Annotated in this window: 112 protein-coding genes, 2 tRNA genes and 1 pseudogene (2 of these 115 cut by a window edge); 60 read left to right on the plus strand and 55 right to left on the minus strand. The window is 56.7% G+C overall.

The annotated features are described in order from the left end of the window. From ACR0DJ_RS16150 to ACR0DJ_RS16175, 6 genes are all read right to left on the minus strand, one after another. Positions 1–89 carry the start of a flagellar basal body P-ring protein FlgI gene (locus ACR0DJ_RS16150; RefSeq protein ID WP_170345705.1) on the minus strand. Its footprint begins 1006 nt before the window's first position, so 89 of the gene's 1095 nt are visible here — the first part of the coding sequence; its start codon is at positions 87–89; its stop codon lies off the left edge, out of view. Beyond that, positions 86–1093 carry a flagellin gene (locus tag ACR0DJ_RS16155; RefSeq protein ID WP_480685631.1) on the minus strand — a complete coding sequence of 336 codons (1008 nt, stop codon included), beginning with the start codon at positions 1091–1093 and terminating at the stop codon, positions 86–88. Before ACR0DJ_RS16155 ends, ACR0DJ_RS16150 begins: the two co-directional genes overlap by 4 nt. A gap of 2 nt (positions 1094–1095) precedes the next feature. After that, positions 1096–2547 carry a flagellar hook-associated protein FlgK gene (gene flgK / locus ACR0DJ_RS16160; RefSeq protein WP_480685633.1) on the minus strand — a complete coding sequence of 484 codons (1452 nt, stop codon included), beginning with the start codon at positions 2545–2547 and terminating at the stop codon, positions 1096–1098. Positions 2548–2579: 32 nt separating this feature from the next. Continuing rightward, positions 2580–3875 (minus strand): flagellar hook protein FlgE, encoded by a 1296-nt coding sequence (locus ACR0DJ_RS16165; RefSeq protein WP_480685635.1) that lies wholly within the window; start codon positions 3873–3875, stop codon positions 2580–2582. A 91-nt stretch (positions 3876–3966) separates the two neighbouring features. After that, positions 3967–4806 (minus strand): flagellar motor protein MotB, encoded by an 840-nt coding sequence (locus ACR0DJ_RS16170; protein WP_480685636.1) that lies wholly within the window; start codon positions 4804–4806, stop codon positions 3967–3969. Between the two features lie 85 nt (positions 4807–4891). After that, complete coding sequence (locus ACR0DJ_RS16175; RefSeq protein WP_480685731.1) at positions 4892–6211, minus strand: FliI/YscN family ATPase; 1320 nt, start codon at positions 6209–6211, stop codon at positions 4892–4894. A 105-nt stretch (positions 6212–6316) separates the two neighbouring features. Between ACR0DJ_RS16175 and ACR0DJ_RS16180 the strand changes: the two genes are divergently transcribed. Genes ACR0DJ_RS16180 through ACR0DJ_RS16220 form a run of 9 tightly spaced genes read left to right on the plus strand, consistent with a single transcriptional unit; the run spans position 6317 to position 10861 of the window. Continuing rightward, complete coding sequence (locus tag ACR0DJ_RS16180; RefSeq protein ID WP_152459747.1) at positions 6317–6703, plus strand: FlgB family protein; 387 nt, start codon at positions 6317–6319, stop codon at positions 6701–6703. An 11-nt stretch (positions 6704–6714) separates the two neighbouring features. Then, positions 6715–7101 carry a flagellar basal body rod protein FlgC gene (flgC, locus tag ACR0DJ_RS16185; RefSeq protein WP_170345698.1) on the plus strand — a complete coding sequence of 129 codons (387 nt, stop codon included), beginning with the start codon at positions 6715–6717 and terminating at the stop codon, positions 7099–7101. 12 nt (positions 7102–7113) lie between these two features. Then, on the plus strand, positions 7114–7404 hold the full coding sequence (gene fliE / locus ACR0DJ_RS16190) for a flagellar hook-basal body complex protein FliE (protein WP_171171810.1): 291 nt from the start codon (positions 7114–7116) through the stop codon (positions 7402–7404). Between the two features lie 4 nt (positions 7405–7408). Then, positions 7409–7681: a flagellar biosynthetic protein FliQ gene (locus ACR0DJ_RS16195; protein WP_170345696.1), complete on the plus strand. Its 273-nt coding sequence runs from the start codon at positions 7409–7411 to the stop codon at positions 7679–7681. Next, the gene (locus ACR0DJ_RS16200; RefSeq protein ID WP_171617376.1) at positions 7681–8391 is read left to right on the plus strand and encodes a flagellar hook-basal body complex protein; all 711 of its coding nucleotides are present in this window, start codon (positions 7681–7683) and stop codon (positions 8389–8391) included. The genes ACR0DJ_RS16195 and ACR0DJ_RS16200 overlap by 1 nt, the downstream gene beginning before the upstream one ends. A 21-nt stretch (positions 8392–8412) precedes the next feature. Continuing rightward, complete coding sequence (gene flgG, locus ACR0DJ_RS16205; protein WP_170345694.1) at positions 8413–9198, plus strand: flagellar basal-body rod protein FlgG; 786 nt, start codon at positions 8413–8415, stop codon at positions 9196–9198. Beyond that, positions 9198–9614 (plus strand): flagellar basal body P-ring formation chaperone FlgA, encoded by a 417-nt coding sequence (gene flgA, locus ACR0DJ_RS16210; RefSeq protein ID WP_171635646.1) that lies wholly within the window; start codon positions 9198–9200, stop codon positions 9612–9614. The genes flgG and flgA overlap by 1 nt, the downstream gene beginning before the upstream one ends. Further along, the gene (gene flgH / locus ACR0DJ_RS16215) at positions 9614–10345 is read left to right on the plus strand and encodes a flagellar basal body L-ring protein FlgH (protein ID WP_170345692.1); all 732 of its coding nucleotides are present in this window, start codon (positions 9614–9616) and stop codon (positions 10343–10345) included. Before flgA ends, flgH begins: the two co-directional genes overlap by 1 nt. A 30-nt stretch (positions 10346–10375) precedes the next feature. Continuing rightward, positions 10376–10861 carry a flagellar basal body-associated protein FliL gene (locus tag ACR0DJ_RS16220; RefSeq protein ID WP_480686294.1) on the plus strand — a complete coding sequence of 162 codons (486 nt, stop codon included), beginning with the start codon at positions 10376–10378 and terminating at the stop codon, positions 10859–10861. 33 nt (positions 10862–10894) lie between these two features. On the opposite strand, the gene ACR0DJ_RS16225 is transcribed toward ACR0DJ_RS16220, so the two are convergent. From ACR0DJ_RS16225 to ACR0DJ_RS16260, 8 genes are all read right to left on the minus strand, one after another. Beyond that, a complete protein-coding gene (locus tag ACR0DJ_RS16225) occupies positions 10895–11281 on the minus strand; it encodes a hypothetical protein (protein ID WP_480685639.1) in 387 nt (128 codons plus the stop codon). Next, positions 11278–12366 (minus strand): flagellar type III secretion system protein FlhB, encoded by a 1089-nt coding sequence (flhB, locus tag ACR0DJ_RS16230; RefSeq protein WP_480685641.1) that lies wholly within the window; start codon positions 12364–12366, stop codon positions 11278–11280. The genes ACR0DJ_RS16225 and flhB overlap by 4 nt, the downstream gene beginning before the upstream one ends. Next, complete coding sequence (locus ACR0DJ_RS16235; RefSeq protein ID WP_480685642.1) at positions 12363–13136, minus strand: flagellar biosynthetic protein FliR; 774 nt, start codon at positions 13134–13136, stop codon at positions 12363–12365. The genes flhB and ACR0DJ_RS16235 overlap by 4 nt, the downstream gene beginning before the upstream one ends. Continuing rightward, on the minus strand, positions 13133–15220 hold the full coding sequence (gene flhA / locus ACR0DJ_RS16240) for a flagellar biosynthesis protein FlhA (protein WP_480685643.1): 2088 nt from the start codon (positions 15218–15220) through the stop codon (positions 13133–13135). The genes ACR0DJ_RS16235 and flhA overlap by 4 nt, the downstream gene beginning before the upstream one ends. A gap of 9 nt (positions 15221–15229) precedes the next feature. Further along, entirely contained in the window at positions 15230–15928 is a 699-nt protein-coding gene (locus ACR0DJ_RS16245) for a transglycosylase SLT domain-containing protein (RefSeq protein ID WP_425079375.1), read from the minus strand. 73 nt (positions 15929–16001) lie between these two features. Continuing rightward, entirely contained in the window at positions 16002–16430 is a 429-nt protein-coding gene (locus ACR0DJ_RS16250; protein ID WP_170345686.1) for an Lrp/AsnC family transcriptional regulator, read from the minus strand. A 52-nt stretch (positions 16431–16482) separates the two neighbouring features. Continuing rightward, on the minus strand, positions 16483–17802 hold the full coding sequence (locus ACR0DJ_RS16255) for an MFS transporter (RefSeq protein WP_170345685.1): 1320 nt from the start codon (positions 17800–17802) through the stop codon (positions 16483–16485). 3 nt (positions 17803–17805) lie between these two features. After that, a complete protein-coding gene (locus ACR0DJ_RS16260) occupies positions 17806–18063 on the minus strand; it encodes a metal-sensing transcriptional repressor (protein ID WP_170345684.1) in 258 nt (85 codons plus the stop codon). A gap of 133 nt (positions 18064–18196) precedes the next feature. Between ACR0DJ_RS16260 and ACR0DJ_RS16265 the strand changes: the two genes are divergently transcribed. The 7 genes from ACR0DJ_RS16265 to ptsN all read left to right on the plus strand — a co-directional run bounded on the left by ACR0DJ_RS16265 (position 18197) and on the right by ptsN (position 22980). After that, complete coding sequence (locus tag ACR0DJ_RS16265) at positions 18197–18811, plus strand: ribonuclease D (protein ID WP_170345683.1); 615 nt, start codon at positions 18197–18199, stop codon at positions 18809–18811. Next, complete coding sequence (locus ACR0DJ_RS16270; protein ID WP_480685644.1) at positions 18808–19776, plus strand: KpsF/GutQ family sugar-phosphate isomerase; 969 nt, start codon at positions 18808–18810, stop codon at positions 19774–19776. The genes ACR0DJ_RS16265 and ACR0DJ_RS16270 overlap by 4 nt, the downstream gene beginning before the upstream one ends. An 11-nt stretch (positions 19777–19787) precedes the next feature. After that, positions 19788–20387 (plus strand): LPS export ABC transporter periplasmic protein LptC, encoded by a 600-nt coding sequence (locus ACR0DJ_RS16275; RefSeq protein WP_257599821.1) that lies wholly within the window; start codon positions 19788–19790, stop codon positions 20385–20387. Between the two features lie 3 nt (positions 20388–20390). Then, the gene (locus tag ACR0DJ_RS16280) at positions 20391–20882 is read left to right on the plus strand and encodes an LptA/OstA family protein (RefSeq protein ID WP_425079372.1); all 492 of its coding nucleotides are present in this window, start codon (positions 20391–20393) and stop codon (positions 20880–20882) included. Continuing rightward, complete coding sequence (gene lptB, locus ACR0DJ_RS16285) at positions 20882–21640, plus strand: LPS export ABC transporter ATP-binding protein (RefSeq protein ID WP_152459766.1); 759 nt, start codon at positions 20882–20884, stop codon at positions 21638–21640. The genes ACR0DJ_RS16280 and lptB overlap by 1 nt, the downstream gene beginning before the upstream one ends. Positions 21641–21892: 252 nt before the next feature. Next, positions 21893–22456: a ribosome hibernation-promoting factor, HPF/YfiA family gene (gene hpf, locus ACR0DJ_RS16290; protein ID WP_170345680.1), complete on the plus strand. Its 564-nt coding sequence runs from the start codon at positions 21893–21895 to the stop codon at positions 22454–22456. Between the two features lie 59 nt (positions 22457–22515). Next, entirely contained in the window at positions 22516–22980 is a 465-nt protein-coding gene (ptsN, locus tag ACR0DJ_RS16295; protein WP_117872900.1) for a PTS IIA-like nitrogen regulatory protein PtsN, read from the plus strand. A gap of 57 nt (positions 22981–23037) precedes the next feature. Here ptsN and dalA read toward each other — a convergent pair whose 3' ends face one another. Next, the gene (dalA, locus tag ACR0DJ_RS16300; protein ID WP_425079371.1) at positions 23038–23553 is read right to left on the minus strand and encodes a divisome-associated lipoprotein DalA; all 516 of its coding nucleotides are present in this window, start codon (positions 23551–23553) and stop codon (positions 23038–23040) included. Between the two features lie 169 nt (positions 23554–23722). On the opposite strand from dalA, the gene ACR0DJ_RS16305 reads away from it, so the two are divergent. Both ACR0DJ_RS16305 and ACR0DJ_RS16310 read left to right on the plus strand, forming a co-directional pair. Further along, positions 23723–24322: a L,D-transpeptidase gene (locus tag ACR0DJ_RS16305; protein ID WP_170345678.1), complete on the plus strand. Its 600-nt coding sequence runs from the start codon at positions 23723–23725 to the stop codon at positions 24320–24322. A gap of 139 nt (positions 24323–24461) precedes the next feature. After that, positions 24462–24644, plus strand: a complete 183-nt coding sequence (locus ACR0DJ_RS16310) for a hypothetical protein (RefSeq protein ID WP_117870963.1) — start codon at positions 24462–24464, stop codon at positions 24642–24644. Positions 24645–24716: 72 nt separating this feature from the next. Here the strand turns inward: ACR0DJ_RS16310 and hemH are convergent, their stop codons facing one another. Together hemH and ACR0DJ_RS16320 are read right to left on the minus strand one after the other, a co-directional pair. Beyond that, the gene (gene hemH, locus ACR0DJ_RS16315) at positions 24717–25766 is read right to left on the minus strand and encodes a ferrochelatase (protein ID WP_425079370.1); all 1050 of its coding nucleotides are present in this window, start codon (positions 25764–25766) and stop codon (positions 24717–24719) included. Between the two features lie 56 nt (positions 25767–25822). After that, the gene (locus ACR0DJ_RS16320) at positions 25823–26653 is read right to left on the minus strand and encodes a methyltransferase domain-containing protein (protein WP_480685645.1); all 831 of its coding nucleotides are present in this window, start codon (positions 26651–26653) and stop codon (positions 25823–25825) included. Here ACR0DJ_RS16320 and ACR0DJ_RS16325 point away from each other — a divergent pair. From ACR0DJ_RS16325 to ACR0DJ_RS16340, 4 genes are read left to right on the plus strand one after another with little or no spacing between them, the layout of a single operon-like run. After that, positions 26634–27398 carry a double zinc ribbon domain-containing protein gene (locus ACR0DJ_RS16325; protein WP_480685647.1) on the plus strand — a complete coding sequence of 255 codons (765 nt, stop codon included), beginning with the start codon at positions 26634–26636 and terminating at the stop codon, positions 27396–27398. The two genes, ACR0DJ_RS16320 and ACR0DJ_RS16325, sit on opposite strands and share 20 nt — an antisense overlap. Positions 27399–27436: 38 nt before the next feature. Then, a complete protein-coding gene (gene grxC, locus ACR0DJ_RS16330) occupies positions 27437–27694 on the plus strand; it encodes a glutaredoxin 3 (protein ID WP_152459773.1) in 258 nt (85 codons plus the stop codon). Beyond that, positions 27694–28524, plus strand: coding sequence for a carbon-nitrogen hydrolase family protein (locus ACR0DJ_RS16335; protein ID WP_425079368.1), 831 nt, complete (start codon positions 27694–27696; stop codon positions 28522–28524). Before grxC ends, ACR0DJ_RS16335 begins: the two co-directional genes overlap by 1 nt. Before the next feature lie 12 nt (positions 28525–28536). After that, the gene (locus tag ACR0DJ_RS16340) at positions 28537–28977 is read left to right on the plus strand and encodes a MarR family winged helix-turn-helix transcriptional regulator (RefSeq protein ID WP_170345673.1); all 441 of its coding nucleotides are present in this window, start codon (positions 28537–28539) and stop codon (positions 28975–28977) included. Between the two features lie 100 nt (positions 28978–29077). On the opposite strand, the gene ACR0DJ_RS16345 is transcribed toward ACR0DJ_RS16340, so the two are convergent. Together ACR0DJ_RS16345 and ubiG are read right to left on the minus strand one after the other, a co-directional pair. Continuing rightward, positions 29078–29659 carry a hypothetical protein gene (locus ACR0DJ_RS16345; protein ID WP_480685649.1) on the minus strand — a complete coding sequence of 194 codons (582 nt, stop codon included), beginning with the start codon at positions 29657–29659 and terminating at the stop codon, positions 29078–29080. A gap of 10 nt (positions 29660–29669) precedes the next feature. Continuing rightward, a complete protein-coding gene (ubiG, locus tag ACR0DJ_RS16350; protein ID WP_257599827.1) occupies positions 29670–30416 on the minus strand; it encodes a bifunctional 2-polyprenyl-6-hydroxyphenol methylase/3-demethylubiquinol 3-O-methyltransferase UbiG in 747 nt (248 codons plus the stop codon). Positions 30417–30464: 48 nt separating this feature from the next. Here ubiG and pip point away from each other — a divergent pair, with 48 nt between their 5' ends. The 6 genes from pip to infB all read left to right on the plus strand — a co-directional run bounded on the left by pip (position 30465) and on the right by infB (position 37759). Next, a complete protein-coding gene (gene pip, locus ACR0DJ_RS16355) occupies positions 30465–31442 on the plus strand; it encodes a prolyl aminopeptidase (protein ID WP_480685650.1) in 978 nt (325 codons plus the stop codon). After that, positions 31439–32260 carry an ABC transporter substrate-binding protein gene (locus ACR0DJ_RS16360; protein ID WP_257599829.1) on the plus strand — a complete coding sequence of 274 codons (822 nt, stop codon included), beginning with the start codon at positions 31439–31441 and terminating at the stop codon, positions 32258–32260. The genes pip and ACR0DJ_RS16360 overlap by 4 nt, the downstream gene beginning before the upstream one ends. Positions 32261–32420: 160 nt before the next feature. Continuing rightward, positions 32421–33011 (plus strand): ribosome maturation factor RimP, encoded by a 591-nt coding sequence (gene rimP, locus ACR0DJ_RS16365; protein ID WP_152459779.1) that lies wholly within the window; start codon positions 32421–32423, stop codon positions 33009–33011. Continuing rightward, positions 33011–34630 carry a transcription termination factor NusA gene (nusA, locus tag ACR0DJ_RS16370; protein WP_480685652.1) on the plus strand — a complete coding sequence of 540 codons (1620 nt, stop codon included), beginning with the start codon at positions 33011–33013 and terminating at the stop codon, positions 34628–34630. Before rimP ends, nusA begins: the two co-directional genes overlap by 1 nt. Before the next feature lie 22 nt (positions 34631–34652). Then, positions 34653–35276 (plus strand): RNA-binding protein, encoded by a 624-nt coding sequence (locus tag ACR0DJ_RS16375; protein ID WP_480685654.1) that lies wholly within the window; start codon positions 34653–34655, stop codon positions 35274–35276. Positions 35277–35284: 8 nt separating this feature from the next. Further along, on the plus strand, positions 35285–37759 hold the full coding sequence (infB, locus tag ACR0DJ_RS16380) for a translation initiation factor IF-2 (protein WP_480685656.1): 2475 nt from the start codon (positions 35285–35287) through the stop codon (positions 37757–37759). 73 nt (positions 37760–37832) lie between these two features. On the opposite strand, the gene ACR0DJ_RS16385 is transcribed toward infB, so the two are convergent. The 6 genes from ACR0DJ_RS16385 to ACR0DJ_RS16410 all read right to left on the minus strand — a co-directional run bounded on the left by ACR0DJ_RS16385 (position 37833) and on the right by ACR0DJ_RS16410 (position 43465). Beyond that, positions 37833–38657: an alpha/beta hydrolase gene (locus ACR0DJ_RS16385; RefSeq protein ID WP_480685658.1), complete on the minus strand. Its 825-nt coding sequence runs from the start codon at positions 38655–38657 to the stop codon at positions 37833–37835. A 3-nt stretch (positions 38658–38660) separates the two neighbouring features. After that, a complete protein-coding gene (locus ACR0DJ_RS16390; RefSeq protein ID WP_480685659.1) occupies positions 38661–39545 on the minus strand; it encodes a tryptophan 2,3-dioxygenase in 885 nt (294 codons plus the stop codon). A gap of 64 nt (positions 39546–39609) precedes the next feature. Then, on the minus strand, positions 39610–40638 hold the full coding sequence (gene tdh / locus ACR0DJ_RS16395; RefSeq protein ID WP_480685732.1) for an L-threonine 3-dehydrogenase: 1029 nt from the start codon (positions 40636–40638) through the stop codon (positions 39610–39612). Positions 40639–40656: 18 nt separating this feature from the next. Continuing rightward, positions 40657–41607: a PLP-dependent cysteine synthase family protein gene (locus tag ACR0DJ_RS16400; RefSeq protein WP_425079362.1), complete on the minus strand. Its 951-nt coding sequence runs from the start codon at positions 41605–41607 to the stop codon at positions 40657–40659. Next, entirely contained in the window at positions 41604–42791 is a 1188-nt protein-coding gene (locus ACR0DJ_RS16405) for a glycine C-acetyltransferase (protein ID WP_425079361.1), read from the minus strand. The genes ACR0DJ_RS16400 and ACR0DJ_RS16405 overlap by 4 nt, the downstream gene beginning before the upstream one ends. Positions 42792–42901: 110 nt before the next feature. Further along, positions 42902–43465 carry a helix-turn-helix domain-containing protein gene (locus tag ACR0DJ_RS16410; RefSeq protein ID WP_170345661.1) on the minus strand — a complete coding sequence of 188 codons (564 nt, stop codon included), beginning with the start codon at positions 43463–43465 and terminating at the stop codon, positions 42902–42904. A 116-nt stretch (positions 43466–43581) separates the two neighbouring features. Between ACR0DJ_RS16410 and ACR0DJ_RS16415 the strand changes: the two genes are divergently transcribed. Next, entirely contained in the window at positions 43582–44757 is a 1176-nt protein-coding gene (locus ACR0DJ_RS16415) for an acetyl-CoA C-acyltransferase family protein (RefSeq protein ID WP_480685660.1), read from the plus strand. Between the two features lie 95 nt (positions 44758–44852). Here ACR0DJ_RS16415 and ubiB read toward each other — a convergent pair whose 3' ends face one another. Together ubiB and ubiE are read right to left on the minus strand one after the other, a co-directional pair. Continuing rightward, positions 44853–46382: a 2-polyprenylphenol 6-hydroxylase gene (ubiB, locus tag ACR0DJ_RS16420; RefSeq protein ID WP_170345659.1), complete on the minus strand. Its 1530-nt coding sequence runs from the start codon at positions 46380–46382 to the stop codon at positions 44853–44855. A 3-nt stretch (positions 46383–46385) separates the two neighbouring features. Further along, a complete protein-coding gene (ubiE, locus tag ACR0DJ_RS16425) occupies positions 46386–47138 on the minus strand; it encodes a bifunctional demethylmenaquinone methyltransferase/2-methoxy-6-polyprenyl-1,4-benzoquinol methylase UbiE (protein ID WP_170345658.1) in 753 nt (250 codons plus the stop codon). An 86-nt stretch (positions 47139–47224) separates the two neighbouring features. On the opposite strand from ubiE, the gene mutM reads away from it, so the two are divergent. From mutM to recF, 7 genes are all read left to right on the plus strand, one after another. Continuing rightward, positions 47225–48076 (plus strand): bifunctional DNA-formamidopyrimidine glycosylase/DNA-(apurinic or apyrimidinic site) lyase, encoded by an 852-nt coding sequence (mutM, locus tag ACR0DJ_RS16430; protein ID WP_257599836.1) that lies wholly within the window; start codon positions 47225–47227, stop codon positions 48074–48076. Between the two features lie 66 nt (positions 48077–48142). Beyond that, entirely contained in the window at positions 48143–48919 is a 777-nt protein-coding gene (locus tag ACR0DJ_RS16435; protein WP_117870917.1) for an enoyl-CoA hydratase, read from the plus strand. A gap of 223 nt (positions 48920–49142) precedes the next feature. Beyond that, complete coding sequence (gene rpsT / locus ACR0DJ_RS16440; RefSeq protein WP_170345656.1) at positions 49143–49406, plus strand: 30S ribosomal protein S20; 264 nt, start codon at positions 49143–49145, stop codon at positions 49404–49406. Positions 49407–49962: 556 nt separating this feature from the next. Further along, complete coding sequence (gene dnaA, locus ACR0DJ_RS16445; RefSeq protein WP_170345655.1) at positions 49963–51348, plus strand: chromosomal replication initiator protein DnaA; 1386 nt, start codon at positions 49963–49965, stop codon at positions 51346–51348. Positions 51349–51360: 12 nt separating this feature from the next. Beyond that, positions 51361–51492 (plus strand): hypothetical protein, encoded by a 132-nt coding sequence (locus ACR0DJ_RS16450; RefSeq protein ID WP_480686295.1) that lies wholly within the window; start codon positions 51361–51363, stop codon positions 51490–51492. A gap of 80 nt (positions 51493–51572) precedes the next feature. After that, on the plus strand, positions 51573–52694 hold the full coding sequence (gene dnaN / locus ACR0DJ_RS16455; protein ID WP_170345654.1) for a DNA polymerase III subunit beta: 1122 nt from the start codon (positions 51573–51575) through the stop codon (positions 52692–52694). A gap of 59 nt (positions 52695–52753) precedes the next feature. Next, positions 52754–53851, plus strand: a complete 1098-nt coding sequence (gene recF, locus ACR0DJ_RS16460) for a DNA replication/repair protein RecF (RefSeq protein ID WP_425079359.1) — start codon at positions 52754–52756, stop codon at positions 53849–53851. Here recF and ACR0DJ_RS16465 read toward each other — a convergent pair. Next, complete coding sequence (locus ACR0DJ_RS16465; RefSeq protein WP_170345652.1) at positions 53848–54414, minus strand: carboxymuconolactone decarboxylase family protein; 567 nt, start codon at positions 54412–54414, stop codon at positions 53848–53850. The two genes, recF and ACR0DJ_RS16465, sit on opposite strands and share 4 nt — an antisense overlap. A 100-nt stretch (positions 54415–54514) precedes the next feature. Between ACR0DJ_RS16465 and ACR0DJ_RS16470 the strand changes: the two genes are divergently transcribed. The 3 genes from ACR0DJ_RS16470 to ACR0DJ_RS16480 all read left to right on the plus strand — a co-directional run bounded on the left by ACR0DJ_RS16470 (position 54515) and on the right by ACR0DJ_RS16480 (position 58731). Then, positions 54515–55087, plus strand: a complete 573-nt coding sequence (locus ACR0DJ_RS16470) for a TetR/AcrR family transcriptional regulator (RefSeq protein WP_480685663.1) — start codon at positions 54515–54517, stop codon at positions 55085–55087. A gap of 114 nt (positions 55088–55201) precedes the next feature. Continuing rightward, positions 55202–57619: a DNA topoisomerase (ATP-hydrolyzing) subunit B gene (gyrB, locus tag ACR0DJ_RS16475; RefSeq protein ID WP_257599840.1), complete on the plus strand. Its 2418-nt coding sequence runs from the start codon at positions 55202–55204 to the stop codon at positions 57617–57619. Between the two features lie 383 nt (positions 57620–58002). Further along, complete coding sequence (locus ACR0DJ_RS16480; protein ID WP_257599841.1) at positions 58003–58731, plus strand: SDR family NAD(P)-dependent oxidoreductase; 729 nt, start codon at positions 58003–58005, stop codon at positions 58729–58731. Between the two features lie 48 nt (positions 58732–58779). On the opposite strand, the gene ACR0DJ_RS16485 is transcribed toward ACR0DJ_RS16480, so the two are convergent. Further along, on the minus strand, positions 58780–59535 hold the full coding sequence (locus ACR0DJ_RS16485) for an N-acyl homoserine lactonase family protein (RefSeq protein ID WP_480685664.1): 756 nt from the start codon (positions 59533–59535) through the stop codon (positions 58780–58782). Positions 59536–59576: 41 nt separating this feature from the next. Between ACR0DJ_RS16485 and ACR0DJ_RS16490 the strand changes: the two genes are divergently transcribed. The 3 genes from ACR0DJ_RS16490 (at position 59577) to ACR0DJ_RS16500 (ending at position 62683) form a co-directional block, all read left to right on the plus strand. Further along, positions 59577–60695 carry a pyridoxal phosphate-dependent aminotransferase gene (locus ACR0DJ_RS16490; protein ID WP_480685665.1) on the plus strand — a complete coding sequence of 373 codons (1119 nt, stop codon included), beginning with the start codon at positions 59577–59579 and terminating at the stop codon, positions 60693–60695. Between the two features lie 188 nt (positions 60696–60883). Further along, positions 60884–61357: a DUF427 domain-containing protein gene (locus ACR0DJ_RS16495; RefSeq protein ID WP_480685666.1), complete on the plus strand. Its 474-nt coding sequence runs from the start codon at positions 60884–60886 to the stop codon at positions 61355–61357. Between the two features lie 231 nt (positions 61358–61588). Then, positions 61589–62683, plus strand: coding sequence for an ABC1 kinase family protein (locus ACR0DJ_RS16500; RefSeq protein WP_425079352.1), 1095 nt, complete (start codon positions 61589–61591; stop codon positions 62681–62683). A gap of 174 nt (positions 62684–62857) precedes the next feature. Here ACR0DJ_RS16500 and ACR0DJ_RS16505 read toward each other — a convergent pair whose 3' ends face one another. Then, complete coding sequence (locus ACR0DJ_RS16505) at positions 62858–63304, minus strand: thiol-disulfide oxidoreductase DCC family protein (protein ID WP_480685668.1); 447 nt, start codon at positions 63302–63304, stop codon at positions 62858–62860. A 760-nt stretch (positions 63305–64064) separates the two neighbouring features. Here ACR0DJ_RS16505 and ACR0DJ_RS16510 point away from each other — a divergent pair. The 9 genes from ACR0DJ_RS16510 to ACR0DJ_RS16550 all read left to right on the plus strand — a co-directional run bounded on the left by ACR0DJ_RS16510 (position 64065) and on the right by ACR0DJ_RS16550 (position 70831). After that, positions 64065–65576: an FAD-binding domain-containing protein gene (locus ACR0DJ_RS16510; RefSeq protein WP_480685669.1), complete on the plus strand. Its 1512-nt coding sequence runs from the start codon at positions 64065–64067 to the stop codon at positions 65574–65576. Between the two features lie 5 nt (positions 65577–65581). Then, on the plus strand, positions 65582–65713 hold the full coding sequence (locus ACR0DJ_RS16515; RefSeq protein WP_480685733.1) for a DUF2256 domain-containing protein: 132 nt from the start codon (positions 65582–65584) through the stop codon (positions 65711–65713). Continuing rightward, on the plus strand, positions 65653–66954 hold the full coding sequence (locus ACR0DJ_RS16520) for an FAD-binding domain-containing protein (RefSeq protein ID WP_480686296.1): 1302 nt from the start codon (positions 65653–65655) through the stop codon (positions 66952–66954). The genes ACR0DJ_RS16515 and ACR0DJ_RS16520 overlap by 61 nt, the downstream gene beginning before the upstream one ends. Positions 66955–67011: 57 nt before the next feature. Continuing rightward, on the plus strand, positions 67012–68457 hold the full coding sequence (locus tag ACR0DJ_RS16525; RefSeq protein ID WP_480685673.1) for a cryptochrome/photolyase family protein: 1446 nt from the start codon (positions 67012–67014) through the stop codon (positions 68455–68457). A gap of 15 nt (positions 68458–68472) precedes the next feature. Then, complete coding sequence (locus ACR0DJ_RS16530; protein WP_425079346.1) at positions 68473–68721, plus strand: YdeI/OmpD-associated family protein; 249 nt, start codon at positions 68473–68475, stop codon at positions 68719–68721. Positions 68722–68757: 36 nt separating this feature from the next. Next, positions 68758–69018, plus strand: coding sequence for a YdeI/OmpD-associated family protein (locus ACR0DJ_RS16535; protein WP_480685675.1), 261 nt, complete (start codon positions 68758–68760; stop codon positions 69016–69018). Positions 69019–69295: 277 nt separating this feature from the next. After that, entirely contained in the window at positions 69296–69799 is a 504-nt protein-coding gene (locus ACR0DJ_RS16540; RefSeq protein ID WP_425079344.1) for an aggregation factor core, read from the plus strand. Positions 69800–69812: 13 nt separating this feature from the next. Further along, positions 69813–70265: a TspO/MBR family protein gene (locus ACR0DJ_RS16545; protein ID WP_480685677.1), complete on the plus strand. Its 453-nt coding sequence runs from the start codon at positions 69813–69815 to the stop codon at positions 70263–70265. A gap of 11 nt (positions 70266–70276) precedes the next feature. Continuing rightward, positions 70277–70831: a CIA30 family protein gene (locus ACR0DJ_RS16550; protein WP_425079342.1), complete on the plus strand. Its 555-nt coding sequence runs from the start codon at positions 70277–70279 to the stop codon at positions 70829–70831. Positions 70832–71312: 481 nt separating this feature from the next. Here the strand turns inward: ACR0DJ_RS16550 and ACR0DJ_RS16555 are convergent, their stop codons facing one another. The 3 genes and pseudogenes from ACR0DJ_RS16555 to ACR0DJ_RS16565 form a co-directional block, all read right to left on the minus strand. Then, positions 71313–71450: a hypothetical protein gene (locus ACR0DJ_RS16555; RefSeq protein ID WP_480685679.1), complete on the minus strand. Its 138-nt coding sequence runs from the start codon at positions 71448–71450 to the stop codon at positions 71313–71315. Positions 71451–71469: 19 nt separating this feature from the next. Continuing rightward, positions 71470–71563: transfer RNA gene (locus ACR0DJ_RS16560), tRNA-OTHER, on the minus strand. A gap of 806 nt (positions 71564–72369) precedes the next feature. Next, positions 72370–72895, minus strand: a pseudogene (locus ACR0DJ_RS16565) (IS5 family transposase); the annotation flags it as partial. 148 nt (positions 72896–73043) lie between these two features. Between ACR0DJ_RS16565 and ACR0DJ_RS16570 the strand changes: the two are divergent. Both ACR0DJ_RS16570 and ACR0DJ_RS16575 read left to right on the plus strand, forming a co-directional pair. Then, positions 73044–73640, plus strand: coding sequence for a TetR/AcrR family transcriptional regulator (locus ACR0DJ_RS16570; protein ID WP_480685681.1), 597 nt, complete (start codon positions 73044–73046; stop codon positions 73638–73640). A gap of 122 nt (positions 73641–73762) precedes the next feature. Further along, on the plus strand, positions 73763–74869 hold the full coding sequence (locus ACR0DJ_RS16575) for an alkene reductase (RefSeq protein WP_480685683.1): 1107 nt from the start codon (positions 73763–73765) through the stop codon (positions 74867–74869). Between the two features lie 512 nt (positions 74870–75381). Here the strand turns inward: ACR0DJ_RS16575 and ACR0DJ_RS16580 are convergent. From ACR0DJ_RS16580 to ACR0DJ_RS16600, 5 genes are all read right to left on the minus strand, one after another. Next, positions 75382–76881 carry an AMP-binding protein gene (locus tag ACR0DJ_RS16580; protein ID WP_170347396.1) on the minus strand — a complete coding sequence of 500 codons (1500 nt, stop codon included), beginning with the start codon at positions 76879–76881 and terminating at the stop codon, positions 75382–75384. Beyond that, a complete protein-coding gene (gene sauS / locus ACR0DJ_RS16585) occupies positions 76878–78281 on the minus strand; it encodes an acylating sulfoacetaldehyde dehydrogenase (protein WP_425079337.1) in 1404 nt (467 codons plus the stop codon). Before sauS ends, ACR0DJ_RS16580 begins: the two co-directional genes overlap by 4 nt. 64 nt (positions 78282–78345) lie before the next feature. Then, positions 78346–79308 (minus strand): tripartite tricarboxylate transporter substrate binding protein, encoded by a 963-nt coding sequence (locus ACR0DJ_RS16590; RefSeq protein WP_480685685.1) that lies wholly within the window; start codon positions 79306–79308, stop codon positions 78346–78348. A gap of 49 nt (positions 79309–79357) precedes the next feature. Further along, positions 79358–79828, minus strand: a complete 471-nt coding sequence (locus ACR0DJ_RS16595) for a tripartite tricarboxylate transporter TctB family protein (protein WP_480685686.1) — start codon at positions 79826–79828, stop codon at positions 79358–79360. Then, positions 79825–81336, minus strand: a complete 1512-nt coding sequence (locus ACR0DJ_RS16600) for a tripartite tricarboxylate transporter permease (protein ID WP_170347392.1) — start codon at positions 81334–81336, stop codon at positions 79825–79827. The genes ACR0DJ_RS16595 and ACR0DJ_RS16600 overlap by 4 nt, the downstream gene beginning before the upstream one ends. 98 nt (positions 81337–81434) lie before the next feature. Between ACR0DJ_RS16600 and ACR0DJ_RS16605 the strand changes: the two genes are divergently transcribed. Next, on the plus strand, positions 81435–82475 hold the full coding sequence (locus ACR0DJ_RS16605; protein ID WP_257599857.1) for a LacI family DNA-binding transcriptional regulator: 1041 nt from the start codon (positions 81435–81437) through the stop codon (positions 82473–82475). 281 nt (positions 82476–82756) lie between these two features. Here the strand turns inward: ACR0DJ_RS16605 and ACR0DJ_RS16610 are convergent, their stop codons facing one another. Beyond that, entirely contained in the window at positions 82757–88369 is a 5613-nt protein-coding gene (locus ACR0DJ_RS16610; RefSeq protein ID WP_480685688.1) for a RecQ family ATP-dependent DNA helicase, read from the minus strand. 882 nt (positions 88370–89251) lie between these two features. Here ACR0DJ_RS16610 and ACR0DJ_RS16615 point away from each other — a divergent pair. After that, positions 89252–90427: a tyrosine-type recombinase/integrase gene (locus ACR0DJ_RS16615; protein WP_480685690.1), complete on the plus strand. Its 1176-nt coding sequence runs from the start codon at positions 89252–89254 to the stop codon at positions 90425–90427. A 149-nt stretch (positions 90428–90576) separates the two neighbouring features. Here ACR0DJ_RS16615 and ACR0DJ_RS16620 read toward each other — a convergent pair whose 3' ends face one another. The 6 genes from ACR0DJ_RS16620 to ACR0DJ_RS16645 form a co-directional block, all read right to left on the minus strand. Then, on the minus strand, positions 90577–91200 hold the full coding sequence (locus ACR0DJ_RS16620; protein ID WP_480685691.1) for a hypothetical protein: 624 nt from the start codon (positions 91198–91200) through the stop codon (positions 90577–90579). After that, positions 91197–94154 carry a DEAD/DEAH box helicase family protein gene (locus ACR0DJ_RS16625; protein ID WP_480685692.1) on the minus strand — a complete coding sequence of 986 codons (2958 nt, stop codon included), beginning with the start codon at positions 94152–94154 and terminating at the stop codon, positions 91197–91199. The genes ACR0DJ_RS16620 and ACR0DJ_RS16625 overlap by 4 nt, the downstream gene beginning before the upstream one ends. Further along, on the minus strand, positions 94154–95746 hold the full coding sequence (locus ACR0DJ_RS16630; protein ID WP_480685693.1) for an Eco57I restriction-modification methylase domain-containing protein: 1593 nt from the start codon (positions 95744–95746) through the stop codon (positions 94154–94156). Before ACR0DJ_RS16630 ends, ACR0DJ_RS16625 begins: the two co-directional genes overlap by 1 nt. Further along, on the minus strand, positions 95743–96672 hold the full coding sequence (locus ACR0DJ_RS16635; RefSeq protein WP_480685695.1) for a GIY-YIG nuclease family protein: 930 nt from the start codon (positions 96670–96672) through the stop codon (positions 95743–95745). The genes ACR0DJ_RS16630 and ACR0DJ_RS16635 overlap by 4 nt, the downstream gene beginning before the upstream one ends. Continuing rightward, entirely contained in the window at positions 96669–97322 is a 654-nt protein-coding gene (locus ACR0DJ_RS16640; protein ID WP_480685697.1) for an N-6 DNA methylase, read from the minus strand. Before ACR0DJ_RS16640 ends, ACR0DJ_RS16635 begins: the two co-directional genes overlap by 4 nt. A gap of 245 nt (positions 97323–97567) precedes the next feature. Continuing rightward, complete coding sequence (locus ACR0DJ_RS16645; protein WP_480686297.1) at positions 97568–98719, minus strand: hypothetical protein; 1152 nt, start codon at positions 98717–98719, stop codon at positions 97568–97570. Positions 98720–99536: 817 nt separating this feature from the next. On the opposite strand from ACR0DJ_RS16645, the gene ACR0DJ_RS16650 reads away from it, so the two are divergent. Beyond that, the gene (locus ACR0DJ_RS16650) at positions 99537–100175 is read left to right on the plus strand and encodes a hypothetical protein (protein ID WP_480686298.1); all 639 of its coding nucleotides are present in this window, start codon (positions 99537–99539) and stop codon (positions 100173–100175) included. Here ACR0DJ_RS16650 and ACR0DJ_RS16655 read toward each other — a convergent pair. From ACR0DJ_RS16655 to ACR0DJ_RS16670, 4 genes are all read right to left on the minus strand, one after another. Continuing rightward, on the minus strand, positions 100144–100248 hold the full coding sequence (locus tag ACR0DJ_RS16655; RefSeq protein ID WP_480685735.1) for a DUF3768 domain-containing protein: 105 nt from the start codon (positions 100246–100248) through the stop codon (positions 100144–100146). The two genes, ACR0DJ_RS16650 and ACR0DJ_RS16655, sit on opposite strands and share 32 nt — an antisense overlap. Continuing rightward, entirely contained in the window at positions 100221–100412 is a 192-nt protein-coding gene (locus ACR0DJ_RS16660) for a DUF3768 domain-containing protein (RefSeq protein WP_480685736.1), read from the minus strand. The genes ACR0DJ_RS16655 and ACR0DJ_RS16660 overlap by 28 nt, the downstream gene beginning before the upstream one ends. Before the next feature lie 169 nt (positions 100413–100581). Next, positions 100582–100950, minus strand: a complete 369-nt coding sequence (locus tag ACR0DJ_RS16665; protein WP_480685703.1) for a DUF3768 domain-containing protein — start codon at positions 100948–100950, stop codon at positions 100582–100584. 310 nt (positions 100951–101260) lie between these two features. Continuing rightward, a tRNA-Thr gene (locus ACR0DJ_RS16670) sits at positions 101261–101336 on the minus strand. 175 nt (positions 101337–101511) lie between these two features. On the opposite strand from ACR0DJ_RS16670, the gene ACR0DJ_RS16675 reads away from it, so the two are divergent. After that, a complete protein-coding gene (locus tag ACR0DJ_RS16675; RefSeq protein WP_257599860.1) occupies positions 101512–102387 on the plus strand; it encodes a hypothetical protein in 876 nt (291 codons plus the stop codon). Between the two features lie 267 nt (positions 102388–102654). On the opposite strand, the gene ACR0DJ_RS16680 is transcribed toward ACR0DJ_RS16675, so the two are convergent. The 4 genes from ACR0DJ_RS16680 to ACR0DJ_RS16695 form a co-directional block, all read right to left on the minus strand. Further along, positions 102655–103374, minus strand: coding sequence for an alpha/beta fold hydrolase (locus ACR0DJ_RS16680; protein WP_425079333.1), 720 nt, complete (start codon positions 103372–103374; stop codon positions 102655–102657). Then, on the minus strand, positions 103371–104912 hold the full coding sequence (locus tag ACR0DJ_RS16685) for an ABC transporter permease (RefSeq protein ID WP_480685706.1): 1542 nt from the start codon (positions 104910–104912) through the stop codon (positions 103371–103373). The genes ACR0DJ_RS16680 and ACR0DJ_RS16685 overlap by 4 nt, the downstream gene beginning before the upstream one ends. After that, on the minus strand, positions 104909–105964 hold the full coding sequence (locus ACR0DJ_RS16690; RefSeq protein WP_480685708.1) for a quaternary amine ABC transporter ATP-binding protein: 1056 nt from the start codon (positions 105962–105964) through the stop codon (positions 104909–104911). The genes ACR0DJ_RS16685 and ACR0DJ_RS16690 overlap by 4 nt, the downstream gene beginning before the upstream one ends. Before the next feature lie 67 nt (positions 105965–106031). Further along, positions 106032–106997 carry an ABC transporter substrate-binding protein gene (locus tag ACR0DJ_RS16695; RefSeq protein ID WP_425079331.1) on the minus strand — a complete coding sequence of 322 codons (966 nt, stop codon included), beginning with the start codon at positions 106995–106997 and terminating at the stop codon, positions 106032–106034. Positions 106998–107265: 268 nt separating this feature from the next. Between ACR0DJ_RS16695 and ACR0DJ_RS16700 the strand changes: the two genes are divergently transcribed. Next, positions 107266–108150 (plus strand): LysR family transcriptional regulator, encoded by an 885-nt coding sequence (locus ACR0DJ_RS16700; protein WP_480685711.1) that lies wholly within the window; start codon positions 107266–107268, stop codon positions 108148–108150. A gap of 50 nt (positions 108151–108200) precedes the next feature. Here ACR0DJ_RS16700 and cuyB read toward each other — a convergent pair whose 3' ends face one another. Together cuyB and cuyA are read right to left on the minus strand one after the other, a co-directional pair. Next, a complete protein-coding gene (gene cuyB / locus ACR0DJ_RS16705) occupies positions 108201–108908 on the minus strand; it encodes a cysteate racemase (RefSeq protein WP_480686299.1) in 708 nt (235 codons plus the stop codon). 3 nt (positions 108909–108911) lie between these two features. Continuing rightward, positions 108912–109925 carry a D-cysteate sulfo-lyase gene (gene cuyA, locus ACR0DJ_RS16710; RefSeq protein ID WP_480685713.1) on the minus strand — a complete coding sequence of 338 codons (1014 nt, stop codon included), beginning with the start codon at positions 109923–109925 and terminating at the stop codon, positions 108912–108914. A gap of 122 nt (positions 109926–110047) precedes the next feature. Here cuyA and ACR0DJ_RS16715 point away from each other — a divergent pair, with 122 nt between their 5' ends. Next, complete coding sequence (locus tag ACR0DJ_RS16715; protein WP_480685715.1) at positions 110048–110971, plus strand: LysR family transcriptional regulator; 924 nt, start codon at positions 110048–110050, stop codon at positions 110969–110971. Positions 110972–111104: 133 nt separating this feature from the next. Further along, positions 111105–111828, plus strand: partial view of a serine hydrolase domain-containing protein gene (locus ACR0DJ_RS16720; RefSeq protein WP_480686300.1) — the 5' portion only. The gene runs 614 nt beyond the window's last position; the window shows 724 of its 1338 coding nt (coding positions 1–724); it begins with the start codon at positions 111105–111107; its stop codon lies beyond the right edge, outside the window.

Genomic DNA, 111828 nt, shown 5'->3' on the forward strand with positions numbered 1-111828 from the left:
CCGTCAAAATCCACGAGGTCCTTGAGACGGATTGTCCCTGCCCAAGCCATGCCGGGAAGAAGAAGCAGGAGAAGTATCAGCGCCCTCATCTCAGAAAGTTCACCAGTGAAAGGTTCGCATTGCGAACGGTTACGGAATACAGGCTTTCCAATTGAAATTGCACCGTTTGCAGTTTTGCTGCCGTCTCATAAGGATCGGCCGCGATCAGTTCATTCCGGCTGAATTCCAGGCTGGTCCGGGCCGAGGAATTGCGTGTTGCAGCCTCTTCGATGCGGGCTTCGGCCGCTCCGACTTTTGCCCGGAGTTTTACGGTGGCATCCTGTGCGTTGGCCAGATCGACCCCTAACTGCGTGAACAATGCGGTGCGCTGATCGGGCGAAAGTGCCAATGCGCTGTCGGTGGCCAGCGCCGCAACGGCGACATCCCTGAGTGCGGCCTTGAACGCCGGATCCGTTGCCGTGATCGGCAGCGTGACGCTTTCGTTTTCCGAAATCTGCATCGGAGACAGTGTGCTGCTTGACCCCTGATAAATCACGGCGTCGAAACCGGCCGGGTCATTGAACCAGTTTTCTGCCGCCAGCCTGATATCAGCGACCGTCGCAAGCCCCGTCAATTGCGACTTCAGCGCCGTCAAAAGATCGTTCGAAGATTGCAGAGGCGACACATCGGTGGCGGTGCCGGAAAACAGGCTGCGCCCTCCCACGCGTGTGTTCAGTGCCGAGATCATCGTGTCCAGCTCGTTTTTCGCCTGTTGGGACGCTTGTTCATGATTGACGGGCTGATTGGCGGTTCCGTAGGCCAGCAAAGACGCGGTCATGTCTCCGACCGAATCTCCGAAGGTTTTCAGGCTCAGTTGCATGGTGTCGGTGAACAGGGCGGCTTCGGACGTTGCGATGCCAAAGGCGTCGAGTCTGGCGAGGCTGCGGTCGAGATCCAGAATTTGCGAATAATCCCCGCCAAGCCGACCCGAGACGTCCTGTACCCGCCCGGTGGACATCTCGTAAGAGAGGGTTTCGATCTGGGTTCTGATATCTGTTGCGCGGGTTCGCAAGGTCATTCCTCGCGCCAAATCGCCGATAGAAGTGATGTTCATGGTCACAACCTCAGAAGAGTTTCCATAAGCTCGTCAACAACCGAGATGACACGGGCGTTCGCGGCATAGGTCTGTTCGACCTGCATGAGCCGTTGCAGTTCCTGATCGGTATCCACGCCCTGCGCGGCCTCGATCTGCGCCATTTGCTGCTGGAAGCTGTTTGCAAAAGTCTTGCGTTGATCCGCGGCATGGGCGTGTGCGCCCGCTTTCGACAACAGGGCCTCGGTCAACTCGGCAGCGCGCATGTTTCCCGTGCCGAACAGCCCGCCGGGTACCGGGCGTGCGTCGTTCAATGTGTTCCCGAACGCGCGCAGTTGAGCCGCCTGCCCGGGGTCACCCGGTGTTGCGGCACCCAGACCCGCGCGCAGTTTCCAACTGTCCCCGCCATTGTCAGGGTCGACCGTCGAATTGAGTGAGATCCGTGATGCAAGTCCGACAACAGATGCAGGATTGAATCGGTTGCCGTCGTCGGTGAACAGACCGGGATCTGTCGCAAGAGCGGTCGAATCCAAACCGGGCGTTTCAAATCGTTCGATCAGGTCCCTTGCAACCGTGTCGAGCTGAACTTGTGCCTCGACTGCCAAATCGTCGCGAATGGTGAACTGCGCCATCAGTGCCCCGCCGCGGATTTGAGCGTTGTCTCCGCTTGTCCGCACCGGGTTGCCGTTCATCTCCAGACCGGACAACAGACCATTTGCCACGGTCATGTGAGGCTTTGTTTCACCGGTTGTGGAAAAAGTGAACTCCGAGGCCGTGCCTTCCAGCAGGATCAGCCCGCCCTCCGAGTACAGGGATACCTGATCATTGGCGCGGGGCACGACATTGACCGGGATCAGGGTATTGACCTGGTCGATCAGGACATGCCGCTGGTCCAGCAGGGCACCGATGTCACCGCCAGAGTTTTGAATGGCAGGAATCTTGGCGTTCAGGTCTTCGATATCTTTCAGAGTCTGATTCAGGGTTTCGATCTGAGCGCCAATTTTTCGATCAGCATCCGAGCGTGCCTGGCGTACGCCTTCTGATGCTGCGTTCAGCTCGTTGGTCAGATCGCGGGCCGAGCGCGCAACCTGATCCAGCCGTTCGATCGAGTCAGGCAGACTGGCCGCCGTGATGAAGGCGTTTTCCAACGAGGACAGACGAGTCGACAGCGAAGGGCCGTCATCAGGAGACCCCACCAGCTGTTCGAACCGAGCGTGAAAATCTGAAACGTCCGACCGCAAGGCGAGTTCAGCATCAGACGAACGTCTGTTGGCTGTCAAAACCGGATCCTGATGCCGGATCACGCCTACGGTGCGTACGCCATTTCCGGATATAGGGCTTGTTGCAAGCTCGAGGGACCGGCGCGCATAGCCGGGGGTCAGCGCATTCGCGATGTTTCCGGACACCACAGCGGCCCCGCGACTGGCCGCAGTCAGCCCGCCCAGTGCGTTATTGAGTGCTGTCGACATGTTCATGAGGCCGCTCCTTTCTTTGGGTCAGAGCTGGATTAACGTTTCAGGTTTGTCGTTTCCTGCAACATCTCGTCCACCGTCTGGATCACCGTGGCGCTGGAGGAGTAAGCACGTTGCGTCTGAATCAATGAGGTCAGCTCGGTCGCTACATCCGTGGTGGATTCCTCACGCGCGAAAGAAACAAGATCCCCAGTGGGGCCTTCGCCCGCATTCCAAAGAAAGAACGTACCGCTTTCACGGGAAGGCGCGTAAGTTTGGCTGTCCAGCGCGGTCAAACCGTTGGGATTGGGGACATCTGCCAGCGGAATCTGATACATTCGGCGGCTGACGCCGGTGTCGTACAACGCATAGACATATCCGTTCTCATCAACCTGGACGCTGGTCATTGTGCCAACGGCAGAACCATCTCGTGTGATCGAAACGGGCGCGAACGTATCGGACAATTGGGTTATACCGTCTGCATCCCCGATCAGGCCAATATTTACCTCCATCGGTCCGCCGGCGACGTTGACCATGATACTGCCCGTTGCTGGATCATAAGCACCGCCTGAAACAGCTGTGACGCTGGCCAGAGTGCCACCTGCCGTTCGGTTGTCGGTGAATGTCAGCGTGTATTCACCGATGATCGCGCCACCCGAGGCCGAGTCACGCAAGACCATGGTCCATTCGTTGCTGCTGCCGGTTGCGGGAACAGTTGGAACCAACTGGATATCGACGCTTTCAGACTTGCCGAGATTGTCGAAATACTCAACTGACAAAGGTTGAATGTCGCCCGGCGCGCCCGCATCTGTCGCCGTGGCCGGAAGGTTCATACGCAGTTTCATTTCCGTGGTTGGGGAACCCGACAGCTGATTCACGCTGAGCTGAATGGGTTCAAGCGCGGCGGGTGTGTCGCGCGAAACCGGTGGAATAGTGCCATCAGGTGCCGCCCGCCACCCCAGAAGAACAAGACCGGATTCGGTAACCAAATACCCCTCGTCGTTGGTGCGGAATGACCCGGTTGTTGTCAGCAGCATCTCGTTCGAGCTATTCCCGATCTGCGAACTGGGGCGCACAGGCAACATGCCGCGCCCGCGAACTGCCAGATCGGTTGAGTTGCTGGTCGTGACCAGGGGCCCGCGTTGATCAATCATGCGCTGGCTTGTCGTCCGCACGCCGCCTGCCGAATAGCTGCCACCCTGGCCCGACGTGACCATTGAATGAAAATCCGTCTCGACCCGTTTATACCCATAGGTCGAAGAGTTCGCGATGTTGTCGGAAATCGTCGCCAACCTGTTGGCATTGGCTTTCAGCGCCGCCACACCGGCATTGAGCGAAGAGGAAATGGTCATGGGTGCGCCCTTCTGTTGCGTCCGTCTTTGATGCAACAGGTAACGCGCTGCCCCTTAACAGCGCGCTAACATGTAAAATACGCTCTATCATTTAGGGCTGGCGCAGGAAGATCACTTCGATCCTGTTGTTCCGCGCAGCCATGGGATTTTCGGCGAACAGTTCTCTGTCGGCATGGCCCGTAACACGATCCATCCTTTGTGCCGCAACGCCCTTGTCTTGCAGCAACTGGCGCAATTTTTGGGCCCTTGCCGTGGACAACTCCCAGGCTGTGTTGCGCGCCTGTACGACCGGAGATGCGCTGACATTCCCTTCGACAGCGATCGAATTGACGACAAGATCCGAGGCTCGGGCGAGGATCAGGGCCAGGGAGCGCAGAAAGCTGGTTGGTTTGTCAGAGCCCGATTCGAACAATGCCTGATCGTCGGTGTCGAACAGTTCCACCACCAATCCTTCATCTGTGACCCGTGTGACGATATGCTTGAGCAGCTTGTCCGAGACCTCGCTTTCACCCGTGCGCCCCAGCAGTTGCGCCTCCAACGTAGTGAAGTCTTCCTTGTTCCCTTTGCCGCCGCCCTCGGCATTCACTCCGATCGAGCCGCGGGCCTGATGCGATTCGGTCGGGTGTGTGGTCGTGGCACCCTGACCGTCCCGCAGCAGCACTTCTTCAGACAGCATGCTGTCGCCGCCAAACGCCCCGTCTCCGCCGCCGGATTCCGGGCTCAGCGGGATTGTTGGCGCGAAATAATCCGCCAACCCTTTTCGTTGCTGTTCCGTTGTTGCGTTCAGCAGCCACATCAACATGAAGAAGGCCATCATGGCCGTCACAAAGTCGGCATACGCGACTTTCCACGCGCCACCGTGATGGCCATCGCCACCCGATACACGCTTCTTCTTGATGATGATTGGCGCCGCATTGGTTTGCGCACCCATCTCCACCACCTTTTTATCACCCGACTATCGGGATAGCAGCGCAGGTCTTAAGGTGGCCTTAACACTTAAAACTGTTCAGAGTTCGCTAACGCGGCAGGCCGGCCGAAGCACGGCGCAGAATCAGGGACAGCCGGTTAAAGCTGTTTTCAATCCCTTCGGAATCGGGTTTGCCGAAAAATGCGTCCAACTCCTCATGAACGCGCACGGCCTGATCCAAGAGCGGGTCTGATCCTTCTGAATACAGCCCGGCCTTTATCATGACTTCGGATTGTTCGTAGCTGCCGACAAGTTTGCGGGTTTCGTTGATCATCTGGTTCTCGGCCTCGGACGCGGCCTCTGGAAGGCTGCGGGATACGGATTTGCTGAGGTCAATGGCCGGGAAGCGCCCGCGTTCGGCAATCTCGCGGCTGAGTACGATATGCCCGTCCAACACACCGCGCAGTATGTCGGCGATGGGTTCATCCATGTCGGAGCCCGCAACCAGGACACTGAATACGGCGGTGATATCACCCTGCTCCTGCGTGCCGGGGCCTGCGCGTTCACACAGATTGGCAATCAGGGGGGTGACAGAGGGCGGATACCCTCGGAGCGACGGGGCTTCGCCCATGGCAACGGCGATTTCACGGTGCGCTTCCGCGAAACGGGTTACCGAATCGGCCAGAAACAGGACGTTCAGCCCCAGATCCCGCAGAAACTCTGCCGCCGACATGGCCGACCACGCGCACCGTCTGCGCGCCAATGCAGACTGGTCGGACGTCGCGGCGACTACGATAGTGCGCTTCATGGCTTCCGGGCCTATGGCGCGGGCAACAAATTCGTTCACTTCACGCCCGCGTTCGCCGACAAGAGCCACCACAACCACGTCAGCCTGCATGAAGCGCGCCAGCGTCGACAGCAGCGTTGATTTCCCCACACCCGATCCCGCAAACAACCCAACGCGTTGACCGCGCACAATCGGCAGCATGGTGTTGAGAACGGATAGTCCGGTGGCCATCCGCTTTCCCAATGGCTTGCGCGCCACCGCAGGCGGGGGGGCTTGCATGATATCGCGATCCTGTGGCCCGTTCAGCAGGGGTTTTCCGTCCAGCGGTTTGCCAAACGGATCAATGACGCGCCCAAGCCAGTGCGTTGCGGGCGCGAATCCAGGCGAGGGATCAAGGTACACACGGTCCCCGAGGCTGACACCGTCAGGGGCGGACCCCGGAATCATGTGGATATGGTCTGCACCGACATGCAGCACTTCACCGGCCAGATCGGGCCCCGCGCGCCGCCGCAATGTAAGCAGGTCTCCGATTCGCGCATGTTCATTGAGGCCACTGATCTCGATCAATCCTTGTGCGACACCACTGACCAGGCCGACGTGGCGGATCGAAGTCATCCGATCGAATTCATGTTTCAGAAGCATCGGGTCGAGATCAGACATCTTGGGTTCTCCAATTGGGTTCTGAAAACGGTTTCTAAAGGAATCGGGGTTAAGCCTTGATTGAAATTGATCGAGGGAGAAGCCCCGATGTTCTATGACTTGAACGTCCTTAAGACTGCGTACGCAATGGCAACCCATGCCGGGCAACGGCAGGCGGTGATTGCGCGCAACATGGCCAATGCGGATACGCCGGGCTACCAGCCGCGCGATATCGAACCCTTCCATACAGCACTTGAAACCTCGGGACGCGAAGTGACCATGGTGGCTACGCGGCGGGGTCATCTGCACGGCGGTACAGGTGCGCAGCCCTGGGCAGAGCATCAGGCCGTTCCGTCGGGTGATCCAAATGGCAACGGTGTATCGCTTGAAGAAGAGATGCTGAAATCGGTCGAGGTCAAACGACAGCACGACCGCGCGTTGGCGATCTACAAATCCTCGATGAACATCCTTCGCACCAGTCTGGGACGTGGATAAGGGGGCCGAGGATGAGCGATTTTTCCCACTCATTGGCTGCATCCGCCAGCGCCTTGCGTGCGCAGGCAGCCCGTCTGCGCCACGTGTCCGAAAACATATCGAATGCGGATACGCCCGGGTATCGGCGCAAGACGGTGCCGTTTGAGACCATAGAAAAAGATGGTCAGAACGTGGTGCAAGCCGGCCGCGTAAAGCTTGATCGACGCGACCTGACACGAATTTTCGACCCCGGCCACCCGATGGCAGATGCCAGTGGTCACTATCTGGGATCGAATGTCGATCTGATGATCGAAATAGCCGACGCGCGCGAGGCGCAACGGAGCTACGAAGCCAACCTCAAGATGTTCGATCAAACACGGCAAATGTCGTCGTCATTGATGGAACTGCTCAGAAAATAAAGGACAGCCAGAATGGACATCCGATCATTGAACGCCGCGCAGAATTATGCCGGCGCCCGTCCTGCAACCCAGGCCGACCCAGATCACTCGGGCATGGTGCAGGGGCTGAAGGCAAGTTTTCAGGACTTTGCATCCACGTTGAAACACAGCGAGCAGATGTCGCAGACCGCGATGGTCGGGCAAGCCGACCCGCACGCGCTGGTGCAGGCGCTGGCACAGACCGAACTGGCCGTTGAGACAGCTGTGATCGTTCGCAACAAGGTGGTCGAGGCCTATCAGGAAATCCTTCGGATGCCGGTCTGATACGATGCTGAGCGAAGGTCTTTTCTATGACATCGTGCGTCAGGCTCTTTGGATCGCCGTCATCACATCGGTCCCGATTCTGGCAGTTGCTCTGGTGTCAGGCCTGGTCGTTGGTCTGTTTCAGGCTCTGACGTCGATACAGGAAATGACGCTGACCTTTGTTCCCAAACTGATCGCCATCGTCGTCGTGTTCTGGATCTCGATGGGGTTCATGACTCAGACCCTTGTTACGTTTTTCACTGGTACGCTTGTTCCATTGATCGCAGGAGGTCGCTGATGGACACCGCCTATGTCACCCTGTCCCGCCAGTCCGGGCTGATGAATGAAATGCGCCTGGTGGCGAATAACATCGCAAATGCCAACACGACCGGTTATCGCCAGCAGGGGCTGGTGTTCTCGGAATACATTCGAGATATGCCGAACAGCCCCTCCCTCTCCATGAGCCGGGCCGAGGCGCGAAATACGTCAATGCAACAAGGCGTGCTGACGCAAACCGGCGGGCAATTTGATTTTGCCATCGAAGGCGACGGTTTCTTCATGGTCGAAACCCAGGATGGCAACCGGCTGACGCGAGCTGGCAGCTTTTCTCCCAATGCCGATGGCGATCTGGTTTCAATGGATGGCGCGCGCGTGCTCGATGCCAATGGCGCGCCTGTGTTCATCCCGCCTGACGCGGCGTCAATCGATGTCGGCAGCGACGGAACGCTGAGTGTCGATGGTCAGCTTCTGGGTCAGCTGGGCGTTTTCAACGTCGCCGATACGAACGAACTTGTACGCGAAGGAAACACTCGTTTCCGCACCGACGGTGCAATTGAGCCGGTCGACGAGCCGGTGGTTTTGCATCGCTTTCTCGAAGGGTCAAACGTGAATGCGATTCAGCAAGTGACCCGTTTGGTGGAAATCCAGCGCGCCTATGAGCTGGGGCAAAGCTTTCTTGAGAGTGAAGATGAGCGCGTGCGTGGAGCACTCAAGGCGCTGATGCGCTGATTTGGATGAGGAGAGTTGGACATGCGGGCCCTTAAAATTGCCGCCACCGGGATGACAGCACAACAGATGCGGGTCGAGACGATCTCGAACAACCTCGCGAATATGAATACCACCGGCTACAACGCCCGACGGGCCGAGTTCGCCGACCTGCATTATCAACAGATGGCGCGGGCCGGCACCGTGAATGCGTCGGACGGAACGGTTCTGCCCACGGGTATTCAACTGGGTCTGGGTGTGCGACCGGCAGCGGTGACAGTGCAATTGGAACAAGGCGCCTTGTCGGCCACCGGGAGCGATCTGGATGTTGCAATCGAAGGTCGCGGATATCTGGAGGTGACCTTGCCCAGCGGTCAGGCCGCTTATACGCGCGACGGCAGCTTGAAGCGGTCGGCGGAAGGACTGATCGTTACCTCTGACGGGTTTGCGGTTTCGCCTGAAATCACCATCCCCGACGATGCGCGTTCTGTTTCGATCAACGCGTCGGGCGAGGTCTATGCATATTTTGACGATTCCCCCGAAGGTCAGTTGCTTGGCGAGTTTACGCTGGCCAGTTTTTCGAACGCCAAAGGGCTGGAAGCCGTCGGAAGCAATCTGTTCAAGGAAACCGAAGCGTCCGGTGCTCCGGTTCTGGGTACGCCAGGCGAAGACGGTCTGGGAACTTTGCGGCAGGGATATCTGGAAGACAGCTCGGTTGACGCCGTTCGCGAAGTTACCGAGCTGATCGAAGCGCAACGCGGCTATGAGATGAATGCCAAAGTCATCACCGCGGTGGACCAGATGATGAGCGCGACAACGCAGGTACGGTGATGCGACATCTGGTTCTTTCTCTGGTGCTGCTGGCGCCAATTGCCGCCCAGGCTGACATCGTGGTGCCGACACGCACGATCCGGGCCAAGGAAGTCATTTCTGCGGCCGATCTCGAGTTGAAGCCAACAGATGTTGCGGATGCAATTTCAGACCCTGACCTTCTGATCGGACAAGAGGCCCGGGTGGCGCTCTACCCCGGTCGGCCAATTCGCGGCTCTGATGTCGGGCCACCTGCCATCGTGGATCGAAACGATCTGGTCGTGTTGGTGTTCAGCAGCCAACCCTTGTCGATCACCACAGAGGGCCGGGCCTTGGGGCGCGGTGCGGCGGGGGATCGCATTCGGGTCATGAACCTTTCATCCCGAACAACCGTAACAGGCCGAATCCGTCCGGACGGTCAAATCGAGGTACAGTGATGCACGGATTGCCAAAAACCCTTGTCCTGACGGCTTTTGTCTTGTCCGCATGTGGTCGAATGGATCATTTGGGCAAACCGCCAAGTTTCACACCCAACGAGGATTCCCCGGAACAGGTTGCAATGTTGTGGCCGGGTTTGCCATTGCACACCCAACCCCAGCGAAACGTCGACCGGTCCTCTTTGTGGAGCGGCGGGCAGCATTCGCTTTTGGGCGACCAGCGCGCGATCAAGAAAGGCGACATCCTGACCGTTGTCATCGAGTTGGACGAGAAGGCCGAAATTTCAAACAACACCAGACGATCCAGATCCGGGTCCGAGAATCTTGAAGTCCCCAGCCTCTTTGGCCTGCCTCAGCGTGTACAAAAGAACCTGCCCCAGGGTGCGTCCTTGGATGAAGCCGTTTCGATTGAGGCAGATTCCTCAAGCTCTGGCCGCGGATCCGTCAGGAGAAACGAAAAACTGACTCTGCGTGTTGCCGCAACAGTGCTGGATGTGTTGCCGAACGGAATTCTTTCAATATCGGGATCCCAGGAGTTGCGGGTCAACTTCGAGCTGCGAGAGCTTCTTGTCACGGGATATGTCCGCCCGCAGGACATCTCGCGGCAAAACGAAATAACCTATGACAAAATCGCGTCAGCGCGCGTGTCATATGGCGGCAGAGGGCAGATAACGGATGTCCAGCAACCCCGCTATGGTCAGCAAGTTCTTGATTCCCTTTTGCCGTTCTGAGGTGAGACCGTGGTTGCGAAATTGATTCCCGTGATTTTTCTGATTGTTGGACTCGGCGCGGGTATTGGCGCGGGGCTGGCTTTTGCACCTGCGAAAAAACCTGAAACCGCGGTTGCCGAAGAAAAAGCAGTCAAAGAGGACAAGGCGGCCGGCAAGAAAACAGGAAAATCAAAGGAAAAGGGCGAGGCGAAAAGCTTTGAATATCTGAAAATGACCAAGCAATTCGTCGTCCCCGTTGTGAAAGACGACCAGATCGAAGCCATGGTAACGCTGTCGCTGAGCCTTGAGGCGAACCCGGCAATTACAGAAACCTATTATGCAATCGAGCCTAAACTCAGGGATGGCTTTCTTCAGGTTCTTTTTGACCATGCAAACACGGGTGGTTTTGACGGGGTTTTTACAGAATCCGGGAACCTGGATGTATTGCGGAAATCCTTGCTGGAAGTGGCGCGCAAAGAATTTGGCGACGACGTGTCCAAAGTGCTGATCCTGAGTGTAAACCGACAAGACAGCTGACACTGGTCAGCCCGAAACTTCGGGCCGGTCAAGCTATGGCCCGAAGTGCTTTCTGGTTTTTGCTTTTCGGTTTGCCTGCTGAACTTTCTTCCGCAATGTTTCCACTGCTTGTTTTCGCCCAAAAGCAGCACGTAAAGCTTCCATTCCGGCCAGTTTCTGCGCGCGGGTTCGTGCCAGTTGCAGGTTCAATTGTCTCCGCGTCGCGGACTCCCAACTATTCCAGAGAACGTCGGTACCTGAAACCTGATAGCCTTCGACCTTGGTGCTGTCTTGGCGCGCCTGATGGAGTTGACTGTCCAATCTGGCAAGTTGCTGCCTGATCCGTGCCTCGGCCTCCAGGATCGGTCGCAGCGCTTGAAACTGCTTCTGAAACGCTGCGTCGGTCACTTTTTCCAGATCGGGTAATTGCGTGCGAGTCATCGAACTTGCTCCTTCGCGCGTTTCCGCATCGCTTCGGCAAACCGGATCGCGGCGGCAACAGGACGATAGTGCTCTTCGGCGATCTCCTGACCTATGTCCACGGTCGCGTGAAGTGCGCGCGCTGTGGGAGGGTCCGAATGGATCGGAACGCCTGCTTCTCCTGCGGCGGATCGGATGGTGGCGGCGATTTCGTCCACCCCCTTGGCAACACAAACCGGGGCGCTGCCCGCAACCCGTGTCCATTTCAGCGCCACGGCATAATGGGTGGGGTTTACGATCACGACATCCGCGCCGGGAACATCTGCCAACATTTGGTTGGTTGCGATTTCCTGTGCACGCTGGCGCCGGTGTTGTTTGACATGGGGGTCGCCCTCGGCATCCTTGGTTTCATCCATGATCTCCTTGCGCGACATACGGTTCTTGCGCATGTGCTCGGCATATTGCCAAAGGAAATCGACAACCCCGATGGCCAGTGCGATTGCGATCACGATGAACAGAAAGCGAAACAGCAGGTTCATCATCAGCAGAATGGATGATTTTGCCGGCGCCGAGCTGGCAGACAGAATCTCGGTTAGATTGACCTTCAGAAACAGCGCAAGGCAGGTGCCGTAGATCAACAGTTTGGTGGTGCTTTTGGCAAACTCGAACAACCCGCCCCGCCCGAACTTGTTCTTTGCGTTCGAAATCGGCGAGATACGCGAAAGTTTTGGTTTCAGTTTGCTTGGGGCAAAGATCAGCGCGCGCTGGGCGATCAAGTTCAGCAGAACAGCCGCGGCAGGAAGGCAGAACAGCAAAGCAACAGGCAGCAGGGCACTTTTCAAAACCCCCGCAACCGGAGCATGCGATGGTCCATCCGTCAGAAGCCGTGCAAATGCGTCGGACTGATCGATCAGGACCATGAAAACGGTGCCCATATGCTCGACGGTGTATTGACCGACTGTAAGCAGGGCGATCAGAAGCCCGGTATATGCCGCCACAACCGACAAGTCGTTGGATTTTGGAACCTCACCTTTCTCGCGCGCTTTCAGCAGTTTTTGCGGTGTCGGTTCGTATGACTTGTCGCTTTCGTCATCACCTGCGCTCATCTTTGCGCTCCCATCGGGTTGGTGAAGAAAGCGACCAGCACGTCAGCCCACACGGAAAGGATCAGCGGTGTGCCTGCGAACAGCAGAAACAGCCCAGCAAAGGTAATCGCCGGAGCACCGACGAAGGCTACCATCAACTGCGGCATTGCCCGGTTGATGACCCCAAGTGCCAGATTGTAGATCAATGAGGCGATGACGAACGGCGTTGCCAGTGCAAAAGCCAGCCCAAAGCTGTTGGCGACCTGATGCAATCCCCAGCGCGACACATCCGAGGCTTTGGGTGCCAAACCTATTGGAAACAGGGCATAACTCTGGATCAGGAACTGTGCGGCCCGGACGTGCAGGTCCATGATTACCGCGAGTGTCAGCCCTGCCAGGGTTAGCAGGTATCCCATGGCGGGGACCGGATCGGCCGCCGCGCCACCCAGCAGTTGCGACAATGACGTGGACTGAGCCGCAATAGACCCTGCGGTTTGCAGTGCGAGAACGAAAAGGCGCAAGCCTATCCCAAGGACAAGCCCGATCAGAACTTCGGTGCCGACCAGCCGCACGGTCGCCCAAAGGCTGGGGTCAATTCTGACGGGAGGCGCAGCGGGCAGTATGATCAGCGTGAAAGCAACGGAAGCACCAAGCTTTACCCGTGTCGGAATACTACGTTCACCGAAAGCTGGGAGCAGCGAGACAAGAGCGGAGACGCGCAGAAACACGACAAAGGCCTGCCACATTGCTTCGGCCAGCTGCGACAGCATTTCTGGCGGCAGGGCAATCACGCTGCAACAGTTCCGACCAAGGCAGGTTTGGCTTCCAGCCCGATTTCTTCGAAGGACAAAACCGGGTTGGACACGCCGCGTGCCTGCATGACGGTGCGCAGCAACCGACGGCGCCGGGTCGAGGTCACGACAGCCGGAAACAGGCCGTTGTCAGCGGATTTGGCGATGCTGTTCACAACTCCGTCGGCCAGTTTGTTGAACACGTTCGGGGGCAGCGCGACGTCCATGCCGGTATTTGGGGCGTCGATCTGGTAAGAGGCGAATGTGTCCTCCCATTCCGGGGCCAACTGGATCAGAGGGATCGAACCATCCTCGCGCTTCATGTCCGCGACCAGCTGAAAGCCAAGACGCTGACGCACCAGTTCACAGATGCCTTCGGGCTGGGTTGTGGTCAGCCGCGCCTCGGCGACACTTTCAAGGATCAGCGCCATGTTCCGGATCGACACACGTTCGTCAAGCAGCAGGCGCAGAACCGCGTGCAAAGTGTCGATCGGCACTTTGTCGGGGATCAGTTCATCCAGCAGTTTGCGGTTGGCTTCGGCGCGTACCGGGTCGCTCAGACGGGTCATTTCCGACAGCAGGCGACGGAGGGATTTCAGGGTCAGCAGGCGCGAGAAGTTCTGTTTGATGATCTCGAGCAGATGGGTGGCAAGAATTTCGGGCGGTGAGACTATAGTGGCTCCATTCAGCGCGGCGTCCTCCTGATCCTTGGGCAGGATCCAGCGTGCCGGAGCACCATAGACCGGCTCGGTCACGTCATTGCCCTCCGGCAAAAGGTCAAAACCGTCCTGCACGAGCGCCAGGATCAGATCGGGGTGCAAGACACCGCGTGCCTGTTCGACGCCCTGAACCTTGATCACATACGTTCCGGTCGGCAGGTCGGCGCGGTCGGTCAAGCGGATTTCGGGCAGGATCAGGCCAAAGGTCGACGCCACATAGGTCCGCATATTGGCAATTCGGGCGTCCAGCCCGGTGCCCGGATTCAGAACCATGCTGACCAGATCCGGCGCGAACTCCAGATGGACATCATCCAGGTCCAGGATGTCGCCGATAGCTTGGGATGTCGGCGCTTCGGTTTCGGTCGAGGGCAGGTTTGCCGATGCGGTTGCGTCTTTCTGTTTTCGGTGAACATTGTAAGCCGCGTATCCCAGAATGGCCGCGCCAAGGATGAATGGCAGAAAAGGGAGACCGGGCACCAGTGCGAACAGGACCATGAGCACCGCGACAGTGGACAATGCTGCCGGGTGGCGGCCGAGTTGAGAAAAGATGGCGGTGTCTGTTGCCCCCTGCGTGCCGCCCCGTGCCAGCAGCAGGGCAGACGCTATGGAAATGATGACGGCGGGAATTTGCGACACCAACCCGTCGCCGACGGTCAGAATCGCATAGGTTTCGAACGCCGAGGCCACGGGCATTCCATGCACGACGACGCCCATGACCAGGCCCATGACGAGGTTCAGCAACGTGATCAGAAGCCCGGCGACGGCGTCTCCCTTCACGAATTTCGACGCACCATCGAGAGAGCCAAAGAATGTCGTCTCCTGCTGTTCCAGCTCTCGCCGTTCCTTGGCTTGCTGATGATCGATTGCCCCGGCGGACATATCGCTGTCGATCGCAAGTTGTTTGCCGGGCATCCCGTCCAACGCAAAGCGTGCGCCTACTTCGGCCATGCGGGCAGCGCCCTTGGTGATGACCATGAAATTCACGATCAGCAGAACGCCGAACACCACCAGCCCAAGAAAAATGCTGCCGCCCATGACGAAACTGGCAAAACCTTCGATCACGTCTCCTGCCGCATTCGGGCCGGTGTGCCCCTGCCCGATGATCAGTTTCGTCGACGATACATTCAGCGACAGGCGCAACATCAGAGACGCCAGCAGAATCGTCGGGAAGGACGAAAAGTCCAGCGGGCGTTCAATGAACAGGGTCAGGGTGAAGATCAGGATCGCCAGCGCAAAAGAGGCCGCCAAACCCACGTCCAGAACCCAGGCTGGCATGGGCAGGATCATCATGACGATGACCGTCATCAGCGCAATCGCCAGCAGGACAGTAGGCGAAAACAGGGACTGGATGTCGATCTTGGGCACGCGAAACTCCTAATTGAAGGCGATAAACGCTGTTGCGGCACCTGCGGCTGGCACCAGAGACCCAAGCGCGCCGGTCCGGGGCGATGCCGCCGGAATGGGGATCAAGGGGAGTCCGGCCCCGGTGAACGGATCCCGAGTTGTGGCCGCAACCCGGGTTCGGGGGCCCCCTTCGAGCTGTGCCAGCACCGTTTGAAACCGCTCTTTGTAAGCTTCGGCAAGGGGTGATGTGCGGGAATGGTAAGCCCCCGCTGCCGCGGGCCACGATCCAAGCTCGGCATGGAGTTCGTTCAGGAACCGGGCGGCGTAGGTTGCATTCTCATCTGGATCGAACATCGCGTCTATCGAACGGAAGGCTTTGCCGTGCCAGCGATAATTGATCTGAAAACAGCCCACATCAAAGCTGCGTGCGCCGGTTTTAAAGATTTTGAACGCATAGGCCTTGGCTTCGACCTCGGACTTGAACCAGTACCCCTGACCGCCGACATTGATCGTCCAGGGCCAGGGCTGCAACCGGCCGTCCAGCCTGCGCCCGGTTTCAACGCGCGAGATGGCGCGCAGCACGTCCAGGGGCACGCCTTCGGACAAAGCGGCGCGGCGCGCGGCCTGATCGCACAGGTCACCGGTTTTGGCATCTGGCATGGCAAACCCTGCCTGCGCCAAAAGCACATGCACCAACATGAGTAACAGCGGGAACTTCTGATTTGGCATTCTGCCGGTCCGGGATTCTGATCTGTCCCGGCCAAGCTAGCCAACGATCGGTTTACAGAGAGTTATCGCCGCTTCAATTTCGATCTATCCTGCGCCCGAACACGACGCTGGTATTGGTGCGCAGGACACCGGGGATCTTCGCCAGGTCGTCGACCAGAATGTCCAGATCCTCCAGCCTGGGCGCCTCCGCCGACAGCATAAGATCGAACTCTCCGTTGATCGACAGGCATAGCTTGACCTCGGGGTAGGCTTCGAGCCGCCTGATGATCCGGCTGGTTTCCTTTTGCTGCACTTCAAGCATGACGATGACCTGCACTTTCGGCGTGTCTTCGGTGGACCCGAGGCGCACGGAATATCCTTCGATCAGGCCACGCTGTTCCATCCGGTTTATTCGCTCGTGCACGGTTGTCCGGGCAACACCCAGCGTGGTCGCAATCTGCGTGGTCGAGGCGCGTGCGTTGGCTTGCAGGGCGGTGATGATGCGGCGGTCAAGCTGGTCCATTGGGGCTCTGGTTCGTGGTCATTCCGGGTTGAGATCAGATCGAAGCGCCCGCTCAGGGTTCGCGCGGGATGCGCGGGTGCAGATCGTCGATGATGATCGGATGCGCGTGCGGGCCTGGCCCGGCCAGATGTGGGTGATCGGGCGGCAGGTCGGGGTGATCATGGGTGATCGGTTCCTGGTCGAGGCGCGGCCAAAGGCCGATTGCACCGACGACGCCGGCCACGGACAGCGTCGCCATGCTGCTGAGTGTGACGGTCGGACCAAACACGGTCATCAGCCACCCTGCCAGCGGGTAAAGAACCAGCCAGCAGCCATGCGAAAGGGTAAACTGTGCGGCGAAGACGGCAGGGCGATCCTCGGGGTGGGCCGACCGGGTCAAAAGGCGGCCCGAGGGTGTCAGGGTGGTGGAATATCCGAAACCGGTGAATGCCCACAACGCGGTCAGCAACCCGAGCGACAGAGGAGCAATTGCGGCCAGCATCGCGGCGACGGCCATGGAACCAGTGGCAAAAACGGCGCCCGCGACCATGACCCGACGGTCCTCGATCCGATCCAGAAGGCGGGGCAAGGTAAAGGCCGCCAGCATCGATCCGCCCCCGAAGCCGGCCAGGGCAATGGCCACGGCGCTTTCCGACAGGCCCAGATTGGCACGCACGATGACCACGGTGTTCACGATCACCATCGAGCTCAGTGCCGCCGCGCTCCAGCTGAGTGCAAGCAGCCCGCGCAACCGGGGTGTTTTCAGATAGATACGTATGCCGCGTGTGGTGCGGTCATAGATGCCGCGGGGCCGGCTTGGCTTGGGTGACGGAAGCACGACCGAGACAACCAGCATTGCCGATGCGACAAAACCCAGCGCAGTACCCCAGAACAGGCTGTTGAAGCTGACCAGCAGCAGCAATGCGGCGGCGAACATCGGGCTCAGCAGACTTTCCATATCGTAGGCCAGGCGCGACAGCGACAAGGCACGCGTGTATTCAGCTTCGTCCGGCAGCACGTCCGGAATCGTGGCCTGAAAGGCGGGCGTAAAGCCCGCCGACGCAGATTGCAGCACGAAGATCAGCACGTAGATCTGCCAGACTTCGGTCACGAACGGCAGGCACACTGCCACCGCAGCGCGGATCAGGTCCAGCACGACCAGCATCTTGCGACGATCCAGACGCTCGGCAAATGCAGCGGCGAGTGGGGCAACGGTGACGTAAGCCACCATCTTGATCGTCAGCGCGGTGCCAAGGACAAGGCCCGCGGCATTCCCGGCCAGATCAAAGGCGAGCAGCCCCAGTGCAACCGTGGCCAGCCCGGTTCCGGTCAGGGCGACGATCTGGGCCGCGAACAGGTGGCGGTAGGTGCGGTTTCTCAGAATGCTCAGCATGGCTCAGAGGTACTTTGTGATCGCTTTGAAATCTGCGATCCCGCTGCCATCGTCGTCAGAGGACAGGCAGTGTTCGATATGATCATGAATCAAAGCGCGTTTGGCATTGGTGACAGCCTTTTCAACAGCAAACAACTGTTGTGCGACGTCCGAACAGGGGGCTTGCCCCTCGAGCATGGCAATGACCTTGGCCAGATGCCCATGGGCCCGCTTCAGCCGGGCCATGATCTGTGGATGTGACTCGTGGGCGTGATTTGACATGGCTTATCCATATCCCCCCGATGGGGATATGGTCAAGGATTTGGCATCGAATGGCCCGCGACTTTTGGACGGCGTTGAGTTTGGGGGCCAAACCGCCTATCTCGGGGGCGATATCGCACAAAGGAATAGTCGCGTGGCGAACCATTTGTACAAAAACGATCTGCCGGATGGGCTGGATCTGGGCCCGGTTGTGGCCATTGACTGTGAAACCATGGGGCTGAACCCGCATCGCGATCGCCTGTGCGTGATTCAGATGTCAGGTGGTGACGGAAACAGCCATATCGTTCAGGTGGAAAAAGGCCAGACCGAGGCGCCGAACCTGAGTGCCATGCTGGAAAACCCTGACGTGCTGAAGCTGTTTCATTTCGGGCGTTTTGACATTGCCGCGATGTATCACACCTTTGGCGCCCTGGCCGCACCGGTTTACTGCACCAAGATCGCCAGCCGGCTGGTGCGCACATACACCGACCGTCACGGGTTGAAGAACCTGTGTCAGGAACTGATTGGCGTGGATATCTCGAAACAACAGCAGATGAGCGATTGGGGTGCTGAAACCCTGACGGATGCGCAGCTGGACTATGCGGCCTCGGACGTTCTTTATCTGCACCGCCTGCGGGACGAGTTGAACAAGCGGCTGGCGCGCGAGGGTCGGGCCGAGATGGCGCAGGCCTGTTTTGACTTCCTGCCGATGCGTGCGAAGCTGGACCTCGCCGGTTGGCCCGAAACGGATATTTTTGCGCACTCATGACCGATACCGAAGCATTCCTGAGAACCGCCCGCCAGGTCGTCACCGATGAAGCCCGTGCGCTGGACGTTCTGGCCGACAGCCTTGACGAACATTTTGCCGAGGCCGTGCATCTGATCCTGAAAGCCACCGGGCGTATCATCATCAGTGGCATCGGCAAATCGGGCCATATCGGCCACAAGATTGCCGCCACTCTGGCAAGTACCGGAACGCCTGCCTATTTCGTGCACCCGGCCGAGGCCAGCCATGGCGATCTGGGCATGGTTTCCAAAGGCGATGTGGTGCTGGCGATTTCGAATTCCGGCGAAGCGCCCGAGCTGGCCAACCTGCTGGCCTTTACGCGCCGCTTTGGCATTCCGCTGATCGGGCTATCCAGCAAGCCAGAAAGCACGTTGATGAAACAGGCCGATGTGCATCTGCTGATCCCGTCGATGGGCGAGGCCTGCGGTTATGGCATGGTGCCTTCGATCTCGACGACGCTGACCCTTGCCATGGGCGATGCGCTGGCCATTGCGCTGATGAAGTATCGCGATTTTCGCCCCGAGGATTTCCGTGCCTTCCACCCCGGCGGCAAATTGGGAGCGCGGCTGAGTACGGTGGGTGACCTGATGCATACCGGCGACGCCCTGCCTCTGGTCGCCGCGAACACCCCGATGAGCGACGCGTTGATCGAAATCAGCCAAAAGGGTTTCGGCGTGGCCGGTGTAACGGATGCGCAGGGGTATTTGTCGGGCATCATTACGGACGGTGACTTGCGGCGGCACATGGATGGCCTGCTGGATAAAACGACCGAGCAGGTCATGACCGCCAATCCGACCACCATAACACCGGGCGCATTGGCGGAAGAGGCGGTGGCGATCATGAATGATCGCAAGATCACTTCGCTGTTCGTGGTTGACGAGGCTTCATCAGGTCAGCCCCTGGGCCTTCTGCATATCCACGACTGCCTGCGCGTCGGCCTGGGCTGAGGGAGGCTGAAGTGGACAGGTATTCCCGCATGGTACAGTTCCTGAAGGTTCTGTTGCCGCTTGCGGCCATTCTGATGCTGTCCACCGTGTTCCTGCTGTCCCGCAGCATCGAAACCAACGTATCGGTGCCATTTGCAGAGAAAGACATTGACGAGCGGCTGGCGCAGCAGGTGGTCACACAGCCGAAATATCGCGGGACAACCCGCAAAGGCGAAGATGTCCAGATCGAAGCCATCCAAGCCAAGCAGGGCGGCGAAGACGAGACTCCGACCGCATCCGAATTTCGGGGCCGTCTGGGGCTTCTCAGCGGTGGAGCGATATTTCTGGATTCCAATTCAGGTTTGATCCGCCCTGATGAGGGCACGGCAACTTTTGTCGGCGACGTGGTGATTACAACCGCCGACGGTCTAAAGGTCACAACGGATCTGCTCAACACGTCGCTGGACGAAATCCGGGGCGACACGCCGGGGCAGGTAAATGGAACCGGGCCGATCGGCAACTTTTCCGCCGGACGCATGACCTTCGGGGCTGAAAAAAAGGACGGACCGGTCCATATTGTTTTTACAGACGGCGTGAAGCTGGTATACGAGCCTGAAAAAGCAGAAAGATAACCTGTGTTCGATTTTCGTTTTGTTCCTTTGTGCCTTGCTCTGGTTGCAGGTGCCGTAACCGCGACTGCGCAGGAGGCGCAGGTGGCTTTTGGTTCTGCAAATGCCGACCCAAGCCTTCCGGTCGAGGTCACGTCCGAAACGTTGAACGTCAACCAAGAGGACGGTTCTGCCGAATTCCTCGGAAATGTCGTCGTCATCCAGGGCGAAATGCGGCTGACCGCTGAACGGGTTCTTGTGATCTACAACGAGGAACGATCGGCGATTGAACGGATGGAAGCCACCGAGAATGTAGTTCTGGTCAGCCCGCCGGATGCGGCAGAGGGCGATTGGGCAGAATACACGATCGATTCCGGTGTGATCGTCATGAAGGGTAACGTCCTGCTGACGCAAGGCCCCAGCATCATCAGCGGCGATCAGATGAACGCCAATCTGACAACCGGCACAGCGACCATGACCGGGCGCGTCAAAACGATCCTTCAACAGGGAAACAACTGATGGCGCGACCCGACCTGTCAGTGGCCGAAGGCAATTCCGGGCTGCGCATCGAGAAGCTGCGGAAATCCTACCGTAAGAAAACGGTGATCCGCGATGTCTCGATGACGCTGGACCGGTCCGAAGTCGTTGCCCTGTTGGGACCCAACGGGTCGGGTAAGACCACGACTTTTTATTCCGTGGCAGGGCTTGTTTTCCCGGAGGCCGGCAAAGTCACGATAGATGGCCAGAATGTTACGACTTTGCCGATGTACCGGCGTGCGCGAATGGGAATCGGTTATCTGCCGCAGGAAATGTCGATCTTTCGCGGCATGAGCGTCGAGGACAATATCGCTGCGGTACTGGATATCACGGTTCCTCATGCTCACAGGCGGAAAGAACGGCTGGAAGAGCTGTTGTCGGACTTCTCGATCGAACATCTGCGCCGCGCGCCGGCTCTTGCCCTTTCCGGCGGTGAGCGCCGCCGCGTTGAGATAGCGCGATGTTTGGCCGCAGACCCGAAATATCTTTTGCTGGACGAACCATTTGCGGGTGTTGATCCGATCAGCGTCGGCGATATCCGGCATCTGGTGGCCGACCTGAAAAAACGGGGGATCGGTGTTCTGATCACCGACCATAACGTGCGGGAAACGCTGGAAATTGTCGATCGCGCTTACATCCTGCATGACGGGCAGGTTCTGATGTCCGGCACACCTGACGAGGTCGTCGAGAACGAGAATGTCCGCCGTGTCTATCTGGGCGAAAACTTCCGTATTTCATAGGCTTGCTCTGGTCTGCGTCGGGTGCATGGCGGAAATCGCGTATATACACATCTGTTTTGATTGACTCTTCCGTCGTCTCTTGCCTCAATTGTCCCATGGCATTTACCCGGTTTCAGTCTGGAGATCGTTGTCCCTTCGTTGAAGGGCTGGAGTTAAGACAACCGCGGAAAGTGCCTCGACCCCCCACCCGATAAAAACAAGTTCGTCACGCAACGTGACGTCAGAATGGGTGTGAATTGTGAAGGAGATCACATGCGTTACCAAATCAGCGGAAAACAGATCGACATCGGTGCGGCGCTTCAGACTCACGTGCAGACCGAATTGGGCGAGGTTGTGAGTAAATATGCTCAGCGGCCTACCGATGCCAACGTCGTCTTTTCCCGTTCAGCGCATGAATATGTATGCGAAACAACAGTGCACCTGTCCACCGGGCTGACCGCTCAGGCCAAGGCGCATGCAACCGAAATCTATGCAGCGTTCGAGGCATGCTGCGACAAAATGGAAACACAACTGCGGCGCTACAAACGTCGTTTGAAGGACCACCACAAGGATCGATCCGAGCCGGTTGAACTCTTTGGGGCGTCCTCTTATATCCTCGCCTCTGACGAATCGGACACGGCCGATGAACCCGAATCGCTACAGCCCATGATTGTGGCTGAGATGGAAACTAAAATCCCGTCTTTGAGCGTTGGTGAAGCCGTGATGCAAATGGAACTTGCCGGTGCCCCGGTGCTGGTGTTCAGAAATGAGAACAAGGATGGATTGAACGTCGTGTATCGTCGCGAAGACGGTAACATCGGCTGGATTGATCCTTAACAGGCAAGGACACGGGGCCGCACCCGCCGAGGCGGGTGCCGTTCCCATGGAGCGTGATCATGGAGCTTTCGAGCATACTGAAGCCCGAAGCAGTGCGTGTACTATCCGCCGCTTCCAGCAAGAAGCGGTTGTTTCAGGAAATCGGCGATGTAGCAGCCGCCAATCTGGGGCTCGACTCTCAGGCGGTCGTTGACTGTCTGCTTGAACGGGAAAGCCTGGGCCCGACCGGTGTGGGGCATGGCGTTGCGCTTCCGCACGCGCGTTTGCCCGAGCTGGATTCGGTTTCGGGCGTATTCGTCATGCTGGAAAAGCCCATCGACTTTGGGTCGGTTGATCGTCAACCCGTCGACATCGCCTTTGCACTGTTTGCACCGGAAGAGGCCGGCGTGGATCATCTCAAGGCGCTGGCGCTTGTGTCGCGCACGCTGCGGGATACTTCGGTGTGCACCAAGCTTCGGGCGAACCCTGATCCGGTCAAACTCTATGCGATCTTGACCGAAGCGCAGTCCATGCAAGCAGCGTAAACTGAAAAAAAAGCCCCCGAAATCCGGGGGCTTTTTCTGTGTAAGCGGTGATCGGGATCAACCGCCGGTTCCCATTTCCAGCGTCCACCAGATTTTCCCGCCTTTTTCCTGATGCCAGGCGAACCCCATCTGCGTGGCCTTGGGGTCCATGATGACGGCGCGCGGTCCGGGTTCCTGCATCCAAGCAGCAAGGGTTTCGGTTTCGGTTTCGTAGGTCTCGGAAATGGCTTCACCGAGGAATGTGCCGAAATATCCGACCCGTGCAGCCCGATCGATCGGAGAAGAACCGTCGGACCCAAAGTGCCAGGGCCGGTTCTGCCTTGCCATGTCCTTGGAATGGGTCGCCGCCGCCGCGTTCAACTGCGCGTTCAGCTGGACAGGCTGCAATCCCTGGGCCTGACGCAGGGCGTTGACCGAATCAACCATGCGGAACTGTAGTTTTTCCGGGTTGCCGCGAATTTTGTAGACCGTGGGCAGCGGGCGGCCGTCCGCACCAATGGTCGTGGTGCCGGTGTCTGTACATGCCGCCAGCGCGACAAAGCAAATCAAAAGTAAAGAAAGGATACGCGTCATGATCGACCTGGTTATTGTGTCTTTACAGGGCATAGCGCGCCTGACAGCTCTGAGCAAACGCGCAATGGCCCTAACTTGCGTGATTCTGCCGGTTTGATTTGCGACTGAAGCATTCTGGCAATAGAATGTCACGGATTTCAGACCTCACTTGAACACAGGACCCGTTGTCATGGTCAAAAAGCGCATTCAAACGTCTACACGCAGGGGTTTTCTGGCTGGGGCCACCGCGACGCTGGCAACCCCCGCACTGGCACAGTACACCCCCGGTGATCCGCTGCGTCCCGCACCCGAACCCGAGCCATCGGTGCGCCGGAACGTATCGGGTTTTCGGGCACTGGATTGGCAGCCGTATTTTTCGAACACCAGAAACGGCGCCATTCTGGTCGATACCGTATCGCGCGCGCTGCACTATTGGTCGGATGATCAAACCATATACAAACTCTACCCTTCATCGGTTCCCCTGACCGAGGAACTGACCCGCCGGGGGCGCACCAGCGTGATCAGAAAGGTTGAAGGGCCCAGCTGGTCTCCGACTCCGTCCATGAAAAAGCGAAATCCGGAATGGCCTGACTATATCCCTCCGGGGCCGGATAACCCGCTGGGAACACATGCTTTATACCTGAGCTGGAAATACTATCGCATTCACGGAACGCACGATACGCGCAAAATCGGTCGCCGGTCGTCGAATGGCTGTATCGGTCTGTTCAACGAAGACATTGCCGAGCTGTTCTCGATGGCGAAGGTCGGCACGCAAGTGTTGCTAATTTGACGACATTTTCGTGTGGGAACCCGCTTAGCGGTCAAGTTGCAATTGCATTCCAGCGTCAATGCTGATTAGAAAAAACCACGAGGTAAGTCTTAGATGTGCGGTTCCGGGCATTGGAACTGCGCAAATTCTGGAGGTTAATATGAAGAAACTCGTTCTCGCTGCTGCTCTGACTGCTGCTGCTTCGACCGCTTATGCTGGTAACCTGGAAGAGCCGGTTGTTGAAGCACCTGTTGTTGTAGAAGAAACTCAGGGTTCGTCGCAGGGCATCCTGCTGCCGCTGATCCTGTTGGTCGTTGTTGCTGCTGCTGTTGCTGCAAGCTAATCCGACACGGAATTCATGAAAAAGGCGGTGGAGCAATCCACCGCCTTTTTTGTTTTCCCAAGGCTGTGCCGGTCAGTCCAGCCAGCCGCGCAAGTTTTCTTCGATCACCGTGCCCAATGCAGCAATGTGCGCCGCATCGTCATTGAGGCATGGAATATAGGTGAAGGTTTCGCCGCCCGCGTCTTCAAAGCTTTCCTTGATCTCTTCGTTGATCTCTTCCAGCGTTTCGATGCAGTCGGCCGAGAATGCCGGCGCGATGACCGCTATGTTCTTTTTGCCCTGCTTGGCCAAATCCGCCACATGATCCACTGTATAGGGTTTCAGCCATTCCTCGGGGCCGAATCGCGACTGGAACGTCGAAACCAGTTGATCGTCTGACCATCCCAGCCGTTCCTTCAGCAGCCGTGTCGTCTTGGCGCACTGGCAATGATAGGGATCACCCTGTTGCAGATACCGTTCCGGCATCCCGTGATACGAGCAGACCAGAATATCGGGTTTTGTCTCTGCCGCTGCATAAGCACGTTCAACCGATTGCGCCAGGGCGTCGATATAGGCGGGTTGGTCGAAATAGGCCGGTACGGTTCGCGAGGCGGGCTGCCAGGTTTCGTCCATGAGTGCGCGGAAGAACTGGTCATTGGCGGTGGCCGTGGTTGCGCCCGCGTATTGTGGGTAAAGCGGGAAGAACAGAATACGGTCACAGCCTTCGGCAACCATCTCGCGCACTTTGGATTTGGTTGACGGGTTGCCGTAGCGCATACAGAAATCGACCATCACCTGATCCCCGTACCGATCCTGCATCGCGTCGCGCAGTTTGGCAGTCTGGTCCTTGGTGATCGTCATAAGCGGGCTTTCGCCCTTCTCGTGATTCCAGATCGATTTGTAGGCTTCACCCGAACTGAATGGCCGCTTGCTGAGGATGATCCCCTGAAGAATCGGTTGCCATTTCCATTTCGGATAGTCGATGACCCGCTGATCCGACAGGAACTCGTTCAGATAGCGGCGCATCGGCCAATAGGTGTAATCGTCCGGCGTGCCCAGATTGGCCAGCAAAATGCCAACGCGGCCCATCTTGACCTTCGGATGGTCGGCAGGGGCATGAGCGGGGCGAGTGGCATCAAACATGTGGGCATTCCTGAGTTATCGTGTTCTGACCTGAGATAAAGGGATTTGGTTGCGCGTCAATCCGGCAGTTTGCCCTCTTCCGTGCGCAAGGCATCTGCAAGACGCATTTGGGCTGACCCCGGGCGCAGCGGCTTTGGTTGGCTGCCATCGGGGGACCAACCGGTCAGGCAAATCAATTCGAAGGTTGCGGCAAGGCGGCCTGTTTCCGTCGAAAAGTGATCGGAATAGACGCGCTGCGCGGTTTCGAACACTCTGCGTCGCGTCGGGCATTTCAACCGGGCAGCCAAAGCGTTGGTTTCACCCATGTCCCTCAGATCGTGCATCAGGTGCCAGATGTCGCGGTATTCTGCCGTCAACGGTACGGCATCGGCCACTGGCAATGCCAGACCGGCCCGTTGCAGCAATCCACCCAGATCGAGCAGCTCGGCCATGGGGGCGATTCGGGGGCTGAGCCCGCCCGTGACCTCGATTTCGGCCTGACCCAGCGCGGCGCGCAATTCGTGAAGGGTCTCACCCCCGAGGCACAGGACAAGCACCAGCCCGTCTGGCTTCAAAGCCCTTTTGCATTGGATCAGCTGGCCGACCGGGTCATTGGCGCAGTGCAGCGCCATCGCATGAACCGCCAGATCATGCGCACCGGGTTGCAGTGACAGCACATCGTCATCCGCGACAATGGCGGCATCCGGAAAAACGTCTGCCCAAAGCTGTGGGAAAGGGGTCACAACCGCAGGTGCCGTAAAGCTTCTGTTAACCATGGAGAGCCGATCCTGAACCTCATCAATGGCGGCGCGGTGCAAGAACAGGGCGTCGTCCTTCGCGCGGGCGCGATGATGCAGAATGGCGTTACGGTCGAAAAGAGAGGATGCGGTGGGCTCGGGCAGTTTCATAGGTCGCAAGTATCGCATTGCGCGGCGGATTCAAACTGCCCTTGCATTGATCTATCCGCCGCGATGCATGGGTTGCGGAGAGCTGACGGGATCCGATTTCGGCCTGTGTGGGGCGTGTTGGCGGGATACGCCGTTCATCGGTGGTACGGTTTGTGAAAGCTGCGGTGTGCCAGTGATCGGAAGCGCAGACAGGTTCCGGACCGAGTGCGACGATTGTCTGAAAACCCCTCCGCCGTGGAAAGCGGGTCGCGCTGCGCTGATGTATGATGGGAAGGCGCGGTCACTTGTTCTGGCTTTGAAACATGGTGACCGGACCGAACTGGCCCGCCCCGCTGCGCGTTGGATGGCGCAGGCCGGACGCGAGCTGTTGCGTCCCGGGATGGTGATTGCTCCGGTGCCGTTGCATTGGTCGCGCCTGCTGAAACGGCGATACAATCAGTCTGCGCTGCTGGCACGCAACCTGGGGCGAGAAACCGGATTGGACTGCGTGCCGGATCTGCTGGTGCGCAAACGGCGGACCCCGGTGCTGGACGGAAAGACCGCGCGGGAAAGGGGCGAGACCCTGGAGGGCGCAATTGACATCCACCCAAGGCGGGCACTGCATTTGAAGGGGCGTGATATTCTGCTGGTGGATGACGTGATGACATCCGGCGCGACGTTGGCGGCGTGCACGCGTGCGTGTCAGGCCGCAGGGGCAAATCATATTTTCGTGTTGGCACTGGCGCGCGTTGCCAAGAATGCCTAATTCGCCCAAGATTGCACGAAATCCAAAGGGACCGGAACATGAAGCCCGTAGAAATCTATACCTCGCCGCTCTGTGGTTTTTGCCACGCGGCCAAGCGTCTGCTGAAGCAGAAAGGCGTTGAGTTCAAGGAAGTTGACATTCTGATGCACCCCAAACGCAAACCCGAGATGATCCAGCGCGCAGGCGGCAAACGCACCGTGCCTCAGATTTTCATCGGGACACAGCATGTGGGCGGCTGCGACGACCTTTACGAGCTGGAGCGGCAAGGCAAGCTTGACCGTCTGCTTGCGGCCTGATGAAGACCGCGCTGCTGCAAATCACCTCGTCAGATGATCCGGTCGAAAACCTGGACATGGTGCGCGCCATGGCGGCCGACGCGGCAGGGCAGGGGGCGCGGTTTATCCTGACGCCAGAGGTCACGAATTGCGTGTCAAACAGTACGACGCGGCAACACGAGGTTCTTCAGCACGAAGAAGACGACATCACCTTGGCCGGCCTGCGGGATCAGGCCGCCCGACTGGGCGTTTGGGTGTTGATCGGATCACTGGGGATCAAGACTCATGACGCTGACGGGCGGTTTGCCAACCGCTCTTTCATGATCGATCCGCAAGGTCAGATCGTGGCGCGCTACGACAAGATCCATATGTTCGACGTACAGGTCACGGAAACCGAGACGTTCCGCGAATCGAAAAACTACCGCCCCGGCGAACAGGCGGTCATAGCCGAGACCGACTTTGGCAAGGTGGGTCTGACCATCTGTTACGACATCCGGTTTCCATACCTGCACGCGGCTTTGGCACAGGCAGGCGCACGGGTTTTGACTGTGCCGGCGGCGTTTTCACCGGTAACGGGCGCCGCACATTGGGAATCACTGTTGCGGGCCCGGGCGATCGAGACGGGCTGTTGGGTCTTGGCTCCGGCACAAACGGGGGAACACCCGACGACGCGTGGAAAGACACGTTTTACCCATGGTCACAGCATGGTTGTGGACCCTTGGGGAAAGGTGCTGATCGACGCAGGGACAGATCCGGGCATTCACATTTTCGATTTGGATGATAGTTCTGTGACAGAGGCGCGCCGTCGCGTGCCGTCGTTGACACACACCCGGTCTTTCACGGGACCCTGACAGAACTGAACAATGACAGAAGACACCAATGCCCTTGCGGTTACGCTGTTCAGCGAGATCCTGACCGCAGACCAGTTGTTGCGTAACCGGCTCAGCCGGGTGCTGCCCAAGGGCATGGAAATTTCGCATTTCTCGGTGCTGAATCATCTGGTTTTTGTCGGCGACGAGCGTAGCCCCGCGCAACTGGCCAGCACATTCCACGTGACCCGAGGCGCGATGACCAACACCTTGGCCAAGCTGGAATGGTCCGGGTACATCCACATCCGCCCCGACTGGGACGACGCCCGCCGCAAGATGGTGGCGATCAGCCCCGCAGGCCGACGGGCGCGGGATCAGGCGATTTCCTCGATTGCACCGCTGATCAACCGCGTGGTCGGAGAGCTGGGGCTGGAGCGGGTCCGCAGCGCCCTGCCAGTACTGCGGGATTTGCGGTTGCAGTTGGAGGGGGAGTAGGGATCAGCGAACCGTTGTCCCAAGGTGGATCCAGGACTGGTGTGGTCGGGCGCTGGCAGGCTTGATGCTCATGCAATGTGCCGCGGACTAAACGGCCACTTCATTCTAAGAGCATTCTATCCAGAAGCTGCCGTAAATCACGGGGATGCAAAGCAGGAAGATCAGCCAACCAAATTCCGGCCGAAGCCGCCGCCGCAAAAAGAAGGCAGGATTCAATTCCTTCTTTGCCCTCATATTGCCCACCATGAACAAGCCATACCAAATACTCTCCTTTTTCTTCTTCATTCGTGGAGAATATTCTCCCTACATTGCATCCTTCGTCAGAGAGTTCGTGTTTGGAAAATGGTTCTGTCGCCTCCTCCGTCAGTTCTAATTCGACTGGTTTCACAAACTTGCCATCCGAAACTATCTCGGGGTCAATAAAGACGAAAAAATACAACGCCCTTACCAGATCATAGTTGTTCGAGTTCGAACCCAAGTAACGATCTGCTATTTCCTGAGTCGCCTCAGAGACTTTAGGATCGCTAATGTAGCCAAATAGCGGAACGCCTTCATGTTCGTACACGAACACGCCCGCATTCTCTTCTGCTGTGGCTCGTGTGTTATCGAACAAGGTAGCAGCGGAAATTGCCGCACCAAAAAATACCGCGCGCCACGGCGCGTAACTTAAAGATCGAATCAAAAAACCTACCTCACCCCGGCTTCACACTCGCCGTCACGTAATTCACGCTCAAGTCCCGGTCCGAGATCGACCAGCTCCACAGGATCGGGTTGAAGACAAACCCCTTGCGGTCCACCGGGTCCAGCCCGGCCTGACGCAGCAGGTCGAACAGTTCATCCGGGGTGATGAACTTGTTCCATTCATGCGTGCCGCGCGGCAGCCAGCGCATGACGACCTCGGCCCCGAAAATCGCCATCGCATAGGATTTCGGGTTGCGGTTGATGGTTGAACAAATCTCCAAACCGCCGGGCTTAAGCAACTGTTGTGTCGCGGTCAGATAGGACAGAGGATCAGCCACATGTTCGACCACTTCCATGTTCAGCACCACATCGAACTGCTCGCCCGCAGCGGCCATGTCCTCGGCCGTGGTGTGGCGATAGTCGATTTGCAGTCCCGATTGCTCGGCATGGATGCGGGCCACGGGCAGGTTGCCCTCGGCGGCGTCGGCACCCACAACGTCAGCACCGAGCCGCGCCATAGGTTCGCTCAGCAGCCCGCCGCCGCAGCCGATATCCAGCAGGCGCAGGCCTTCGAACGGCGTCGGCGACTTTAGGTCGCGATCGAATTCACCGGCGATCTGCTGCGTGATATAATCCAGTCGGCACGGGTTAAGCATGTGCAATGGTTTAAATTTTCCGTGCGGGTCCCACCATTCAGCCGCCATCGCCTCGAATTTTGCGATCTCGGACGGGTCCACCGTGTTCGGATGCGCTTGCATTCCTGTCTCCGTGTGCTCTTTTACGCTTAAGGACTATATAGGGCCATAATGGACAAGTACCCGGACCAAAAGCGCGCAGTTCAATATCTGTACCCGCCGATCGACCCTTTCGATCAGCGGATGGTCGATATGGGCGATGGGCACCGTATCTATGTGGAACAATGCGGCAATCCTGACGGCATACCCGTCGTGATCCTGCACGGGGGGCCGGGTGGTGGGTGCAGCCCGGCCATGAGGCGATACTTCGATCCACAGGCCTACAGGGTGATTCTGTTTGACCAGCGCGGATGTGGCCGGTCGCGCCCTACCGCCTCGGTCGAAGACAACACGACGTGGCATCTGGTGGCCGACATAGAGCGGCTGCGCAAACTGTTCGAGATCGAAGAATGGATCGCATTTGGTGGCAGTTGGGGTGCGACTCTGGCGTTGATCTATGCCCAGACTCATCCCGACCGGGTCAGCCGGTTGGTGTTGCGCGGTGTGTTTCTGGCGACTCAGGCCGAGCTTGACTGGTTCTATGGCGGCGGCGCCGGGCGGTTCTGGCCCGAGCAATGGCAGAAGTTCACCTCGCTGCTGCCCGAGGTTGAACTGAACGACACCATTGCCGCCTATAACAAACGTCTGTTCTCGGGCGATCGTGCGACAGAGATCCTGTACGCGCGGGCCTGGTCGCATTGGGAAAACGCGCTGGCCTCGATCCACACCAACGGATCGGTTGGCGAAAGCCCCGGCGAATACGCGCGCACCTTTGCGCGGCTCGAGAATCACTATTTCACCAACAAGGCGTTTCTGGAAACGGACGGGCAGATTCTGGATCAGATGGACCGGATCGCGCATATCCCCGGCCATATCGTGCAAGGGCGCTATGACATGATCTGCCCGCCCCAGGCCGCATGGTCGCTGGCCGAACGCTGGCCGAATGCCGAGTTGAAGATGGTTCGTCAGGCGGGGCACGCATTGTCAGAGCCGGGCATCAGCGCAGAGCTGGTACGGATCATGGATCGTGTGGCGGAGGGTATCGCATGACCCGGATTGACCGCCGTGCTCTCTTTGCCTCTGGTGCCGCGGCTGCATTGCTGGCAGCGACAGGAGCATCCCTTGCCGGGACGCCCAAGAAAGGCGGGACATTGCGTCTGGCCGTTCCGCGCGATGACAGCCTCGAGCAAGTGGCGCGTGGAGCCGTTTTCGACACAATGACCGAAATCGCCCCGGATGGTACTTTGCGCGGTGAGCTTGCGACCGGCTGGCAAACCGACGCCGACGCACGGGTCTGGAGCTTTGATTTGCGTGATGACGCGGTCTTTCACGATGGCGAACCCTTGCAGATTGCCGATGTCATGGCCGTTTTGGCCGAAATCGGAAGGCCCGAGGCCCTTGCCCCCAACCGCCTGCGGCTTGAACTTGCCGAGGCAAATCCCGGATTGCCTTTCCTGCTGGCCGACAGCCGCTTTGTTGTTGCGCGCGCCGGTGAAACCGTAACACCGTTGCGCAACGCCAACGGCACCGGCTGCTATCGTGTCGAACGGGCTGAGGATGGGCGCCATTTTCTGGGCCGCCGTGTCGAGGGGCATTACAAGGATGGTCAGGCCGGATGGGCTGACGCGGTCGAAATCATTGTAATCCCGGACCCGGCTGTGCGGGCCGAGGCGCTGCGGGACGGGTATGTCGATATCGCGGCGCTTCCGGATCGGGCCGGAATGCGAGGCACGCGCGGTGTCCGGTTCCACCCCTCCGAGGCCGACATGGCCCTCGCCGTTTCGGATGCTGTCGGGATGCCGCGGCAGATTGCCGGGAACGCTGCACTGGACGATGGCCGCATCGCCGAACGATGGTGGATGGTGTAAATCCGATCGCGAATCCCGCTGGGGGTTGCAGACTCGGACCATCCTGCGTATATGCAGTTTCAACAGCGGCGCGTTGGACTTCTGGCCCAAGGCTCCACCGGAAAATTCGACGGGCCGCGCGCCCGTTTTTTTGTGCCCGACTGACAGGGTAGAGTACCAGATGACAAACGACCTGATAGCAAAAGCTGCCATTGACCGGCGACTGGCCGAGATCATCACCCCGGTGATCGAGGATCTGGGGTATGAGCTGGTCCGCATCCGCCTGATGAGCGGCAAGCAGACCACGCTTCAGATCATGGCCGACAAGCCCGATGGCGGTATTGAAGTGGATGACTGCGCCGAAATTTCTAACGCGGTCAGCGCCACGCTGGATGTCGAGGATCCGATCCTTGACGCCTATACGCTCGAGGTGTCGAGCCCCGGTATCGACCGCCCTCTGACCCGTCTGAAGGATTTCGAGACCTTCGAAGGGTATGAGGCCAAGATCGAGACCGCCGAACTGATTGACGGCCGCCGGCGCTTCAAGGGCGAATTGGCCGGGATCGAAGGGGACGAGGTTCTGATCAACATCCCCGAGGGGGATGAAACCATCACCATCGGTCTGCAATTCGACTGGCTGAGCGATGCCAAGCTGGTCCTGACCGATGACCTGATCAAGGAAATGCTGCGCCAGCGCAAGGATGCCGGCGCCCTGAACGAAAACGCTTTCGACGAGATTGAGACCGAAGGGTCCGAAGAGGAGACGAACTGATGGCAATCACCTCAGCAAACCAGCTGGAGCTGTTGCAGACCGCCGAGGCCGTGGCCCGCGAAAAGATGATCGACCCCGGCCTGGTCGTCGAAGCGATGGAGGAATCGCTCGCCCGTGCCGCCAAGAGCCGCTACGGCGCCGAGATGGACATCCGCGTGTCCATCGACCGCAAGACCGGCAAGGCGACTTTCACCCGTGTTCGCACCGTGGTCGAAGATGACGAGCTTGAAAACTATCAGGCCGAAATGACCGTCGAGCAGGCCAAGCAATACATGGAATCACCCGAAGTTGGCGATGTCTATGTCGAAGAAGTGCCTCCGGTTGAAATGGGTCGGATCGCTGCTCAGTCCGCCAAGCAGGTCATCCTGCAAAAAGTGCGCGAAGCCGAGCGCGACCGTCAGTACGAAGAATTCAAGGATCGCGCGGGCACCATCATCAACGGTGCGGTCAAGCGCGAAGAGTTTGGCAATGTCATCGTCGATCTGGGCGGCGCCGAGGCGGTTCTGCGCCGCAATGACAAGATCGGCCGCGAAAGCTATCGCCCGAATGACCGGGTGCGCGCGTACATCAAGGAAGTGCGCCGCGAAGTACGTGGCCACCAGATCTTCCTGTCGCGCACCGCGCCGGAATTCATGGCCGAGCTGTTCAAGATGGAAGTGCCGGAAATCTATGACGGCATCATCGAGGTCAAGGCCGTGGCCCGTGACCCCGGTTCGCGCGCCAAGATCGCCGTGATTTCCTATGACAACTCGATCGACCCCGTCGGTGCCTGCGTGGGTATGCGCGGCAGCCGCGTGCAGGCCGTCGTGAACGAGTTGCAGGGCGAAAAGATCGACATCATTCCGTGGAACGAGGATCAGCCGACCTTCCTGGTGAACGCGCTGCAACCGGCCGAGGTTTCCAAGGTGGTTCTGGACGAAGAAGCCGGCAAGATCGAGGTCGTCGTGCCCGAAGAACAACTGTCGCTGGCCATTGGCCGCCGCGGTCAGAACGTGCGTCTGGCCAGCCAGCTGACCGGTCTGGACATCGACATCATGACCGAGGCCGAAGAATCAGCCCGCCGCCAGAAGGAATTCGAAGCCCGTACCAAACTGTTCATGGACAGCCTGGATCTGGACGAATTCTTTGCCCAACTGCTGGTCTCGGAGGGCTTCACCAACCTCGAAGAGGTTGCCTATGTCGAGATTGAAGAACTGCTGGTCATCGACGGCGTTGACGAAGGTACCGCGCAGGAACTGCAAACCCGCGCCCGCGAGTATCTGGAGGCACAGGCCAAAGCGGCACTGGACGCGGCGCGCGCACTGGGTGCCGAGGACAGCCTCATTGAATTCGAAGGTCTGACACCCCAGATGGTGGAGGCACTGGCCAAGGACGACGTGAAGACTCTGGAAGACTTCGCGACTTGTGCCGACTGGGAACTGGCCGGTGGCTGGACGACAGTCGATGGTGAACGCGTCAAGGACGACGGTGTACTGGAGCCTTTCGGTGTAACGCTGGAAGAAGCGCAAGACATGGTCATGACCGCGCGTATCCTGCTGGGCTGGGTCGATCCGGCCGAGCTGGAGCAGGCGGAAGAAAACGTCGACGGTGACGCAACAGACGAGGAGGTCGAGGCCTGATCTCAGGCTTCGGGTGGCGTGTATGAGTCGCGGTGGCGCCCATAAGGATCGGTCCGACGGACCCGAGCGCAAGTGCATCGCCACAGGCGAGGTTCAGCCCAAATACGGGCTGATCCGCTTCGTGGCGGGGCCGGACGGTCAGGTTTTTCCGGATGTCGCGGCGAAACTGCCGGGACGAGGGGTCTATGTGGCGGCGGATCGTGCCGCTCTGGACAAGGCCATCGGAAAGAAACTGTTTGCGCGGGGGTTCAAGGCACAAGTGACCGTGCCCAAGGACTTGGCGGAAGAGGTTGAAAAGCAGATCGCACGCCGCGTTGTCGAGCTGCTCAGTCTGGCGCGCAAGTCCGGCGACGCGGTTGCCGGGTACGAAAAGGTCAAGACGTCGCTGGACCGGGAAGAAGCACAGGTGCTGATTCAGGCCGCAGATGGATCGGGGCGCGGTAAGTCCAAGCTGAGTACGCCGCACTTCGGAAAATACATAGGTTGGCTGACCGCAGACGAATTAGGACAGGCATTTGGGCGCCAAACGGTGATTCATGCTGCCGTGGCCTCTGGCGGACTCGCCAAACGTGTTGTAGAGGAAGCGCAGCGCCTGCGTGGCTTGCGCGAAACGGATGACGGCGGCAGGGGCCGCACGGAAGGGTAAATAGCTTTATGAGCGATAATGACGGCAAAAAGACATTGGGTCTTCGTGGCGGGGCACGCCCCGGAAATGTGAAACAGAGTTTCAGCCACGGACGCACCAAGAATGTCGTGGTGGAAACCAAACGCAAACGCGTGGTGGTCCCCAAGCCGGGCGCAGCAAAGCCGGGTGGCGGTGCTGCACCATCGGGTGATCCGTCGCGTCGTCCTGCGGGAATTTCCGATGCGGAAATGGCGCGCCGCATGAAGGCGTTGCAAGCGGCCAAGGCACGCGAGGCCGAAGAGGCCGCAGCGCGCGAGGCTGCTGAGAAGGCGCGCGAAGAAGAGCGCGCACGCCGCCGTGCGGAACAGGAAGCCAAGGAACGCGAACAGCGCGAAGCCGAAGAGCGTGCGCGTCAGAAGGCCGAGGATGAAGAGCGCAAGCGCAAAGAGGCGGACGAAGCCGCCAAACGCGCCGCTGCCGCGCCCGCACCGGAAGAGCCCAAGGCGGCTCGCGCTCCGGCCAGCAAACCTGCGCCGGCAGCCACGCCGCGCAAACAGGACCGCGAACGTGAACAGCGTGGTCGTGGCAAGGGTCGTGACGACAATCGCCGTTCGGGCAAGTTGACTCTGGGTCAGGCGACAGGTGGCGAAGGCAACCGTCAGCGCTCGATGGCCGCGATGAAGCGCAAGCAGGAGCGTGCGCGTCAAAAAGCCATGGGCGGTGCCGTTGAACGGGAAAAGGTGATCCGCGACGTACAGCTGCCCGAGGCGATCATGGTCTCGGAACTGGCCAACCGTATGGCCGAACGTGTGGCTGACGTGGTCAAATCGCTGATGAACATGGGCATGATGGTCACGCAGAACCAGACCATCGACGCCGACACTGCCGAGCTGATCATCGAAGAATTCGGCCACAAGGTCACTCGCGTATCCGATTCGGATGTTGAAGACGTCATCAAAGAGGTCGAAGACAGCGAAGCAGATCTGCAGCCGCGTCCGCCGGTCATCACCATCATGGGTCACGTTGACCACGGCAAGACCTCGCTGTTGGACGCAATCCGCGACGCGCGCGTTGTGGCGGGCGAGGCTGGTGGCATCACCCAGCACATCGGCGCGTATCAGGTGAAAACCGATGGCGGCGCCACGCTGACCTTCCTGGATACTCCGGGCCACGCGGCGTTTACGTCGATGCGCTCGCGCGGTGCTCAGGTTACGGATATCGTGGTTCTGGTTGTCGCCGCCGATGATGCGGTGATGCCGCAGACGATCGAAGCGATCAATCACGCAAAAGCGGCCGGAGTGCCGATGATCGTGGCGATCAACAAGGTCGACAAGCCGGATGCAAATCCGGACAAGGTGCGCACCGATCTGTTGCAACACGAAGTCATCGTCGAGAAAATGTCGGGTGAGGTTCAGGACGTCGAAGTGTCCGCCATCTCGGGTCAGGGTCTGGACGAATTGCTGGAAGCCATCGCGCTTCAGGCCGAGATTCTGGAACTGAAAGCCAACCCCAACCGCGCTGCCCAGGGGGCCGTGATCGAGGCTCAGCTGGACGTGGGTCGCGGCCCGGTCGCCACCGTTCTGGTTCAGAACGGCACATTGCGTCAGGGTGATATCTTCGTCGTGGGTGAGCAGTACGGTAAGGTCCGTGCGCTGATCAACGACAAGGGTGAGCGCGTCAAGGAAGCTGGCCCCTCGGTTCCGGTCGAGGTTCTGGGCCTGAACGGTACGCCCGAAGCCGGTGACGTTCTGAACGTGACCGAGACCGAAGCGCAGGCCCGTGAAATCGCCGCCTATCGTGAACAGGCCGCCAAGGACAAACGCGCCGCTGCCGGCGCCGCGACCACCCTCGAGCAGCTGATGCAGAAGGCCAAGGAAGACGAGAACGTGGCCGAGTTGCCGATCCTCGTCAAAGCCGATGTGCAGGGTTCTGCCGAAGCCATCGTTCAGGCGATGGAAAAGATCGGGAACGACGAGGTGCGCGTGCGCGTTCTGCACTCGGGTGTGGGTGCGATCACCGAAACGGATGTCGGTTTGGCGGAAGCCTCCGGCGCGCCGGTCTTTGGCTTCAACGTCCGTGCCAACGCATCGGCGCGGAACACGGCGAACCAAAAGGGTGTCGAGATCCGCTATTACTCGGTGATCTATGATCTGGTCGACGACGTGAAAGCGGCCGCATCCGGTCTGCTGAGCGCCGAGATCCGCGAAAAGTTCATCGGCTATGCCGAGATCCGCGAAGTCTTCAAGGTTACCGGTGTCGGCAAGGTTGCTGGCTGTCTGGTCACCGAAGGTGTTGCGCGCCGTTCCGCAGGCGTCCGCCTGCTGCGCGACAACGTGGTGATCCACGAAGGCACGCTGAAGACGCTGAAGCGCTTCAAAGACGAAGTGGCCGAGGTTCAGTCGGGTCAGGAATGCGGTATGGCGTTCGAAAACTACGACGATATCCGCCAGGGCGACGTAATCGAGATCTTCGAGCGCGAAGAGGTTACCCGCACCCTGGATTGATCCGAAGCGGGATGAACTCAAAAAAAACAGCGGCACCGATCGGGCCGCTGTTTTTTGTTTGAAAAATGCCTCGTTACGTGTCGGACAGGAATGTCCCGGAATGCAGGATGATGTCGAAATGGTGCATTCCGTGTTTCAAGGCAAAGCTGACCGAGTGCCCGGCCTTGCGCAGCCGTTCCGCATAGTCGCGGCTTTGACGAATGAATTCGCCGGTGTCCCGTTCCCCCACTGAAACATGATAGCGGGGGCCCGGTGGGGGCAGGTTGCGGATCGGGGACAGATCGTTCACTTCGACCGGCGTCAGGTGCAGCGGATCATTCACGGACGTCAAACTGACGGGTTCCAGATCATAAACACCGCTGATCAGAAGCACATCACGCACGCGCAGCCCGGCGCGGGCCAATGCGCCGGCCGAGCTTGCCATGACCATGCTTGCCAGATGGGCGCCGGCACTGTGCCCTGACAAGGTGATCCGTGTCGGGTCGAAACCCAGTACGCCGGCCTGGGACGCAAGCCACAGAAGGGCGTCGCGGCATTCGTCGACCATTTGATCCAGCCGCGCATCCGGGGCGAGCGTGTAGTTCAAGGTGGCAAAGGATTGCTCGGCTTGGATCAGCGCCGGGGCCATCATGGCCGATTCGCGCTGGCTGAGATCCTGCCAATACCCACCGTGAATAAAGACATGCAACGGGGCGCCGGCCCCCTTCGCGGGAAAGAAATCCAGCACCTGGGCCGGGGTGTCGCCATAGGCCAGGTTGGCCTGAACGGGCAGCTCAGCGCGGGCCTGCGCACTGAGCGCTTGATAACTGGCAAGATAGGGGGCCAGGTCACCACCGATCATCGAACTGGGAGAGTACTCCCGCTCCAGTTCGGCTTGTGAAAATCCGCGATACAGCATGGCTCAGCCCTGCCCGCTGTACATCAGTTCCGTCCGCACATCGTAGAGGTCATGGAAGAACCGCAACTCAAGTGCCTTTCGCAGGAAAGCCACGCCGCTGGAACCTCCGGTGCCGGGTTGCATTCCGATCACACGTTCAACCGCGGTGGCGTGGTCAAAGCGCCAGCGTTGAAACAGGCTTTCCACATCCATGAGTTTTTCGGCCAGCGCGTACAGATCCCAGTACTTTTCCGTGTTGCGGAACACGTCGACCCAGATCTGAACCACGCGCGGATCACCGGAATACGGCTCGGAGTAGTCCCGCTCGATCAAGTCCCGTGGAACGTCGAACCCCTGTCGGGCCAGCATGTGCAACACTTCGTCATACAGGGACGGTTTGGTCAGGGCGGCGGTCAGCATCTCCATCACCTCAGGGTCATGCTCGTGCACTTTCAGGGTCGAGGCATCCTTGTTGCCAAGAATGAACTCGATCTGCCTGTACCCATAGCTTTGAAACCCGGAAGAGTTGCCCAGGGCCTGCCGAAACGTCATATAGTCGGCCGGCGTCATGGTCAGCAGGGTTTCCCAGGCCGCAATCAATTGCCGTTGAATGGCCTTGATGCGGTCGAGGTTTTTCATGGCGGGTCCGAATTCATCTTGTTGCAGGAACCGGCGGACCTCGACCAGTTGGTGATGCATCAGTTTCAGCCACAGCTCACTGACCTGATGAATGATGATGAACAGCATCTCGTCAGGTTGTGCGGGGTCCTGAAACGTCTTTTGCAGGTTCAGCAGCGTTTTCAGTTGCAGGAAGTCGCCATAGCTTTTGCGGTGCGTTTCGGCGAAATCAGTGACCAGGGTGTCTTCGACCCCCCGCTGCAACAGACGATCGTCTTTGTCCTCGCCCATCTCATGCCTCCCTTGTGCAAGTTCTGCACCTGTCTAGGGGCTGAGGTTGCAACTTTCCAGCGCGTTAGGTCCAGTCCAGAACAACCTTGCCGGACAGGCCTGATTTCATCGCGGAAAACCCTTGGGCGAAATCATCAACCGCAAAGCGGTGCGTGATCACGCGGGACACATCCAGACCGTTTTGCAGCATGGCGATCATCTTGTACCACGTCTCGAACATCTCACGCCCATAGACCCCCTTGATCGTGATCGCCTTGAACACGATGCGCGACCAATCAACCGGAGACTTGCCCGGTGGAATCCCCAGCAACGCGATCTTTCCACCCATCACCAACGCTTCGACCATCTGGTCCAGGGCGGCCTGCGAGCCGGACATCTCAAGCCCGACATCGAACCCTTCTTTCATCCCAAGCTCGGCGATGACGCCCTGTAAGTCCTCGATGGAGACATCGACGGTCCGCACCGAGGGAACCACATGTTCGGCCAGTTTCAATCGGTCTGCGTTGATGTCGGTGATGACCACGTTGCGTGCACCCGCGTGACGAGCGACGGCAGCGGCCATGATGCCGATGGGGCCCGCACCCGTGATCAGAACGTCCTCGCCCAGCAAATCAAAGCTGAGGGCAGTATGCACCGCATTGCCCAGCGGATCGAGGATGGCACCGATCTCATCCGGTATGTCGTCGGGCAAGGGCACCACGTTGAAGGCAGGCAGTTTCAGATATTCGGCAAATGCGCCCTGTTCGTTCACTCCAATACCCCGGGTTCCCGGATCCAGGTGAAACTTTCCGGCGCGGCTCTGACGGCTGTCGGTGGTGATCAGATGACCCTCGCCCGAGCATCGCTGGCCGATTTCAAGCCCTGTCACGTTGCGCCCGATCTCGACGATCTCTCCGGCAAACTCATGGCCAGTGATCATAGGAACCGGCACGGTATGAGACGCCCATTCATCCCAGTTCCAGATATGGATGTCGGTGCCGCAGATACCCGTCTTTTTGATACGGATCAGCACATCATCGGGGCCAATTTCGGGGATCGGGGCCTGCACCATCCACAACCCTTCTTCGGGTTTGGATTTTTCCAGTGCTTTCATCGTGTTGGGTCGCATAGTTTACTCCCACAAATCGGTCGACAGGTATTTCAGGCCGCTGTCACACATGACGATGGCGACACAGCCGCCTTCTTCGGGGCCGCGCAGCAGTTCAATCGCCGCGGCAAGATTCGCGCCTGCCGAATAGCCGGCGAATATCCCCTCGGTCCGGGCCAGAAGCCGGGCGCAATCCCGCGCGGCCTTTCCCGAAACAGCAAGATGTCCCGCCAATTGGCTATCCTTCAAATGCACCAGATCACTCATGGCGTAACCGCCGCCCTGAATGGGATGGTCCGGGGTCGAAACCGGCTCACCGGCCAAAGCGCGCGCGCCCACAGGTTCCACGGCATAGCACCGCACGCCGTGCCGGTTCAGACACTCTGCCGCTCCGGCCAGCGTTCCACCCGATCCTGCAAAGTCGCAGAATGCCGTGACGGTGCCTTCGGATTGCGCCCAGATCTCGGGCCCGGTCCCGGTTTCGTGAGCCTTGGGGTTTCCCGAATGGCCAAATTGATCCGCACGAAACGCGTTGCGTTCAACTGTGATGCGTTTCGCCTCGATATCGACCAGTTCAAGATCGGCCCCAGAGACTTCGCCGGGTTTGCTGCCGGGGGCCTGGGGCACGATGACAACTTCGGCCCCCAGGGCTCGCATCATACGTGCGCGTTCGATCGAGTTTCCGGCGCTCATGACAGCCACGAAAGGATGCCCCAGAATACCGCAGACAATGGCCAGCCCGGTGCCCATATTGCCCGAGGTCAGCTCGACCACCGTTTGCCCCGGTGACAAAGTCCCGTCTGCGCGCGCCGTTTCGATGATGGACTTCGCCGCGCGGTCCTTTTTCGAAAATCCCGGCAGCAAATAGTCAAGCTTGGCGATGATACGCCCGTTCAGCTTCTGCTGGGCACACACGCGCGACAGTTCGACCATGGGGGTGTCGCCGATCACATCGATGACCGATGGAAGGATCATTCGATGACCCCCAGCTCTTTGCCGACCTTGCCAAATGCGGACAGGGCGCGGTCCAGTTCATCCCTGGTCAGAGCCGCATTCATCTGCGTTCTGATCCGCGCTTGCCCGCGTGGGACGACCGGAAAGAAGAAGCCCGAAACATAGACGCCTTCGTCGAACAGCCGTGACGCCATGTCTTGTGCCAGCGTCGCCTCACCCAGCATCACCGGGATGATCGGGTGTTCCCCGGGCAGCAGGTCAAAGCCAAGCTTTTCCAGCCCAGCGCGCCAATACTTGGCGTTGCCGAAGAGTTGCGCGCGCAGCATGTCGCCTTCTTCGACCAGACGGATCGCCTCCAACCCGGCAGCGACGATCGAGGGCGGCAGCGAGTTTGAGAACAGATAGGGCCGCGCCCGCTGCCGCAGCAGGTCGATCACTGGCTGCGGCCCGGCGATATAGCCGCCGATTGCCCCCCCAAGTGCCTTGCCCAAGGTTCCCGTCAGAATATCCACATCGACGCCGAAATGATCGGGTGTGCCGGCCCCGTTCGGCCCCATGAAGCCGGTCGCATGGCAATCGTCCACCATGACAATCGCATCGTATTTATCGGCCAGTTCCCTGATTTTCGGCAGGTTGGCCAGATAGCCGTCCATCGAGAACACGCCATCGGTGGCGATCATGATATGCCGCGCCCCGTCCTCGCGCGCCTGTTTCAGCCAGGCTTCGAGGTCATTCATGTCGTTGTTCAGATAGCGATAGCGTTTGGCCTTGCACAGCCGCACGCCGTCGATGATCGAGGCGTGGTTCAGGCTGTCCGAAATGATCGCGTCTTCCGGACCCAGCAGAGGTTCAAACAGCCCGCCATTGGCGTCGAAACAGGCGGCAAAAAGGATGGAGTCGTCCTTGTTCAGGAAACTGGCAAGACGTTGTTCCAGTTCGCGGTGAATGTCTTGCGTGCCGCAGATGAACCGAACCGACGCCATGCCGAATCCCTTGGGGCCCATAGCTTGTGTTGCGGCCTCGATCAGCGCGGGATGATCCGCCAGACCCAGATAGTTGTTGGCACAGAGGTTGATCACCTGCTTGCCGCCGACAGTAATCTCACCGCCCTGAGGCGAGGTGATCATTCGTTCGCGTTTGTAAAGACCCTCAGATTCGATCTGCGCAAGTGTGTCCGTGATATGGGACAGGAATGCATCTGCCATGGCGACCTCCGTTCAACTGAGTCGCACATCTAACATAGCGGATGAAATTCCCAAATAGGGGAAATTCAATATGAAGGAAAAAAATCCGTGAAGGTGGAATTTCGCGGGTGTCAGGCGTTTTTTACGATCAGGAATACCCGGGCCGGTCCTTTGGCGCAGATGGAATGCGCAATGTCGGCTGCATATCGGGCCGTGTCCCCCTGGTTCAACTCGGTCACCGCATTGCCTGAAGTGACCTTGACCGCGCCTTCCAGCACGGTGAGCTGTTCACGGGCACCGCGGGCATGGGGTTGGCTGTTCAGGGCCCCGTCCTCGTCGAATTCGATATCATAGACTTCATGACCCCCGGCCTCTTCAGGCGGTGACAGGATACGAATTCGGCAGTTCTGCCCCATATTGTCGATGCTGGGGACCTCGGAGCTTCGCAGAACCTCGATCTGGTCCGTGGCCTTTGCGCCCTCCAAGAGACCGGCGAAATCCACCTGCAACGCGCGTGTCAGGTTCCACAGGGTCGAGATCGTCGGGCTGCTTTCTCCGCGTTCGATCTGACTGACCATGGACCGGGACACGCCGCTGAGATTGGCGACCGCTTCCAGGGACAGACCCTTGGCCCGTCGCGCCTCTTTCAAGCGGGCGGGCAGGAGGTTCAGGATATCGTCTGTGTCTTCCGTCATGACGGAATCCATGGGGGCTGCGCAACGCAATGTCAATTGCCGCCGTGACGGGACGTCTGGGGCGACAGTGCCATTCTGCGCATGCATAATGCAGCGAAATTCAGGAGGAGTAGCTCATGAGCGATATCGTTATTCTCGACGGTGCCCGCACCGCAATTGGCACCTTTGGTGGTGCGCTGGCTTCAACCGCGCCGATTGATCTGGCCACTGTCGCGACGGAAGCGGCGCTTGAGCGCTCGGGGGTTGAGGGGGCGCAGATCGGGCATGTGGTGTTCGGTCATGTGATCAACACTGAACCGCGTGACATGTATCTGTCGCGTGTTGCCGCGATGCAGGCGGGCATTCCCAACGACACACCGGCCATGAACGTGAACCGTCTGTGCGGATCCGGCGCGCAGGCGATCGTGTCAGCCGTGCAGTCCCTGATGCTGGGCGATGCTGACTTTGCCGTTGCGGGCGGAGCAGAGAGCATGTCACGAAGCCCCTACATCGTTCCGCAGGCGCGCTGGGGCGCGAAGATGGGCGACGTCACCTCTCTGGACATGATGCTGGGTGCGTTGAACTGCCCCTTCGGCACAGGACATATGGGGGTGACGGCCGAAAACGTGGCGGATGAGCATCAGATCAGCCGTGAACAGATGGATGCGTTCGCATTGGACAGCCAGACACGTGCGGCTGCGGCGATCGAGGCCGGGTACTTCGATAGCCAGATCACTCCGGTACAGGTCAAGGTCAAGCGGGACATGGTCGATTTCAAAGTCGACGAGCATCCAAAGGCGACGACCGCCGAAGCGTTGGCCGGTCTGCGCCCGGTGTTCAAAAAGGACGGGCGTGTGACGGCCGGCAATGCCTCGGGCATCAATGACGGGGCGGCGGCGATGGTGTTGGCGACAGCGGATGCGGCCGAAAAGGCTGGGTTGAAGCCGAAGGCGCGTGTCATTGGGTATGCGCATGCGGGCGTGCGGCCGGAAGTCATGGGCATTGGCCCTGTTCCGGCAGTGCAAAACCTCTTGAAGAAGACGGGCTTGTCAGCAGAAGATTTCGACGTGATCGAAAGCAATGAAGCCTTCGCCGCGCAGGCTCTGGCCGTAAATCAGGAGCTTGGATTGGACGCAAGCAAGGTGAACCCCAACGGCGGTGCGATTGCGTTGGGGCATCCGGTGGGGGCCACTGGTGCGATCATCACGCTGAAAGCGCTGTACGAGCTGGAACGCACCGGTGGGTCCAAAGGGCTGATCACCATGTGCATCGGGGGCGGTCAGGGGATTGCCATCGCCATCGAACGGCTCTGATCCGCAAGTGGTGCGGGGGGCTGTCTGCCCCCCATCGCGCAAGGCGCGATTCCCCCCGAGGATATTTTTGGCCAGATGAAGCAGGTAGGTTGGTTTTAGTTGAGCGCGCTGATCAGCAAGACCAGCGCTGCACCTGCTGCGGCTCCGAACGTGGCAGGCAGAACAATGGACCACAGGGTGGACGTCTGCGGTTCGTCTTTCTGGGTTTGTGCGATCAGTGCGTTTTCGACCAGGGCCGGCAGACGCGGGCCGAAGCGGGCCAGAACCATCGCGGTTTTTCCCAAATCCCGCAGGGCCGCCCGGGGGCCGATGGATTGTTTGATGTAGTCTTCGACCACGGGGCGGGCGACCTCCCAGATGTTCATATGTGGGTCGAGTGAGCGCGCGACGCCTTCGACGACAACCATGGTGCGTTGCAGCAGGATCAGCTCGGTTCGTGTTTCCATCCCGAACCGTTCGGTCACTTCGAACAGATAGCTCAGCAACCGCCCCATGGAAATATGCGTGGCATCCATGCCGAAGATCGGCTCGCCCACGGCCCGCAGAGCGCGGGCGAACTCGTCCACGTCCTGATTGGCGGGAACATAGCCGGCTTCGAAATGCACCTCGGCCACGCGTTTGTAGTCGCGGCGGATGAAGCCGAACAGGATTTCGGCATAGACCCGGCGTGTGTATTCATCGATATGCCCCATGATGCCGTAATCATAGGCTATGATGTCTCCGTTCGCGGCCACCTTCAGGTTGCCCTGGTGCATGTCGGCGTGGAAAAAGCCGTCGCGCAGGGCATGGAGAAGGAACAGGCGCAGGACACGTTCGGCCAGATCATTGCGGTTGTGACCTGCGGCATCCAGAGCATCATTGTCACCCAGTGCGATCCCGTCCGCCCAACTGAGCGTCATGACGCGTCGCGCGGACAGTGACCATACAACGGGGGGCAGCCAGAAGCCGGCGTCGTCCTTGGTGTTGGCGGCATATTCTGAGGCCGCCGCGCTTTCCAGACGCAGATCCAGTTCGCCGCGTACGACACCGTCAAAATGCTCGATCACTTCCATCGGGCGCAGACGGCGCGCGCCAGGCGCGCAGAGTTGCACCATGCGGGCGGCAAAATAGAACGCATCGACATCTTTGCGGAACGCGCGTTCGATCCCCGGGCGCAGGACTTTGACCGCGACATCCTCACCCGTGCTGGTCAACTTGGCCTTGTGAACCTGCGCAATAGATGCAGCGGCAATCGGCTCGCTGAATTCGCTGAACATGTCCGAGATCGGCTGACCCAGTTCTTTCTCGACTTCGGCCATCGCGTCGGCTTTGGAGAAAGGCGGTAGCTTGTCTTGCAGAACGCGCAGTTGCTCGGCCAGTTCATTTCCAACGACGTCCGGGCGGGTCGAAAGCACTTGACCGAATTTTATATAAGCGGGGCCAAGCGCCGTCAGGGCGCGCGTGGCGGGCGGCATCCCGGGGTCGCCCTTGTAGCCAAGCCATTGAAAGGGTTTGCCCAATGCGTGGGCCAGGATGCGAACGGCGCGCGGGGCTTCGAACGCATCCAGTACCACGTTCATTGCGCCTGTGCGCTCGAGCGTGGCGCCTGTGCGGATCAGGCGGATGATGTTATGGGGACCACGCATGTGTCAGATCTTCCAGCCGGAATGCAGCGCGGCGATACCCATGCTCAGGTTCCGGTATTTGGCGTTTTCGAAACCTGCGGTGCGAACCATGTTCAGGAACGTTTCCTGATCGGGGAATTTTCGGATCGATTCGACCAGGTATTGATAGCTGTCATAGTCATTGGCGATCAGTTTCCCCATGCGCGGGATGACGTTGAAGCTGTAGAGGTCATAGAGTTTCTGAAGCCCGTCATTGGGCAGTTGGCTGAATTCCAAAACCATCAAGCGGCCGCCGGGTTTCAGCACACGGTAAGCCTCGTTCAAAGCTTCTTGCGGGCGGGTGACGTTCCGAATGCCGAACGAGATCGTATAGACATCGAATGTATTGTCTTCGAAAGGCAGGGCCATGGCGTCGCCCACGACCCAGTTCAGGCTGTCCGACATCTGATCTGCTTCGGCGCGTTGCCGCCCTTCGATCAGCATCGGCTCGGTCAGGTCCAGCACCGTGGCGTGGCCGTGGCCCGCGCGCTTGAGGAACCTGAACGAGATGTCGCCCGTTCCGCCGGCCACGTCCAGCAGCCGCTGGCCGGGGCGCGGCGCCAGCCAGTCCATCATCGCGTCCTTCCAGACCCGGTGGATGCCCATCGACATGACATCGTTCATCACGTCATATTTCGAGGCAACCGAGTTGAATACGCCCTGCACACGCCCGGCCTTTTCGGCCTCGGGGACGGTTTCGAAACCGAAATGAGTGGTCTTGTCGCTGTTGTCGGACATTTGCCTTGCCGTTTGTCGAATTTCGCCTCTGTTATAGGGCCAAGAGAGGCGGGCACAATGCGGCCCTTTGAATTAGGAGCCCTGTAATGCCCGAATTACCTGAGGTCGAGACAGTAAGACGCGGCCTGAGCCCTGCCATGGAGGGGGTCGTGATCGAACGGGCTGATGTGAATCGCCCCGATCTGCGCTGGCCGTTCCCCGAACGTATGGCCGAACGGCTGACCGGGCAGCGGGTAGAGCGGCTGCGGCGGCGGTCGAAATACATCCTGGCGGATCTCAGCAGCGGCGAGACGTTGTTGATCCACCTGGGTATGTCGGGGCGGATGACGGTGTCGGGCGACCCGTTGGGACAGTTCGTCCATGACCATCCCGCCGTGCAGAAACATGACCATGTGGTCTTTCATATGGCCAATGGCGCACGCATCACCTTCAACGACCCTCGCCGGTTTGGCGCGATGGACCTGTTGCAAACGGACAACGCCGAAAATCACAAGCTGCTGTCGGTTCTGGGGCCCGAACCCTTGGGCAACGATTTTCACGACCAACACCTGATCGATGCGTTCAAAGGCAAGAACACGCCTGTCAAATCCGCCTTGCTGGATCAGGGAATCGTTGCCGGTCTGGGCAATATCTATGTTTGCGAAGCTCTTTATCGCGGCCGAGTGTCGCCACGTCGCAAAGCCGGACAGATTTCGGCACCCCGCGTGGCGGCGCTTGTTCCGATCATCCGGCAGGTGTTGCAAGACGCCATAGAAGCCGGCGGGTCCTCGCTGCGGGATTTCCGCCAAGCCGATGGAGAACTTGGATATTTTCAGCACAGCTTTGATGTCTACGGTCGTGAGGGCGAGGCCTGCCGAACCGAAGGGTGCGGAGCGCCGATCAAGAGAATCACCCAGTCCGGTCGCTCATCCTTCTATTGTGCGCAATGCCAAAGATAGCTTGATCCAAGTTTTTCGCGTGGTAAGGAATCGTACCTGAACGGAACAACCGGAAGCTTTCCTCTCATGGCTTTTGAGACGATCATCGTCGAAATCGAAGACCACGTCGCACTTATCAAACTCAACCGACCGGATGCGTTGAACGCGTTGAACACCCAGTTGCTGGGTGAGCTCTGCACCGCGCTGGAAGATGCGGACAGCAATGACAAAGTGCGCTGCATCGTGATCACCGGATCGGACAAGGCCTTTGCCGCCGGCGCGGACATCAAGGAAATGTCCGAGATGAGTTTTGTCGACGTCTACAACATCAACCTTTTTGCCGACGCGAATGATCGTGTGACCGCGATTCGCAAGCCGATCATTGCGGCCGTGGCAGGCTATGCGCTGGGCGGTGGATGTGAACTTGCCATGCTGTGCGATTTCATCATCGCGGCGGACACCGCGAAATTCGGCCAGCCCGAGATCAATCTGGGCGTCATTGCCGGATTGGGTGGAAGTCAGCGTCTGACACGGTTTGTGGGTAAATCCAAATCGATGGACATGAACCTGACGGGGCGTTTCATGGATGCGGACGAAGCTGAACGCGCAGGTCTCGTGAGCCGGGTGGTGCCGGCCAAGAAGCTGATCGAAGAAGCCGTGAGCGCAGCACAGAAGATTGCCGAGAAATCGCAGCTGACCGCAATGGCCGCGAAAGAAGCGGTGAACCGCAGCTACGAGCTTCCGCTGAGCGAAGGTATGTTGTTCGAGCGTCGTGTCTTCCATTCGATGTTCGCAACCGAAGATCAGAAGGAAGGCATGGCTGCGTTCCTGGAAAAGCGCACTGCGCAATTCCGCGACAAGTAACGCGCGGGATCTCTATGGCGGGTGGGCTTGAGCCCGCCCTTTTTTCCTGGCCATGGTTTGAAGAATCAACTTGGCAACTCCCCAAAACTTGGGTAAAGAGCGCCGCTATACATGCGCGTGCGGCCCGCTTGGCCCGACTCACACTCGTGATTTCTGATCCGGTGCGGATATGTCCGTGGCGCGCAACCCAAGATTAACGTACCGTACAAAAGGTCAGAGACACATGGCTAATTCGCCTCAGGCAAAGAAACGCGCCCGTCAGAACGAAAAGCGTTTCGCAATCAACAAAGCACGTCGTTCGCGCATCCGCACCTATCTGCGCAAAGTCGAAGAAGCGATCGCATCCGGCGACAAGGACGCGGCGACCGCGGCCCTGCGTGCGGCTCAGCCCGAGCTGATGCGTGGCGTCACCAAAGGTGTCTTCCACAAGAACACTGCGGCCCGCAAAATGTCGCGCCTGTCCGCGCGTGTCAAAGCGCTGGGTTGAGCTTTCGGGTGACCCTGCGTCACGTCAGAAAAGCTGAACTATTCTGAAAGGCGTCGCACATTGCGACGCCTTTTTTCGTGTTGCCAGAAAACCGCGCCTTCACGAAACCGAGAGATTCTTTCGGCCAAAGACCCGAGTCAATATCGAAGTTTCGTTGCCGCGCCCCGCTTCGAATTGCTACCACTGATGTCAGCGATTCACTCGCTTGGGGGGACAGGCTGTTTACCCGATTGAACTGACGGGCATCAGAACGATCTGGGGACAATTGTCGACGACTGGCGCAAGCCAGGCTGCCGATCTGTCGTGGTTTCCGGGTTATACCCGGTGATCTCGGCCCTGTCTAAAAAATTGAGATTGCGACGTGCAACCCGGTTTTCGGGGCGCTCTGTTATTGTTGAGCGTCAGATTTGGGGTTTGCCGAGCATTCCGGGACAGTCCCGCCAAGCCATTTGGTTTGGCGACAGGATACCTATTGCGTGTGAATACAACACCGGGAAACCGGCTTCGTCTGAATAAGGCTGACAGGCCAATAAGAATGGGATGCGTGAGGCGCTTAATGACACAAGAGAAATGGGGACTACTGCGTAACAAATTGCTGAAGGCCATCGGTCGGAACAACTATACGACCTGGATCGAGCCTTTGGAATTCAAGGAGCTTCAGGATGGCGTGGCGGTTTTCTCGGTGCCGACCAATTTCATGGGCAATTACGTCAGCCAGAATTTTGCGGACCTCATTTTGTACGAGCTGAACACCGCAGGTGAAACTGTACAACGTCTGGATTTCCGCGTCGCCGCAAACTCGCCAGCCCGGCCCAAGCCAGCTGTCGATACGCCGCCGGTGGCAAAGCCGGAACCTGTCGCCGCGCCGAGCGAGGACCCGGCGCAGGACACATTGGAATCGCTTCAGGCCGCCCCGTTGGATTCCCGCTTTACCTTTGACAGTTTTGTCGTCGGCAAACCCAATGAACTGGCCCATGCGGCTGCGCGTCGGGTATCCGAGGGCGGTCCGGTGACCTTCAATCCGCTGGTACTGTACGGCGGCGTGGGGCTGGGTAAGACCCACCTGATGCATGCCATTGCATGGGAGCTGAAAACCAAACATCCCGAACTCAATGTTCTGTACCTGTCGGCGGAACAGTTCATGTACCGTTTCGTGCAGGCCCTGCGCGAGCGTCGGATGATGGATTTCAAACACCTGTTCCGTTCGGTTGACGTTTTGATGGTTGACGACGTGCAGTTCATCGCCGGCAAGGATTCCACTCAGGAAGAGTTTTTCCACACGTTCAACGCGCTGGTGGATCAGAACAAGCAGATCATCATCTCGGCCGATCGCGCCCCGGGTGAGATCAAGGATCTGGAAGATCGGGTGAAATCCCGCCTGCAATGTGGTCTGGTGGTCGACCTGCACCCGACCGATTATGAACTGCGTCTGGGCATTTTGCAGAACAAGGTGCAGCAATACAGTTCATCCTATCCGGACCTGGCGATTGCCGATGGCGTTCTGGAATTCCTGGCGCATCGCATCTCGACCAATGTTCGGGTGCTGGAAGGTGCCCTGACCCGTCTGTTCGCGTTCGCGTCGCTGGTTGGCCGCGAGATCGACATGGAACTGACCCAGGATTGTCTGGCGGATGTGTTGCGCGCCTCGGAACGCAAGATCACCGTTGAAGAGATCCAGCGGAAGGTGTCTGAATACTACAACATCCGCCTCTCCGACATCATCGGCCCAAAGCGCCTGCGTTCTTACGCGCGTCCGCGTCAGGTGGCGATGTATCTGTGCAAGCAGTTGACCAGCCGGTCGCTGCCCGAGATCGGCCGCCGTTTTGGCGGGCGAGATCACACGACGGTCATGCATGGCGTCAAACGCATTGAAGAGCTGAAGCTGACCGATGGTCAGATCGCTGAAGATGTGGAAATGCTGCGCCGGTCACTTGAAGCCTGATCTGCGCCTGTAATGCAGGAAACCGCCCCGGTTCCTCGGGCCGGGGCGTTTCTTGTGCGCATTAGTCCACGGTTGGATCAGAACTGGTGCCTGTCAGGCACGCTGCCCTTGACGCTGGACGCAATCCAACCCAGAAAACCGTAAAAAATCCTTGTGCCTCAGGGTGGAACCGCTAACGTGCCAGTCCCGCCCATGTCGGTACGCAAGTCAGAGGAATTGAGGGTATGAAGATCAGCATCGAACGCGGCACCCTTCTCAAGGCCGTTTCGCAGGCCCAATCCGTAGTGGAACGCCGCAATACCATTCCCATACTTGCCAATGTTCTGATCGAGGCGGAAGGCGATCAGGCGCTGTTTCGCGCGACCGATCTGGATATCGAGGTGGTCGACAAGGCCCCGGCGCAGGTCGAGAAAGCCGGCGCTACCACCGTGGCCGCGACCACTTTGCACGAGATCGTGCGCAAATTGCCCGACGGTGCCCTTGTGACCCTGACCGCCGACAACGCGGCAGGGCGTTTGACGGTTGAGGCGGGTCGGTCGAATTTCTCGCTGGCGACGCTGCCGAAAGAGGATTTTCCGGTCATGGCGTCGTCGGAGTATCAATCAAACTTCACGGCTTCGGCTGCCCTGCTGCGACGGTTGTTTGACAAGTCGAAATTCGCGATTTCAACAGAAGAGACCCGGTATTATCTGAACGGTGTCTACATGCATGTGGCCGACGGATCCGATGGCGGCAAGGTGTTGCGCTGCGTGGCCACCGACGGTCATCGGCTTGCTCGGATCGATGCCGATTTGCCGGATGGTGCAGAGGGCATGCCGGGCGTTATCGTCCCGCGCAAAACCGTGGGCGAGCTGCGCAAGCTGCTGGACGATGATGAAATGGATATTGCGGTTTCGGTCAGCGAAACCAAGGTGCGTTTCGCCACGCCGGATATCACACTGACCTCGAAGGTCATCGATGGCACCTTTCCTGACTACACACGCGTCATCCCGCAAGGAAATACGCGCAAGCTGGAAGTTGATGCCGCCGAGTTCGCACAGGCCGTGGACCGGGTGGCAACGGTGTCTTCCGAGCGTTCGCGTGCGGTGAAGCTGCAACTGGATGGCGACAAGCTGGTTCTGTCGGTGAATGCTCCAGATAGTGGCGCGGCCGAGGAAGAACTGGCCGTTGCCTATGGTGATGAGCGTCTGGAGATCGGGTTCAATGCCAAATATCTGCTGGAGATCGCGTCTCAGGTGGATCGAGAGAATGCGGTGTTCATGTTCAATTCAGCTGGCGACCCGACCCTGATGCGCGAAGGCAATGACCAGAGCGCGGTTTACGTCGTCATGCCAATGCGCGTCTGATCGCGCGGACGCGCGATGCCTCCGGCGGGAGTATTTTTGAAAAGATGAAGGGAGGGGTCATGGGATTGGCCCTGACCGAGCTTACGGTCTCGCATTTTCGGTCTCACAAGCTGGCGCGGTTGTCTCTGGACGGGCGGCCGGTGGCGATTCACGGGCCGAACGGGGCGGGCAAGACCAATATTCTGGAAGCGGTATCCTTGTTTTCACCCGGTCGCGGAATGCGGCGGGCAAGCGCGGCCGAGATGACGCGGCGACCCGAGGCGTTGGGCTGGAAACTGTCGGGACTGTTGCAATCGCAGGGTCAGAATTTCGAAATCGAAACCTGGTCTGAGGGCGGTGCAGCGCGGCAGGTAAGGATTGATGGAAAGACCGCCACCCAGATTGATCTGGGCAAACTTGCGCGGGTGGTCTGGCTGGTTCCGTCCATGGACCGCCTGTGGATTGAAGCGGCCGAAGGCCGGCGCCGGTTTCTTGATCGCATTGCGCTCAGTTTTGATCCGTCTCATGCGGAGGCCGCGCTGACCTACGAAAAAGCGATGCGCGAACGGAACCGTTTGCTGAAAGAGCAGGTGCGTGACGCGCATTGGTATGCCGCGCTTGAGGGTCAGATGGCGGAGATGGGGCATCGTATCCACGCAGCGCGATTGGCGGCGTTGCACCATCTGAGGGTGGCGCAGGATCAGGCGGAAACGGCATTTCCGTCTGCCGAGTTGGAATTGGTGCAAACCGAAGGTGCGATGCCCGAAACGGCTGAGGATTTGCGCGAGGCTTTGAATGAAAGTCGGTTCAGGGATCTGGCTGCGGGCCGGACTTTGGTCGGGCCGCATCGGTCGGATCTCTATGGCGTGTTTGCTGCCAAGGGTGTTCCGGCCAAGGATTGTTCCACCGGTGAGCAGAAGGCGCTGCTGGTTTCATTGATCCTGTCCAATGCACGAGCTTTGGCCGCAATGGTGGGGGCGCCACCAATCGTATTGCTGGATGAGGTGGCCGCACATCTGGACGCGGGTCGGCGCGCCGCACTTTATGACGAGATTTGTGCGTTGGGTGCTCAGGCCTGGATGACGGGCACCGGGCCTGAACTGTTTGAAGAGTTGGGTGACCGGGCCCAGTCGCTGGTCGTTTCCGAAGGCGATGAGGGATCAGTCGTGGCGGTTTAGGCCGGTTCGTTGACTTTACGTTCCCACAGGAAGCCGCGCATGACTTCATCGACTGGCGTTTTGGCCATGTGGTTGACGTAGTTCGACATGGTTTTCTGTGCCAGACCCAGCACCACGTCCAGAACCGCGCGATGCGAATAGCCCGCGTCGAAGAACGCCTGAAGCTGTTCCTCGGTCGGGTTGCCACGGGTTTCCATCACTTGCAGGGTGAAGGTGCGCAGCGCTTCGAGCTTGGCGGAAGGCAGTGGAGTTTCATTGCGCAGAGCCTGGGAGATTTCGTCTGATACCTTCATCATCTTTGCGATGCCGGTGTGCGCGGGCACGCAATAATGGCATTCGTTTTCCACATTGATGGTCTGCCAGACGACGGTTTTCTCATCGTTGTCGAAATCGGTCTGCAAGAACAGGCCGTGCAAAACCTGATAGCCTTCAAGGTGCTGTGGGCTTTCTGCCATCACCTTATGCAGGCCCGGCAAACGTCCAAAAGCGGCCTGGGACTTTTCCAGCAGAGGTTTGGATGCTTCGGGTGCGGATTCGAGGTCATGAGACGGGAAGGTGGCCATGTCGGATCTCCTGTTTCTGGCGCGATGGGTGGTATTTAGGGTTTCTTGAGTGATCACTCAAGTATATATTTGAGCGAACGTTCAAGAATTGGTGATGCCGATGCCCCGTAAACCTGCATATGATCGCGACGCGTTGATCGCGAAGGCCCGTGACATCTTTTGGCGTCAGGGCTGGGCTGGTACGTCGCTGAAAGACCTGGAGCGGGAATTGAAGCTGAAACCCGGCAGTTTCTACGCGGCTTTCGGGTCGAAAGATGCGCTCTATGCGTTGACGCTGGAACGCTACACGCAAGAAGGTGTGGCGCGCCTGAAAGCCCTTGCTGAAAGACTGGGGCCGAAGGAAGCGCTCAAGGCGCAACCTCGTCTGGTCATCGAAGCGGTCGAGAACCCGGCAAAGGCCTGCATGTTGGCAAAAACATATGCTGAGTTGCAGGCGAAGGATCATGCGCTTGCGGATCAGGCCGCGCGTCACATGGCGGAAATGAAAGCGTGTTTCGCCGACCTGTTCCGCAGCGCCCAAGCTGCCGGTGAAATCCGGCCCGAACATGACCCGGATCGGCTGGCGGCGCGGTATCAGTCGGATCTTCTGGGGCTTCGGTTGTCGGCTGAACGCAAGGATGTCGATGCGCTGGAAATCGCGGCGGATATCGCTTCTGACATCGACCAGTTGTGAGGTGGATTCGGGTACGCAGAAAACGACCCGAGCATACACAAAATATTGGGGGATCGCGTGACAATCCCCACCAGAAAACGTATAAGGTACCAAAATAATATAGGTACTGACTGAATGTCCGAAGACGCACAGGCTCCCCAGGAATACGGCGCAGATTCCATCAAAGTTCTCAAAGGTTTGGAGGCCGTTCGCAAACGCCCCGGCATGTATATCGGGGACACGGATGATGGCTCGGGCCTGCACCACATGGTGTATGAGGTTGTCGATAACGGGATTGACGAAGCGCTGGCGGGTCACGCCGACCACGTGACCGTGAAAATTCACGCGGATTCCAGCGTTTCTGTCAGCGACAACGGTCGCGGAATTCCGGTTGATATCCACCCGGAAGAAGGCGTGTCGGCAGCCGAGGTTATCATGACCCAGCTGCATGCGGGCGGCAAGTTCGATAGCAATTCCTATAAAGTATCGGGCGGTTTGCACGGTGTGGGTGTTTCGGTGGTAAACGCGCTGTCGGATTGGCTGGAGCTGCGCATCTGGCGCGCGGGCAAAGAGCACGTGGCACGCTTTGAGGGTGGCGAAACAGTAGAGCACCTGAAGGTCGTCGGTGAGTGTGGCGATCGTACGGGAACCGAAGTGCGCTTTCTGGCGTCAACCAACACGTTCTCGAACCTCGAATACTCATTCGAGACGCTGGAAAAACGGCTGCGTGAATTGGCGTTTCTGAACTCGGGCGTGCGGATCATCCTGATCGACGAGCGCCCGGCAGAACGGCTGGAAACCGAGCTGTTCTACGAGGGTGGCGTGAAGGAATTCGTCAAGTATCTCGACCGGTCCAAAACTCCGGCCATGCCCGAGCCGATCTATATCAAGGGCGAGCGCGACGATATCGGCGTCGAGATCGCAATGTGGTGGAATGACAGCTACCACGAGACGGTGCTGCCCTTTACCAACAACATCCCGCAGCGTGACGGCGGGACCCACGTGGCTGGGTTCCGCGGCGCGCTGACCCGGACGATCAACAACTATGCGCAGTCCAGCGGGATCGCGAAAAAGGAAAAGGTCAGCTTCACCGGTGACGATGCGCGCGAAGGTTTGACCTGCGTATTGTCGGTGAAAGTGCCCGACCCGAAATTCTCGTCCCAGACCAAGGACAAGCTGGTTTCCTCCGAGGTCCGTCCGGCGGTCGAAGGTCTGATGAACGAAAAACTGGCCGAGTGGTTCGAAGAGAACCCCACAGAAGCCAAGAGCATCGTCGGCAAGATCATCGAGGCCGCGTTGGCCCGTGAGGCTGCGCGCAAGGCGCGCGAACTGACCCGGCGCAAGACCGCGATGGATGTGAACTATCTGGCTGGCAAGCTGAAGGATTGTTCCGAGAAAGACCCATCCAAGACCGAAGTCTTCCTGGTCGAGGGAGACTCGGCCGGCGGGTCTGCTCAAACCGGCCGGGACAGGCTGACACAGGCCGTTCTGCCCCTGCGCGGTAAAATCCTGAACGTCGAGCGCGCCCGGTTCGACCGGATGCTGTCGTCTCAGGAAATCGGCAACCTCGTCATGGCCCTGGGCACGGGCATTGGCCGCGATGAATTCAACATCGAAAAGCTGCGCTACCACAAGATCGTCATCATGACCGACGCGGATGTGGACGGCGCGCATATCCGGACGCTGTTGCTGACCTTCTTCTATCGGCAGATGCCGGAATTGATCGAGGGTGGGTACCTCTATATCGCGCAACCGCCGCTGTATAAGGTTTCCCGCGGAAAGTCAGAGGTTTACCTGAAGGATCAGGCCGCTCTGGATGACTATCTGATCAATCAGGGCGTCGAAGGCGCTGTTCTGAAACTCGGCTCGGGTGAGGAAATCATCGGCCAGGACCTGACCCGCGTGGTCGACGAGGCGCGTCAGCTGAAACGTGTTCTGGATGCGTTTCCAACACATTACCCGCGCCATATTCTGGAACAGGCCGCCGTGGCTGGGGCTTTCGTGCCGGGTGCGGTGGACGCCGATCTGCAAGGTGTGGCTGACAAAGTCGCCGCGCGGCTGGACCTGATCGCTTTGGAATATGAACGTGGCTGGCAGGGTCGGATAACACAGGATCACGGCATCCGACTGGCCCGTATTCTACGCGGTGTCGAAGAGGTTCGCACGCTGGACGGCCCGATGCTGCGCTCGGGCGAGGCGCGCAAGACCGGCAGCTTTACGCAGAGCCTGCAAGAAATTTACAACTCTCCGGCCACCTTGATCCGTCGTGATCGCAGCCAGATGATCCACGGTCCGCTGGACTTGTTGCGGGCCATTCTGGAAGAGGGTGAAAAGGGCTTGTCCCTGCAGCGCTATAAAGGTCTGGGTGAGATGAACCCTGACCAGCTGTGGGAAACGACACTGGACCCGGATGCGCGGACGCTGCTGCAAGTGCGCGTGGATGACATGGTTGAGGCGGATGATCTGTTCACCAAGTTGATGGGTGACGTCGTGGAACCTCGTCGGGAGTTCATCCAGAAAAACGCCTTGAGTGTTGAGAATCTGGATTTCTGATTATTAGTAGGTTTGCGCATAACACTTCGCACACCCCATAAGTTTGCGCAGTTCGCCCATAGTTTTGCGCTGCGCGATTGTCTGCCCTAGCGGTGAATTCAATCTTTTTTGGAGTAGTCGTTGCGGTTATGGTCCTTTGCGTTGCTCAATCCCGCAAAGGGCCTCCCTATAGAACCTTGGGTTCCATGCGGCCTTTTTGCTTGGATTCTCGCGAACGGCCGCGATGCGCAGAAAGCTGACTTTGCAAAGTCTAGCTTGAGCCCAAAACTGACGTGCACTGAATTAAACGAAATTGGCTTTCGCCGCTTTCTGAAAAAAGGGGTTATGAGTTTCCTTCTTTAATTCGAAGTATCCCAAATCATACCTAGGTAGGAGGAGTTACCATGAAGACAGCGGTTGTGACCGGCGCCGCGGGAGGGATGGGGCAGGCCATCTGCCGCCAATTGCAGACAAACGGATTGCATGTGATTGGTCTGGACCTCAAAGAAGAGCGTCTGAACGAACTGGCATCAGAATTTAGTTCGGACTTCACACCTATTTCCGTTGACTTAACTGATCCTTTGGCCGTGGCTCAAACGTTTGAGCGCATTAGGACAGCCCATGGCGGTCTGGATGCTTTGGTAAACAACGCTGGCACCTGCTTTATGTCTGACTTCCCGCACATTCCGCCCGAGGAACTCGAAAAGCAGATGGCAATCAACTTTAATTCTGCATTCCATTGTTGCCAGCAAGCGGTCCAATTGATGTTAGAACGCGAAGGCATCAAAAAGATTGTAAATATCTCATCGAACGGTGCTTACAATTTCGATGTGTTCGACCCTCCGCACTACCGCGCGTCAAAGGCAGCGATGGATACCCTTACAAAAGACCTCGCCCGTCGATACGCACAGGATAAAATCTGTGTAAATTCTCTGGCACCTGCCATGACTGAGACACCGTTGTTCAATGTCTTGACCGAGGAAGTCTTGAAGAAAGCCGTTAGTGCCATGCCACATGGTCATGCGATGCTACCTGAGCAAATCGCCTCTTGGGTTGGTTTTCTCATTTCACCGGCAGGGGATGTTTCCAGTGGGAATGTGATTATTCTGAACCAAGGGCGCGACGTCAGATAACTCTTTGGTGCGACATCACTTTTCGGAAAAATGGTCCAAGGGGTGGGGTCAGCTGTAGACTTCTGGTGCTTTCTTCAGAACAGGCCACTGCTTTGGACAATGCCCATAGATTACAAAGGCATCTCGCTCGGATGCCAGACGCATCAACCTGTCTGCGCTGGCAATTGCTGCATCTTCGTCCCAAGACCCGGCAAACTTCTCGTCGATTTCTGCTGGTCGGGAAATCGCATCACTGGTCAATAAAATCGCCCCCGACGGAAGATGGACCATCACGGCGATCTGGCCAGGCGCATGGCCTGGCGCCGCCAAAACTAAGATACCCGGCCCAATCTCTACGTCGCCATCAATAACCAGGTAATCCTGCTCGGGCCATTCCATCGGCCGCATATCGCCCCAGTACAACGGGCGAGGTAAGGCTCGCTCGGCAGAGGAGATGAGAATGGGACTGTTTGGAAAGTCGCCCAATGCACCGATATGGTCGATATGGGTGTGCGTACAAATCTGTAGTGTAATGTCTGACGGAATAAGCCCGAGTTTTGCCAGCTGTGCGCGTGGCAGATTGTCTGGTTCGCACTTCAGAACCTCGCCGAACTCATACAATCGATCTTCTTTGACCGCGGCGTCGGTATCAATGGCGTATTTTTCAGGAAATCCAGTGTCGATGAGTATTGCTTCTCCCAAATCTGTCCGGATCAGAAACCCGCAGATACCTATGATGCGGCCAGTGGAATGGACCTTGAACAGCCCGTAGTCCAAAACCGCAAGGTCAATCGGTCGCCCTTTGACAAATCCCTCTGCTTGCACAGACTCTCTCCCTGATTGACTACAAAGATTTTGAGTAGAGCATGAAAGTCAAGATACACACACTCTTTCAGTACCTACTGGATACCACGGAAGCGGATCCAGAAGCTTTCGTTGGGTTTTCCTTGTCCGAGTCGCCGCGTTTGGGTGAGTTCATGGATGCGCTGGATCCAGCGCTGCCGTTGGATTGGAACCAAAACAGCTTTCGGGGTCTGCCTGCTTTACGACGACATGTTTTGGACCGCGCCGGCTTGTCTGATGTTTGCAAGCCAGACGACGTCCTGATCACCGCCGGCGCAGCAGAAGCCAATTATCTTGCATTCATGCAATTGGTCCAACCGGGCGACGAAGTCGTAACGGAACGCCCGGGCTGGCCACAAGCGGGCGTATTGGCAGAGGCAGTTGGCGCGACGCTAAAAGTTGTCGACCGAGAAGAGAGTGCTGGTTGGGTTTTGCCGCTCGACAAAGTTGAGGTCGCAGTATCAGCGCGCACGCGGCTCATCTTTATGACCAACCCCAATAACCCCACCGGGAAGTTGATGACACAAGCAGAGCTGGAAAGGCTTGTCCAAATCGCAGATCGCGTAGGTGCATGGCTGGTTGTTGACGAGGTTTACGCGGGATTGGAGTGGGACGGGTCCCGTGCCCCTTCGATTGCTGGTTTGTATCCAAGGGGTATCACGACGGGCAGCGTTTCCAAGGCACTGGGGCTCCAGGGGCTACGCACCGGCTGGATGATATGCCGTGATTCAGATCTCATTTGGGACGCTATTATTCTGCGGGAAAACTCGAGCGAAATTATGAATATTCTCGGCGAAGTCATCGCCGAAATCGCCTTGAGGTCTGACCGATATAATCAGGCTTTGAAAACTGCACGGGCAGCTGGGATGAAAACGCTGGAACGCCTGGATAGGTTTGTTGCCGATCAGCCCAACCTCGATTGGGTCAAACCTCAGGCTGGATTAATTGGTTTGGCACGGCTCGATGGGATTGATGGCGACGTGTTCGCCAAACGCTTGCTCGCCGATCCCTATCGGACATTTCTACTACCGGGTTCGTCTTACGGGATGCAGAACCACATCCGACTGGGTGTGGGGGGAGGTGCTGCTGCCAACCTCGACCTTGGCCTAGAGCGCATGGACGAACTATTGGCGAACTGGTAGATTTAGGACACTCATTTCGACGGTTCGGGCTGCTAAGTCGGTCAAATAACGTTGCCCGTCCCAAGCTGACACTAAGCCCAATTTTGGTGCAAGTTCACCTGCCATGCGCTCAAAGCTCTCTCGCTAGAATAACGCTGTCGGCGCGCTAGTTCGAAGATGGAACAACTGATTCATAACCAAGGTTCGAAATGACAGGTTGGACAACTGAAAATGTTCAAGACTATCCCCGGCCACCTGCGCTGCGGGAGGTGCCCCATAACTTACGAATAGAGTTTGGCGGTCGAACAATCGTAGAAACTGACCAGGCGTTTCAGGTTCTCGAGACCCACCACACCCCCACGTATTATATTCCGCCGCAAGACATTGATACCGTTCTGACAAAGGCCTCAGGCAGATCATACTGCGAGTGGAAGGGTGTTGCGAGCTACTGGGACGTTCAGAGCGGGGCAACTGCGGCTAAGAAAGCTGCGTGGAGTTATGCTGCACCAACCACCAGATTTGAACGGATCAAGGACTATCTCGCCTTTTACGCCGGACTTATGGATGCTTGTTTTGTTGGTGAGTACCGGGTGATCCCGCAACCCGGGGACTTCTATGGAGGCTGGGTCACCGAGAACTTGAAGGGTCGTATAAAAGGCGCTCCGGGCACGGAATTTTGGTGAGTATTGATGACCGACCCTAAATCCTCGCCAACCCCTTTGGCCGTTCCTACAAGCCGTTTGGTCCGTGTTGCCGGTTTGAGCAGCATGACAGCAGGCATTGTGGGGAACATGGCAGCACGCGCCCTAAGAGAGATCGGTCGCGGAGCGCGACCCGATATGCGTGGTTTGTTGATGACACCCGGCAACGTGACACGAGTCGCGGATCAGCTTGCGCGTATGCGAGGCGCCGCGATGAAGGTGGGTCAGTTGATTTCGATGGATGCAGGTGAGGTCTTGCCGCCCGAACTGGCTGACATCATGGCGCGTCTGCGAGATCAGGCGCATTTCATGCCGCCGAAACAATTGCGTGACGTCCTGAACCGAGCTTGGGGTGCAGACTGGCGAAAATCCTTCCAATCTTTCGATGTAAGGCCCATAGCGGCAGCGAGCATTGGGCAAGTACATCGTGCGACATTGAAAGACGGGCGCGATGTGGCGATCAAAGTGCAATATCCCGGTATCGCGCGCAGTATCGACAGCGACGTGGCCAACGTTGCCACTCTGGTTCGCATGTCAGGTCTGCTTCCCCAAAGCTTTGATCTGGCTCCGTATATCCAAGAGGCGCGCAGTCAATTACATGAAGAAACGGACTATGAACGCGAGGGGCAATATCTGCGCTGTTTTGCAGACCTCTTGCAGGGCGATGAAGCGTTTGAAATCCCCGAGTTCTTTCCGGATTGGAGCACGCCAGAAGTACTAACGATGTCCTTTCTGGAAGGTCGCCCTATCGAGGCCGTGAGTGATGCGACCAGCGAGGAACGCAATCGAGTTTCAGAATCCTTGGTCAATCTCACGCTGCGCGAGGTTTTCGAGTTTGGTATCATGCAGAGCGACCCAAACTTTGCCAATTACCGATACAACCCATCCAATGGAAAAATCAGTCTCTTGGATTTTGGCGCGGCACGCGCACTGCAACCATCTGCAATAGATGGATACGTGGATCTGTTGCGCGCCGGTTTGCTTGAAGACGGCGCGGCGCTTCGTAAGGCTGCCATACAACTGAAGCTTATTGAAGGTGATGGTCCATTTGACGACCGGATTCTCGGAATGATCCACAGCGTTTTCGAAGCAATTCTATCTGCCAATGAATTTGATTTCTCTGACCGAACTCTTTCCCACCGCCTGAACAAAGAGGGAATGGCGTTGGCCGAGGTTGGCTATATCCCACCCCAGGTGCCAATGGACGTTCTTTACCTTCAGCGAAAGATTGGGGGAATGTTCCTGTTGGCTACTCGATTGAATGCCTCGCTGCCCGTGAAGACGCTGCTTGAAAAGTACGTCATCTGAACTAGCCCAATTCACTCAAAACCAACAAGCCGAACAACTAAAAACCTGCGTCACTGATCAGTGTGACCAACCCAAGACGAAGTGTGAATACGGCGCAAACGTTGCCAAACGCGGATTCGAGAACGCCTTTGAAGAGCCAACCCAGCCATTAGAAATGCCCATCGTTTAGGTTGATCATGTCGACGAATTTGTCCTGTTAACCGGCTTCGCTCCGAACCAAGAGGCGATCTTCGAAAGCTTCGGTCTTAAGGGCAGGAAAACTCGGTATGTAAGTTCTAGCAGGGACGTTACCCCCGGTAAGCCTGCCAGACGCGCCAGCCAACGCCATTTGGGTAAAGTGCCCCAGAGTTCCGTGAACCCGTGCGCACCGGACACAAGTTCTCCATCTGGTCGGCGCACAGTGAATCGATCCATCGCTTCTTGCCGCGTTAGATTTGCACCGACACGAGCATTGGGTTCGGAAACGTCGACAAACCGCAGGTGTTCAGCGCCCTTGCAAGAAGCATAATGCCCGATCTCAACGGAGCAAAGCGGGCATGATCCATCGTAGTACACCGTAGTGTGCGATTGATCGGCGTCATCAGATGTGAGTGCAAACTCAGCATTGTCCGTTTTGTGCATTTTGTTTGACCTTGCCCATTGGGTTTCGCCGATATGCTCGTGAGAGTTAGCGCGAAAACCAAAGAAACAATGGGGCAGTCGTGGAACACAGATGCGCCATGAAGCCGCAACTTGGGATGCCGCAAGTCATAGTTAACGACAGCTTTGCTCGAATTGCAGGCGTATAGGCAAAATTTTTGCATAGTGCGCGAGGCTTGTAGTTATCTCGCGGTTTGCTGAAGAGAGCTTAAAAGTCGCCGCCACAAAAATTTGACTACGGCAATCAAATAAATTCAATGGTTTCCGTATCGAATGATCGACGAGGCGAAATGCTGCATGAGCCTAATTTACCGATTTCGATGCGCAAACGAGATGACTCGGTTTAGATTTAGCTTTCTCCCATTAACGATGCATTGGGGATAGATGTTCTGGGGTTTGCTGCCAATTGCGCTCACGGTGCTTGGTGGCGTACAGGTCGTTGTGGTGGTCTCTTTGACCTGTGTTCAGAAATCAGAGTTCAAACAAATTAAAGTTGGGCCAACTCTGTTTTTGGCATCGTGTTTTAGGGCTCAGAGCCGTCACCAATCTATGTCACTTTCGCCAAGGTCTCATTCTCCAAGCCAGACGCTCATCAATGAGTTCGCGGAAACTTCCAACCTTCAAGTGCCGAAGGCCGATGGCGCCTGCGCAAAGGCCGCGTCCACAGCGAAGTGGAGAGGTGGTTGAAACAAAGATCCGATTTCTGTGGCCATACGTACAGTACTTGAAGAACGGAGGTATCGTGCAGGTCGTTTGGTTCAAACGGGATTTACGGGTAAATGATCATCCGGCACTTTCGCAGGCGTCTGAGGTCGGGCCAGTTCTGCCACTCTATGTTGTTGAACCGGAGCTTTGGCAGCAACCCGACGCGTCAACACGGCAGTGGAACTTTGTTGCTGAGACAATCGCCGGACTTCGAAAAGACCTTGGGGAACTTGGCCAGCCTCTTGTTGTGCGCACTGGGCAGATTGTGTCGGTCCTATCCGAGTTGAAGGATCTTGGTCTAGTCGACGTACTTTGGTCACACGAGGAAACAGGGAACAATTGGACGTATCAGCGGGACCGTCAGGTCGCGGAATGGTGCAGGGATCATGGTGTGCGGTGGCAAGAAGTGCAAAACCACGGCGTTTTTCGCAGGCTCAAGTCTCGTGACGGCTGGGCGGAACGATGGGACAGGTTTATGGCATTGCCCGTTTCGCCACCGGTTGCGCTGCAACATATCGATATAGAACCAGGGTATATTCCCACGGCGCGCGACCTCGGCTTGCGGGATGATCTTTGCGTTGGTCGTCAAGCCGGTGGACGAGCTGCGGGTTTGGAGCGGCTGAACAGCTTTCTGACATACCGAGGCAAAAGATACCAACGCGAGATGTCCAGCCCTTTGGAGGGAGCCGTTGCGTGTTCGCGGCTGTCGCCCCACCTGGCTTGGGGCGCGCTTTCTATGCGCGAGGTCTCGCAAGCGACTGAAAGGCAAAGACGCCAATTGCCGCCACAAGCAAAGGACTGGCGCAAATCACTGCGCTCGTTTTCGGGCCGGTTGCATTGGCATTGCCATTTTATTCAGAAACTCGAGGATGAACCTCGGATCGAGTTTGAAAATCTGCATCGCCTCTACGACGGGCTTCGACCGAAAGCGCCAGATTGCGAGCTTTTGGCTGCCTGGTCCATAGGCGAAACGGGATATCCGTTTTTGGACGCATGTATGCGGTCATTGCAAGCGACGGGGTGGCTCAACTTTCGGATGCGCGCAATGGTGATGGCCACGGCGAGCTATCATCTTTGGGTGGATTGGCGAGCCCCGGGTGAGCATTTGGCGCGCATGTTTACGGACTATGAGCCAGGCATTCACTGGAACCAGGTGCAAATGCAATCAGGCACCACTGGCATCAATACCGTGCGCATCTATAATCCAGTTAAGCAGGGCTATGATCAGGATCCAGACGGGGTGTTCATTCGGACATGGTTGCCGGAACTGGCCCATATTTCGGATCGGTACATCCACGAACCCTGGAAAGCCCAAGATGGGAAACAAATCATCGGAGCGCATTATCCAGAGCGTGTTTTTGACCATCTCGCAGCAGGCAAAGCCGCGCGAGAGCGGGTATGGGGCGTCCGCCGGAGCACTGAGTTTCGCGCCCAAGCGCAAGCCATCGCGGCAAAGCACGCGAGCCGAAAGACCAGGCGGACTGCTCGCAAAAATGCGCGGTCGGCTCAAGATCAAGAGCAACTCGGCCTGCCTTTTGGGGGCCAATGATGAGGATGCGGAAGAAAGCCGATTTGCCCCAGAAAATCTGCCCGATCTGCAAGCGCCCGTTCACCTTGCGCAAGAAATGGAAAAACGTTTGGGATCAAGTGAAATACTGTTCGAAGAAATGCAGGTCGGCCGCATGACCGAGATTTTTCCAGAACTTGCGGAAGCGAAAGAGACGATCAGTTTCAAGCCCACACGAACCAATGGCCTTAAAAGGCTGAAGCAGTTCGTGGGACGCGCCGGTCGGCTTTATGCAGGTAAGCGGAACTACGATTTTGGGACCGATCAACGCAGCAATGTATCGGGTTTGTCACCTTGGCTGCGCCACCGTTTGATAACGGAACAAGAGGTACTGGCAACTGTACTAGCGTCCCATAATTCCGACGCGGCGGAGAGGTTCGTTCAAGAAGTGTTCTGGCGCACTTACTTCAAGGGCTGGCTGGAACAGAGGCCCAGCGTCTGGGCACATTATCAGCGGGATCTGTTGAGTGCTTTAGAGCGACTAAAATTCGATCAGGGCTTAGAGACCCGTTTCAACGATGCAGTGAACGGCAATACCGGCATCGACTGTTTCGATCATTGGGCGCGGGAACTGGTGACGACCGGTTACCTGCACAACCATGCGCGCATGTGGTTTGCATCAATTTGGATTTTTACGCTCCACATACCCTGGCAGCTTGGCGCGGACTTCTTTTTGCGGCATTTGCTGGATGGCGATCCCGCATCGAACACGCTGAGCTGGCGGTGGGTCGGCGGATTGCACACAAAAGGCAAAACCTACCTCGCGCGACCTGATAATATTGCCAAATACACCGAAGGACGGTTTCAACCAAAAAACCTCGCCAAATTTGCCGAACCTCTGACCGAGACAGCAGAACACCCGCTTATTCCGCTTTTGACTCCGCAAGAGCCCCCAGAGGGCCCTCACCTCATGCTGTTGACCGAGGATGATCTGTCAGCCGATAGCTTAATGCCGACATCGCCTGCTGCCGCGATTGGACTTTTGGCGACGCATGGTCGGTCTCCAAATCCGATTGCAGGCGCTGTAACGGATTTTGCCGAAGGCGCGATGAATAGCGCCCTGGAACCTCACGGAAAGCGCGCGCAATCCGCCGAGGATTGGAGTGATCCGTTGATCGAGGCCGCGCGGAATACCGGTGTCAAAACCATTGCAACAGCCTATGCGCCCGTCGGCCCCACTCGGTCACGACTGGATCGTGCGGAACCTCTGTTGAGGGACGCTGGCCTGTCTTTGAACCGGATAATACGACCCCACGACACGATAACATGGCCTCATGCAAGGGCCGGCTTCTTTGGTCTTCGAAAGAAGATCCCATCGCTTTTGAGCCAATTGAACCTGGCCACCCAACCAAGGCCATAGCCGGTGTCCACTGCCGCGCTTTTACTTCCCAACCAATTGTTTGCCCAGCACCCCGGTGTGGCTGCCCGACCCGACGCGGTTGTGCTTTTCGAAGACCCGCTTTTCTTTGGCGATGCGTTTTATCCTGCCATGATGCACAAGCAAAAGCTTTGGCTGCACCGTGCTTCCATGACGCGCTATCGCGATGGCTTGGTCGCCAAGGGATTTGATGCCGCGATTTGGCCCTTTGAGCGGCAGCCGGGCGCTTGCCTGCGCCTGTTTCAAAGTCTGCGGGACCGCGGCATCAGCCATATAATCATGGTTGATCCGGTAGACTTCATTGCAGAAAAACGTCTTCGGGCGGCGGCTGGCAGAACCGATATCACGCTCGATTCCCAACCATCACCTGGTTTTTTGAACACTCGGGCCGACAATCAGGATTGGTTTGCCGGTCGCAAACGCTGGTTCATGGCAGAGTTCTACAAAAGCCAACGCCGCCGCTTGAATGTTTTGATGGACGGCGGTCAACCGGCGGGGGGACAATGGAGCTTTGACAAGGAAAACCGTAAGAAAGTGCCCAAGGCGCTGTTGGGCAGCCTGCCTTGGATCGACTGGCCTTCCCATGACGCGGTTGATGAAGCCGCGAAAGCAAGCGTACTTAATGATTTTCCAGAAGCGTTGGGCAGCTTGGATACGTTGTATTATCCGACATCACACAAAGATGCGTCCGACTGGCTGGCGCAGTTTCTGGAACGGCGGTTTGATCACTTTGGCGACTATGAAGATGCCATTGTTGCGGGTGAAAGCTGGCTGTGGCATGCCGTTCTCACGCCAGCCTTGAACATTGGATTGTTGACGCCCAAACAGGTCTTGGACGCTGCACTGGCGCATGCGGATCGCAAGGGTATTCCCCTGAATTCGGTAGAAGGTTTCATCCGCCAGATCATTGGCTGGCGTGAGTTTATGCGTGCAACCTATGAAAGCCTGGGTGTGCCGATGCGCACTACAAATCACTGGGGCCATCACCGACCAATGCCCCGCGCTTTCTACGACGGAACCACTGGTATTGATCCGCTGGACGACACGATCAAAAGGGTGCTCAAGACAGGGTATTGTCATCATATTGAACGCCTCATGATTTTGGGCGGATTTATGTTTCTGTGCGAAATTGATCCGGATCATGTCTATCGCTGGTTCATGGAAATGTTCGTCGACAGCTATGATTGGGTGATGGTTCCCAATGCCTACGCGATGAGCCAGCATGCCGATGGCGGGTTGATCACCACCAAACCGTACTTTTCGGGTTCAAACTATGTTCGCAAAATGAGCAATTGGGGCAAAGGGCCCTGGGCCGACATTTGGGACGGGCTTTATTGGCGCTTTATCCTGAAACACAGCGATAGACTGGCTGGCAATCCCCGATGGGCGATGATGTGCCGTACGGCTGAACGGATGTCGCCAGAGGCCAAGAGCACGCACATAAAGACGGCTGAAGCTTTTTTGCGACGGATGACACAAGCATGAACACTATGGTGGCGCGTGACTGATATTGAGGTCACATCCCGTGATCAACTGTGGGAGTGGCTGAGCACGCATTTTGCCCAACGTGATAGCGTCCGGCTGATCACGTGGAAGGCGGCACATCCGCAGAAATATGTCAGTCGGGACGAGGTGCAGGATGCGCTGATCGCGCATGGTTGGATTGATGGAAGACGATTTACAATCGATGAAGACCGGACGGCGCAATTGATCAGCCCGCGAAAACAGCAAGCTTGGTCCAAAAGCTAAAAGGACAAAGCAGAGCACCTTAGGCAAGAAGGCTTAATGCACCCCGCAGGAGAGGCGTCTATAAAATCCAGTAAGGCGTCAGGGCTATGGAACTTCTTTGATGACGTCGATGCTCTGGTTGTGCCAGACGATTTATCCGGTGAATTGGACCTGAACAAATGGGAGCAATTGCCCCCCTCTTACCGACGCAACGTCCTTCGCTGGATCAAGATTGCCAAGAACCCAACAACGCGCCAACGACGGATCAACAAGACGGTCGAAACAACGCATACTGAAAAAAGAATGCAGCAAATGTAGCGCTTTCTGGTTTGCCCTTGGTTTGCAATCGCAATCTGAGCTTTCGTGGTGAAAGCGTGTGGACATCAAACTAACCTGTGCTAAAGACGACCGCGTTGTTGTGCTGTCCCATCAGATCTGGTCCGATGGTCTGGTGGACGTGGGGACCGATTTTAGTGCGGTGCATGGAACTTCGAAAGGCCCTGTCGGCTAAACCGCGATAGTCAAATGGCATAAGCCTGATCCAAGAAATCCGCCGAAGCGTATATATCACGAACCAATTAGGAAGGAGATAAATATGCTCCCGAAGAGTATTCTTGCGGCGATCCTTGGATCACTTGCAGCCACCTCGCTTCAAGCCGGAGTTCAAATTCGCTTCATAGAAGGCGCACCCAAAGACCGTTTTGTTTTGACAAATGTCGGAGCTTGTGAAGTAGAAGCTTCGACCCTCAAAATTGACTTGTCGCAATCTGCCGGACGTCTGATTTTCGACGTTACCGAAAAAGGCGCGGGTGTAGAGGTATTCCAACCTCTCGAATTCGTTGAGGGTGCAGATGCTCTGCGGCAAATTCCAGCTGTCGTGGACGGGCAAGATTCAATTGCGCTTGAGATCGCCTCCTTCGCAGCCGGGGACAAACTCGCCTTTACCATCGATGTAGATGACACTATCGGGCAACGCGAAATCACCGTAACCGGGTCGGAGATCGAAGGCGCCACAGTGTCATATACTGATGCGGATAAGACCAGTACTGCGACCTTCTCTTCCGAAGCACTTGTCAACGTGACGACAAAGGACTGCTGAAAGCTGTCCCGCAATGTCGAATTGGTTGATCCGCATAGCATTCCTTGCGCTTGTGGTGGGCGGCGGCATCCTGATCGGGACACTGACCGCACCTGGCGAATGGTACGCGCAGCTTTCCAAACCGGCTTTCAATCCACCAAATTGGATTTTTGGGCCGGTTTGGACGGTGCTTTATGTCTTGATCGCTATGGCGGGTTGGCGCCAGTTCGAAACAGACCGAAGCTCGACCGCAATGAAGCTATGGTGGGCTCAGATGGGTCTGAACTTTTTGTGGTCCCCAGCCTTTTTCGTACTGCAACTGCCGTGGTTTGCCCTTGTTGTCATTGTCGCGTTGTTGGCTGTCATTGTCATGTTCATAGCTCAGGTCAGGGCTTCAGATCGGGTTTCCGCACTGGCCTTCCTGCCGTATTTTGCATGGGTCGCATTTGCCACGGCGCTGAACCTTTCCATTGCGATACTGAACTGAGAAGGAACAATATGCGTGCCAACTTCATTGGGCTTGTTTCAGGTCTTGCCATCATCGGATGCACAATGGCTCAGGCTGATGGAAAATTAACTGAAGACTTCTCCAAGTCTCCGGAGACGCGTTGGGACTACGTCGCCGACACCGTCATGGGAGGAGTTTCTTCAGGGCAGGTCCAGTTTCGATCGGAAGGTGATGTCGCATTCGCGCGGCTGACCGGGACCGTCAGTACAGAAAACAACGGCGGTTTCATCCAGTTCCGACGCAAGTTGTCTGATCGGCCAGATACGGGTGTATCAGGCGTCAGGCTATTGGTACGGGGGAACGGCGGGCCATACTTCGTTCATCTCAGAACACGTGGTACAGTGCTTCCGTGGCAATACTATCAGGCCGCGTTTGCAACTTCTAACGAATGGACAGACGTTTATTTGCCTCTGTCAGGCTTCAAGGCTTCAGGTGCCATGTTGCGCACTACTCCTGTCGCAAACGCAATCATCTCAGTTGGAGTTGTAGCCTACGGGCGCGATCACGAGGCCCGCGTAGATGTCAGCGAGATTGGTTTCTATTGAAGGTTTCCAGAGAGAGGGCTGCGATCTTCAAATAGGTCTGTTTGACATGGTTCGAGATCGAAGTGTGTCAAAAGAAACTGCAAAACTTGATTATGGATGTCCGCTTAGGGCTGGTTGCGGTCAACCACGCTCATCGCAGAGACTGATAGTACATGGTTCCGCAAAGCAGTGTTGAGGATATGGTTATCCGGGGCGCTTTGGTTCCTAGCAGAAGAGGTGTTTAGAAGAAGCGTGCACTACTACAACGACAGTCGCCATATAAGACATCTTATATTAAGTATTGGGTAATGGCGGCAGGTAAGCTGTACTAGCGGTCTGGGTCTGTATCGAGTTTGCCCCAGAGATCATTAACCAGATCTGAGAAGCCATCATTCGAGGCCTCTTTGGGTAGTACACCAGCTCTTCGCCGGCGTTCGGCCTCGGCCGTTAGTTCTTCCTCTGTAGCTGTCTCAACCACATCACATCGAAGAGCTGTCCGTATTCATGAGCTTCCGGGCGTAACCTCCGTGAAGAGCTTGGTGACCAAGCCGGACCAGCCTTCGGGTGTGCGCCCGAGGCTCTCTTCGACCGATTGCTTGATGTCGTTGAAATCAATTGCGTTCGAAACGTCGTCCGCCATGTCGGACACCTCCTGAGGATGGTAGGAGGCGTCGGAATCGAACCGACTCGTGCACTCTAATCTGGAGCAATTACAAAGACATAAGCCTCGCCCGCATACCAATGCTGCCTCCCACGGATTTCGCGTGGGTTATCGACCTCAGGCCGATATTCGATGGCAGTGGATGCGTGTATACGTCATGACCGGAAGCTGAACCAGTTAGGGCCACCGTGTCAAGTCGGAGTGCGCGCCAGCCCGAGATTCACCGCGTAGTTCTGGGAACCTTCTAGCTTAACGTGTGCCCAAATGACTGAAGCAACTTGTTTGGAGGGTTGGTCAGCTTGGCGTAGGTCTCACATAGTGAGACGATTCGACACTCGATGTTCAAGGTTAGAACTCAGCATCTACGCTGAAGAACAAAATAAGACAGATCAAATCTCGCGAAAGCGACCGAGCTTCTAGGGTTAGCTCAAATACTGCGGCTGGGCTGTATCCGGCTGCCTGACGCTGGTCCAACATAGGATTCTATCCAGCTGCGACGGGTCGATGGTGCGCAACAGCCCTTCAACGGGCTCCGGGTTTAGCGTTCTGTTTCGACCGATATGTTCTATGACGTGACGTATCAGCCGCATGCATATCAAGTCCCCATCGCCGGAGTTTTTTTGGGATCTATCGCAAGCGTGCAAGTGAACTGCATTCTGCAAACGAGAGTTGAAATTTGCTAATCAAAGCGTAGCTGTGATTGAAGGAAAATACCAAAAAGTTGTAGGGCTTGTTCAGAAACCACTGTCAATTGAGCGTGTACTTTGAACCACGCAAACTTATGGGCAAATCGTGCAATGTTATGCGCAAACGTCGCGCAAATTTAAGGGCGAAGACACCCGAATTTTCTAAACAAAATCAATGATGGCAATGCAGCGTTATGCGCGTCCCTACATTATTTGTAGGGACGCTTGTCGTATTTCACCGGTTTCGCCCGCTGTTTCCGGCCAGGGATGCAGGCGCGTATCCCTTTGTCTTTCAAAGCTTCTCGGAACCAATCGGCGTCATAGCCGCGAACTCCGAGCAGCCAGTCGACATCCGGCAGGCTGCTCAGCAATGCCCGTGCACCGATGCAATCGCTGACCTGCCCGGCGGTGACGAAGAAATTGATCGGGCGCCCCAGGCTGTCCCAGATGGCGTGCAGTTTGGTGTTCACGCCGCCCTTTGTGCGGTCAATCAGGCGTCCACGCCCCCCTTTTTGAGGCCCAGACTGGACGCTGTGCGATGGGTCTTCTGATAGGTGGCGTCGATCATGACGGTCCTTTCTTCACCGTGCCCGGTAGCCAAACCGACCATCATCCGGGCGAAGATGCCCTGTTCGTGGCTTCTCTCGGACCGGTGGCGTTCAGCCACGCACCTCCACCGCTTCCAGCGGTTGTACAGGGTCTTGTGCGGCCGTATTCCCTGGGCGCGTCCCGCCACCGCTCTCGCCGCCACTTTCATCTTCTGGCTATGAAGCAAGAACGAGACCGGACCCAAAATTCCATTCTCTGGCCATAATATGGACTGATTATTCCAAAAATTGCCTACCGCCACCTTGAATTTCTGGACCAATCATTCCAAATCATACGCATGAGCACAGAAACTCTCCCAATTACCGACATCAAGCCGACCGCAGGCCCGGGTCGGCCTCGTGCCTTCGACGAAGCCGAGGCTTTGGAGAAAGCCTTGTGCGTATTCTGGCACAAGGGCTACGAGACTGCGTCCGTGGACGATCTGACCAAGGCCATGGGTTTGAGTCGGTCCAGCTTTTATGGAGCATTTGGCAATAAGCAGGCTTTGTTTCACAAAGCCCTCAGGCACTATTCAAGGCGTGGTTTGAAAGCTCTGCGTGACGTCGCGGACGCGGGCGGAGATGACCCCGTTGGTGCGATAATGGAAGCCCTGGCGAACCCGCAAGGAGGTCGTGACGGCTGCATGCTGATCAATTGCCTTACGGAGCTTGCTCCTCATGATGATGAAGTGGCGGCTCTCGGGCGGCAGCATTTGGAGAGTATTGACGAGATTATTGCGAGAGCGCTTGAGCCTTCAAATCCGGGACAGGCACTCGACAAGGCACGCGCCTTTGCATCCCTTGCAATCGGCACACTAGCCTTCCGCAAGGCGGGCGTTCCCGCTGAGCAGATATCGCAAACCCTGAAACAAGCCCGGTTGGTGATTTCGCCATAAGGCCTCCTGCCACCATAAGGAAATGAAACCTAACACAAACTCAATCAAGAGACAGTGACCCTAATATTGGACTGATCGGTCCAATAATATCTGAACGAAGTTTACCAAAGAAGGAAACAGCAATGGCTGATGAAAAACTGTTCTCCGGCATCAAAGCTGGTGCAATCGAGATGAAAAACCGCATTGTCATGGCGCCACTGACCCGTAACCGGGCAAGAGCCGAGGATGACAGTGTCCATGAATTGCAGGCCAAGTACTACGCGCAGCGGGCAGGTGCTGGTCTGATCATCACGGAAGCATCGCAAATCTCGCCCCAGGGCAAAGGCTATGCCTGGACGCCCGGCATATATTCCGAAGCGCAGATCGACGGCTGGAAAAAAGTGACTGACGCCGTCCATGCCAAGGATGGGAAGATCGTAATCCAACTTTGGCATGTGGGCCGGATTTCGCATACCAGCTTGCAGCAGGACGGCGGCGCCCCTGTAGCGCCATCCGCAATCGGCGCAAAGGCCAAGACCTTTGATGGCGAGCAGTTTGTTGAAACATCGGAACCGCGGGCTCTGGCCATCGAAGAAATTGCAGGCATTGTCTCCGACTACCGGAAGGCCGCAGAAAACGCCATGAAAGCCGGATTTGACGGTGTCGAGGTCCATGCCGCCAATGGATATCTGATCGATCAGTTCCTGCGCGACGAGTCAAACAAGCGTGAAGACGAATACGGCGGTCCTGTCGAGAACAGAGCGCGGTTCCTGAAAGAAGTCATGGACGCCGTTGTCGACGTGTGGGGTGCCGACCGCGTCGGTGTCCGCCTCAGCCCGTTCTCGAACGCCAACAACATTTCCGACAGCGACCCGCAGGCGACGTTCTCGCATGCGATCAATTTGCTGAATGGCTATGGGTTGGCCTATCTCCATCTCGTAGAAGGGCAGACCGGCGGCCCGCGCGATATTCCGGAAGGTGGTGACCTGAAGGCGCTCTATGAATTGTTTGACGGAGTGAAAATGGGCAACAACGCTTATGACCGAGACATGGCGATTGAAGCGGTTGAGACCGGCGCCGTCGATCTGGTGGCCTTTGGTCGGCCGTTTATTTCCAACCCGGATCTTGTCAACCGGCTGGAGAAAGACGCCGCGCTGAATGAGCTCGATCCAACCACTCTCTACGGCGGCAATGAAAAAGGGTACACCGATTATCCGGCACTGGAAGAGGAAGCGGTCGCCGCAGAGTGATACATCTCTCTTAGCCCCGTAGTGACGGGCAATACCAAGCAAAGTGAGCGCGCCGGCTTGGATGCGCTCACCTGGCTGTTACGGAAACATCCGTTCTTGAAGCGAGGATCTATCACAAGCCTGCGAATAACCTGCTTCCCTATGATCAGGGTTGAATGTTTCCAATCAGAATGCACTCTTGATTGAGAGGCGCCCGGTTTTAGTTGAAGAAGATGTGCGGTGATTACCATCAATTGAACGCGTTTCTCGAACAGCGCAAAGTTATTGGAAAATCGTGCAAATTCATGCCCAAATGCCGCGCAAAACTATGCGCGAGAATACGCGAAATTTCCAAACAAAATCAATGTTGGCATTGCAGCGTTACGAGCACACCTACACAGGTCGGGTTGAGCTCTGGTTCCGGTCGAAGCCTCGGGAATGTCGTCATTGGCCAACGTTGTGCATGCGCCCGCCCTGGCTTGCATATCGGATATTGCACGCCTGTTTGCGGGGCCTCCATGGGCTGCAATCGGTCACTGTGTCAAAACAGGCAGCTTGATCCTTTGGATCTTTCCAGATGGCCCCTTTGGCAAGTCTTGCAACAAGTGCACCCTATCAGGCGATTTGAAAGCACCCAGCCGTTGGACGCAAATCGCGATGAGTTGGTCGGATGAAACGCTTGACCCGGTTCGCAATTTGACGGCGGCCTCGACGCGTTCACCGTAGGTTTTGCAAGGGCGCGCAAATGCGGCAGCCTCGATCACGTCAGGGTGCGAATAGAGAGCTTCGTCGATTTCACGTGGGGCGATGTTTTCTCCGCCCTTTATGATCAGCTCTTTCAACCGGCCCGTCACGAAGAAGTAGCCGTCTTCGTCCATGTGCCCTAGGTCTCCGGTGCGCAGCCAGCCATCGGGCGTGAATGTCGCGCGCGTGGCATCCGGATTCTTCAGGTATTCTCTCATCACATTGGGGCCACGTACGGCGATTTCGCCCTTGGTGTTTGGCGGCAGGGGGGTCAGATTTGCCGACAGGATACATGCCTCGTTGCCGTAAGCTTTGCCCGGCGATCCAATTTTGCGGACGCCCGGCGGTAGCGGGTTGGACAAGATCTGTGCGGCTGTTTCCGTCAGGCCCATTGTTTCTACGATGGGGACTTCAAAACGGGTTTCGAACGCGGTTTGTACATCCGGTGCAAGCGGCGAGGATGCCGAGCGGCCGAAACGAAGACGTGCTCTGGTTTCATGCGCGGGTGTCAAATCGGAATGCAGCAAGTGCGAGATAATGGTCGGCACCACCGAAAACCACGTGGCCTTGGCGCTCTGGCACTGGTCCCAGAATTTGCGCGTTGAAAACTTTTCGGCCACGGCCAGGGAACCGCCGGAAACAAGCGCGCTCAGCACGGTCACGCAGAGCCCGTTGATATGATAGATCGGCAGCACGCAAAGACCACGATCCGCCGGTGTCAGCTTGTGCGCAACGGTGGGGGTCCATCCACCTGCCAGCAGGCTGACGTGACTATGCACGACCCCCTTTGGGCGACCGGTTGTCCCTGAGGTATACATGAGCAGCGCGTCGTCATCGGGACCAAGCGCATGGAGATCAGGGGCCTTGTCGAAACGAGCGGCAGAATACCGCGTCATCTCTTTGGGGCGAACTCTGTCGAACAGATCGGTCTGCGCGTTGCCGACGAACGCAATTCGTGCGTCGCAATGTCCCAACGCATATCCAATGGCCTCGTCCCCGGCGACAAGGTTGATGACCGTTGCGCGGAACCCGCCATAAAGCACGCCGTAGAGGCATTCTATCGCCTCGCGCCCATTCGGTTGAAGGATGGCAACGCTGGCCCCCTTGTCCAATCCCTGCGCTGTCAGATTTTCGGCCAGTTTTCGTGCCCGATCCCTCAGGGTTGACCAGGTTAGCGCAGCTTCTCCGTCGAAAAACAGATAGGCATCACGATCACCGATGGTGCTTGCGCGTTCGTCCAGCCAGCTGCGGATTGTCCCGCCTGGGGGCATCTGATCGTCCATGCTCATGCCCCCGCATCAGCCCAGTATTCCGCGAAGATATCTTCGACGGAGGGTTCAATTGCCGGGATTTCACGGACGATTTTGGTGCTTTGGACAAAGTGCTTCCAATGCAGGTTCTCATCAATCGCATTGCCACCCCAACTGCCACATCCCATCGAAAGCGAGAAAGGCATGCCGTTGTTGAATGACCCTCCGGTCGCAAAGGTGTGAGCCTGATTGACGATTACGCGGCAGGCGGGCATCGAGGCACCCAACGCCACCGCACGGGCATCTTCGGCGGTGTGTATCCCGATGGAATGCCCCGCGCCCTGATACTGCAAGATTCGAGCGGCAATGGCTTGGGCGTCCTCGAAATCGTTTGCACGATAGAGCGCGGCCACGCGGCTTAGTTTCTCACCCGAAAGCGGATGATCCGGACCGACCCCCTTGGTTTCAACAGCAAGGAACCTGGTGTTTTCAGGCACCTGACCAACCATGCCCAGTGCCTTGATCATCCTGTCGGCGTCCTGTGCGATCACTTCGCGGCTCAGATGCCCATCCGGCCAGAGCTTTGAGACGATCTGGTTTTCGTCCTTCACCAATGCGCCTCCTTCATCGGCAAGGGCTGCGACGAAATCATCATAGATTGCGTCGACTGCGATGATCGCGTTTTCGGACGAACACGAGGTCGCATTGTCGAAGGTCTTGGAGGCAGTGATCTTCCGGGCAGCGGCCTTCAGGTCAGCTGTCTCATCGACGATCACGGTGACATTGCCCGCGCCGACGGCCACCGCAGGGGTGCCGCAGGTCTGCGCGCGATGCACATTGTTTTGACTGCCGGTGCAGATCACCCGGTCGCTGAGCTCCATCATCGCCTGAGTCTTGGCCTTGGAACCCGGCGGAGGAATCATCTGGACCAGATCGTGATCCAGCCCCAGTTTGTCGAACTCGGCATGAATGTAACGCAAAAGCAGCTCGCAGCTTGCGACGCCTTTGGGTGACGGGGCGACAACAACCGAGTTGCCGCATTTCAACGCGTTGATGATGTTGTTGGCGGGTGTGGCTGCCGGGTTCGTCGACGGCACCACGGCGCCAATCACTCCGATTGGGCGCGCAATCTCGGTGATGCCGGTACTTGCATCCTCATGGATGATCCCATGGGTTCTGACGCCTTTTATGTCGCGCATCAGGCCAAGGGTCTTGCGATGGTTCTTGATCACCTTGTCCGGTACGTTGCCCAGTCCTGTCGTCTCGACCGCAAGTTCGGCCAAAGCCCTGTTGCGTGAAGGCTCCATGATCGCCCAGGCAGCAGCAGCGGCTGCGCGGTCATAGCGCGTCTGGCTGGCACCGGCTTCGTATTCCTTCTGAGCGGCGCGCGCACGGGTCATGATCAAACTGACTTGGGCGATATCATCATGTGCATTCATCATTGAATTCCTGTTGGTGGGGACAGGGCGGAAACCGCCCCATCCTGTGCCACTGCTCAAATCGTCAAAGACCCGCCAGAAGCTCTTGCAGGGTTTCCTGACGTGCGGCCCACATCTGTTGAACCTCTTCGCGGGTCATGATGTGCATGGGTGACCCACCGGCTTTCATTTTTCCTGCCACCCGCGCGTTCTTGAACATCTCCGGGACTGTTGCGGCCAGTTTGTCGATGACCTCTTGCGGGGTGCCCTTGGGGACCATGATGCCGCGGAAATTCACGCTGGCATTGTCGATGTCATAGCCTTGCTCTTTCAGTGTGGGGACGTCCGGCAGGAACGCGTTGCGTTCCAGATCGAATACGCCAAGGATTTTGACATTTCCGGCTTCCTGCGCGCGGAACGCATCAGACAGGTTGTTCACGCCGCCCATGACGTCGCCTGCAATCACGGCCTTCATGGCCGCCGCACCGCCGCCCTTGGTCGGGATGTACGCCATTTTGACCCCGGCTTCCTTCTCAAGCTGCAAGGCGGCGATGTGGTGCCCGACGAACAGGCCCGCACCCGAAAAGGTCAGCTTCCCCGGGTTCTCCTTGGCATAGTTCACCACTTCTTGCATGGAATTGAAGGGGCTGTCTTTGGCCACGACGAATACCGCAGGATCTGCGCCCCAGTTGGCGATGGGCTCGAAACTGTCTGCCGAATATTCAACGCCGCCCTTGATCGACTGGGCGATGAAATGCGGGATGTTGTAAGCCGCCAGCGTGTAGCCATCAGCCTCGGCCTGTGTCGCAAACCAGTTCCAGCCGACACGGCCACCTGCCCCCGGCTTGTTGATGATCGCGATGGGCATTCCAAGCGCGTCTTCGTTGCCCGCAGTCATTGTGACGATACGCGCCTGAAAGTCGGTGGCGCCACCCGCACCATAACTGACCATCATCATGATGGGGCGTTCGGGGTAGTCCTGCGCCACGACCGCGCCACCGGTCAGGGACATCAGCGCCAGTGCAGCGCCTGCCAGTAGATATTTCATTTCAGATCCTCCCTTGGATTTGCGTAAGCCGCTTGTCGCGCGGTCTTTTTCAGAAAAGTATTTCTCGTGGCGTGTAAACTTTGAGAAGCATGGCGAAGAGCCCATACATTATGGCCAAGTACCCGATCGTGATGATCACACGCCTGGTCCAGGTTTTGATTTCGCCATGCGGTGCAGGGTCGTAGAAGCTGAGCAGCAAGAAGAATGTGATCGTTCCGGCGGTGTAGAACCCCAGCGTCTTGGCGGCCCAAAAGATGTAGATGAGCGCGATAGCCAAGCCAGGCAGAAGCCAAAGGAAATCCTTGCGCGAGACGCCGTTGCCCACCTTGGTCCAGCCCAGAAGCGCCTTGGCAAACGTCCACAGGGCCAGAACGACAAACACGGTCGAAATCAGGCGTGGGAACAGGAAGGCTTCGGCCGGTTGCTGGGTATAGCTGACCCATGCCACCCAGATCCCGACGGCGGCAATGACGCCGGACGCCACGACATGTTGTGCGCGTGGAAGACTGACGGAACTCATGCCATGATCTCCTCTTTTGATATGTAGCGACGACTGCGAAGCTCCATCCAGACTGAATAGGCGATTGAAGCGATGACGATTGCGATCAGAACGATGTTCAGCGTTCCCGTCAGGAAATAGCTGGCCATCCCTTCGCTGGCCCCTGCAATCATCGATCCTTGAATGAAGTTCGCCTCGGCAATCGGGCCAAGGATCAGGCCAAGCACCAGTGGTGCAGCTGAAAAGCCAAAACGCTCAAGGAAGTACATCATGACTCCAAGAGCCGCCATGACATAGACGTCGCCCATGCTGGACTGAACTGAATAGCTTCCGAAGACTGCCAGGCCCAGAACAACTGCGGCCATGACGCTTTGCGGTACCTGCGCCACCCGGGCGGCAAGACCAGCGACATAAAGCCCGAAGATGCACATCAACACCTGTCCGATCAGCATCGAGTTGATGAAGGTCCAGGCAACATCCGGGTGGTTGTCGAAAAGGTCCGTGCCCGGAAAAATCCCGTGGATCAACAGGCCGCCCAGCAACACCGCTGCGGTCGGCGACCCCGGGATCGAGAGCGTCAAAAGCGGAACAAGGCTGGGGCCTACCATGGCGTTGTTCGCGCTTTCCGCCGCGATCACGCCTTCGCTGTGGCCCTTTCCGAATTTCTCGCGCTCTGGGCTGAATTTCTTGGTCTGGTCATAAGCGACCAAACCCGCGATCTGTCCACCGACACCCGGAATCAGCCCGATGATCGAGCCGGTAACGGTGCCGATGCTCAGCGCTCTCGGGCGGCGCAGAAGCTCACGCACCGCATCCATGATCGAATGCTTTTCGACCTCGATCACTTCGGCATTTGCCGCATTGCGACCCTTGGCGAACATGGTCAGGACCTGAGGAATGGCAAAGAGCCCGATGAGCGCGGCGATAATGTTGATGCCGCCGCCAAGCGCCGGGTGAAAGATGAACCGTTGCGCCCCCATGATGTCATCGAAGCCAATGGTCGCAAGCCAGAGACCGATGCATCCCGACAGCAATCCTTTGACAACGGATGCACTATCCAGCGACCCAATGACGGTTACGCCCAGGATGGCGAGCCAGAACAGGTGGCTTGGTCCAAAGGCCAACGCCCATTGCGCAAGAACCGGTGTCAGGAAGATGAGCAGAAGCACTCCGATCACCCCCCCAACGGCAGATGCCAGAAAGCTCAGTTGCAACGCCTGTGCGCCCTTGCCCTGCCTGGCCATCGTATGCCCATCCAGCGTCGTGGCGATGTTTGCGGGCGCTCCGGGGATTTTCAGAAGGATGGCGCTGACCGCGCCGCCCGCGACCGTCGAGGTATAGGCCGCGCCAAGAAGGATCAGCCCCTGAACGGGTGCCAGATGAAACGTGAATGGGATCAGCAGGGCCACGGCCATGGTGGGCGACAGTCCGGGGGTTGCCCCCAAAATCAGCCCGCCAATCGTGCCCAGGAGCAACAGCCCGAACGAGACCGGTGTGAAGACATCTCCGAAGTAATACAGAAATTCCACGTTGCATCCCTGTGTTTGTTTGCGCGTTGACATTTTAGGCTAAGAGATGAAAATAGTTTTGCAAATGTTTTCATAAAAAGCCTCGAACGGCGAAATTTATGGTTAAAAAACATAAAGATAAGCCGGATATTGTCGCTGTTGCCAAGGTTGCCGGTGTTTCCATCTCGACAGTTTCGAGAAGCTTCAATCATCCGGAATTGCTCAAGCCGGCGACTCGAAAAAAGATCGACCGGGCGGTGCAGAAGCTTGGTTACATTCGCAACCGCGCCGCGCAAGTCATGCACGGCCGACGCAGCGGAACTGTCGGGCTGGTGGTGCCGACAATCGACAACGCCATCTTCGCTGAACTGATCCAATCCTTCTCGGACGGGCTGGACCGGCATGGCTTCACGATGTTGATTGCTTCGCACGGGTTCGATCTGGAGCGCGAATACAAGATGCTGCGCAAACTGATGGAGCATCGCGTTGACGGGCTTGCGCTCATCGGGCTTGAACACTCGGAGGCGACCTATCAATTGATCGAACAACAGGGTGTTCCGTCGATTGCAATCTGGAACTATGACGATCAAGCGCGATTGTCTTGCGTGGGTGTTCAGAATTCAGAGGCTGGCCGTTTGTCCGCACGCCACTTGCTGGATTTGGGGCACCGCGACATAGGTTTGATCTTTCCCGACCCCGCTGGGAATGATCGCGCATATGACCGGTTGCACGGCGCCTTGGAAGAATTGCGATTGGAACGGATCGAGGTTCCCGAACAATGGCGCCTGGAAGCTCCCTACAGCATTTTGGAGGCCAAACGCGCCTGCATAAGCTTGTTGGATCATTCACCACGTCCCACCGCTATTTTATGCGGCAATGACATTATCGCTCAGGGCGTGCTGTACGCGGCAAAACACTGCGGTGTGCGTGTTCCCGAAGACCTGTCCGTCATGGGAATAGGAGATTTCAAAGGCTCAAGCGAAATCGAACCGTCACTCTCGACCATTCGCATCCCGGCCAAGCGCATTGGCGCCCTGTCCGCGGAATTGATCACAAACATTGTCGCAGAGCATTCCGAAAGGATCACGACAACCAAGTGCGACCTGAAAGTGCTGACCAGGGCATCGACATCCACCCCATCAAGAGCACCGTCCAGGTGAAGCTCGGGACGTCCTTCACCGATACAAGTTCCGAGACCGGTGTCTTGACCGGGCGGTGTCGAAACATCAGCGCCGAAAGTCTGCTCTTTTGGTTTGTTGCCAATCAAATACTCTTTTTGAGAAGGTCGATACTCCGCGTCGACCATGTTTTGCGCTTGTCGAAAAACGCACAAGGAAGTCCCTTGAACGAACATCTTTGATCGCAGCATCACCCATGACCCTTGAACGTCCGGCACGGGGCCGTTCAGAGGCCACTTGATCTTTCCGAAGCAGCCAATCCATCAATCTTCGATCAGCGAAAAATCGTCATCGTCGTTCGATTTTCTTTTGCGGCTACCTGCTTTTCTGGATCGCCGTGGGCCTTTGGGAACATAGTCGTCGTTCAGCGCTTTTTCGACCAGCCAGGTCGCGTGGTGATCCGGGAAACCTTCGCCGTAACGGCGGATCAGATCGATGTATTTGAAGCCAAGCGCAGAAATCTTGGTGATTTCTTCGCCGGTCGAAGCGTATTTGACGACAAGGCCGCCGCCCTTGGGCGCCAGTACTATGTTTTTCTCTGCCAACGCCGCCGAAAGACCATCCCAGGAACCTGTCTCGGCAACAACTGTTTCGATGAACGTTTTGAGGTCGCGTTTCGGCGGCTTATCAATCTCCTGTGGTTCTGGAACCGAGACCTCCAAAGCCTGTGCAGAAGGGTGCGTCGTTTGTCGATATGGATTTTCCCGGACACGGTCCGTCTGGTCAGCCTCTGGGGCCGTCGGCATCAGCGGAGCATTCGAGGCTTCGGCATTCTCATGTCGGAAGATCAGCTCAGGCAGTACCGTCTCCCAGCTGTCGCGCCTGTGATAGTGTGCATAGTCTTCACTGCTGTCGATTTTGCGCCAATTGATAATCGCACCGATCTGACCAGAGGCGAACACATGCCCACGGGGGGGCTTCCACGATTTGGCCATACGTCCGACAACACGGTTTTGGGCGTCCAGCAAGACCCAATGAGGTTGTTGAAACACCAGGGAAAGAGAGTCCCCGACCTTGGCCGAGCGCACGGCCTTGTGCACGTCATGTGCATCCCCTTGGCGACCGGCGAACGACAAGTCCACGATATCCAGCGCAGGCATCTGGTATTTCGTTGCGGGCAACGAGGTTTCGTTCAGGTCGGGCGTCACGCGCCTGTGCAGAACTGAATCTGAACCCGATTTCAGAAACGGGTGCTCTCCGGATGTCAGCACGGTCAGGCTTTGCTGTGCACGGGTCATTGCCACGTAGAACAGGCGACGAGGAGCTTCGGGATCTTCTTCCTTCGAAACCCGCGTCCAGCCGCCGTTCAGAATGGCGACATGGTCGAATTCAAGGCCTTTCGCCCTGTGCGCCGTCAGCAACAGCAATCCGCGCTGTTCGCCCCGCGTATCCCGGGACCAGTCAGCAATCCATTCAATGATGTCAGGTACCGGCATAGTTTTGGTGCCCAACTCCCGGGCCAACTCCGCCACACCTTCTGCCAGCAAATCCACCCATTTGTTGCGAGGTTGATCATTCAGGACCGTGAGGATGTCCTGAATACCCAGAAGTGCGCCTTGTTTCCCGCGCAGCCCGGATACCAGACGTTGGGTTTCCCTCAATCGCCAAACATTTGGAAGCTCTTCGTTGGCCATATCCACGCGCAATCCCTGCACCTCGGCATAGGTCCGAACGGCATCCAGTGATTTCCAGTCTCGGGAAATCACGGCAACGCGGGACCAGTTCCAATTGGGGTCCAGTCGAGACAGGCGTATCAGTTCATCGATGGCTACCGCCGCTTGCGGCATGGCGCCGGGTGGGACGTCAAGCAGCTGCACTCGACCTTGGGCAACGGAATCCTTCTCCTCCAGACGCCCGCCACTGGGTTGGGAAACTCGCGCCTGATTTATCCTGATATCGTGGTCCGCCTTCATTCGATCAGCCGCTTTGGATATGACCTGATTGGCGGCCTCGACAATATGAGCCGTCGAGCGGTAATTCTCGATCAGAAATGATGGTCTGGCCTTGTAGTCCTCTTCGAACCTGCGGATGAAATCGACCGAGGCACCGTTGAAGGCATAGATATTCTGGTCATCATCGCCCACGGCAAACAGGCTGAGTTTAAGTTCGGCATCTTCCAGCGACCGACCTGCCACGGCGGAAATGAGCGCATATTCCTCTGGGCCAATGTCCTGATATTCGTCCACCAATATCCAGCGAAACCCTTGTATCAGGCTTTCGCGCTGTGCCTCGGCTTCGGCTTTGGTCAGCCCTTCGGGGCTGAGCTGGCGCACCGCCTCCAGAATGACATTGTCGAAATCTTCCGTTGCGGCCTCAACCCCGGCAAAACTGGCTCCAACCAGCTTCATTGCAAGCGAATGGCACGTCGAGATCGTGACCCCCGCCGCATCATCGCCCACCAGCGCCCGCAGCCGAACACGGATTTCGGCAGCAGCATGGCGGTTGTAGGCCAGTACCAGAATACCGCGCGGGTCTTCACGCTTCATCCGCAACAGATAAGCGATCCGATGCACCAGAACGCGGGTCTTCCCCGATCCGGGGCCCGCCAGAACCAGAACATTGGTCTGGTCGCGATCGTCCGCGACGATGTCCTGTTGGACCTTGTTGCCCAGGTCATCGACAATGGCGGTCCAGGACTTGTTGGTTGTCTGTCGTCGGACCTCACGTGCCATGCCGGGCATCCAACGTTTCATGAACTGCTCTTTGTTGAGCAGAAAGTAATCTTCCGACAGGCGTTCGGCGTCCGTCATCCTGTCCAGACCGGTTTCCGCATAAGTTGCCATGACATGGGTCTGAAGCGTCTGTTCGGCGTAATGCTCTTCCAGAGGAAGGAAGTCGGATTGCGTGAACTGGCCGCCTTTCGGGTTGAGGAATATGGTCATGGCGGGGCGGAACACCGTCAGCCCTTTCCCCAATGTCAGCACGCCCTGTTCATGCATCCACAGCAGCGAGCGTTCCAAAAGCTTGGTCATGTCGCGCAGACCGCTGGATTTCAAAACGGCATCCTGCGTGAGCTGCGCCAGAAGGTCACCCACAGTGGTTTCAACCGGCAGGTCTTTGCCGCGCGCGCCTTTGTCAAGCCGCCCGGTCAGGAATTTCAGTAGAATTCCAGCCGCTTGCCACCGGAGCTCGGCCGTCTGGGCAATGACTTCCCACGATCTTACCCGCGTCACGTTCAGGGTGTTCCTGCTGATTTTGCGCAACCTGATATTGCCGGTGCCACCATCCTGCCCCTTGCCGTCCCGTGCTATGCCCCGGATCAGTTTGTCGATGATATAAGGGCGGGCATCGGTGTGGTCCTGATCGCGCAGACGCTGGCAGGTTTCCTGCAGGTTCAGGGGCATTGGCGTTTCCTTGTCGGCATCCGGTGCCAGCTCTCGCATCGATGCGATCAAATCCCGCTCCAGATTTGCAGCCTGCGTGAGGCGTCCGGAAGACGATTGCGCCACACCGACATGGATGAAGAGCGTGATCGCGACGTCGTTGCGCGCGATGCCAAAGCTTTCGAGATTGGCCATTGCCTTGGTCAGTGCACCAGGTGTCAAACCGCTGACGCCGCAGAGCTGATCGGTTGAGATCCCTTCATCCGCCGGGGCCAAAATCAGATGCTGCACGATGGCCAGCAATTGTTTGCGATACGCTTGGGTGATCTCCGCATCCGCAAGCCGTTGTTTCGCCTCGTCCAAGGTGCCGACCGTCAGCGAAGACGGGAAAATACGAACATGGTTCTCTTCGCGCGTGACAAGGGTCGCTTCCTCAAGCCATGACACCGCCGTCTTGACACGGGTGTCGTCCGTCGCGCTGTCCCGTTCGAATTCTTGATCCTTTTCGTCTCGGACAATCTCACCCGCGGTGGCGACGATCTTGCCAGCCTTGCGTGTGCGCTCGTCGATCCGGCGCAGGGCTTTCAGAATGGCTCCGATTTCATGCCGTGCCAAACGCGAACCCGCAGACAGCCTGAACTGGCGCTCCACATCATCCCCGGCGTACAAAAGCACGCAATCGGCGTCTTCGCGGTCGCGTCCGGCGCGCCCAGCCTCCTGTAGGTAGTTTTCCAACGACCCGGGTATGTCTGCATGAACCACCAGCCGGATATCGGGTTTGTCGATGCCCATGCCAAAAGCGTTGGTGGCTGCGATCACCCGCAGGTCTCCGACCCGGAACCGTTCCTGGACATCGTGTTTGTCATCAGACCCGAGCCCGGCGTGGAAATGTGCAGCGTCCATGCCTTGTGATTTCAGAAACTCGGCAACGCGCTCGGTCTCATTACGCGTCGCGCAATAGATCACGGCGCCGGATCGGCCCTCAGCGGGCAGCAACTCTTCGATCACTTTCAGGACATCGGTCAGTTTGCTGTTCTTAGTTGTAGGCCTGACATCAAATGTCAGGTTCTTCCGCGATGCCCCACCATCAAGCGACAGCAGTTCGACCCCGGCGCGAGACTGGAAATGCTCGACGATATCCGCGATCACCTCGGGTTTGGCGGTCGCCGTGAGGCAGAGGATCGGGGCAGGGGGCTGGTCGCCCGAGAACTCTTTGATGAACCGCCCCAGATACCTGTAGTCCGGCCTGAAATCATGACCCCATTTCGACACGCAGTGCGCCTCGTCAATAGCCCACAGGCCAACTTCGCGCTGTGCCAGCACCGACCGGATGGACGTACTGCGCAATTGCTCGGGCGAGATGATCAGAATGCCCGCATCGCCCATGCGGACCTTGTCCAGCGCGTCTTGTCGCTCGGGCATGGACATCTGACCATTCACAGTCACGGAACAGGAAATACCCACGCGCTCCATACCCTGAACCTGATCGGCCATCAGCGCGACCAACGGGGAAATGACCACGGTCAACGCCCCGATTTTGTCGAACCGCGACAAAGCGGGCACCTGGTAACACACGGACTTGCCGGTGCCTGTTGGCAGAATGCCCAACAGGCTGTTTCCGGACATTGCCTCATCGACAATGCGCTCCTGCAAGGGGCGACCATCTGGATCCACAGGCTGTGGGCGGAAACTGTCGAACCCGAACCACCTGTTCAGCGCACGGACCGGGTCATTCTGTTCCGCGCACCACAGGCAGGCGGGGTCTTTGCAGGACGTATCCCTGAGATGCCGGACAATCAGAGATGCCTCGCGAAACTGCGCCCGGACCCATGGCGGCATGACCGAGTCCCCTCCCGCTACGGTGATCCAGGACAGGGCATAGGCCATGGGCCATCCGTTTCGGGGATTGCCAAGCCGCCTCAGAGTCTGTTCGACCCTTTTGCCACAAGCCCGACCATCCAGCATCCGGCGGATGGCAGTGACGGCTTCATCCTGCGGCGGGCAATTGGCTTTTCGTAGGTACTGGAAAACCGCTTCGAACCCTTCCGACTGTTCCATTCGGGTGGTCAGGTAGTGATAGGCTGCAAGGGCATCCGGCTCGCTTTGGGCAAGGTTTTGAAAAGCGTCGAGCTGATTGGCCAGTACCTCAAAGACAAGCCGGGCGTCCAGTTCCGGATCATTGATATGCCCTGCGGCCAACCGCCCGTCGTGATAGTGTTTGACCAGATGGTGATAGGGGTTGCGCGGGAAGGCCAGCGGGTTCAGCCACAGCGTATCAATCGGGGCCTGCATGATCCGGCCCAGCCGTGGTCTGGCGGCGACCAGGTGTTCCATATCGTGGTGCAGAAAATTGTGACCAATCGGGTGTGAAACACTTGCGATGGCCTCTTCAAGGCGGTCGAGATTTTTCTCCAGCGCGCTGGCGCCCGACTTCAAAGCTGGTTGCTCATCGTTTCGAACGGCGGCAAAGGCAAATACCTTGGCGGTTTTGGGATCCACCTCCAGATCGATGGACAGACATTTGGAAAGAAATTCGGTATGTCGACCGTTCATTTGTGATGCGCAACTGTTAATGGGTGAAGTCAGAGAATACCTTTTTGAGACATTGCACAACGGCGTTGTTGCGGGCCTTCGTCAGAGGCCCGACTTTCCCTTTTCCCAGCCGAAGCCAGGCAGGCGGGCGATCTGGACGGTTGCTTGACGCCCGTGCCGTTGTCCGTTGGGTATTGTATTGCTCCGGTGTGTCCGCAAATGTCGGGATGCCGAGCTCAGCCCGTTTCGGTTCGCGCTCGCCCTTGGTCAGGGCATTGCCTTCCTGAATTGCGAGCAGCGCCTTGCCGACCTGTTTCTTGGCCCAGGCGCAATGCGTGCCTTGGTTCGCCCATTGGCCGAGTTTGACGGCGCGGGTCTTCCGGGCCTCAGAATCCCACTTGTTGACCTACCATGTTTTGACCCCGCCTTTGGTGACGCACAGGCGCAGATCCTTCACATCTGGGTCGGTGAACCATGTCGTTTTAATCGCCGACAGCGTTTTTAGGGTCGAATCCGAGAACTTAAGCTGCGGCATATCGCGTCCTTGTAGAACCGCGTTCGTTACAAGGTTCACATTACGTTCCAACCCATGTCAAACCCAACCAGGAAACAGGCAAGCACCTGAATTTGTTGGGTGTAACTGATTTGATGGCGTTGAAGGCTAAGCGTTTTAGATGGTGCCCCCACACGGACTCGAACCGCGGACCTACTGATTACAAATTTGAAATTTGCGTTCTACTACGTTTTACCACACTACACCGCATTGCATCATAACATATTGTTTTTAATGATTTTTATTTGATGCTCGGGCGCGATTTGATACTTTGCTTTTGCACATGACAACACGCACGGTGGTAGCTGGGTGGTTGCCATTACCAAAATCAAAGAGTTCAGAGGCAACCTATGAAACTAACCAAACGCCGCATAGACGAAGCAGAGCACGATCCGAAAAAACCAGTATTTTTGTGGGACGGCAGCTTGTCTGGCTTTGGCGTCAAAATCCTGCAGTCCGGCAGGAAGCGCTATATCTTCAAGTATCGCCCGCATGGCGGAGGACGGCGTGCCCCTACGCGCTGGATGACTATCGGTAGCCACGGTGAGATTCCCTTGGAAACAGCTCGGAACATTGCCAGAGAATGCGCAACCCAAGTCGCCAAAGGCGAAGACCCTCAAAGCGACAAAGTCAAGAAACGCGAAGCGCCATCGTTGAGCGACCTTTGGGATCGCTTCGACAAAGGCGACATGAAGCGGCTCAAACCCGCGACCGTCCGCGACTATCGTTCACTTTGGAAAAACATATTGGAGCCTGCGTTCGGAAATCGACGCGTTGGGGATATTTCCCGCGCTGATGTTGATCGCTTGCATAGCTCGATGGGTGACAAACCTTACCAAGCGAACCGTTCGATTGCCGTGCTTTCAAAGATGATGACCCTTGCTGAAATCTGGGAATTTCGCGACCAAGGCACCAACCCTTGCCGTTACGTGCGTCGCCACGCTGAGGGGAAGCGGGAGCGATACATGACACTGGAAGAAATAGAACGGCTTGGCGCTGCTCTGACAAACCTAGTGGACTTGGGGCTTCTCTGGCCCGACATGGCTAATCTGTTTCGCTTGCTTCTACTCGTGGGCGCGCGGCGCGGCGAAATCTCAAACAGCGAATGGAGTTGGATTGATTGGGAACGGCGTATTATCGCACTCCCAGATAGCAAGACAGGTGCAAAGTCACTGTTCCTCAGCACTGAAGCGATCACGGTCCTTCAAAACCAAAAGATCACCACGCGCCATCAATCGTCCAAGTTTGTTTTTCCAGGCGTGAAAGCGGACAAGGCAATCGTCAACCTGTCGAAGCCTTGGAAACTGGTATGCGGGGAAGCGGGGCTTGATGACCTGCGTATTCATGACCTTCGCCACACGGCGGCAAGCGTTGCCGTTGGTCAAGGTGTAGCGCTTCCCATCATTGGGCGTTTGCTGGGACACACGCAAACACAAACAACAGCACGCTACGCACATGTCGACGCGGACCCAGCCTTGCGTGCTGCTGACACGATTGGGCAAGCAATTGGAAAGGCGATAAAGTAACACTCAGTCAGCCCAATAATTGGATCGAAAGCTTGGAAGCAATGAGTACATATGCGTCCATCGACCCAAATTAAACTGACGAGAATGGCGTGGAACAGCCACCGAATTTACATCAGATAGTCTTTAAACGGTTCTCTTGGTGTTGGCGGCTATCTGTCTTTCGGATCCCAATGTAGCACAATAACTTTGTGACGGACGTGGAAATCCAATCCACTTTTGGTGTGCTTGTTTTTTGAGCAAAACAGGAGCGGGTTGCCGCAGGAGGATTCTTCGGCCTCCACGTTGATGTTGCGTTTCACCAACTCTTTTCGCCATTTATCAAGCATCGCTTTTGCATCGGCATTGTAACAATAAACCAGCACATCTGCATGGTTCTGTCCAATTGTACCCGTTGAGTACCGTGTTGCTAACTGTTGGAAGCCCTTATCCAACCAATTGTAATTGCTGTGCTCTTTCGCCTCAGCCAGCCACACAAAAGTGTCTTTTCCATCGACCACAATATCACAATGGCCGTTATTGTACTTGTCGTGTGACGCTTGAAATCCGGCCATGCTCAGCATCGAACAGATGTCCAAAGTAATGGCGTCCTCACCCAGCCCCTGTTTTTTACTGCTCCTCTTTTCCAACTCAGCACAGGCAAAATCGACGCCCTTTTGAACAGCTTTAACCCTCGCATCGTGATTTTGAGCTAGGAAGAAATCAGTTGCCGCTCCGTGTGCAGTACCATCAAATTTGGCACGGACTTCGGCAAGAGTAGGTTCTCTTTGGGTCATAGCTTTGTGCCTTCGAAAACTTCGGTATCCAACTCGAAGTACAACTCAATCTTTTCGGATGCATCTGAGACTTCATGCCGAGAAAGCGGATGAAGAACTGTGTCCAAGTCTAAGACACGCTGAAATTCTTCTGGTGAGAGCTTGTACCGCCTACCGTCGTCATCTACCAACTCACCACCAGCCTTAAAGACAGCGAACTCTGATTGGACCAAAATTGCCATTGCGGCGATGAGATCGCCCGACAACTTTGCAGCATCCAGAATTCTTGATATGTCGCGGATCCTTAGTACGTCCCCTTTAGCTTTCTGCAACTGGGCTATTCCGTCTAAAATACGTACTGCATTTTCGGCGGGAGCACCTTCCCAGTGCGCCTTAATGGCATTTTGCACGTTTGTTAAAGTGCGGACGCCCGATGCTTCGGGCTTACCGACGACTGTATCGTACAAACCAATCTTCGTCAGTCCAGCATGACTATCGAGGCCACTGTAAGATAGAGACGCATCTTCATATCTACGGAATGCGAATACCGCTTGGTTCATATGCTCGGTGTTAAAAACCTTGAGGCGAACCAGCAAATGGAAGTCCGAAACGGTTAGCCCTGTCACACTCAAAAACAGGTCCGGTTCAAGCTTTGTAATTACATCTTGGAGCGTATTTTCGCGGAAATCAGTCAGATACATGAACGCAGGTATCCGAGTTGCAAATTTGACCAGCTTTTCTTGAACCAGTTTGCGCTTCGATTTGAACTCTTTTTCCTCGGTGGAAAGCTCCTTCTTTTCCCTATCCGTGATGTCTCCTGACTTGGCCTTTTTCTTTAGGTCTTTAACTTTTTCGCTCTTGTTGATGATCGTCTCGATGATGTTGTCGCCGAGCGCTCGCCACCCTTCGATGCGTTCCACTGCCTTCATAGCTTCTTCGTGATTCATGATGCGGCGAAGGGTATCATTATCAACGTTCACCAAAAGCGCGCTTTCCCACTTGCGCGCCAGCAATGTCGCTGAGGTTCCGGCCATTGCGATATCCAGAATGCCACCGGCGTCAATCTGGGTCATGTTCGCACCATCGTAGGCCAGCACGGGAAGGAATGACACAAGATCACGAACCGCGTTTTCTGGGTTAGGCTCATTCGGTGATAGCCCAATGCCGTAATCGGAAAGCTGCCGAAGGGCGCGGGTCGGTGCGAAGTCGAACACAAAGCAAACCGGCTTGAGAACCTCTTCTTCGCTAGGATTGTCGCCGTTGGGGTTCTTGATCGCCCACGGCGATTGCACTCTAAACGCTGCTTGAAAGTATGTTTCAGGAGATTTCAAGTTCCGCAGCATCAAGATTGAAGACCACTGCTTGACCGTTACGCCGGTGGTGAGCTTGCCGCAGGAGAGCGTGATCGATTTCGTGTCGAAGCCACTGCCGATGGCCGCGCGAACAGGTGGCAAGGCTTCAAGCCCGATGCCTGCCGACGGGCCAGCCGACACCACCACTTCGTATTCGTGCCAATAGGTATTTTGCCGCTCGGCCAGAAGCTTAGCCATAGCGTGACAAGCGGCGATATTTGGCATGAACCAAAACGAGTGTTGGAGGTATGGTAACAGCCGAACGTCAGAGTATGGAAACGGCGGTCTCGTTCCTGTTCTGAGGTTGTCCACCGCATGGGCCGCGTGCTGGCCCCTGATGATATTCAACCACGTCTGCACTTCGTCCTTGTGTTTGAATTCTGCCGCATCATCGGTCCCGGTTGCAGCAAAGAACTCGTTCAGGTCGAACTCGTCAAACTCACCAGCACTGGCGATGGACAGCAACTCATCTGGCATTTGATAAGTCAGCAACCGCATCTGCGGCAGCGAGCCGTATGGGTTCCATTGACCGGGGTTATTCACGGAAAATTCGGCTTTGGCGCGTTGCTCGTCGGTATAAGTCCAGTTGAAAATCTGTTCTTCGATGAACTCACCCGTCGCCAGCGCCTTGAATGGTGTCCCTGACAGGTAGAGGTATGCCCGCGTCGTGATCGGTAGGAACTCGGCCTCGGCTTCAAGCGGCTCCTGCATTTCGGCCACACGGTCGGTTAGCTTCCTAGCATCTTCAAGCAGCTTTTCCTCGCGCTCAAGGGCTTCTTCTTCCCCTTCGAACAACTCCTTTGCACTCTCGCGCCATGCACCGAAATGATATTCGTCAAAGACCACCAAGTCCCAATTGACAGCATGAAGCCACTCATTGCGGGCCTTGATATTCCCCAGCTTGTCCCTGCCCAGCATGTCTTGGAACGACCCAAAGTAAACCACAGGTTTACTCTCATCTATCTGGGTGGGATCGGCGTCCGACTTGCGGGACAGATATTGCCAGCCATCGAAATCGACATGGCTCTCTAAGTCGGTCTGCCATGCATCTTCAACAGCTGGCTTGAAGGTCAACACCAGAACCCGCTTTGCGTTCATTTTTCGCGCCAACTGGTAGGTCGTGAAGGTCTTGCCGTAGCGCATCTTGGCGTTCCAGAGAAAGCGCGGAACAGCGTGCATGTCCTCAGACCAGCGGGACATGTAATAGGCGTGTGTTTGTTCGACTGCTTCGGCTTGTTCTTGGCGCATGGCAAAGGTCTGGTGGTGCGTGCCCGTGTGTTTCTGGCCCGTGCGCAATTCAGTCAGAACAGTTAGCACGTCTGCGAGCGAACACCGCATCCATTCCAGCGATGGGTTTTCAAACCCCTTGGCCTTTAAGGCGTCGCGAACCTCGTGATCCGTGATGACAGAGCCATCATGGCGTTCGGCAGGTTCATCCAATTCGATCCTAAAATTTTCGATGAACGCCGTGCGAAGCTGTTCGCCCACACGCGCACGCACATCCCGTGTGGTTTGCCCGACTTTGAGGAGGCCCTCATGGGCAGGATCATTAATCGAGTAAGCGTAGATGCGTGGGCGTGCTTTTGGCTTTGGTTCTAGAATGTCATCTACGGTTTGGTTCATTATTCGTCATCCAAATCGTCAAACAAGTCTGTGTCATGGGGGGAAATCTGCGCCTCGATGAATGCTATTTCTTCCTCTGAGAAGTCATATCGGCGGTAGAGTTTTTGGTCCGTCCATACTTCGGAAGTGGCAAGGTCAGGCACAAAGGTATAGACGCCCTTTGCCGCATCCTGTGTCGACTTTCTAAGTGAAACTAAAAAACGCACAAAACGGGTCGATAAATAGCGAGCGTAGTTCGTTGCCTCAGCCTCAGTATCAAAGTGGCCAGCAACCAAATAGGTCTCAGTGCAAGCTGTTCCTGGATCGGCAATGATTGGTTTGCTCAAAAATTTGGTTTCGACAGCAGCGCTAGTTCCTTGAACACGAGTCATGAGAACTTTCCACCTATCAATCCAATCTGGGTTGGAGGCGATGACGGTGCGCTCTGTCCAAGCGATGCTTTGATTTTGAAAGAGCTTAACTGGATCAGAAAGCCCATCGGGCTTTGGTTTCCCTTTAAAGTTTGTGGGTAAACCAAAGGGTTTCCTGCTTGAAACCCGTTTTTCGAGAGTATTCTCGTTCTTCGACTTCACTTTGTTCAATATCGGAACAGCCTCGTTCCTACGGACGATCACATCATAGTCGTCCAAATGCCTAGCGACTGCGGGTCCAGTGGGTTCTCCGTCCCAAATAGTTTGCATTATGCAAGGGCCATTGTGATCTCTGTCCCAAAGAAAATATGAAATGCCACCGCGAATTTTAACGCCGGGAAATCCTTCATATAGCTTTGGGTAGTCAACAATTGTGCGAAGGCTTTTGTCGGACAGCATTTGCTTTCTATAACCATCCAAGCCCTTACCGCCCGCCATCCAGCGCGATGGCGTAACCATGACGCAATAGTGCGGTTCAAGTTCAAGCGCTTTCTCAACAAACAACTGGTAGATAGGGGCGGCACTAGTGCCATGTCCGCCATCATCCAATTGATAAGGTGGATTGCCGATTACGACGTCAAACTGCATGTCATCTCCAAATAGCGCTGACACGCGCTCTTTTATGTTGTTGGTGTGAATGAAAGCGTAGGCGTGGCTTTCTCTGTCTTCGCCCCTGTCCAAAGATAAACGGTTGGCTCCACAGAAAATACACTTTCCCTTTTTGTCCCAACTGTGCTCAACGCGCTCAAACCAGACATTGCCGGACTCGGAGTTGAAGCCTTTTGTTATCGAATGTTCGCCATTCGCATGTTTCGAGCAATATAGCGACCGCCGCGCCAGCATGGCGGTCAACTCAGTGATGCCAATGCCGTAGACCTGGCGCGTCAGGATGTGATCCACACGAGCTTGCAACTCGGGCATCTGTAGCTCAAGACCGTCGATCAGGCGTTTCGTGATCTCGCGCAGGAACACCCCTGACTTGGTGCATGGGTCAAGAAACTTGACGGACGGGTCGGCCCATATGCTCGCCCCATCATTATCCGCCGCCCAAGCCTCAGCCAGTGTGTCCAGCATCCTGTTGGCGAACTCGGGCGGCGTGAACACTTCGTCGTTGGACAGATTAGCAATGCAGGACAGAACGTCCGGGTTCCGCCCGCGCAGCGTGAAGGCGGCTTTGTTCATGTTACCGCTTCCTGACGCTCAGCAAGCGCCTGTTGCCATTCGTGATAGGTTTGTTTGGAGCCTTTGACTTTCCATTCGTGTCGACCGTTTCTCGCTCCATCCAGTACGATTGCGGCAGCTGCGGAAGGGCTATTAAAGCTCCACGGTTTCGAAAAACGCAGCCTGCCCGATGTACTTTCGACCAAAATCCCATCTGCGATAAGTTTCGCCTTCAGCAAGGCGTAGGTTTGGTTCTGAACAAAACCAGTGTCAGTCAGGGCTTCGGAGCCTTCGAGAACGACAAATTCGCCGTCCTCCTCTACAGCCGTCGCTTCAATGCCGCTCTTGTGTCGAATTTCGAACTGCGTCTCGCCAGTCGTTCGCTCCTCCACCGACTTGGCCGTGTCAGTAACGGCCTTTGGTTGCGGCTTGAGCATGTCCAACCCTACAACCGGCAGAACAACCTGAAGGTTTGCTAGGAACTGCTCCATATTCGCGACATCGGCTTCCGGCAGTCGGCGGCGCGATGTGTCTGGTTGAGTGCCATTTTCGAGCACTACACGACCGGCCTCAGACGATACTTGGATTAATCGGGCTTCGAGGTACTCGGCATGACCTTTCGATAGATCATCGTCACTCGTCGTTACAGTGATTGCGGTTTCCCAGAAGTCCCGCTTCAACGCACTTTGCCTGATCCGTTCGGAAACAGAGTTCCCCGATCCAATGTAGACCCGCGTACCGCCCGGTTTTTCGGGATTTGGGCCAGCTAAAACGTAGACCCCGGTTCGATCCACCTCGTCGCGTGCCGTCATGTCTCCAAAAGCGGACGCGCCGGATACAAATAGCAATCCAGTCCATCCGTGTATTGTGGCTTTGCGCAATCCAGTTGGTTTGCCATCGACCAGAAAGAGTTGGATGGTCCGGCCAAAAGCTGAAACGCTGCTCATTTTTCGGCCTCAACGGCGAACGCGGATTGATCAGCTAAATCTCTAATTGTCATTGGGGAATAGGTTCTTATCGGTTTAAATATTTCATGATTGCCAAGGCCCGCAAAAAGAGAACCCTCGGCGTTAAATGCGGATGCGCCGGTCAAAACATCTAGTCGGAAATCCCGGCGCTGGAACTTACCTTTGCCAATATATCCCCATTCCGCAAACGAAATCGGACTACCAAGAGTTGTTTTCATGGTCAACGCATCGCCGTGAACAAGGTTGGTCGAAAGAACATACGACGCGGCGCGGTACAGATCGTCCTCTGGTGCAAGGCGCAGGTAGTCTGACAGTACTTCCAGCATGTTCGCTCGACATTCTTCGATGTTGTCAGCTAGAATTTCTATCCCGTAGCAGCACATCAGGCCCACAAGCGCGTACTGCCGCCGGTTGAAATTAGACTTACCATACTTCATCTGCACAGCGGCCAGCTTGCGTTGCAGGACCGGCACGAGGAAGTTTCCGCTACCGCAGGCCGGCTCAAGGAAGCGGGCGTCAATCCGCTCTGTTTCACCCCTCACAAGTTCCAGCATAGCGTCCACCATCCACGCAGGAGTGAAGACTTCGCCGTGGTCGGCGACACGTTTTTTAGATTTGATGAGGCTCATACACAAACAATGACAAATTCCCCCGGAAGTGCCAAGTCTTTCCGAGAGGCGAGTGCTTGAGGTTTACGAGGTAGACTTCACCCATAATGCAAAGTTGCAGCGCATCGGAGCTGGGGGCGAATTCCAAACTAATAGCCTCTGGCGCTTGTGCCGCGAAACTGAATTCTAAACTTCCTGCTCATACCTGCAAAGTTGAAAAAGGAAGGGGTGCACATGGCACCCCTTCTTGTCATGCTCAAAGCTAGCTACTGACCCTTTTTATACTTCACCACCAGCGGCTTATAGTTTTTTAGTTTTTTGTTGTCTCGCAAGAAGTCTTCAAACAGGCGATCCACACGAGTAGCCAATTCGAACACAGTGCCTTTGCGATCCCGATGCCACTTTTGCAGTTTCTTTGCGATACGCATACGTGCATTCGCGCCATCCCGAACCCCAAACAGAGTGCTTTCCAATGGCATCTTTGCATTCGTCTCAAACAAGCGAAAATCGTGATATTTTTCGACCCGCTTGGCTGTGCTCAGGCAGGCCTTGCCTAGCGCGAGTTTCTCAAAGTTCACTTCCTTCCCTTCAAACGGTGGCTTAGCCATGTAGCGCCCAAGTCGACCAAAACTACCTTCAAAATGATAGGCTGTCAGGGAATGAACAGGCAGTTTTGTTATGCTAGATTTGAACCGCTTGCTGTGTCGTTTTAGTTTGGCAGTTTGGCTCTTTGCACCCCAGCAAAAGACATGAGCGTGAACAGAAAACATCTTGCCCCGCTGATCTATCGGGTAGTTGATGATTGGCTGTGTCTCCACCACTCCCAGAGCGCTATAGTCTGTGTAGTTACGAAGAACATCTTGGACCGCCTTCTTACACGCATAGATCTTTGCAACCCCCTCCCTCTCATTGAACATAAGATGGTCCGAGACGATGGTTATCCACTGAAAATCAAGGGCAGCATTCTTCACCCCCAATTCATAGAGGTTCTCCATCTCATCAATTAGGAAGCGCCCCATCATATTTCGTGCCTTCAAATCACTAGCTGGCATGAAGTCCGCACGAATATCCCCCATGCCGAGAAGCGCTTCAAAGTCCTTGAGGTCTGTTGTCTTGAATACTCGATTGCGAAGAGTAGCAAACCAGCGCTTCTGGTGAGTCTTACAGTCTTGCTTGTGGATCTCTTTGCTGTGCTCAAAGTCTTCGTCATAGCCGTCAAGATTTTTGGGGACGGTATCCAAAGAAAGTTTCTTTCTAGAGGTACTCTGAGAGTGTGCTAGACTATCACAATCTGTAGATTTGGTAGATTGTTGAGTAGGGGATATACGTATACAACGCCCACTCGATTTCAGCTTGGGATTATTCCCCTTGTTCGGGGTTCTTTTTTTGTCTTTTTGGGGCCGCTTTTCATTTTTCACTTTCGTCTCCAATCTTTGAGTTTTTGGATCCTGCGCGACAAAGAAGTACACCCCCACTTCCGCGAGCACGCGAAAGCCGTGGTGCGCCGTACACCGCGCAAGATTTTAGGTTGTTTTGATATGTGTGGTGGTGTTGCCGCAGAGTGCGGATGTCCGTGTGGGGTGATCAGATCCACGTGGACGTCTGAATTACTTCAGTGACCTAGGTGTTATTTGTGCCTTCTTGGGATGGCTTAACAGGTGGTAGCCGGTACTCACCCGTGAAGTTGCGTGTGGACTGCTGAACATACCCCAGCAAAGCGTCGTTCGGATATCGAATCGAATTGCCAAACTTCATCCAGACGGGTCCAGTTCCAAGTTCTCGGCACTTCCGAAGCCAACTCACTGACATGTTGAGATAAGCGGCTGTTTGCTTTTCTGACAAGAAACTGGTGGGGACAGACCCCTTACGGTTCTTGATCATAGGTCTGACATCATATTCCATTGTGCTCTCCTTTTTCTGCACTTTGGTTTCTTTTGACACCATCAAGAGAACCACAACTATTCGGCTTCTGCTGTGGTGCCACTCCATGTTTTGGAGCACCATCAACATATACATAAAAAACAATAAATTCCATATAGTTACAGAAATTTAAGGCGTGGCTAGAAAACTGTTCTGGCTATATCTCGATGGCACTACCAGCCCCAACGGCCTTCCAGTTTGAGACCTCTAAGCACTAGTTTCCTTGAAATTCGTATCCCTATGGGGATACACATATGAGATGTGGTCAAAATAAAATTTCCTGCCCAACGGCAGAAACTGGGCAAAATAGCAGGCATGGCACGAATCAGAATAATCCGACGCACTGAAGAGAACATTGCCTTGAGCAAAGAAGGAGAAATTCTCCGGGGGCTTGCCCGAACCAATGGCAAACTTAGGTCGGACCTGCGCTATCTAGACAATGTGGGTTTAAGAACGTTCCAGCGTATTTTCGATGAGTCGCAGGGCGACGAGATTCCCTATAACCGCCCCGCCAACGTTCTAAAGCGATCGGTGTATGTACTAGGGCGTCAGTTGATTGAGTTAAAAAAGCAGGAAATTCTTGCTGATTTCCTGCAGAAACGTTCTGCAACATACAGCGCGCCGCTTGCAAGTATTGCAACTCCCAACGTCAAACAGAACCCTTTCCACTGGTGCTACCTCCTCTTGCTTGGCGAAAATCGGCTAGGCAAAAACTCAAAGCGCATCGTGAGCAGAGATCAGATTTCAAAATCGTCGCGACAGCTGATATATGCACACAAGAACGACGTTCCGCCTGAGTATGTAATCGGTTTTATTCTGCAAATCGGAGGTGACCCAATTCTTGATTTGTACCGCAGAAGGAAGCGAAAAGGCTGGAAGACTGCGAAACGTGTCGAAAAAAATAGAAGCGACCAAGAATTCGCTAGCACTCACTCGCCAGAAACACCGTCATAACAAGCGTTGTCACTGAAAGTTTCGCGGGGTCTTCTGGTCCTCCGCTTAGGTCTCTGTTGTAGCAGTCGAATATTCAAAAGATGCGTGACCCTCATATGTGATTGCGCCAATGCCATGCTTCCCATATGGGTTGTTGTCATCGGTTAAGGCATCATAGGTTGCCACAGCCGTCATGATGTTTTGCACAGTTTGTGGCCCTATATCCATGATGCTTGGCATAGCAACGTGCGCCCACATAAGCTCAAAGCGCCGACGGCGGTCGTTCAGCTCACATATCTTTGCACAGTTGGTTTCAAGCAAAGGATATTGTTCGCGTGATCCGTCATATCCACGGTCCTGTAGTTAATGATGTCCAGAGAGAATGCAGGCCCAACGTCTGGGCCTGCTAGTATGGCATGCGAGCCGCTTACAGTTCGCTGTCGAGTAGAAGGGTCATAAACCGCGTTGTTTGGTCTGGGTTGGAGGCATCAACAGACATGTCGTCAAGGTCTTTATTGTAGTAGTTGATTTCCCAATAGATACGGCGATTGTTCACCGTGATCTCGCCCATGTCATGCTCGCCACCCACCTCGCAGCTGTTGTCGCCTTCAGCGCTCCCGAGCTTTTTCATGATGTTGTCCACCTCGGCGCGGCCAAGCATGTGAATGCCCCACGAAATAGAAACGATCCCGCCCTTGGCCGTTTTTCGAAAGTGATCGTTCAATGCTCGGTTCTTTTGCAGCGGCGACATTGTCGCTGTCAGCTTGACATGCTCTGAGTGTGCGTTGTCCGTCATGGTACGCTCCTTGAGTTTTTTGGATGTGTTGGAAAAAATGCGCTCAGGATTATTCCCAAGAATCGCAGGACATCACGCCACGCTTTACCATTGCGCACTATGCTGTCGAAAACAGTGTACCAAAAATCGACAGTATGTCAATTTTTTACATAAAATCAAAATCTTAGATGGAAACACCGTCTCCAAATTCGTTGAGGCGAAAAACACAGAATCCCACACAGCAACACGCTTTTTTTTGCAGGGTGGTAGCTAGGTGGTTGCTGGAAAGAAAAAATGGGCTAACGACATCCCGCTAACCCATTGAAATCTCTGGTGCCCCCACACGGACTCGAACCGCGGACCTACTGATTACAAATCAGTTGCTCTACCAGCTGAGCTATAGGGGCACTGGCTGTCGATTACTTCCTCTGGCAGTTGACTGCAAGCCTGAATTTTAGCCCAAACTTAGACATTGCCCGATTTCCTGAGAACGTGCAAAAAAACGCTGAATTCATCCGTTGCAAGTATCTCGCGAATGGTAACGGACGTGGCTATGCAGAAAAGCCAAGGGGTAAAGGAAAAATGCAGGTTGCCATCCACGCCGGTGTTGCCTTTTCGGATGAAGGGCTGGTGATGTCCTCGCTTGGCGCGAACAGGAGGGTCCTGGCCGAGTACCGAACTGCGGTTCTGGGGCCGCGTCGGTCCCGGCTATTCGTGAAAGTGATGTCTGAATCGATTATGCAGGGTGTATCTGATGCAGACGCACGGAACAGATTGTCCGAGCTTGTTGCCGGAAACCAGAACCTGGACCGCGTGGTTGTGTCGAGTGACAAGTTCTTTGGCCCCAGGCGCACCGCACTGCAAGACGGCCAGATCTATCCGTTTGCGGGGAATAGAACGGCCCATACGGACTCTCTGCTGGATGGCGCCCAGGTTCAGGTGTTTGCAGGGCTGGTGAACCCCGGGGTTTTCATCCCAAAGATTCTGGCCTCGATCCATGAAGACCATCGGCGGGACATTCTGGCCAGTACCGATTTAAGCTGCCTCAGCTGGCTTGGCATGATCGAAGACCTGCGGGATCTCGCGCCTCAGGTTCAACTCACCTTGTGGGAACACGAGAATTCCCCGCTTATCTGGGGCGATATCATCCGCGCCATAGCGGGATTGCCTGATGAGGCTGTGCTTCACGAAGAGTTTGCATTCCTGTCTTCTCTTTTGACAGAGGCGGGACAACGTCATGTATTGGACATCGTGAGAAAAGGGGACGCCCTTGACCGGACCGGCCGACGTGAAGAGATGGCAAATATTCTGGACGAATACGCCCGACCGGAGCAGATCGAAGAAGAGCTCGACTTGCCGGGTTGGAACTCTGACATAGTTGAAGCGTTCACAGAGCTTTACGAGCAGGATCTGGCCACGATCCGGTCCATGCCCGACGTTCGTGTTTTGCAAATCTGATCGCCTGCGCAATGCTGTCGGCTGTGTTGCACAAATGGCGCGAAAGAAACTTTTCCACGAATCCGGCGTGAGGGCAGGAACGCATGCCTATTCGGGGCCCTGCTGAAAATCAGGTCACGAACCGGGCGTCTTGCGGCGACGCGGTGATACGGAAAAGCCTGCCGATCAACTGATGGATCTGACGGACCATGGCGTTCGACCAAATTGATCATCCGGTTCTTCGCAGATTGGCATCATCTGACCGGTTCATTTGTTTGGCGCAATGCATCAGGCAGCAAGGTAATCTCGTAATATCCGATTGAACAGATCGGCTTTTTCCAGATGCGTCGCATGTGCAGAGTTGGGAATCACCGCGAGGTTTGCATTCGGGATGGATTGCCACAGCTGTTCCGTCTGACTCCATGGATAGGTGCGATCACGATCCCCCCAGATAACCAGCGTTTTCGTCTTGATTGCCGGCAGGTTTTCAGCACCGCTCCAGGAATGCATCGCGTCCAAACCAGCGAGCATGGCTTTCAGATTGCTTTTCTGCGCTATCGTGGCGCAAAGCTCGTATTCCAGGGCTTTTTCGCGTTCGAGAAACCAGGTTGCCGCAATCCGCCGCGCCGTCACTTTCGGCCCGTCTGAACAGGCACGGGTTTTCGAGGTATCAATGGTCTCGAACCGCCCGGGCAGCACTCCTACGGACCCGGTGCCATAAAGAACCAAACGGTCAACACGCTCGGGCGCACGGGCAACCATTTCCTGCGCGACCATTCCACCCATCGAGTGACCAACCAGGTGGAATGTCTCGATATCGCGCAACTTCAGCTCATTCAGAGCCCAGTCCGCGAATCCCGAGATGCTGCAAAATGCGTCGCGTTGCGCATTTTCGCCAAAACCCGGCAGATCCAGCGTGATGACATCGTAACCTTGCAAGGCCTCGACCTGGCGTTGCCATTGCCGACTGCCGCCCAGAAACCCATGGACAAATACGATGGGTGTCATTTCCGGCCGCCCTGCACAATCCGATCCAGAATCATCGCACAGAACAGGATTGAGAACCCTGCAAGGATACCCTGGCCAACATTCGCGTACTGCAACGCTTCCAGAACGTCTTCGCCCAGCCCTTTGGCACCGATCAGCGACGCCACGACAACCATTGCCAATGACAGCATGATTGTCTGGTTGATCCCCGCCCGGATCGACGGGCTTGCCAGCGGCAAGTCGACCTTGGTGAGCAGGTACCATTTGTTGGCGCCGAAACTGATCGCCGCCTCGCGTACACTTTCGGGTACGCCGCGCAAGCCCAGCACGGTCAGGCGCACCACTGGCGTGCCGCCGAAAATCATCGTGACCACGACCGCCGCCGGCTTGCCGACACCAAAAAACGCGATCACGGGGACCATGAAAACAAAGGCGGGCATGGTTTGCATGAAGTCCATGATCGGCTGGATGAAAGCATAAAACCAAGGCCGACGCGCCGCGAACATGCCCAGTGGAATTCCGATGACAATCGACAGGCACGCCGCTGTCCCCAACAAGGCCAGCGTAGTCATAGCGCCCTCCCAGAAGCCCAACAGCCCCATATAGGCCAGAAACGCGCCCGAGTAGATTGCCGTGCTGACGCCCGCAGTCAGCCATGTCAGCAGAATGATGAGACTGGCGATCACGATCCAGGGCGTCTGCACCAAGATGACCTCAAGCGCGTCCAGCAGTGTACGGATACCGAATGTCAGCCCGTCAAAGAACGCTTCGCTGTTGCGCACGCACCAGGCGATGAAGTCTTCCACCCAGGTGATGCTGGTCAGACGGATGTTGGGGTCTGTCGGGAAATGGCTGAGCAACGAGAAGCGCCCCGGAAAGCTGTAATGCATCATCGCCGCAGCAACGATCAGCGCCATGAATACCGCGCTGAACACGATCTGCGATACCGGCATTGCTGATCGGATTGAACGATCTGACAACCATTCCGAGAAACGCGCCTCTAGCGCCCAGTTTGCCACCTGTGACTGAACAAGCTTGACGATGATCAGAATGATCAGGCCGGTCAGAACGATGTAAGGCCCTTCCGCGGCCATCGCTTCGGCTTCGGCGCGGATGCCGCCTATGTTTTCCTCGAGCGAGTCCACCGTTCGCTGATAAACGTCGATCTTGTCCGAATTGTTTTCAATGGCAGCGGCCAACTGCTGACGGCGCAGTTCAAGTGTCCCTTCAATCGAAGCGATGCGTTCCATCGCCTCGGCCGCCAGATCGCCGAACATCCCGCGCGCGATCTGCACATAGGCTATTGTTTCGAGGATCAGAAATGGCAGCGCCCATGACCACAAGCCCCGGGCACCGAACCAGACCGGACCAAACAATCCGGCCATCAGATTGAAGGTTGGTGTAAAGCGGGACGACGCGCCGATCTTGTCGAAGTTGCGGATGTAGTAGTCGGGGCTGGTGCGTACAAATTCCCGTATGTTTTCGCGCCGCTCTTCGGCATACGCCAATGCGGCTTCGCTTTCGGTATCTTCCAGCGGGTTCACATCAGATGTGCTCATGACACTTCGGTCCCTTCGATCACGGTGCGCAACAGATCGGCACGGGTTATGACGCCAACATCCACGCCGCCGTCCTCCACCAGGATTGCGCTGTCGTTGTCGATTGCCAGATTGATCAGCGTGCTCAGGTTCTCACCCTCATTTACACGTGGGGCATCTGCCGATAGCGGCCCATGGGTCGCAACATGCTCTGGTATGGGCCGCATGACCGCATGGGCGCGCACCACTTTGAGCCGCGATATGCCCGCAACGAAATCGGCCACATAGTCATCTGCGGGGTTCATGACGATGTCTTCGGCCGTCCCGATCTGTACCACCTTGCCGTCGCGCATGATCGCGATCCGGTTCCCGATGCGAACTGCTTCATCCAGGTCGTGGGTGATGAAGATCGTCGTCTTTTTCAGGATTTTGCTCAGTCGGATGAACTCATCCTGCAACTGCCGCCGGATCAACGGGTCCAGCGCCGAGAACGGTTCGTCCATCAACAACACATCCGGGTTCGCCGCCAGTGCCCGGGCAAGGCCCACACGTTGCTGCATACCACCGGACAGTTCGTGTGCGAATTTCGATCCCCAGGCTCCGAGTTCGACGATATCCAGAATAGCGGCTGCCTGGCGCATGCGTTCATTCTTGCTGACTTGCCGGATTTCCAGCGGCATTGCGACATTGTCCAGCACAGACCGATGCGGCATCAGCGCAAAGTTCTGAAAGACCATGCCAATCTTGTTGTTGCGAAACTGCTGGAGCTCTTTCGGACCCAGAGCCATCACGTCAGTGCCCTCGATTTCGATCTTGCCGGCGGTAGGCTCCAACAACCGGTTGAAGTGGCGGACCAGAGTGGATTTTCCGCTGCCTGACAGGCCCATGATGCAGAATATCTCGCCCCGGTTGACCGACAGGCTGACATCCGCCACGCCGACAACGCAGTTGTATTCAGACAGCACCTGGGCCTTGTCCAACCCGCGGTCGAGGATCGCTTGCAGCGCCACCTCGGGCCTGCCCCCGAATATCTTCCAGACATTCGAGATTTCAATAACGGTATCGTCGCTCATGGGTCCCCCAGAGGTGCGCATTTGGGTGGCGCCGCCAATCGCCGCCACCCTGTTTTGGGACGAAAGATCAGAGACCCAGCCAGGCGTCTACACGATCCGGGTTCGCTTCGACCCATTCGCGGGCAACCTCTGCCGGATCCCGGCCCTTGCCGCTGATCTCATAGGCGAACCCGCTCACATCATCCGCCGTCAGTGCGAAATTCGCGAAGAAATCAGCAATCGCCGGAGAGCGCTCTGGCAGCGTGTTGGACCATGCAATCTGTACGTTCTTGAGGGCGTCCTTGGTTGCAACACTGGATTTGTTGTACCAGTCCGGATCATCAGATGGCTGGACCATCACGTATTTTGCCGGGTCAAATGGCGGCTCGGTCAACATCTGAACGTCGAACATGTACCAGACCGCATGCGGCTTATAGCAATAGAAGGCGTACCCTTCACCCTTGGCTATGCTGTCCTTGATCCGCGCGGTCTTCACACTTTCCTCGGCACGGATCGGCTCGATGAAATCAAGCAGGCCGTAATCGCGGGTTTTGACTTCGTTCACATTGGCCGAAGCCCAACCCGGCGCGCCAATCCACATTTCACCTTTGCCATTGCCGTCACTGTCCATCAATGCGGCTACATCCGGGCGACCCAGATCAGCGATGTCGGTGATGTTGTTGGCTTCACCAAAGTCTTTGCTGACGCAAAAGCCCTGATTGCCCTCGTAGGGGTTCGACGACAAGGTAACGGTGCCGGCTTCGTCCACATATTTCTTGGTGAAACTTTCCTGGTTGGGCAGCCAAACATCGGGATGCACATCGATATCGCCCTTGCCCTGATCCATCGCCTGAAAGATCGTGGCGTTGTTGCCGGGCACATATTCCACTTTGCCACCGATGCGCATTTCCACGACCGCGCCCAGCAGATGGGCAATGGCCTGTGCGCCGGTCCAGGATGGCACGCCGATTTTCACCTCTTCGGCTGCGAATGCAGGCATGGCGCAGACGCTGACCGCAGCAGCCATCCCCAGCGTTTTTAGATTGGTTCTCATGGTCTTCTCCTCTGTTGAAATGCGCCGTGGTTCGGCGTCGTTTTTTCCGTCGTTCGACTTTCCTATTGCGCAATAGGGTCGTGCCAACTTGCTTTTGGCCGCAACTTCGGACGGAAGGCTGAAAAGAGGACCAACCGCCAGACCCTACCCAGAAGTCTAGAACAGGAACTTTTCCGAGAGCCAATTCGAACATTTCATCAAACTATTCTGTTTCTGCATAGTTCCTGTATGCTTGTTGAAAACGGTCGTTAACAAGCGGGGATACGCATTGGATCTGAATTGGCTACGCGACTTTGAATGCCTCGCCCGGACCTTAAACTTCACCCGTGCGTCGGATGAGCGTAACATCACGCAATCCGCATTCAGTCGCAGAATCAAGGCGTTGGAAAGCTGGGTCGGGCTGCCCTTGGTCAATCGGGCAACCTATCCCGTGCAATTGACCGAGGCCGGCAAACAATTCCTGCCTGTTGCTCAGGCGGCGATTTCACAGCTGTCAGAATCCCGCCAATCCCTGCGGGACGCCGACCGGGGCGACAGTCGGTTCATCCGATTTTCGGTTCTGCATACCATTGCGGTTAATTTTTTGGCAGCCCGCATAGAGGAATTGCAGAAACAGATCCCGGATCTGCGCACGCGCGTCCTGTCCGATTCTCTGAGCACCTGCTGTGATCTTTTGGTCGAAGGCGCGGTGGATATCCTGCTGTGCTACTATCACCATTCTGTCTCGCCCATGATCGACGAAACCGCGTTCGAGCGTAAGGATCTGCTGAAGGATCGTCTGATCCCGGTAGCTACTATTGAGCCGGTACGGACAATGGGGTGGGATTTATCCAGACAGGATGGCCCGCCGATCCCCTATCTGGCCTATGACCGATCGTCGTTTTTGGGCATGGTCGTCGAAAACACCGTTGACCGGAAACCCCAGAATACCGAGACGATTTATGTCGATAGTCTGGTCGAAACGATCAAGCGACGATTGATGACAGGCAGCGGATTTGCCTGGATGCCCGAAACGGCGATTGCCGAGGAACTTGATCAGGGGGTATTGGTACCGGTCGGTGATGATGCATGGTGCGCGACATTGACGATTTCAGCCTTTTCCAATCCGGCCAGCTTGGATCAGATCGCGTACCAGCTTTGGCAGCGGTTGTGACCGGGCAAAACCATAATGGGCCCACCGACTGCCGTTGAAAAAGCCCTACGCTAACTCGCATTGCAGCCCGTCTGAGAAAAACTGACGATCGCGCGGACCAGCAGATCGACCGTGTCCACTGCATTGGCGTCGTCCGCGACGCTGTCGGCAATGAGTGAAAACTCGGAGCAAGCGACAAACTGCAAGTCTGCCCCCGCCTCGACCAGTGCCTTTGAAGACGCGCGCAGCGTTTCGCGCGCCTTGTCGCTTTGGCCGTTGACCTTGATCGCGCGGATCGCCGCCAGCATCGCGTCGTCATCCGTGGACCAAACGGTCGACAGCCCGCGCGCTTGCAGGGCTGTTTCGAAAAGACAAGTACGGCGCACCGCCGGAGACGCGAGCACACCAACGCACCCACCCTTCCCGAGTGTCCCGGCGGCGTGATCCGCAGCCAGATCAACCATATTCAACAGCGGAACGGTCACGGCATCGGTGATCGCCTTGGCATAGTGATGCGCCGTGTTGCAGGGCATTGCCAGCGCCACGGCGCCGGCATCCTGAAGACGTCGCGCCATCGTCGCCAGTGTCGGCCCCGGATCTTCGCCCGACCCTTCGATCAGATGCGCGATCCGCGATGGCACCTGTGTGTTCATGTCGATCAGAAGCGGAATGTGGTCCCGATCATCGCGCACCGGTACAGCCTCCACCAGCTTGCGCTGGAGGAGGATCGTTGCCTCGGGGCCCATGCCGCCAAGAATGCCGATGGGGCGCAGCATCATTGCTCAGATATTCACCCAGCGGTTTTTGTGATCGAACGCAAAGTCATACCCCGCCAAAGCCGCGGCGCCGCCCGTGTGAAGGAAAACGACCCGCTGGTCTTTGAACTCGCCTTTGCGCGCCAGATCGATCAGGCCCGCAGCGCCCTTGGCCGAGTAGCAGGGATCCAGAAGGATACCTTCCAATTCAGCAAACATCTGGATCGCTTCGATGCCGCTTTCAGTGGGCAGGCCATAGCCTTCGCCGACATAGTCAGTATTGGCCATGACATCTTCGCGCTTTACCACGCCTGCGCACCCCAGTTTTTCGGCTGTCTTGCAGGCGAGGTCGTAAACCATCTGTTCCTGCTTTGGCCGAGGTGCCCTTGTCCCGATGCCAAGCACCGGCACCTGCGCATTCATGGCGCACATTCCTGTCACCAAACCTGCCTGCGTACCGGACGACCCGGTTGCATGTACCAGCCGGTCAATCCGCAATCCGCTGTCATTGGCCTGCCCCAGCAGTTCAAAGGCCGCGTTTACATAGCCCAGCGCCCCGGTCGGGTTCGAGCCGCCGCCGGGAATGACATAGACATTGCGGCCTTCTGCCCGTTTCTTCTCGGCAGCCTTTTCCATTTCGCCCGGCATATCGTGACCCCCGGGAAACTTCTGGGTGGTCGCGCCGTGCAAGTGGTCCAGCAGGACATTGCCGTTTGTATTGTAGTTGCCATCTTGATAGCCGGTGCGATCTTCCAGAAGAATATGGCAATCAAGGCCCAGCTTGGCGGCAAACGCTGCGGTTTGTCGACCGTGGTTGGTTTGTGTGGCACCTTGCGTCATCACCATGTCCGCGCCCTGCGCTTCCGCTTCGGCCATCAGGAATTCCAGCTTGCGTGTCTTGTTGCCGCCGGTTGACATGCCGGTGCAATCGTCGCGTTTGATCCAGATTTCCACACCCAGCTCTTTGGAAAGCCGCTTCATCGGTTCAAGCGGTGTCGGCAGATGGGCGAGGTGAAGGCGGGGGAAGCGGGCGAGATGCATATCACAATTCCTAATATTGATTTTCGTCAATTTACACTTTGAATTACCGCACTGCTAATTCGAAATTCAGCAAATATGTTGCAACAATTGCATGTTAATCAAGGCTGCGGTATCTGGTACACATGCGCCTTGAATGGATCGATGACATATTGGCCGTGTTGGACAACGGATCGCTGACACGCGCCGCGGAAAAACGGCTGCTGACTCAATCTGCCTTTACCCGTCGGGTGCGGCTCATCGAAGGCAGTATTGGTGCGACCCTGTTTGACCGTCGCCGCAAACCCGTATCCCTGATGCCGGGCGTTCAGGCGTTGGAACCTGAACTGCGCGAGCTGAGTGCGCGCCTGCACAAACTGCGTCACAGTTTGAAAACAGAAAGCGATCAGGCCAGCCAGTCGTTGTCGCTTGTGTGCCAACATGCTCTGACGACAACCGTCTCGCCGAAAGTGGTCCGGATGTTGACCGAAAACAGCGATATCTCGGTTCAGGTGCGATCGGGGAATCAGGACGAGTGTCTGTTGCAGCTGATCTCGAAGGAAGTCGATTTCGCGATCATGTACGCGATCTCGGACGGCAGGGTGCACAACCTCGAAAATGCGTTTGAGGCAAAGTCGCTTGGTGCTGATACTTTGATCCCGGTATGTGCCCCGGCAATGCGCAGGGAATTGGATGGCAAGACCATTCCCGCGATTGTCTACCCGCCTGATGTCTTTCTTGGGCAGGTGTTTTCCCGATTGATTGCACCGCGTTTGCCCGACAAAACCAGAATCATGGCCAAAGCCGAGACGGCCCTGACTTTGGCAATGCTGCAATATGCCGTGAATGAAATCGGCGTTGCATGGCTACCCCACTCTTTGGTCGCCACGCCGCTTGCTCAGGGGCAGCTTGTAAGCGTTGAAGAAGCTCTGCCTGCACAGGCGTTGACAATAAGAATGGTCCGTTTGGCTGGACCGCAGTCAGAGTACAGTGAACAGATTTGGCAACGTCTCGCAGGGCAGTTGCAAAGCTTTTGGTTGTCGCAGGATCAAAGCAACGAGGCGATCTGAGCAATTCACAGAGAAAGAGAGAAACGCCGGGTCTGCCGGTCAGCGTCGGAAGAATACGCAACGGAATAGTGGCAAAACCGAGCTGGATGTATCTAACCTGTGCTGAAAAGACAGCAACAGGGCAGGTCTGCGGGTGTTCAGGAAGATATTGAAAACGGGTCTAGGTGTCGTGGTTCTGGGCATCGTGGGAGTGCTTGGCTATCTGCTGATCGCCCCGCCGGACTTGCTGAAAGTGGGTACGAATTACTCGGCCAAGATCGTCTGTTCGAACGTTTTCATTGCAGGACGTGATCCGGACGAGGTCCTTACGGTGGATGTGCAGGCCCCGGGGCATCCGCTGCTCAAACATGTTTCGATTGAGGTCGATCGACAGGCGCAGACTGTTCACGCGCGGCTCTTTCGGTTCTTCGCGCCCGCCACGTCGCAGTTCCGGCCGGGGTTTGGCTGCACCAACGTGCATGCTACATCCCTGAGTGCGCAGCGGTTTGAAGCCGCCAAGTCCCCGATGCCCGGCCTTTGGCCAACGGGAAACGACGTTGCGCTGTCTGATGATCCCAAAATTCAGGCCGTCTTGTCGGATGACAAGCTGCTTGGCAAAGGATACCGCGCCGTAGTGGTGGTTCAAGGCGGGCGCATCGTGGCCGAACGCTATGCGGAAGGGTTCGACGCCGACACGCCGTTGCTGGGCTGGTCCATGACCAAGACGGTCACAGCGGGGCTGATCGGAACGTTGATCAACGCGGGCCGGATGAATGTATCGGACACCCTCGTCGACAGCTTTCCCGAATGGGCAGAAGACGCAAGGCGAGACATTACTGTTGCGGACATGCTGGCAATGACAAGCGGTCTGCAATGGA

Source organism: Ruegeria sp. BF10 (assembly GCF_056538725.1).

Excerpts from the sequence above, each read along its gene's own strand:
- ACR0DJ_RS16155 (WP_480685631.1), bottom strand. The coding sequence starts at position 1,093 with ATGAACATCACTTCTATCGGCGATTTGGCGCGAGGAATGACCTTGCGA.
- flgK (WP_480685633.1), bottom strand. The coding sequence starts at position 2,547 with ATGAACATGTCGACAGCACTCAATAACGCACTGGGCGGGCTGACTGCG.
- ACR0DJ_RS16165 (WP_480685635.1), bottom strand. The coding sequence starts at position 3,875 with ATGACCATTTCCTCTTCGCTCAATGCCGGTGTGGCGGCGCTGAAAGCC.
- ACR0DJ_RS16170 (WP_480685636.1), bottom strand. The coding sequence starts at position 4,806 with ATGGGTGCGCAAACCAATGCGGCGCCAATCATCATCAAGAAGAAGCGT.
- ACR0DJ_RS16175 (WP_480685731.1), bottom strand. The coding sequence starts at position 6,211 with ATGCTTCTGAAACATGAATTCGATCGGATGACTTCGATCCGCCACGTC.
- ACR0DJ_RS16180 (WP_152459747.1), top strand. The coding sequence starts at position 6,317 with ATGTTCTATGACTTGAACGTCCTTAAGACTGCGTACGCAATGGCAACC.
- flgC (WP_170345698.1), top strand. The coding sequence starts at position 6,715 with ATGAGCGATTTTTCCCACTCATTGGCTGCATCCGCCAGCGCCTTGCGT.
- fliE (WP_171171810.1), top strand. The coding sequence starts at position 7,114 with ATGGACATCCGATCATTGAACGCCGCGCAGAATTATGCCGGCGCCCGT.
- ACR0DJ_RS16195 (WP_170345696.1), top strand. The coding sequence starts at position 7,409 with ATGCTGAGCGAAGGTCTTTTCTATGACATCGTGCGTCAGGCTCTTTGG.
- ACR0DJ_RS16200 (WP_171617376.1), top strand. The coding sequence starts at position 7,681 with ATGGACACCGCCTATGTCACCCTGTCCCGCCAGTCCGGGCTGATGAAT.
- flgG (WP_170345694.1), top strand. The coding sequence starts at position 8,413 with ATGCGGGCCCTTAAAATTGCCGCCACCGGGATGACAGCACAACAGATG.
- flgA (WP_171635646.1), top strand. The coding sequence starts at position 9,198 with ATGCGACATCTGGTTCTTTCTCTGGTGCTGCTGGCGCCAATTGCCGCC.
- flgH (WP_170345692.1), top strand. The coding sequence starts at position 9,614 with ATGCACGGATTGCCAAAAACCCTTGTCCTGACGGCTTTTGTCTTGTCC.
- ACR0DJ_RS16225 (WP_480685639.1), bottom strand. The coding sequence starts at position 11,281 with ATGACTCGCACGCAATTACCCGATCTGGAAAAAGTGACCGACGCAGCG.
- flhB (WP_480685641.1), bottom strand. The coding sequence starts at position 12,366 with ATGAGCGCAGGTGATGACGAAAGCGACAAGTCATACGAACCGACACCG.
- ACR0DJ_RS16245 (WP_425079375.1), bottom strand. The coding sequence starts at position 15,928 with ATGCCAAATCAGAAGTTCCCGCTGTTACTCATGTTGGTGCATGTGCTT.
- ACR0DJ_RS16250 (WP_170345686.1), bottom strand. The coding sequence starts at position 16,430 with ATGGACCAGCTTGACCGCCGCATCATCACCGCCCTGCAAGCCAACGCA.
- ACR0DJ_RS16255 (WP_170345685.1), bottom strand. The coding sequence starts at position 17,802 with ATGCTGAGCATTCTGAGAAACCGCACCTACCGCCACCTGTTCGCGGCC.
- ACR0DJ_RS16260 (WP_170345684.1), bottom strand. The coding sequence starts at position 18,063 with ATGTCAAATCACGCCCACGAGTCACATCCACAGATCATGGCCCGGCTG.
- ACR0DJ_RS16270 (WP_480685644.1), top strand. The coding sequence starts at position 18,808 with ATGACCGATACCGAAGCATTCCTGAGAACCGCCCGCCAGGTCGTCACC.
- lptB (WP_152459766.1), top strand. The coding sequence starts at position 20,882 with ATGGCGCGACCCGACCTGTCAGTGGCCGAAGGCAATTCCGGGCTGCGC.
- hpf (WP_170345680.1), top strand. The coding sequence starts at position 21,893 with ATGCGTTACCAAATCAGCGGAAAACAGATCGACATCGGTGCGGCGCTT.
- ptsN (WP_117872900.1), top strand. The coding sequence starts at position 22,516 with ATGGAGCTTTCGAGCATACTGAAGCCCGAAGCAGTGCGTGTACTATCC.
- dalA (WP_425079371.1), bottom strand. The coding sequence starts at position 23,553 with ATGACGCGTATCCTTTCTTTACTTTTGATTTGCTTTGTCGCGCTGGCG.
- ACR0DJ_RS16305 (WP_170345678.1), top strand. The coding sequence starts at position 23,723 with ATGGTCAAAAAGCGCATTCAAACGTCTACACGCAGGGGTTTTCTGGCT.
- ACR0DJ_RS16310 (WP_117870963.1), top strand. The coding sequence starts at position 24,462 with ATGAAGAAACTCGTTCTCGCTGCTGCTCTGACTGCTGCTGCTTCGACC.
- hemH (WP_425079370.1), bottom strand. The coding sequence starts at position 25,766 with ATGTTTGATGCCACTCGCCCCGCTCATGCCCCTGCCGACCATCCGAAG.
- ACR0DJ_RS16320 (WP_480685645.1), bottom strand. The coding sequence starts at position 26,653 with ATGAAACTGCCCGAGCCCACCGCATCCTCTCTTTTCGACCGTAACGCC.
- grxC (WP_152459773.1), top strand. The coding sequence starts at position 27,437 with ATGAAGCCCGTAGAAATCTATACCTCGCCGCTCTGTGGTTTTTGCCAC.
- ACR0DJ_RS16335 (WP_425079368.1), top strand. The coding sequence starts at position 27,694 with ATGAAGACCGCGCTGCTGCAAATCACCTCGTCAGATGATCCGGTCGAA.
- ACR0DJ_RS16340 (WP_170345673.1), top strand. The coding sequence starts at position 28,537 with ATGACAGAAGACACCAATGCCCTTGCGGTTACGCTGTTCAGCGAGATC.
- ubiG (WP_257599827.1), bottom strand. The coding sequence starts at position 30,416 with ATGCAAGCGCATCCGAACACGGTGGACCCGTCCGAGATCGCAAAATTC.
- pip (WP_480685650.1), top strand. The coding sequence starts at position 30,465 with ATGGACAAGTACCCGGACCAAAAGCGCGCAGTTCAATATCTGTACCCG.
- ACR0DJ_RS16360 (WP_257599829.1), top strand. The coding sequence starts at position 31,439 with ATGACCCGGATTGACCGCCGTGCTCTCTTTGCCTCTGGTGCCGCGGCT.
- rimP (WP_152459779.1), top strand. The coding sequence starts at position 32,421 with ATGACAAACGACCTGATAGCAAAAGCTGCCATTGACCGGCGACTGGCC.
- nusA (WP_480685652.1), top strand. The coding sequence starts at position 33,011 with ATGGCAATCACCTCAGCAAACCAGCTGGAGCTGTTGCAGACCGCCGAG.
- ACR0DJ_RS16375 (WP_480685654.1), top strand. The coding sequence starts at position 34,653 with ATGAGTCGCGGTGGCGCCCATAAGGATCGGTCCGACGGACCCGAGCGC.
- infB (WP_480685656.1), top strand. The coding sequence starts at position 35,285 with ATGAGCGATAATGACGGCAAAAAGACATTGGGTCTTCGTGGCGGGGCA.
- ACR0DJ_RS16385 (WP_480685658.1), bottom strand. The coding sequence starts at position 38,657 with ATGCTGTATCGCGGATTTTCACAAGCCGAACTGGAGCGGGAGTACTCT.
- ACR0DJ_RS16390 (WP_480685659.1), bottom strand. The coding sequence starts at position 39,545 with ATGGGCGAGGACAAAGACGATCGTCTGTTGCAGCGGGGGGTCGAAGAC.
- tdh (WP_480685732.1), bottom strand. The coding sequence starts at position 40,638 with ATGAAAGCACTGGAAAAATCCAAACCCGAAGAAGGGTTGTGGATGGTG.
- ACR0DJ_RS16400 (WP_425079362.1), bottom strand. The coding sequence starts at position 41,607 with ATGATCCTTCCATCGGTCATCGATGTGATCGGCGACACCCCCATGGTC.
- ACR0DJ_RS16405 (WP_425079361.1), bottom strand. The coding sequence starts at position 42,791 with ATGGCAGATGCATTCCTGTCCCATATCACGGACACACTTGCGCAGATC.
- ACR0DJ_RS16410 (WP_170345661.1), bottom strand. The coding sequence starts at position 43,465 with ATGACGGAAGACACAGACGATATCCTGAACCTCCTGCCCGCCCGCTTG.
- ACR0DJ_RS16415 (WP_480685660.1), top strand. The coding sequence starts at position 43,582 with ATGAGCGATATCGTTATTCTCGACGGTGCCCGCACCGCAATTGGCACC.
- ubiB (WP_170345659.1), bottom strand. The coding sequence starts at position 46,382 with ATGCGTGGTCCCCATAACATCATCCGCCTGATCCGCACAGGCGCCACG.
- ubiE (WP_170345658.1), bottom strand. The coding sequence starts at position 47,138 with ATGTCCGACAACAGCGACAAGACCACTCATTTCGGTTTCGAAACCGTC.
- mutM (WP_257599836.1), top strand. The coding sequence starts at position 47,225 with ATGCCCGAATTACCTGAGGTCGAGACAGTAAGACGCGGCCTGAGCCCT.
- ACR0DJ_RS16435 (WP_117870917.1), top strand. The coding sequence starts at position 48,143 with ATGGCTTTTGAGACGATCATCGTCGAAATCGAAGACCACGTCGCACTT.
- rpsT (WP_170345656.1), top strand. The coding sequence starts at position 49,143 with ATGGCTAATTCGCCTCAGGCAAAGAAACGCGCCCGTCAGAACGAAAAG.
- dnaA (WP_170345655.1), top strand. The coding sequence starts at position 49,963 with ATGACACAAGAGAAATGGGGACTACTGCGTAACAAATTGCTGAAGGCC.
- ACR0DJ_RS16450 (WP_480686295.1), top strand. The coding sequence starts at position 51,361 with ATGCAGGAAACCGCCCCGGTTCCTCGGGCCGGGGCGTTTCTTGTGCGC.
- dnaN (WP_170345654.1), top strand. The coding sequence starts at position 51,573 with ATGAAGATCAGCATCGAACGCGGCACCCTTCTCAAGGCCGTTTCGCAG.
- recF (WP_425079359.1), top strand. The coding sequence starts at position 52,754 with ATGGGATTGGCCCTGACCGAGCTTACGGTCTCGCATTTTCGGTCTCAC.
- ACR0DJ_RS16465 (WP_170345652.1), bottom strand. The coding sequence starts at position 54,414 with ATGGCCACCTTCCCGTCTCATGACCTCGAATCCGCACCCGAAGCATCC.
- ACR0DJ_RS16470 (WP_480685663.1), top strand. The coding sequence starts at position 54,515 with ATGCCCCGTAAACCTGCATATGATCGCGACGCGTTGATCGCGAAGGCC.
- gyrB (WP_257599840.1), top strand. The coding sequence starts at position 55,202 with ATGTCCGAAGACGCACAGGCTCCCCAGGAATACGGCGCAGATTCCATC.
- ACR0DJ_RS16480 (WP_257599841.1), top strand. The coding sequence starts at position 58,003 with ATGAAGACAGCGGTTGTGACCGGCGCCGCGGGAGGGATGGGGCAGGCC.
- ACR0DJ_RS16490 (WP_480685665.1), top strand. The coding sequence starts at position 59,577 with ATGAAAGTCAAGATACACACACTCTTTCAGTACCTACTGGATACCACG.
- ACR0DJ_RS16495 (WP_480685666.1), top strand. The coding sequence starts at position 60,884 with ATGACAGGTTGGACAACTGAAAATGTTCAAGACTATCCCCGGCCACCT.
- ACR0DJ_RS16500 (WP_425079352.1), top strand. The coding sequence starts at position 61,589 with ATGAAGGTGGGTCAGTTGATTTCGATGGATGCAGGTGAGGTCTTGCCG.
- ACR0DJ_RS16505 (WP_480685668.1), bottom strand. The coding sequence starts at position 63,304 with ATGCACAAAACGGACAATGCTGAGTTTGCACTCACATCTGATGACGCC.
- ACR0DJ_RS16515 (WP_480685733.1), top strand. The coding sequence starts at position 65,582 with ATGCGGAAGAAAGCCGATTTGCCCCAGAAAATCTGCCCGATCTGCAAG.
- ACR0DJ_RS16520 (WP_480686296.1), top strand. The coding sequence starts at position 65,653 with ATGGAAAAACGTTTGGGATCAAGTGAAATACTGTTCGAAGAAATGCAG.
- ACR0DJ_RS16535 (WP_480685675.1), top strand. The coding sequence starts at position 68,758 with ATGCACCCCGCAGGAGAGGCGTCTATAAAATCCAGTAAGGCGTCAGGG.
- ACR0DJ_RS16540 (WP_425079344.1), top strand. The coding sequence starts at position 69,296 with ATGCTCCCGAAGAGTATTCTTGCGGCGATCCTTGGATCACTTGCAGCC.
- ACR0DJ_RS16545 (WP_480685677.1), top strand. The coding sequence starts at position 69,813 with ATGTCGAATTGGTTGATCCGCATAGCATTCCTTGCGCTTGTGGTGGGC.
- ACR0DJ_RS16550 (WP_425079342.1), top strand. The coding sequence starts at position 70,277 with ATGCGTGCCAACTTCATTGGGCTTGTTTCAGGTCTTGCCATCATCGGA.
- ACR0DJ_RS16555 (WP_480685679.1), bottom strand. The coding sequence starts at position 71,450 with ATGGCGGACGACGTTTCGAACGCAATTGATTTCAACGACATCAAGCAA.
- ACR0DJ_RS16570 (WP_480685681.1), top strand. The coding sequence starts at position 73,044 with ATGAGCACAGAAACTCTCCCAATTACCGACATCAAGCCGACCGCAGGC.
- ACR0DJ_RS16575 (WP_480685683.1), top strand. The coding sequence starts at position 73,763 with ATGGCTGATGAAAAACTGTTCTCCGGCATCAAAGCTGGTGCAATCGAG.
- ACR0DJ_RS16580 (WP_170347396.1), bottom strand. The coding sequence starts at position 76,881 with ATGAGCATGGACGATCAGATGCCCCCAGGCGGGACAATCCGCAGCTGG.
- sauS (WP_425079337.1), bottom strand. The coding sequence starts at position 78,281 with ATGAATGCACATGATGATATCGCCCAAGTCAGTTTGATCATGACCCGT.
- ACR0DJ_RS16590 (WP_480685685.1), bottom strand. The coding sequence starts at position 79,308 with ATGAAATATCTACTGGCAGGCGCTGCACTGGCGCTGATGTCCCTGACC.
- ACR0DJ_RS16595 (WP_480685686.1), bottom strand. The coding sequence starts at position 79,828 with ATGAGTTCCGTCAGTCTTCCACGCGCACAACATGTCGTGGCGTCCGGC.
- ACR0DJ_RS16605 (WP_257599857.1), top strand. The coding sequence starts at position 81,435 with ATGGTTAAAAAACATAAAGATAAGCCGGATATTGTCGCTGTTGCCAAG.
- ACR0DJ_RS16610 (WP_480685688.1), bottom strand. The coding sequence starts at position 88,369 with ATGAACGGTCGACATACCGAATTTCTTTCCAAATGTCTGTCCATCGAT.
- ACR0DJ_RS16615 (WP_480685690.1), top strand. The coding sequence starts at position 89,252 with ATGAAACTAACCAAACGCCGCATAGACGAAGCAGAGCACGATCCGAAA.
- ACR0DJ_RS16620 (WP_480685691.1), bottom strand. The coding sequence starts at position 91,200 with ATGACCCAAAGAGAACCTACTCTTGCCGAAGTCCGTGCCAAATTTGAT.
- ACR0DJ_RS16625 (WP_480685692.1), bottom strand. The coding sequence starts at position 94,154 with ATGAACCAAACCGTAGATGACATTCTAGAACCAAAGCCAAAAGCACGC.
- ACR0DJ_RS16630 (WP_480685693.1), bottom strand. The coding sequence starts at position 95,746 with ATGAACAAAGCCGCCTTCACGCTGCGCGGGCGGAACCCGGACGTTCTG.
- ACR0DJ_RS16635 (WP_480685695.1), bottom strand. The coding sequence starts at position 96,672 with ATGAGCAGCGTTTCAGCTTTTGGCCGGACCATCCAACTCTTTCTGGTC.
- ACR0DJ_RS16640 (WP_480685697.1), bottom strand. The coding sequence starts at position 97,322 with ATGAGCCTCATCAAATCTAAAAAACGTGTCGCCGACCACGGCGAAGTC.
- ACR0DJ_RS16650 (WP_480686298.1), top strand. The coding sequence starts at position 99,537 with ATGGCACGAATCAGAATAATCCGACGCACTGAAGAGAACATTGCCTTG.
- ACR0DJ_RS16660 (WP_480685736.1), bottom strand. The coding sequence starts at position 100,412 with ATGTGGGCGCACGTTGCTATGCCAAGCATCATGGATATAGGGCCACAA.
- ACR0DJ_RS16665 (WP_480685703.1), bottom strand. The coding sequence starts at position 100,950 with ATGACGGACAACGCACACTCAGAGCATGTCAAGCTGACAGCGACAATG.
- ACR0DJ_RS16675 (WP_257599860.1), top strand. The coding sequence starts at position 101,512 with ATGCAGGTTGCCATCCACGCCGGTGTTGCCTTTTCGGATGAAGGGCTG.
- ACR0DJ_RS16680 (WP_425079333.1), bottom strand. The coding sequence starts at position 103,374 with ATGACACCCATCGTATTTGTCCATGGGTTTCTGGGCGGCAGTCGGCAA.
- ACR0DJ_RS16685 (WP_480685706.1), bottom strand. The coding sequence starts at position 104,912 with ATGAGCACATCTGATGTGAACCCGCTGGAAGATACCGAAAGCGAAGCC.
- ACR0DJ_RS16690 (WP_480685708.1), bottom strand. The coding sequence starts at position 105,964 with ATGAGCGACGATACCGTTATTGAAATCTCGAATGTCTGGAAGATATTC.
- ACR0DJ_RS16695 (WP_425079331.1), bottom strand. The coding sequence starts at position 106,997 with ATGAGAACCAATCTAAAAACGCTGGGGATGGCTGCTGCGGTCAGCGTC.
- cuyB (WP_480686299.1), bottom strand. The coding sequence starts at position 108,908 with ATGATGCTGCGCCCCATCGGCATTCTTGGCGGCATGGGCCCCGAGGCA.
- cuyA (WP_480685713.1), bottom strand. The coding sequence starts at position 109,925 with ATGCATCTCGCCCGCTTCCCCCGCCTTCACCTCGCCCATCTGCCGACA.
- ACR0DJ_RS16715 (WP_480685715.1), top strand. The coding sequence starts at position 110,048 with ATGCGCCTTGAATGGATCGATGACATATTGGCCGTGTTGGACAACGGA.